Consider the following 115343-nt stretch of genomic DNA (forward strand, 5'->3'; position numbering starts at 1 on the left):
CAAGGCGACTTCTTACAGTGGACGGGTGCATATTTCGCATCCCGAACCCACATATGCAGCGATTTCAGATCTTGTTTCCTACGCGGGGGTTACCCCGATCAGGTTCAACGGATCTCGCAACAGCGATCTCAGCCCACAGGCACTCCGACAAGTTGTGCCGGAGTATAGTGGATGACTTGGACCATGAACAGTGGCGCGGCCCAGGATGTTGAACCCGGGCCCCAGGACAGTCAGATTACCAGGGATTTCTGGAAGCTCATTTCGCGGATGGCATAACGCACCCCTTCGCGCCCCACCCCGCTTTCCTTGACGCCGCCGAACGGGAAGTGTTCGGCACGGAAGCCCGGACCGTCGTTGATGGCCAGGAGTCCCACATCGAGGGCATGAAACAGCTGCCTGGCCAGCGCCAGGTCCCGGGTAAAGACCCCGGCCTGCAGGCCGAAGGGACTATCGTTCACCAACCCGATCACTTCCTCAACGCTGTCAAAACAACGCAGCGGGATAACCGGGCCAAAGGTCTCCTCAGCCACCAGCGGCGCATTGTCCGGGACATTGTCGATGACAGTGGGCCAAAGGAGGTTCCCCTCGCGCCGATGCCCGCACAGGACCCGCGCTCCACGATCCACGGCATCATCAATGCGGTTTTGGACCTCGTCTGCGGCCGCCTCATGAATCAGCGGGCCAACAAATGTATCTGCCGCCATCGGGTCGCCGACCTTGAGTTTTGCGGTTGCCTTGAGCAACTTGCCGCTAAACGCGTCAAATACCTCGCGCTGCACGAACAGTCGCTTGGCAGCAGTGCAGCGCTGGCCCGCAGTGGCGAAACGCTGGTTGATCGCCGCAGCGACCGCTGCATCCAGGTCAGCGTCCGCCAGCACAACCAGGGGATCGTTACCGCCCAGCTCGAAGAGCAGCTTCTTGTAGCCTGCCGCCGCTGCAATAGCATTGGCCGCCGCGGTGCCGCCGGTAAAATTGATTGCCTGCACCTGTGGGTGGGCCACTGCGTGGCTGGTGGCGGAAATATCGGGTAGCAGCATCTGCAACACCTTGCGATCCATACCAGCGCGGTAGCAGAGCTCCACCAGGAATTCGGCCGAACGCTTGTTCTGTGGTCCAGGCTTGAACAGGATGGTATTGCCGGCAGCGAATGCCGGGCCAATCTTATGCACGGCAATGTTTACCGGAAAATTGAATGGCGTGATACACAACACTGTGCCCAGCGGCCTCCAGAGAACCACACCGATACGCTCGCGCTGCGGTGGGTACGCATCCGAATCCAACGCCTCCCCGTGGATAGCCCGCGCCTCCATGGCACTGGCGAGCGCTGTATTGTACGCACGCTCTATTTCGATCCGGCTGTCACTGATGGTTTTGCCTGTCTCGGCGGTGATCAGCCGTGCCAGGTGGTCCGTGTGCTCCCGCAGCAGGCCAGCAAGGCGCAGCAGGATGTCCGAACGCTCGAAAGCAGGCGTGACAGACTGTACCGCGCGCCCCTCGACCAGCGTGCCAATGGCACGCTCGACATCGTCGCGGCTGGCAAAATCATACTCCTCGATCAGCTCACCATCATAGGGGTTGACGATACGGTAATCGGCCATTGGCGACACTCCAGTTAATTCACAATCAATTGATAGAGGATACGCAAACCCGCAATCAGCAGGGCTACCCGCATAAGGCGGAAAAAAAGTGCACTGTCCAGCCGGTTGAGCATGACGATGCCGATCCGCGTCCCCACCACGGCCGCCAGGGTCAACAGCAGGATCAGGCCGAGGTGATCAGAGAACGCAAAACCCAGGTAAATAAACGCGGGGACTTTTAGCGCGTGACACCACGCCTGCATTACCGATTTGCTGGCCACCACCTCTTTCGGGGTCAGGTCCTGGCGGACAAAAAAAGCTGCCAGAAAAGGGTCCACGGCGCCGGCCAGTATGCCCAGTGTACCGGTACCGATTCCCACCCAGAAATAATTGCGCGGCGCCAAACGGATCTCCGGCAGCCTCTTCGGTTTCAACACTGTGTAGAAAATCAATACCGCCAGCAACGCCATGGGTAACTGCTGCCAATCCAGGCTGGCCAGTCCCATGGTCATGGCTACCGCGCCAACCGTACAACCGACAAAGAAGGGCAGGCAGAATTCCCAGCGAATATGCTCGCGAACGTAGCAGATACGCGCGAGGTTGTTGATCAGCTGTACCGCACCGTGAATGGGCACCAGCATACGCAGTGGAATCGCCACATTGAGGGCGGCAAACATCAGCACGCCACCGGCACCGCCAGTGACCGCAGAGATAAAGGCACTGGCGACACAAACCGCCAGCAGCAGCCCGAGCGTCAGCAAGGACAGGGAAGAGAAATCAGCAAACTCCGGCACAGCAAGGTCCCTAAAACAGCGCCGGCCCCCCGGCAATGCCCGGGCTTATTATTGGCGACCCCGGTGGAGGGCCAGTCTAGCGGCAGCCGCACCGCAAACCCAGTAGTCACCGGACCCGCAGCGGTTAAATCAGGACATACAGGCAAGCCCGGACAAGCACTCCCGGTAAGCAGGACCCAGCTGCTGCCACGCATAGGGAGAAAAATCCGGTACCGGGAGCGGTTCCTCGAAGACGGACATCCGGCCTATTTTATCGACCGCCTCACTGGCACTGCGGTAACGGTTCTCGAAGGGATAAAGTTCGGGATAGGCCTGCTCGTCCGGCACCAGCGGGGAACAGCCCAGCGCGCAGGCCTCCATTACCGCCAGCCCCTGGAACTCGTGGTGGGCAGTGGACAGGAAGACATGGCTGCGCCTGAGGGTATCGAGGTACTGTGACCGGTCGGGAAGGAAACCCACCCTTCCCAGGCGGTGGCTAAATTCCCGCTGGATGGTGGTGAACTCCGCGGGGCTGTTGCGAAACGACTCCCCCAGCAGGTGCAGGCGGTAGTCCGCTCCCTGGCGCTCGAGGCCCTGCAGTATCTCCAGCAGCCGTTCTCCGCCCTTATCGTACTCCCAGCGCGCGGCCCAGCAGACCTCCAGCGGCCCGGCGTTTCTGGGCCGCCCCCCCCGTAGCTCCTGAGCCGGAGAATCAAAGAGCCGGTCTTCCAGCGGCACCGGCAACACCCGGGATTTGTGCCCGATTTCGGCGCATATCCCCGGCGGCACACAATCGGGGAAACGTTTCAGCAAGCGCCGTGCGCCCTGTAGCAGGGTGCTGCGGTTGAACTCCGAGTTGAACAGCAGCAGGTCCCCGGCAAGCGCCGTGTAAATATTGAGGAGTTGCGGCTCAACGGAGTCAAACGCCCTGTCACTGCGGGGATAGGCGAACTGGTTTTCGTGGAAATAGACTGCAGCGGGGATCCGGCCGAGCTCCGGGACCAGCCCCCGTAGCGCGGCCAGGTCGGTCATGGAAGTGGCCAGCACCAGGTCATGTGGCTGCCGCAGTATTGCCGCCGCTTCCCCCCGGCCCCAGCTGAGACTGTTGCCGCGCACCCGCCAGCTGAAATACCGCGGTGGCAGGGTAAGCACAGTCCATTCCCACCCGGGCATGGCGGCAACCAGGCCCTCCCGCCAGCGTCGGTGACTGCCGGCGTCATATGCGGAGAGCAGCAGGACCTTCACACTTCACCCCGACCGAGGGCAGCGGTGGCAGACGTCATGACAAAGAGAGTTAGTCGAAGGAACGTACGTTCATCAGGCGGGCAAACAGGCTCGAGGTATCCCAGCGCCCACCGCCCAAAGCCTGCACCTCGCTGTAGAACTGGTCCACCAGCGCGGTAACCGGCAGCAGGGCACCATTGCGCTGCGCCTCGTCCAGCACGATTGCAAGATCCTTGCGCATCCAGTCGACCGCAAACCCATGTTCATACTCTCCTGCCAGCATGGTCTGGTAGCGGTTTTCCATCTGCCAGCTCTGCGCCGCGCCCTTGGAGATAACCTCGACCACCTGCTCGGCATCGAGTCCGGCCGCCCGGGCAAAATGCAGGCCCTCTGCCAGCCCCTGTACCACACCGGCGATACAGACCTGGTTGACCATTTTGCAAAGCTGGCCGCTGCCAACCGGGCCCAGCCGGCTCACCGCGCGGGCATAGTTCTTGATCAACGGCAGGGCGCGCTCGTAGTCACTCAGCTCCCCCCCCACCATCACTGTCAGGGCCCCGTTCTCCGCCCCGGCCTGGCCGCCGGATACGGGCGCATCCAGAAAACCGATCTCCCGCTCCGACGCCAGCGCGGCCAGTTCCCGGGCGACGTTGGCCGAGGCTGTGGTGTGGTCCACAAACAGGCTGCCCGGGGACATGCCGGCAAGCGCGCCGTGCTCCCCGCACACTACTTCCCGCAGGTCGTCGTCATTGCCCACACAGGCGAAGACGAAATCCGCTCCCCGCGCCGCCTCTGCGGGGGTCCGGCATACCGTGCCCTCGTAGTCCGCCGACCATTGTTCCGCACGACTGGCGGTGCGGTTATAGATCCGCACCCGGTGACCGGCCGCGGCGAGGAAGCCGGCCATTGGATAGCCCATTACCCCGAGCCCCAGGAACGCGACAGTTGTCATTGGCAGTTACCCCCAGATCATCCAGATAAGTGCCGCACCTAACAGCAGGCGGTAAATGGCAAAAGGCGCCATTCCGATGCGACTGATAAATTGCAGGAAAAAGTGAATACACAGGTAGGCACTGATGCCGGACAACAATGCGCCCAGGAATATGTCTCCCCAGGGGACGGACTGCTCGTCGAGCAGGTCGAACGTCAGCAACAGTGCGCTGAGGGCAATCACCGGAATCGACATCAGGAATGAAAAACGAGCGGCTGCTTCCCGCTTCATCCCCAGCATCAGCCCCGCAGTCATGGTAATACCGGAGCGCGAGGTTCCCGGAATCAGGGCCAGTGCCTGGGCCACCCCGATCATCAGGGCCTTTTTCCAGTCGAGCTGGTTCAGGGCCAGCTGGCGCTTAGCCCGCACGTCTGCCCACCACAACAGGATACCGAAACCGATGGTGCTGGCGGCGATCACCGCCGCGGAACGCAGGCTGTGCTCGATAAACCCCTTGAATGCAAGGCCAGTAAGGCCCGCAGGAACTGTTGCCAGCACGATCAGCCAGGCCAGCCGGCCATCATCCGAGAACTTCCCGTGCACCAGGCCGCCCAGGCCGTCGCGCAGCAGCGCCCATACCTCATGACGGAAATACAGGATCACCGCTGTCAGAGAACCGAAGTGGACCGCGACATCAAATGCCAATCCCTGGTCCGGCCAGCCGAGCACCTCCTTTGGCAGAATCAGGTGGGCAGAGCTGGAAATGGGCAGGAATTCCGTCAGTCCCTGGATCAGGGCCAGGATCACAATCTGAAAAATTTCCATGTAGCAGGGGATATCCTATTGTGAGCGGATCTTCTGCCGCTTCTTCCAGGTGACTTCATCGCGCAGATACAGGGGCTCCAGTTCTTCAGCACTTACCGCCGCAGCCAGGCCGGACCCCGCTGCCAGGTTGGCGATATCCTGCGCATGAATGGGGCAATTCAGGTCCATCGCCGCCACTGGCAGCCCAGACAAGCCGGCGTAATGCCAGCCCGGCCCGGCACCATACAGGGGATCAGCCAGGCCCGCACCGGCAACCACTGCCGCCACCTCTTCCGGGTTTTGGACAGCTTCCGGCAACAGCCCCTCCCCGGGAGATGCCGCAGTGTAAGCGCCCCAATATACCTGCTGCATGCGAGCATCCAGGGCCGCCACAATGGTACCCCCGGCCCATTCCGGGTGCATGCGACGTGCACCAGCGGCAAGGGCCGCAAGGCTGGAAACAGGAATGACCGGCAGGTTTGCGGCAAACGCCAGTCCCTGCGCGGTGCTGATGGCGATGCGGAGCCCGGTAAAAGAGCCCGGCCCACGGCTGACCGCCAGTGCATCGAGCTCGCCGAGTTTCAGGCCGGACCCGGCCAGTACCTGGTCCACCATGGGCAGGAGGCGGCGGGTATGGTCGCGCTCAGCCGCGACGAATTGCTCCCGGACCAGGCCGCCATCACTCAGGGCGACCGAGCAGGAGCCGGAGGTGGTATCCAGGGCGAGGATCTTCACTGCAGATGGGTCCCATAAATTGCGAGGGGCAGATTGTGTCACATCCGCCGCGCCAGTTCATGGCCCTGTGAACCGGAATCCGCCACTAACGCAAAAGCCCCGGCGAGGCCGGGGCTTCAGCAGAGCAAACAGGGTACCCTGAGAGGGTACGGCTGTCAGGACTTCTTGGGCGGACGGCCGCGACGAGCCGTGGACTTCTTGGCTGCAGACTTCTTGGTAGCAGCCTTCTTCCGAGTGGCGGTCTTCTTGGTGGCCGCAGATTTCTTGGGACGCCCGGGCCCGCGCGTGGAGGATTTCTTGGCGCTTCCGGCCCGCGCTGCGGACTTCTTCGGCCTGCCGGGCCCCTTGGTTGTGGCCTTCTTGCGGGCAGCCTTCTTGGTAGTTTTCTTGGCTGCCTTCTTGGCATCTGCCTTGGCCTTGGCCGCAGCCTTCCTGTCCAGCTCCTTAACCTTGGCCGTCGCCTTTTTCGCCGCCTGTTTTACCTTGGCCTCGGCCTTCTTTTCCGCTGCCTTCAGTTTCTTGGCATCGGCTTGTTCACGGGACTTTTTCCAGCGCTTCTCGAAGGCATCAACCGCCGCCTTCATATCTTTTTCAGCCTTACTGGACAGGGTCTCCGCCATTTCGGAAACCTTCTGCTTGGCCGCCTCTTCAGCATGGCGAACGGTATCCATTGCCTTGGCTTTGGCCAGGTCCAGTTTCGCGGAGGCCGACTTGGCGCGCAAATCCTTTAACTTCTGGTTGGCGCTGGTCAGGGACTTCTTGGCCGCCGCTGTGCCGGTCCGCTGGGCCCGCTCACGGGCTTTCGCGACGCGATCCATCTGCGCGTCTACGGCCTTGGTGGCGGAATCAACTGCTTTCTGGGCCTTGGTAACAGCTGGTGATTGTGTAGCCGGAGCTTTCGCCCGGGCAGTACGCTTGGCCGTGGCCTTCTTTTTCGCTGTGCGCTTTTTCGCTACTCGTGCCATCCCTTGTCTCCTTATATGAGAAGAAGTACTTCCTACCTACCTGAAAATGTATCGGCTTGATCGCCGCGGTCATCGACTTACAACGTCTCCGAAAGTTCAGTCGGCAGGTAGCCGGCTGTGCTCAGGGAGCAAGTCGCATGGTGTATTTCCATGCAACCTTATCTAAGTTAATAAAAAAAACCTGCTTTGCAAGAAAAATGGGGCAAAAAAACGGCTTTTGGGGTAAAAAAATCCCGCTTTTAACCATTCGACTCGGGTTTTCCTATTTCAAAACCGGGAAAGCCAATTTTTAACAGGAAAGTGGAAGCTTTTCTTCAATGATGGCCGCCAGTGCTTCGATATGATCGGTGCGGGCATTCAGGGATGGAATATAACGGTATTCTCCCCCACCGTTATCCTGGAAATTAGCGCGATTCTCCACTGCGATTTCCTCAATTGTCTCGAGGCAATCAGAGGCGAAAGCCGGGCAAATGACATCAACACTTGCGAGCCCTTCCCGGCCCCAGGCTTCCAGGGTTTTATCCGTATATGGCTGCAGCCATTCGGCCTTGCCAAACCGCGACTGGAAACAGACCTGCCAGCGATCCTCCGCCAGCCCCAGCGCACTTGCCAGGTGCCGGGCGGTTTCATGGCATTGCTGCTCGTAAGGATCGCCCTTGAGAACATTGGCCCTGGGAATACCGTGGAAAGACATAAGGAGCTTTTCCGCGGCGCCATGCTTCTCCCAGTGCTCGCGCACCGAGTTCGCCAGCGCCTGGATGTAAAACGAGTGCCGGTAATAGTCCCGCACCAGGCTTATATCGGGAATATCCCGGCTGGCACGATAGATGCGGGCAACCTGGTCATAAATGGCCCCGGTAGTGGTAGCCGAATACTGCGGATAAAGCGGCAGGAGCAGGAATGAATCAAAACCATTCCGGCGCAAGCGCGTGACGGTGGACTGAAGACCCGGCTTCCCGTAGGTCATGGCGTAATCCACGGTAATATCAGGCCGCTCGTCGGCGAGCCGCGCCTGCAGCATTTCCACCTGGCGACGGGTATAGAACTGGATCGGCGACCCGTCAACCGGCTCACCATCAAGGCCCCGCCCCCAGATCTCCTCGTAAGCCGGGGCGATTTTCCCGGGGCGGAATGGCAACACGAAGCCGTGCAGGATTGCCATCCACAGTGGTCGGGGAATTTCCACCACACGGGGGTCCCCCAGGAACTCGCGCAGAAACTGCCGCACTGCGGCAGGCGTTGGCTCTTCCGGTGTCCCCAGATTCATCAGGATAACGGCTGTAGGCATGTGCTGACCCCAACTCAATTTTCAACAACCCGCCGGTAAAGCACCTGCTGCGGGCTTTAACCAGAATGCGGCGCCGCCATAAGGGCGAGTGAACAATATAAAGCGGAATTTACCGACGTCCCAAATATGGGCGCCGATCGCGGGAAAGCCCCCAACCGCCGGCCACAAAAAAGCCCCCATTAGGGGGCCGTTTTACGTCGGGATGCGAACCCTGGATCATTCCGGGAGCCGAAACTCCGGAAACAGTATCAATCGCTCAGGGCCGCATTCACCTTTTCGCGGATCTCATCCATCGAGCCCACACCTGTAACCTTTGAGTATTTGGGTGCACTTTCCGGCGCTCGCTCCGCCAGCTCCCGGTAAAAACCCACCAGGGGCTCGGTCTGCTCATGGTAGACGGCGAGACGATTGCGCACGGTTTCCTCGGTGTCGTCACTGCGCTGCACCAGGGGTTCACCGGTGATATCGTCCTTACCCTCCTCTTTCGGGGGATTGTAAATCACGTGGTAGACGCGACCTGACCCCTCGTGCACACGACGTCCGGAGAGGCGCTTGACGATTTCCTCATCATCGACGGCTATCTCAAGTACATGATCGATGGCGACGTCGGCGTCCAGCAGGGCCTGGGCCTGCGGAATCGTGCGGGGGAAACCGTCGAACAGGAAACCATTGGCACAATCCGGCTGGGCGATGCGCTCCTTGACCAGTGCGATGATCAGGTCATCCGATACCAGCTTGCCGGCCGCCATGATGTCCTTGGCCTGCAGTCCCAGGGGGCTACCTTCCTTTACTGCCGCACGCAGCATGTCACCGGTGGAGATCTGCGGAATGCCGAATTTCTCTGTAATGAACTGAGCCTGGGTACCTTTGCCGGCCCCCGGCGCCCCCAAGAGAATAATTCGCATAGTCAGATTGCCTCCAGATTATATTGGCGGGCCAATGCCTGCCACGCCAAAAGAGCGCTACCTTACACGCAGACCCCAGGCAGGGCAAGGCGTAGCGGCGAGCCATACGGCCCGATGACGGCCGGGTCACCGGCGACACGCTATGCTAGTACAAAATTTGATCGCCGGAGCAAACCTCATGAAAGTTGCCGTCTACCAGGCCCGCTCCTATGACCGGACCTATTTCGATCGGTATAACCGCCGCTTCGGGCATCAGCTGCACTATATTGACAGCCACCTCGACAGCGACACGCTGGTCCTGGGCAAGGGGGCGGAGGCCCTCTGTATTTTTGTCAACAGTCCGGTCGACCGCGCGCTGCTCCAGCAACTGCGGGAGGGCGGGGTAAAAATGCTCGCCCTGCGCTCCGCGGGCTTCAATCACGTGGATATCAAGGCGGCCAACCAGCTAGGGATACTGGTGGCCAACGTACCGGGCTACTCCCCCTACGCTGTCGCCGAACATGCCACGGCCCTGCTGCTGTCCCTGATCCGCAAAATCAACCGCGCCCAGGCGCGGGTCCGGGAGGGCAACTTCGCCCTCGATGGCCTGATGGGCTACGACCTCCACGGCAAGACTGTGGGCGTGGTGGGAACCGGCAAGATTGGTACGGTATTCACTCGCATCATGCACGGCTTCGGTTGTGAACTGCTGGGCTGTGACCCGCAGGAAAACCCGGAGTGCCGCGCGCTGGGAATGCGCTATACGTCCCTGGAGACCCTTTGCAGGAACTCCGAGATCATCTCACTCCACTGCCCGCTGCTCCCCACAACAACACGGCTGATCGACAAAAAGATGCTGTCGGAGATGCGCGACGGTGTCTGCCTGATCAACACATCCCGCGGTGCGGTGGTCGATACCCCCGCCATAATCCAGGCACTGAAAAGCGGTAAGCTTGGCTACCTGGGCATTGACGTTTACGAGGAGGAGGACAGTCTCTTTTTCGAGGATCACTCGGATACCGTGCTGGGTGACGATGTATTTGCGCGCCTGCTGACTTTCAATAATGTGCTGGTAACCGGTCACCAGGGCTACTTCACACACGAGGCCATCTGTAATATTGCGCAGACCACGCTGCAGAATGTGGCCGAATTCGAATCACACGGGCAGTGCAGCAACGCCCTGTCAGTCGACTGACTGCAAGCGGCTCAATCCTCGCCACGCTCCGCGCGCTTGGCCTGCTCCCACAGTCCATCCAGTTCCTCCAGTGATGCCTCTGCAGGCAGGCGTCCACCGGCGGCCAGGGAAGCCTCCACCGCATTGAAGCGGCGCTCGAATTTACGATTGCAGTCACGCAGGGCGCTCTCTGGATCAACCTTCAGGTGACGCGCGGCATTCACGCAACTGAAAAGCAGGTCCCCCAGCTCCTCACGCATATGCTCACTGTCCCCCGCGGCCACTGCGGCCCGCAATTCCGCTACCTCCTCCTCGATCTTCTCCAGCACGCCATCGAGCGCAGGCCAGTCGAAACCTACTCCGGCGGCCCTTTTCTGGAGCTTGGCAGCACGGGTCGTGGCGGGGAGCCCCAGTGCGACACCGGCGAGCACACCGGCCTCGCCCTTTGCCCCACGCTCCCCGGCCTTGATCGCTTCCCAGTTGCGCTTGACCTCCGCCTCGTCAATCGGGTGGTCAAGTCGTCGACCATAGAGGTCGCCATCGGGGAAGACATGGGGATGCCGGCGCAGCAGCTTGCGCACCAGGGTATCGACAATACGGGGGAAATCGAAATAGCCACTCTCACGCCCCAGCTGGGCGTAGAAAATGACCTGGAACAACAGGTCGCCAAGCTCCTCGTGGAGGTGCTCGAAATCCGCAGCCTCAATCGCTTCCGCCACCTCGTAGGCCTCCTCGATGGTAGAGGGGACGATACTGGAAAAATCCTGTTTCAGGTCCCAGGGGCAGCCCCCATCGGAGTCGCGCAGGCGCGCCATCAGGTGCAGCAGGTCTTCAACGCTGTAACGGTCTTCCACTATCGGCTCCGGTTAGTTTACAGGGATTAAACCCACCCTAATGCAGGACCCGGCGCTGGGCAGAGGCCACATTGGGCAGCTGGTTGATCCGGTGCAACACGCGGCTCAGCTCCTCAAAGTTGTGAATCTCCGCGGTCAGCACCATGTCCACCGTATGCTTGTGCTTGTTGGAGCGTGTCTGCATGGCAGTAATGTTGATCCGCTGGCTGTCCAGCATGGCGGTGATATCCCGCAGCAGGCCATGGCGGTCATAGGCCTCGATCATGATCTCGACGGCATAGAGCTCCCGCGGCTTCTTGGCCCACTCAACCTGCAGCACACGCTCGTGCTCTTCCGACTGCATTCGCAGCATGTTGGCGCAGTCCTTGCGGTGGATCGAGACACCCCGCCCGAGTGTGATGTACCCCATAATCTCGTCACCGGGTACCGGGTTGCAGCAGCGCGCGATATGGGTCATGAGATTGCCCACGCCGTCGATATAGACATCGGCCTGGCCATCGCTACGCGCCACAGACGCCGTGAGCGACGGCACCGGCTCGGCCTTGTCCACCTTGACCATCCGCTGGGCCGCGTTGAGCACCTGCCCCACACCGATATCACCAGCCCCCACCGCCGCATACAGGTCATCCAGTGAGTGCATGTTGAGCTTGGCGGCCAGGGCCGCGAAATCAAAATCGATCAGCGCCAGCTGCTTGAATTCACCGTCGAGGATCGCCCGGCCGTCGGCGATATTCTGGTCCCGGGCCTGCTGCTTGAACCAGTGGATGATCTTGGCCCGTGCCCGCGATGTGGTGATGTAACCCATGCCCGGGGAGAGCCAGTCGCGGCTCGGCGCCTCACGCTTGCTGGTGAGGATTTCCACCTGGTTGGCGGTCTGCAGCTCGTGGTTGAGCGGCACGATGCGGCCGTCCACTTTAGCCCCCCGGCAGCGGTGACCAATTTCCGTGTGGATTTTGTAGGCAAAGTCCAGTGGCGTGGCGCCACTGGGCAGGTCCACCACATGCCCCTCCGGGGTAAAGACATAAATGCGGGTATCCACCTCGCTCGACTGCAGGTCGTCCTGCAATGGGTTGCCACCCACTTCCTCGTGCCAGTCGAGAACCTGGCGCAACCAGGAGATTTTCTGTTCGTAACCGTCCTGCCCCTGGGAGTCTTTGTCGGTACCTTTATAGCGCCAGTGCGCACAGACACCGTACTCGGCCTCTTCATGCATCGCAAAAGTGCGAATCTGCACCTCCAGCACCTTGCGTTCCGGGCCTATCACCGCCGTATGGAGCGAGCGGTAACCGTTTTCCTTGGGCGAGGCGATATAGTCGTCGAACTCGTTGGGAATGTTCCGCCAGAGGTTGTGCACAATACCCAACACGGCGTAGCAGTCGCGCACCGTCGGCACCAGGATACGAACCGCCCGGATATCGTATACCTGCGAGAAGCCGATACTCTTGCGCCGCATTTTGCGCCAGATGCTGTAGATATGCTTGGCCCGCCCGTAGACGTCGCCTTCGATATCCGCCCGGCCCAGCTCGCCGCGCAGCAGCTCCAGGACCTGGTCGATATACTTCTGCCGATCGAGCCGTTTCTCATCCAGTAGCCGCGCAATGCGCATATAGTCTTCCGGCTCCAGATAGCGGAACGAGAGATCCTCGAGCTCCCATTTGATATGGCCGATACCAAGGCGGTGTGCCAGTGGCGCATACACATCCGCCACCTCCCGGGCCACCCGGCGACGCTTTACCGGGTCCGCATTCTTCGCTGCACGAATGGCACAGGTACGCTCCGCCAGTTTGACCAGCGCCACACGGACATCATCCACCAACGCCACCAGCATACGCCGAATATTTTCCGAGTGCTCCTCGACGGCGCCACGGGCGCTCTCGGCGTCGGTATCCGCACTGCGGCTGCGAATGGCCGCCATCCGCAGCACACCGCGAATCAGCTTGGCCACCGGCTTGCCAAACTCCTCCTCGACGGCCTTGATGGGCAGTCGCTTCTCCCGCACAGCGCGATAAAGTACCGCCGCACAGAGTGCATCGCCATCCACCTGCAGGTCGGCCAGGATCTCGGCCATCTCCAGGCCTGTCAGGTAACTGCTGGCCCCCTCCGCCCAGATGTTCTCCGCGGCGATCGCCCGCTGCTCGGCATCACTGCTAAGCTCCGCCGCGCGGCGCAGGGTTACCAGGGCACCGCCGTCGAGATTTGCCAGGGTCTGGATGTGGCGCAACCAGGACTCCAGGTCCAGTTCACCGATCGCCCCGAATGAGTGATGTTTTCTGACTTGTACCATCGGACTCGTTACATTCCCGCGTCAGTTGCCGGCGTCCGGCTGGGTAAACAGCCCTGAGGAGAGATAGCGGTCACCCCGGTCGCAGACAATGGCTACGATGGTGGCGTTCTCCACTTCCGCGGACAGCCGCAATGCTGCCGCCACGGCGCCACCGGAGGAAACCCCGGCGAAAATACCCTCGACCCGCGCCAGCTTGCGGGCCATTTCCTCGGCCTCGCGCTGGTCCATATCCACCACCCGGTCTACCTCCTCGGGCACGAAGATACTGGGCAGGTATTCCTCCGGCCAGCGGCGAATACCCGGGATACTGGAGCCCTCGGTTGGCTGCAGGCCGATGATCTGCACCTCAGGATTCTGCTCCTTGAGGTAGCGACCACAGCCCATGATGGTACCGGTAGTGCCCATGGAAGAGACAAAATGGGTAATCTCTCCGTCCGTCTGGCGCCAGATCTCGGGACCCGTACCCTCGTAGTGTGCACGGGGATTGTCGTCATTGGCGAACTGGTTCAACACCAGGCCCTGCCCTTCCGCCTGCATACGCAGTGCCAGGTCGCGCGCCCCCTCCATCCCGTCTTCGGCACTGACCTCGATCAGCTTCGCACCATAGGCAGCCATCCCCGCCTTGCGCTCCTCGGTAGCGCTCTCTGGCATGATCAGGACCATGCGATACCCCTTGATCGCCGCCGCCATCGCCAGGGCGATACCCGTGTTGCCACTGGTGGCCTCGATCAGGGTATCGCCGGGGGAGATCTGTCCGCGCGCTTCAGCCCGGCTGATCATTGACAGGGCCGGCCGGTCCTTGACCGAACCGGCAGGATTATTGCCCTCGAGCTTCAGGAGAATTGTATTGCTGGTATCGCCCTGCAGGCGCTGGAGGCGCACCAGGGGGGTATTCCCCACGCAATCGGCAATGGTCGGGTAATGCATAGTCTGCTCGCAACCGGGGCACAAATTGGAGCGACATTCTACCCTCCGGGCCCGGCGCCTGCGACCCTCTGCAATCCAGCCCGGGCGCCGGGCTTCCCCCCAACCGGGCCATGCTGCAGCACCCGACGATCATTTACCGCGATTGACCGTGCGCGCCTGTCACCCCGGCCCGCTCGGGGCGGATTGGGTGACCGGCCACAGCATGAACAGTCCACTGGTGCGATTTACTGTCCAGGGGGGTAGAATCAGCACAAAATAACGTCAGACAATATGTCCTGCCTATGACTGTACCCAAGCCTCCGGTACAAGATCCGGACCCGGCCAATCGCGCCGCCTCTCTCCGTGCGCTGATCTTCCGCCTGACCCTGGGCCCCGCATTGATTCTTGCCCTGGTTCTCGGCGGCCTGCTGACCCAGCAGCAGGTGAGCGACCGCCGGCAGCTCCTGCTCAGCCACGGCCACGCCAGCGCGGAGCAACTGGCGGAACTGATTGAGCTGAGTGACGGTGAGCCGCTGGAGAAGCGCCTCAACTGGCTGCACAAGAGCCTGCTGGCCCTGATGCTGGAAAAGGACATGGTCCGTTCGGTCCATATCTATTCTGCCACCGGAGACAACCTGGATCCCGATACCGGGCTGCGGGAACTGGCATCAGCTGGTCCCCGCCCCCGCACCCCGGTCAGGGCCGAGCACCTGGCCGGACAGTCAGAGGGTTTTATGCTCGAGAAATCCGGCAGTATCCAGGTACTCCACCCACTCAAGACGAAACCGCTGAGCTGCTGGATATCGATCGAGTTACACCGTCCTTATTTCACCATCGGCGCCTACCAGGTGGCCCTTGCCGGGCTGCTGGGCCTGATCCTGTGCTCACTCGCAGCACTGACCTGGTCGATTTTCCTCTCCGAACGCCTCGGGCGCTATCTGGCACACATGGGCAAGGCGGTAGAGGATATCGGCCACGGCCAGCTGGACCAGCGGGTAGCGCCCGGGGAAAACCGGGAACTCAATGTCCTGGCCGAGCAGATCAACCGCATGGCCAGTAATTTCGCCTCGTACCAGGAGGACGCCACTGCTAACCTGCTGCAATCGATGGAAGACCTGCGACAGTCCCTCGACAGTATGGAAGAGCAGAACATCGAGCTGGACCTGGCACGCAAGCAGGCGCTTGAAGCCAGCCGGGTAAAATCCACCTTCCTCGCCAATACCAGCCACGAAATACGCACTCCGCTCAACGGAATCATCGGCTTTACCCACCTGCTGCTGAAAACGGAAGTTGACGAACTGCAACAGGATTACCTGCAGACCATCCTGCGCTCGTCGGAAAACCTGCTGACCACCATCAACGATATCCTCGACTTTTCGCGGATCGAGTCCGGCAACCTGGTACTGGACCACATTCCCCTCAATCTGGGGCAGCTGCTCGAGGAAACACTGCAGATCCTTGCTCCCTTCGCGCACGAGAGTCGGGTCGAACTGGTACCACTGATCGACGGCCAGCTGCCAGCGACGCTGATCGGCGATCCCCTGCGTATCAAGCAGGTATTGACCAACCTCGTGGGCAATGCCGTACGCAGCTCTGCTGACGGCAATATTCCAGTGCGCGCCAGTGTACAGAGCGGCCAGGATGCCGAGATCATGGTGCGCATCAGCGTCACCGACCTGGGCAACCGCATCAATGAGGAGGGCCGCAAGGAACTCCGGCAGGTGCTCGAGAGCACTGCCCAGAGCCCCGGACAGCAGATCAGCAGCAACGGCCTGGGCCTCGCCATTGCACGCAGCCTGGTGGAGCGGATGCGCGGCAGCATCGGTATCGACGAGGCCGCTGGCGGCGGGGCCACATTCTGGGTGCACATCCCGCTGCAGCTGGAACGCAACCGCAGCCAGCCGGTGCGCGACCAGTTCCCCGGTTCGCGGCTCCTGATTGCCGATCCCAACCGCATGACCCGCATGCAGGTATCCCAACTGCTGCAGCAGTGGCAGGTGGAAACCATCGAGCTCGACGACACCAGCACGTTCCTCCCGGCCCTGCAGCAGATGTGGAACCACGACGCCCTGCCCGATGCAGTGATTATCGATACCGCCATAGCCGGAGAGGATTTCTGCGGATTTGTTGGCACCATCCAGCAGCTGGTCGACACTTACCAGTGCCGGGTGATCATCCAGGGCTCACCGGTAGAGCTGCGGCGCTGCTATGAGCAGCTCCGCACCCGGGTACTGACCTTCCTCGCCAAACCGGTGACCCGTGACAACCTGCTGCGCGCGATGCGGCGTTCACTGCCACACCAGGCCAGCAGCCGCCCGACGGGAACCACCCACCCGGCGCTGCCCTGGACATCACCGCCCCGCGTGCTGGCGGTCGACGACCACGAAGCCAACCGGCACCTGGTGGGCGAGTTACTGAGGGCCCTGGGCATCGACGTAACGGTAGCCGCCAGCGGTGAGCAGGCCATATCCCTGTGCGAACGGGAATCGTTCGACATGATCTTTATGGACATCCAGATGCCGGGCATGAATGGCATTGAGGCCACGCAGAAAATTCGCGCGGCCGAGACCGATGCCCGGGTACCGATCATCGCCCTGACAGCACACGCCGGCGCCGAAGAGAAGGCCCGCCTCCTCTCTGCAGGCCTGGACGACTACCTGAGCAAGCCGGTAAGCGAGGCCCAGCTCAGCAATATGATCAAGCGTTGGATGAAGATCCTGGTCCCGTCCAGGGGGGCACAGCTGCAACAGGATATGCCGCGCCTGGTGGATATATCCGAAAGCCTGGAGCTCAGTAACAATGATGCGACCCTGGCCCGAGATATGCTGCAGATGCTGGTCAAGGGGCTGATTGCCGACGAGCAGGAACTGAATCGCTGCCGCGCGGCCGGCAACCATCGAGACCTGTTCGAACTCGTGCACCGGCTCCACGGCGGCTGCTGCTATTGCGGGGTACCGCGGCTGAGGGAGGCTACAGGCGCCCTACAGGAGCACCTGCGTCCGCTGCAGAATCGCAATGATGCGGATCTCGACGAACAGAAGGTGGAGGCGGTGGCGCAGGAGATACGCGCCCTACGGGAATGGGCTTCCGAGCAGGACCTGGACACACTGTTCGGCCTCGCCGCCAGCGTCTGACCGCCATGGACACAGGCGTACCTGCGGTTCAGCGATCACCGTAGACCTGGCGGAACAGCTCCCTGCTCTGCAGCGGTCGCGCGCCCAGCAGCGGATGCAACAGAAGCCGGGTCAGCCGCTTGGCCACGGGCAGGATGCCCGGGTCAATCCCCTGCCCCCCAATGGCGCGCTCCAGGGCCAGCAGCTCATTTCCAGCAAATTCGTCGGCGGACCGGGTGCCCCCCTGGCGAAACACCGGTACAAAGCCAAGTTCCGGCTCCAGTCGGTAAACCCCTGCTCCACTGACAGGTCCGCGACTGTGGGCACAGTAACCCAGCTGCGGGCACTGGCCCAGCTCCTGCAGCAACTGCAACTCGAAACGGCGCAACGGTGGCTCCAGCCCAGCGGCACTGTCGCCATCCAGCTGCGCCAGCTCCTGCAACAGCGACTGGTAACAGGCAAATACCGCGTACTGGGCATCACCCTCCGCCAGCGTGCGCACCAGCAACTCATTAGCGTAGAGTCCCGCGTACACGGCCCTGCCACGCAGCCACGTGGCGACGCCGGCGCTTTCCACCTGGCCGAGGGTTTTCAGGCTGCCGCGCCCCATCAGCGACACCAACAGGGGCGCAAACGGCTGCAGGGCCTGCTGGCGACGCTGCTTGTCACGCCGCGCGCCACGGGCGACACAGCTGATACGGCCCTCGTCCGGGGTCAGCAGTTCCAGGATCAGGCTGGTATCGCGGTAGGCCCGCGAGTGCAGGATGTAGGCCGGTTGCAGTGGTTGCCGATGGGACATGAGTGTTTCTGTCGTCAGTGGAAGGCCTTCCCCGTCTATCTCCCCGGGGAACGTGGTCGTTATTTTCCGGCGGTTTCATCCCGGGGTGGCCGCCTGTCTGATACATTGGAGCAACCGGGAGGCCCGGCCATAGCACATCCCCTGGTGCCCCGGGGTTCCGGCGCCCTTCCCTCCGGAGACCACCACAGGCTGCCTGGGCTCAGGGCTTCAGTCGTCGCGGTAGCCCAGGCTGCGCAGGGCGCGCTCGTCATCGGACCAGCCGGACTTCACCTTGACCCAGAGGTTCAGCATCACCTTGCTGTCGAACAGGCGCTCCATATCCTGGCGCGCCTGGCTGCCGATCTGCTTGATCCGCTCCCCCTTGTTGCCGATCAGGATACGCTTCTGGCCACTGCGCTCCACCAGGATAGCGGCGCTGATATGCAGGACACTGCCTTCCTGGGCAAACTCCTCCACCTCGACAGTAACCTGGTAGGGGATTTCCGCTCCCAGCTGGCGCATCACTTTCTCCCGCACGATCTCGGCGGCCAGGAAACGCGAGCTGCGGTCGGTGATCTGCTCTTCGGGGAAATAGTGCTCACCCTCGGGCAGGTGCCGCACAATCACTTCCTCTAAAGCGTCCAGGTTGACTCCGCGCAGGGCGGAGATGGGGACAATCTCGGCCTGCGGGTGCTGCTCTGCCAGTGCCTGCAGTTGCGGCAGCAACTCCCCCTTGTCGTCCAGCTGGTCGACTTTGTTCACCGCAATTACCAGCGGGCTCTTGAGGCCACGCAGCTTGTCCGCCACCAGCTGGTCACCTTCGGTCCAGCGGGACCGCTCAACCACAAATACCACCACATCCACATCGCGGGCCGCACTGCTGGCCGCGCGGTTCATATAGCGGTTGATAGCCTTGTCCGCCTCCCCATGCAAGCCGGGAGTGTCGACAAATATGATCTGGTTTTCGCCTTCGGTCTTGATGCCGAGCATATTGTGGCGGGTGGTCTGGGGCTTGCGCGAGGTAATGGCCAGCTTCTGTCCCAGCATATGGTTCAGCAAGGTGGACTTGCCCACATTGGGGCGGCCGACAATCGCCACATAGCCACAACGGCGGGCCGGTTGCTGGTTAGATTCGCTCAAGGAAAACCTCCGGGTGTGGTACACGCCTCATTGCGAGTCCCACTTGATTGTAGGGTGTTTCGGGTAATCGGGGTGCGCAATGTCCAGCGCCGGGACCGTCTGCACCGGGCCCGGGCGCAGGGAGACAGCCGGCCTTGACAGGAAGCTGCGGATACCTCAGTTTCCCTGACCGCTTTCGGTCAGGCACCGGAAGGCCTCTTCGGCCGCTGCTTTCTCCGCTGCCCGGCGACTGCCCGCCTCGGCCCTTACCGGTTTTGCCAGCCCCTTGACCCGGCACTCTACCACGAATCTCTGCGCGTGCTCGGCGCCGGCCACGTCCACCACACGATACTCGGGCAATGGACGCTGGCGCGCCTGCAGCCATTCCTGCAGGCGGGTCTTGGGGTCCTTGGCTGTTTCCAGGGAGAGCCCCTGCAACCGCGTGGCATACCAGTCGAGCAACCGCGCGCGCGCCGTTTCCAGGCCAGCATCGAGGTAGATGGCGCCGATCAGAGCCTCGACCGCATCGGCCAGGATCGAGGCACGCCGGTGACCGCCGCTTTTCATCTCGCCCTCTCCCAGGCGCAGGCAGTCACCCAGCTCCATTTCCCTTGCCAGTTCCGCCAGCGTCTCGCCACTGACCAGTTGTGCACGCAGGCGCGTCAGCTGACCCTCACGGCCCGCGGGAAACTGGTCGAACAGAGCAGCACCGATGGTAAAGCCGAGGATGGAATCCCCCAGGAACTCGAGCCGCTCATTGTTGCGGCTGCCATGGGAACGGTGGGTCAACGCCAGCTCGAGCAGGTCCTGGCGTTCGAAGGTGTGGCCCAGCCGGCGGCACAGGCGCTCGAGTGCAATGTCAGTCACGTTGGCGGAATTGCTCCAAGTCTACCAGTGGCTCGCAGCACAACTCCGCCTTGGCAGTGTTCAGCTGCTTGTTGAAACGCATGACCACGTCGACATTGTAAAGAAGGGGCTGGCGCACCTCGTAGTCGACACTGACCAGCATGCTGTCTGCGCCGCGGATGATCTTGACCGACTCGGTCGGCTGACCACGGACATTGTTGATCAGGAAGAACTTGTCGAGCTCTTTCTTGATCTCGGAACGCGTCATATCGCGCAGGTTGTCCTGCTCGGCCAGTTTTTTCAGACCCTGGCTGACGTAGTAGGCATCGATGTAGCCCGGGCCCATCTTGGACACACAGGTCAGGACAAAGCCCAGTCCGGCTACAATCAACATGATGCCCCAGTAACTCATGCCCCGCTGGCGCTGCAGTGAAGTTCTGAATTGCCCACCCATAAAGCTATCCTCTGTTTTTATTTTCGATGCTCAAAGCAAATCGATGGCTGTCAATCGATGGTGCCCACCCGCTTGAAGCTGGGTATGCTCAGCAGGCTGTCCCAGTGCATCCAGATGGCAAACGCCTTGCCGACAATATCCCGCTCGGGCACGAAACCCCACTCGCGGCTGTCCAGGCTATTATCGCGGTTATCCCCCATCATGAAATAGTGTCCTTCCGGTACCACAACTTCGGGGATATTCGCAAAGCGGCTGGGAGAAACGCTTTTGGCCATGAGGTGGCGGCGGCCATAGATTTCCTCCCACAGCACCTCCATCTGCGGGTTGGCCGGCGGTATCGCCTGGATAAGCTCCTGCGGCGCCCGCTCACCATTGATATACAGCACATTGTTCTTGAGCTGGATCCGGTCCCCCGGCAGGCCGATTACACGCTTGATAAAGTAGGTCTCATTCATGTGTGGCGGGAAGAACACCATCACATCGCCGCGCTGTGGCTCACCGATATCCACCACCTTGGTCCGGGAAACCGGCAGGCGCAGTCCGTAGGCGTATTTGTTCACCAGGATGAAATCCCCCACCTGCAGGGTGGGAACCATCGAGGCGGAGGGTATCTGGAAGGGCTCGACGATAAACGAGCGCAGTACAAACACCAGGGCCAGCACCGGGAAGAATGACTTGGCATATTCCACCAGCACCGGCTCACGCACCGGGCCACCAGACATCTGCCCGCCAGGCTCCGCCGGTGTGGAATCGACACCGGCCGCCGCCAGCTCACGCCGGCGACGGGCGAAAAACAGGCTGTCCACCAGCCAGATCAGGCCACTGCCCACCACCAGCCACAACAGGATCAGGGGAAAATTGATATCCATATTGTTCTCAGAAATCTATACCAACGCGATCAATAGTCCGTGTGGCCATGCCGGGCAGGTCCCGCCTAAACCACGGCCACTCACTGATCCACTTTCAACACCGCCAGGAAAGCCTCCTGCGGCACCTCAACACGCCCGAGCTGTTTCATCCGGCGTTTACCCGCCTTCTGTTTCTCCAGCAGCTTCTTCTTGCGCGACACGTCGCCGCCGTAACACTTGGCGGTAACATTCTTGCGCAGTGCCTTGACCGTGGTCCGGGCAACAATCTGGCCGCCGATCGCGGCCTGGATCGCCACGTCGAACATCTGTCGCGGGATCAACTCTTTCATTTTTTCTGCCATCGCGCGCCCTTTCTGCTGCGCGGTATCCCGGTGCACAATCAGCGCCAGGGCATCGACCCGGTCGCCGTTGATCAGGATATCCAGCCGCACCAGTTTTGCCGGGTCAAAACGCACAAAACTGTAATCCAGGGAGGCAAACCCCCGGCTCACCGATTTCAGCCGGTCGAAGAAATCCATCACCACTTCGCTCATCGGCAATTCGTAGCGCAGGGAAACCTGGCTGCCGACATACTGCATATCCTTCTGGATACCGCGCTTCTCGACGCACAGGGTGATGACGTTGCCCAGGTGCTCCTGCGGCACCAGGATATTGGCCTCGACGATAGGCTCGCGCATTTCTTCGATGTTGCCCACTTCCGGCAGCCGCGACGGGTTATCCACGGTGATTACCTCACCGTCGGTCAACTCCACCTCATAGACCACCGTGGGCGCGGTGGTGATCAGATCCAGGTCGTACTCGCGCTCGAGGCGCTCCTGGATGATCTCCATATGCAGCATGCCGAGGAAACCGCAACGGAAACCGAAGCCGAGGGCATCCGAGGTCTCCGGCTCGTAGAACAGGGAGGCATCGTTCAGCGACAGCTTGTCCAGAGCATCGCGGAAAGCTTCATAGTCATCGGAGCTGACGGGGAACAGGCCGGCGTAGACCTGCGGCTTCACTTTCTGGAAGCCGGGCAGCATATCCACCCCATCGGCTTCCTTGGCGTGGGTAAGGGTATCGCCCACGGGCGCGCCGTGGATATCCTTGATACCGGCAACCACGAAGCCCACTTCCCCGGCACGCAACACACCGGTCTCCTTGCGCTTGGGGGTAAAGATGCCCACGCTGTCGACCACGTGAGCGCGGCCGATGGACTTGGTGACGATCTTCTCCTTGGTTTTCAGCGTCCCCTGCACCACCCGCACCAGGGAGACCACCCCCAGATAGGCATCGAACCAGGAGTCGATGATCAGTGCCTGGAGGGGGCCGTCCACGTTGCCTTCCGGTGGCGGGACCAGCCGCACCAGATCCTCCAGCACATCTTCCACGCCCAGGCCGGACTTGGCACTGCAGCGGGTGGCATCGGTGGCATCGATGCCGATGATATCCTCGATTTCTTCCGCCACCTTGTCCGGATCCGCCTGGGGCAGGTCCATCTTGTTCAGTACCGGAATCACTTCCAGCCCCTGCTCGATAGCGGTGTAGCAGTTGGCCACCGACTGGGCCTCTACCCCCTGGGCCGCATCCACTACCAGCAGCGCGCCCTCACAGGCAGCCAGCGACCGGGATACCTCATAGGAGAAGTCCACGTGGCCGGGCGTATCGATGAAGTTGAGCTGGTAGGTCTTGCCGTCGCGCGCCGTGTAATCGAGGGTCACGCTCTGGGCCTTGATGGTGATACCGCGCTCCCGCTCCAGGTCCATGCTGTCGAGCACCTGTTGCGCCATCTCCCGGTCACTAAGCCCCCCACAGACCTGGATAAAGCGGTCTGCCAGGGTGGATTTGCCATGGTCGATGTGCGCAATGATGGAGAAATTGCGGATATGGGAGAGATCTGTTGCCACTGCGGATTAGAAACCCTTTGAAAATCAGAATGTTAACTGGCGACCCCGCCAGAGAGATGGCGCAAGTCTACCAGATGGCAGTGGCCACTGGGCAGTGCTATTCACACCGGAGGGTGCCGGGACCGGCGGGATACCGGCCCCGGGGATCCCTGAGGATCAGTTTTCCTCGATCTGGATGGTGCGGAACGTCGGCTGGCCGCCGCGGAAGAAGCGGATCGGCAGCAGTTCGCCGCCCGGCAGCCCCTTGACCACCCGACGGTAGTCATCGAGATCATTGACTTCATCGAAGCCCAGCTGGGCGATGATATCACCGCTGCGCAGGCCCGCCTTGGCACCGGCCTTGCCCGGCACGACTTCTTTCACCAGCACCCCGGATTCAACCCCCAGGCGCTGTTTCAGCGCATCTGGAATCTCATCCACCATCAGGCCCAGGCGGCCACCGGCATCGGTACTGGGGCTGACCGAGGCCTGCTGGCGCTGGTCATCGTCCCCCTCGAGGGCACCGACCACCACGTCCAGGCGCTTGACCTTGCCCTTGCGCATCAGCTCAACCTGGACTTCAGAACCCGGTCGCGTCTGTCCAACCACGTGCGGCAGGTCACCGGACACATCGATGCGCTCGCCATCGAAGTGGGTAATGATGTCACCCGCCATGATGCCGGCCTCGGCGGCCGGCGCGCCGGCTTCCACCTGTGCCACCAGGGCGCCACTGGGGCGTCGCAGGCCCATGGCCTGGGCCATGTTGCGGTCCACGTCCTGGATACCCACACCCAGCCAGCCGCGGTCCACGCGACCCTTCTCCTTCAGTTGCGCCACCACATCGCGGGCCAGGTCGGCCGGAATCGCAAACGACAGGCCAATCGAGCCACCACTGCGGGTATAGATCTGCGAGTTGATACCCACCACTTCACCCTTCAGGTTGAACAGCGGGCCACCGGAGTTACCCGGGTTGATAGCCACATCGGTCTGGATAAAGGGCACGTAGTTCTCGCGGCTCTCGTTCGGAATACTGCGACCCATGGCGCTGACGATACCGGCGCTGGCCGAGTAGTCGAGGCCGAACGGCGAGCCGATGGCAACCACCCACTCACCCACTTCCAGCTCTTCAGACTCACCCCAGCTGATTGCCGGCAGGTCGCTGGCGTCCACTTTCAGCAGCGCCAGGTCCGAACTCGGGTCGGTGCCGATCACCTGGGCCTCGAACTCGCGGCGGTCCGTGAGGGTCACCAGTACCTGGTCGGCCCCGTCGACCACGTGGTTATTGGTGACCACATAGCCGTCCTCGGAGATGATGAAGCCGGAGCCCATGCTCGCAACCGGGCGCTGCTCCCGGCGGCGCGGCTCCAGCAGGTGGCGGAAGATATCCGGGATGTCCTGCCGGTACTGCGGCGGGACCGCGCGACTGGCGGCCCGGGTCCGTTCCATAGTGTTGATTTTCACCACCGCCGGGGAGTTTTTCTCGATCAGGTCGGTCAGATCCGGCAGGCCGCGCGCGCAGGCCGCTGTCGAAATCATCAGACTGAGAATCAAAAGGAACTGCGTACAGCGTCTAACCATCGGTTTGTTACCCCTAGTTATCCCTTCTAATATGTATGAAAACAATGACTGTGTGTCCGTCCCGGGTACCGCCCAAGCCCCTAGATAGGGTCACAGGGGGCGGTATTCAACAGGTCTGACTTACAGTGTTAGTGGCAACCGAACGGCGAAAGTTCTGGCGCCGACTGTAAATCAGTGTAAAGAATGATCAATTTACGTCCCCGCACCGAGCGCGGCAAGTTCGACCACCCCTACCAGACCTACGGCAAGTCGCACCTGGGCAGCCCCCTGCTGTACTTCCCGGCCCAGGCCAACGGCGGGGACAACCGGCCCGGTATTGTGATGGCGGGCACCCACGGAGACGAGGTGGCGGCAGTCGTGGCCCTGTCCTGCGCCCTGCGGGCCGTCCCCGCAGAGGCCCTCCGCCATCACGTATTGCTCGCCGTGAACCCCGATGGCTGCCAGCTCGGCCAGCGCTGCAATGCCCGGGGGGTGGACCTGAACCGCAACTTCGCCACCAGCAACTGGCAGGCAGAGGATACCGTCTACCGCTGGAACAGTGCAGCAGAGGAGCGCGATGTCATCCTCAGCACCGGCAGCAGTGGTGGTTCAGAGCCGGAGACCCGCGCGCTGTGCGAGCTGATCGAGCAGCTGCAGCCGGCCTGGATAGTGACCATTCACGAACCCCTGGCCTGTGTCGAAGACCCGGCCTCGAGCCCGCTGGGACAGTGGCTGGCCAGCGCCCTGCACCTGCCACTGGTGAATGATGTGGGCTACCTGACCCCCGGGTCATTCGGCACCTGGTGCGCGGAGCGGGACCTGCCCTGCATCACCGTCGAGCTCCCGCCAGTCTCTGCCGATGCGGCCAGCGAGGACTATCTTCAGGCCCTGATCGATCTGATTACCCGCTGAGTCCCGAGCTACCAGAAGACCCGCCCGGCTTCGAAGCGCAGTGGCGGCTGCACGTCCTGCGCCAGCCAGGTGGGCCCATCCAGGTCCCGCAAACGCACCTGCTCTCCCAGTGCCCAGGCAGCGCGGATCGCCCTGGAGGTGCACAACATGCAGCCGAGCATCAGTTCGAACCCCTGCTCCCGGGCCTCGTTCGCCAGCGCCAGGGCCTCGGTAATGCCGCCGGTCTTGTCCAGCTTGATATTGACCATGTCGTAGAGCCCCCGCAGCCGTGGCAGGTCCTCCCGCGTATGGCAGCTCTCATCGGCGCATATCGGCAGCGGGTGCGGGAAGGAGGCGAGGAAACCGTCATCATCGGCCGGAAGCGGCTGCTCCAGCATGGTCACTCCCAGGCCGGCGAGCATTTTGCAGCGTCCAGCCAGGGTCTCGCGCTGCCATGACTCATTGGCATCAATCACCAGCCGGGTATCCGGTGCCGCCGCCCGCACTGCCCTCACCCGGGCCCCAACACCGCTGTCATCCAGTTTCAGCTTGAGGGTTTCCACCCCCCGGGCCGCATTCTCTGCCGCGGCAGCGGCCATGGCCTCGGGGGAATCGATGACCAGCGTCTGCACCGTCGCCAGCGACTCCGGCCCCGGCCGGCCGGACCGGTCGCGGCGTCGCTCGAGATCCATCAGGGCGCAATCCAGCGCGTTGCGGGCGGCGCCGGCGGGCATCCGGGACTGCAGGGCAATACGGTCCAGCCCGTTTTCCACCGCCGGCAGTACTGACCGCAACTGCTCGAGCACCGACTCGACGCTCTCCCCGTAACGGGGATAGGGCGTGCACTCACCAACCCCGGCGAGCCCATCAGCCGATACCTCTACCACCACCACCTCCGCTTCGGTACGCGTACCGCGGGAGATCACAAAAGATGTGCGCAGGGGCCAGCGCTCTGCATAGCAACGGGCACGCATAGGGACTTCCCCGAAACCTCGGACAGCTAAGAGTTTAGTTCGGGGACAGGGCGGGGGGGGGGATCAGGGCCGGGCCGGAGCGGAGGGCTCGATGCGTAACAAGACCGGCGCGTAGAAAGGATTGGCGGCGTTACGGCGGCTGTACCAGCGCACCACAACGGCACCGGCCATAAGGCCCGCCACGGCACCGGCGATGGCACCAATTTCTCCCGCCAGCGACTCGCCCACCATCGCCGCCAGTACAAGACTGACCAGTGGCACCAGGTAGACAATCAGGGCACCGACGCTCAGTGCCCGCTCGGGAATACCGATAATGGCGGTGTCATTGAGCGAGATACGCTCATCATCCCAGCTGTTGAGCGCCACCCGGATACGGGTGGACCTGGACAGGTAGTCGCCCAGCGCGCCGGTACCGCAGCCGGACCTGGCGGCACACCCACCGCAGGCACTGCGCTGGATGGTCTCCACCCAGATGGCGCCGGACTCGATGGCCACCACGCGCCCGTGTTCCTCGTGCATTGTCAGGAGCCCGGTTCCATGGCGACCGAGCCGGCCAGCCGCTGGGCCGTGGCGTCGGGAATTTCACCGACTACGGTCACCGTGTAATTGGTTCCTTCAACCTGGACACGATCCATATACGCCACCGTGGCGCCGCGAATAGCCCGCCCTTTGTACTCAAGCTCCGGGCCGAGGCGCTGCACGAACACGGTGAAGACACTCAGGCCATCACTGAAAACCAGCATGTCGCCATCTGCCAGGGTACGGACCGCCACCCGCTGGTAGCCATCAGGCAACCACCCCAGCTGCCAGCGGGTCTGTGCAGACTCACAGGCGTGACGGTTATCGATCCGCCGCGCGTCCGCCGACCCCGGTTGCAGGTCTGCATCGCTGATCGGGGACAGGTCCAGCTGCACGAACTGGTAACGCTCCAGTACCTTGCCCTGGGCTCCCACCAGTATCGACTTGAGCGGCAGGCCAGTCTCCCGGTCAAGGTTGAGGAAAACCCCCAGGCGATGCTGGTCCCGCGGTCGCGCTTCGATCACAACCGTATCGCGATCGGCAATGCGCTCACCGCCACGGAGGATAAAGTGATAACTGCCGGAACCCTGCCCATCGATGGAGCTCCACTGGTTGGTACGCCCCAACGGGCTCACCACCCGGTTGCAGGCAGACCCGGTCCCATGACTGATCAGTTCGCGAGGCTCTCCGCTGAGATAGCGAACGCGCTCCACCTGCTCACCGTCACGGACGGCGTGGAATACCTGCAGGGTTTCCAGCATCCCCTGGTGCTCAAAAGTCACCAGCCCGCTGTACTCGAGGTTACCGACGGCGGCGGACAGCTTACCCAGCCAGTACTCCACACTGTCGGTTTGCGCGCGCGGCTCCTGGCCGGCGCCCGGCACCGCCAACTGCGGCTCCGCTGCGGCGGGGGGGTCTGTCACCGGGCCCGTGGGCGCAGGCTCCTGCTGAGCCAAAACCCCCGGTGCCATCAACAGCAAAGCCAACAGCATGCTGTTGGCTTTGTCTTGCGGGAATGATCGCGATCCGGTCACTGTCCGTCCTGCTCCCCATAGGTCGCCCGGGCAAACGGTACCATACCCTGGGTGCTCACATGCCCTGCCTGCTGTGAATGCTGGATCATCACCCGATTCAGGTGACGGATCAGTTCGGCCGGCGGCGCCTGCTGGATCACCGTCTGTACCGGCACACCCGGCTGTCGCTCAGGCACCAGCCGCGGAGCCCCGGTGCTGACAGACCGTGTGGTGGGCGCGGGCACATAGAAGCCGCTGGGCTGTGGTGCAGACTGCTGGACCGGCTGCGGCGCCTCGGCGGCCAATTGCGGGGCGCCGACTTCGCTTCCAGCCGTTCCAGGCTGTGGCTGGGACAACTGCTGCACCCCGAGAATGGCCGCGAAAGCGAAGGTCGCGGCAACAGCGCCGCGGGACAGGGTTCGCATCCAGGGGGAACGGCCGCCATCGTTTGCGGCGGAGCCACTGTCGCCCGAGTGCACATCCAGAGGCGCCTCGGCCTCGATAGCAGCCGCAATCCCGGCCGCCAGACCGGGCATTGCCGGCGCCACCTGCTCACGGCGCATGACACTGGCCGCCAGCTGGTACCGCGACCAGCGCTCGGCCAGGTCACCCTCGGCGCTACCGTGCTTCAACAGGCGCTGCAGTTCCAGCTCCGTAGCCTCGCCATCCATCAGCGCAGACAGCGATTCATTCAGCCGATCCTGATGACTCCCGTGTGACATACGGGCAACCCCTCTCTAAAACAATTGATGAACCGGCGCAGAGCCCTGCGCCACAGCAAAATTGCTCGATCCAGCAGATACCACTTGCCGGTTACTCTCTCAGACATGCCGGGCGGGAAATTGTTTCACCGCTGCAGCAAAATTTCTCTGTTGTCCCGCGCCTGTCCGCCCCTAGCCACGGTCTCCCATGGGCTCCGGCTCACCGGCCATCACCGCCTTGACTGTCCGGTCTATCGCCTCCCGGGCGCGGAAGATCCGCGAGCGCACGGTCCCTACCGGACAAGCCATGACCTCGGCGATTTCCTCGTAACTGAGGCCCTCCATCTCGCGCAGCGTCACCGCCGAGCGCAGGTCTTCCGGCAGCGCCTGGATAGCCTGGTGCACGGCCTGCTCCAGCTGGTCGCGGAAAAGCTGGTTCTCGGGCGTCTCGTTATCGCGCAGCAGGTCGGCACCGGAGTAGAACTCGGCATCTTCCAGGTCCACATCCGAGGACGGCGGCCGGCGGCCGCGCGACACCAGGTGATTCTTGGCCGTATTGATCGCGATACGGTACATCCAGGTGTAGAAGGCGCTCTCGCCACGGAAGTTTGCCAGGGCGCGGTAAGCCTTGATAAACGCCTCCTGCACCACGTCCTGAACTTCGCTGTGATCCTTGATGAACCGGCTCACCACGGCAACGATCTTGTGCTGGTATTTCAACACCAGCAGGTCGAAGGCGCGCTTATCGCCCTTCTGCACCCGCTCCACCAGCTGGCGGTCACTTGGTGACGCCTGTTGCGCTGTCATCCCCTACTCCCAAATACAGCCACACCGCGTGCGGCTCCCCAGGAAGGTCTGGAGTTGCCAACGCAGGCATTTATTCTGTGATGTTCAAGACACTGGCGGTAGGACATAAGTTCCGGGCCAAATCGACGAATTGAAAGTTGGCGCTATACTACGCGACCCCACAGGACAATGAAAATTATGAGTGCACAGGCAAAATACGACGTTCTGGTCATCGGTAGTGGCGCTGCCGGCCTGACCCTCGCGCTGCACCTGGCGGGCCGCTACCGGGTAGCCCTGCTGTCCAAGCAGCGCCTGCGGGATGGCTCCACCTGGTTCGCGCAGGGCGGCATCGCCGCGGTGCTCGACAGTGCCGACTCGGTGGAGTCGCACATCGCTGATACCTTAGATGCGGGAGCCGGCCTCTGCCACCCGGACGCGGTACGCACCACCGTGGAAAACGGTGCCGCTGCGATCCAGTGGCTGATCGACCAGGGGGTCGACTTCACCCGCGAGGACCAGGATTACCACCTCACCAAAGAGGGTGGTCACAGCCACCGGCGCATCATCCACAGCGCCGACGCCACCGGCCGGGCCGTGCACAGCACCCTGATCGAGCGGGTGCGCGCCGCCAGCAACATCGACTGCTTCGAGCAACACGTGGCTGTGGACCTGATCCGCCAGCCCGACGCTGCCAAGGGACGTTTCCGCTGTGCCGGAGCCTACGTACTCGATCGCGAGACCGGTGAGGTGGAACTGTTCCAGGCCCGTGCCGTGGTGCTGGCCACCGGCGGCGCCAGCAAGGCCTATCTCTATACCAGCAACCCGGACGGTGCCAGTGGTGACGGCATCGCCATGGCCTGGCGCGCCGGTTGTCGCGTCGCCAATATGGAATTCAACCAGTTCCACCCCACCTGCCTGTACCACCCCAGGGCCAAGGCCGAACTGGTGACCGAGGCCCTTCGCGGCGAGGGCGCCCAACTGAAACTACCCGATGGCCAGCGTTTCATGCACCGCTTCGACCAGCGGGGTGAACTGGCACCGCGGGACATCGTCGCCCGCGCCATCGACCACGAGATGAAGCGCCTGGGTGCCGACTGCCTCTACCTGGATATCTCCCATAAGGACGCGGAGTTCGTGCGCAGCCATTTCCCCACGGTCTACAGCAACTGCCTGAAGTACGGCATTGATATCACCAGGGAGCCGATCCCCGTGGTGCCCGCTGCCCACTATACCTGTGGCGGCGTCATCGTGGACGAGCACGGCCGCACCGACCTGGACCAGCTGTACGCTATCGGCGAGACCACTTTCACCGGCCTGCACGGCGCCAACCGGCTGGCGAGTAATTCGCTGCTGGAGTGCCTGGTGTATGGCCGCGCGGCGGCGCTGCACATAGACGCTAACCTGGACAGTGTCACACCACCCCGGGAGGCCGCGCCCTGGGATGCCTCGCGGGTAACAGACTCGGACGAGGACGTGGTGATCTCGCACAACTGGGACGAATTGCGCCGTTTCATGTGGGACTACGTGGGCATTGTGCGCACCCGCAAGCGCCTGCTGCGGGCGGAGCACCGGGTCAGGCTGTTACAGCAGGAAATCCGCGAGTTTTACGCCAACTACCGCGTAACCAGCGACCTGATCGAACTGCGCAACCTGGCGGTGGTGGCCGAACTCATTATCCGCTCCGCGCTGGACCGGCGCGAGAGCCGTGGCCTGCATTATTCTGTGGACTACCCCAAGTTACGGGAACTGGCCATGGACACCATCCTTGTCCCGGAGAACTTCGCCGACCAGCGGCAGTTCGTATAGGGGAGGATTCAGGAAGAATACTGCAGCGCAGATCGCAGCCGCCGCCAGTCATCCGCGGCCATGCTGTCGCGGGCCAGTACCAGTCGCAGGTGACGGCCGCGGGCATCGCGACCGTTCACCACCACTAGCCAGGGCCACAGTACCTGCTCACCGCACAGCAAGATTTCGCGCGCCTCATCGCCCATGGGGCGCCAGAACCACCGGCGCTCACGGGTACTGATGACACCGCGCAGTGACACCAGGCGGTGCCATTCCCGGGCCGCATAGGCAGCGGCCAGCAGTGCCAGGGGCGTCACGAAATACCACGGTAGTGGGCTCAACAATAGTATCAGCGAACCCTGCAGCAGCGCCGCCGCCAGGACCAGGGTGAGAAGGCGTGAAGGCGCCACAGCACAGGACAGCCGCGCGTGGCGCTCGGGAACGGGAGAGTGCGGGCTACTCCTGGAGTCCGGTATTGTCACGGATAATCTGCACGATGCGCAGGAGTTCCGGATCCTGGGGATCCTCCCGGCGCAGGAACCAGGCAAACAGGTCCTGATCCTCGCTCTCCAGCAGTTTCACGTAGCGCTGCTTGTCAGCCTCATCGAGGGTGTCGTAAACATTTTCCAGAAACGGCAGCAGTACCAGGTCCAGCTCCAGCATGCCGCGGCGGCTGGCCCAAAACAGGCGGTTGCGATCCATACTTCATTCCAACCAGAGAATTTGCGGCAGTATACCTGCAGCAGGCGGCGGAACAGTAGTCCCGCCGACCGGCGTCGCCCTGCCGGCAGTTGAAATCGTGCCAGCCAGCCCCACATAGTTGGGCACCACCAACCGAGCAGCACAGGGACTCACCATGGACCAGGCACAGTGGCAGGAATACCTCAGCGCACGCGGCGCCGTGTGGGAGGGCGACCAGGCGCACTTCCCCGACACCCCGGCGGACCTGCACCTGATGGACCTGAGTCCCCTGGGCTCGGTCACCGTCACCGGCCCGGACAGCCAGAAATTCCTGCAGGGCCAGCTCACCTGCGACCTGGTCAACCTGCCCGACAGCCACAGCACCCTGGGCGCCCACTGCAACCCCAAGGGGCGCATGATCAGCGCCTTCCGCGCCATCAAGCACTCACAGGAAGACTTCACCCTGCTGCTGCCCCGCGGCCTCGCCACGGCAGCACGGGACGCAATGGCCAAATACGCGGTCTTTTTCAAGACGGAACTGGCCGACGTCGCTGAATCCCGGCGCTGGCTGGGCCTGCAGGGCAAGGGCGTACTCAAGCAGGCTGCCCAGCTACTGCAGATTCCGCAGCTCTCCCCCGGTGAAGCCGCGCGCTTTGAACTGGAGGACACCACCATCCTCGCCTGTGCCCTGAATGAACGCCAGCTGGCCCTGGAGGTGCCAAATGAACCTGCCGGGACGCTCTGGGACAAGCTGACCACGGCAGCCGAGGCAGCGGGCTATTGTCACTGGGTGGCTGAACAGGTAGAGGCAGGAATTCCACAACTGCACGCCGCCACCAGTGAAATGTTTATCCCGCAGATGCTGAACCTGCACCTGCTGGGCGGCGTGAGCTTCAAGAAAGGCTGTTACACCGGCCAGGAAGTGGTGGCCCGCATGCAGTACCTGGGCGCCGCCAAGCGCCGCATGTACCGGGCACGCTGCGAGTCCGGCGAGCTGCCCGCCCCGGGCAGTGATATCGTCACGGACGACGGTAAGTCCATTGGCAATATTGTCGAGGCCTGCCGCAGTAACGAGGGGATCGAGCTGCTGGCGGTACTCACGATCGGCAAGGTTGCAGAGGAAGCTCCCCTCCTTCTTGCCGATGGTCGCCCGCTGCAACTGCAGGAACTGCCCTATGACGCCGATGCGGATCCGCTGGCCTGAGCAGTTCCACACCGTCAGATTTCCACCGCAACTCGCTCTAACTCCGCAGCTGGAGGCAGCTGCCAGTCAATCGGCTGCTGGCCGTGCTGCTCGAGCCAGGCGTTGGCCTGCGAGAAAGGCCGGGTGCCGAAAAAACCACGATGAGCGGAAAGCGGGGAAGGGTGCGGTGCGCGCAGCACCAGGTGCTTATTGCGATCAATAAATGCGCCCTTTTTCTGCGCGTAACTGCCCCACAGGATAAACACCAGCCCCTCGCGCTGCTCTGCCAGGGCGTGGATCGCCGCGTCGGTAAACTGCTCCCAGCCACGGCCCTGGTGGGCACCGGCCTTGCTGTCCTCCACCGTCAGGGTGGCATTCAGCAACAATACGCCCTGCTCTGCCCATGGCTGCAGGCAGCCATGGTGTGCCCGCGGTATACCCAGGTCGGACTCCAGTTCCTTGTAGATATTCTGTAGCGACGGGGGGATGCGCACGCCCGGCATTACCGAGAAACACAGGCCGTGGGCCTGGCCCGCACCGTGATATGGATCCTGCCCCAGGATCACAACCTTGACCTGGTCGAACGGGGTCGAGTTGAAAGCATTGAAAATCTGGCCACCGGGCGGGTAGATCGGCTTACCGGCATTTTTCTCCGCGCGCAGGAATTCCCGTAGCTGGCCCATATACGGCTTGCGGAACTCGCCCTCGAGCACCCGGTGCCAGCTGGGTTCAATCTTGATTTTTTCCGGGGATGTCATGCTGTTTCCTGAAATCTGTTCAGTCTTTCTGATTTGCAGCGTCAACCGGCCACTTGTGAGCGGGCGGGAGGCTCTGGTCGCGGCGAGTGGCCGCTCCTACGGTAATACCTTTTTTACCTGGCGGCGTAATTCCGGCACCACCTCTGCCTCAAACCAGGGGCGCTGGCGCAGCCAGAGGGTATTGCGCGGGCTCGGGTGCGGCAGCGGGAAGTAGCCGGCCGGGAGCGCATCGGCATAATGACGCACATTCTCGGTAATGCTGCCATACCAGTGGGGCAGGTAGTAGCGCTGGGCGTACTGCCCCACCAGCAGAGTCAACCGCAGGTCCGGTAGCCGTTCGAGCAGTTGCGCATGCCAGGTGGCCGCGCACTCGCGCCTGGGCGGCAGGTCACCACCCTTGCCGCGCCCCGGATAGCAGAACCCCATGGGAATAATGGCGATGCGGGATTCGTCGTAAAAGGTATCGCGATCGATTGCCAGCCATTCGCGCAGCCGGTCCCCGGAGGGGTCATTCCAGGGAATTCCGGTCTCATGAACCCTGGTACCCGGGGCCTGGCCGATGATCAGCAGTCGCGCGGTTTCCGACGCGCGCAGGACAGGATTCGGGCCGAGGGGCAAGTCCTCCTCGCACAGCCGGCAGGCGCGCACTTCACTCAAAAGGTCCTGCAGCGGGATACGCCGGCTCATTTCGCTGCTGCTTCCGCCGTGTCCCCCAGTGAGGGGTGGGCAAAGTGCAACAGCAGGCCGCGACGGTCATCCGGGGCAACAGCGCGACCGACATTATTGTTGTCAAGCACCACGAAAATCCCGTCGTCGTTCACAGCCAGCCCCTCGGCCTTGCCGTAATAGGTTTCCTGGTACTTGTAACCGGGGCCCTCCTCAACCGCACGGTAATCGATACACCACTGTGCGCGAAGCCCCGGCAGTGATCGACGGCAAACGGCAAAAGCGTTGCGCTCCAGGGTATAGAGTGCCCCCTCATAAATGGCGAGGCCGGTAAGGTCCTCGGAGCGGCCACGAAAGTCCAGGCCGGCAACGGGAGGAAGCCGGAAATACTCCACCCCTTCGGCGGACAAGCGCACCAGCCCACGACTGTCGCGCTCAAGGGCGACCCAGGTCACGCTGCCATCGCGCACCAGGCCCTCGCTGGCCCCGTTGAACTGCAGCATCAAGCCTCGCTCACGGGCCCCCTCAGCCCACAGGTACGGCAGCCAGTGCACCTCGCCGGTACGGGATAACTGTGCCACCCGGTGATGACGTTCACTGACCAGGTAGATATCCCCGCCGCTGCAGCTGATGCCCTCGAAATCCGCGGCGACTCCCGGCTGGACCAGGTTCAGCAGCGCTGTCTTCCAGCCCTCCCAGTCCCCGTCCGGGATCTCCAGGCCGGCAATGGGTCGGTGGATCTCCAGGGCTGCCACCGCTACCACTCCCGAGTCCCAGCCAGAGCCCGATGCCGATAAGCCGCGGGCAGTCTCACCTTTCTCCCTATCCCCGCGACCGCCGCGCTGGTTGCCCGCATTGTCGGTATGGATTCTGTAGATACTGCCAGAATCCTTGTCCGACACGGCCAGCAGTTCCCCGTCGCAGAAACTGAGGCCGGAGATATCCAGGCCAGCACTGCCATCCAGCCACCAGCTGCCCTGCAACTCTGCCGGCATCACGGGCTGCGCCATGGCAGCCTGCCCAAGCAAACCTGACAGCAGCAGGCCAGAAAATAATTTCAGCATCTTGCCCCTTCATACCGGTGCGATACAGGCACCGTGTTATCAATCGCGGAAATTATTGAACTGCAAGGGCTGTTCCAGCTCTTTCTCCCGCAGGGTGGCAATACAATGCTGCAAATCATCGCGCTTCTTGCCGGTGACCCGCACCTGGTCGCCCTGGATGGAGGCCTGCACCTTGAGTTTCTCATCCTTGATCAGCTTGACGATTTTCTTGGCCAGCTCTTTGTCCAGGCCATTTTTCAGTGTGATCTTGACCTTCACCGCCTTACCGGACTGTTCCGGCTCCCCCACGTCCATGGCGAGAGGGTCGATATCACACTTGATCAGGGCACTGCGGAGCATATCCACCATCTGCGTGACCTGGATATCCGCCTCGGCACGCACCGTCAGCTCGTAGCCGTTCATTTCCACTTCGGCATCCACACCCTTGAAGTCAAAGCGGTTACCCACGGTGCGGTTTACCTGGTCGACGGCATTGGTCAGCTGGTGCTTGTCCACTTCGGAAACGATATCGAAAGAAGGCATATTTACTCCAAAAATTATTGCAGTTGTTCCGGGATCACCTCCAGGCTCGTCTCCCCGGTGGAAACCCAGAGGTGGCCGTCCTGTATGGTGACGTTCAGTTCCATATTGCGCCGCGCCTGCGACGCCAGTGATTCGGTCTGGTCCGGCCCCAGTTGATAGACCTTCAGGTTCTGGAAGCGCGCCAGCACCGATGCCTGCTTCTGCCACCAGACAGCGGCGGTACGCCGCCCATAACTGTACACCAATACCTCGCCGGCCCGGTTGCAGGCCTTGCGCAGCCGCTCTTCTGCAGGCAGCCCCACCTCGATCCAGCGCTCGATCTCACCGCTGAGGCCGAGCTGCCACAGGTCGGCCTCCTCATCACTGGAGAGGCCGCGGGTGAACTCCAGGGTTTCGCCGGCATTGTGCGCAAATGCCAGCAACCGCACCATCATGCGCTCGTCGGTTTCCGACGGATGGCGGGCAATGGTCAGCGGATAGTCCGCGTAATGATGCCGGTCCAGGTCCGCAACCTGGAGGCGGACTTTGAAAATCGTTGCTTTGAGCGCCATTCCTATCCCCTACCCCTGTCCGGTACAGTGACTGTGTCACGAAAAGCTATTATTGTCGGGCTCTGGGCATAAACATGAACATGGATGATCGGCATGAACCCTGCAATTCCCGGCCCCCGTTGCCAGGCCAGCGCCAGCAGTTGGCGCTGGTGGCGCCTCTGGCGGGCGATGTTTGTTGCGCTCCTCGCGGTAATGACAAGCGGTTGCGGCATCAACAATATCCCCACCTACGATGAACAGGTCAAAGCGGCCTGGGCCCAGGTGCAGAACCAGTACCAGCGACGCGCCGACCTGATCCCGAACCTGGTCAAGACCGTGAAGGCCTATGCTGACCAGGAGCGGGAGACGCTGGAGGCCGTCACGGAGGCCCGTGCCCGGGTCAACTCCATGCAGGTGGATGAAAACCTGATCAATGACCCCGCCAAACTCCAGCAGTTCGAGGCGGCACAGGCACAACTGAGCGGTGCCCTGTCGCGCCTGATGGTGGTGGTGGAACGCTACCCTGACCTGAAGTCCAACCAGAATTTCCTCACGCTGCAGTCGCAGCTGGAGGGCACGGAAAACCGCATCAGCGTCGCCCGGCGGGATTATATCTCCGCGGTGGAGCGCTACAACCGGGAAATCCGCACATTCCCCGGCCGCATCTGGCACAGCATTCTCTATAGCGACCTGCCTGTCCGCGAAACCTTTGAGGCCACCTCGGAAGATGCCGAGAAAGCGCCGGAAGTCGATTTCCAGTGACCGAGGCCGAAGGCTCCTGATGCGCCCGCATTCCCTGCACCTGCTGCTCGTAGTACTGCTGGCCTGCCTCACCGCCGCTGGCGCGTCGGCCCAGCCGGAGTTCCCGCTGCTGTCCGGGCGGGTGGTGGACCGGGCCAACCTGCTGCGCCAGGAGACCGAGTACCGCCTTACGGAGCTGATGCAACAGCATGAGAAGGAGACCAGTAACCAGCTGGCGGTGGTTACCGTCCCGGACCTGCAGGGGCTGACCATCGAGGAGTACGGTTACCAGCTGGGCCGCGAGTGGAAACTGGGGCAAAAGGACAAGGACAATGGAGCTCTGCTGATTGTAGCGCCACAGGAGCGCCAGGTGCGCATCGAGGTGGGCTACGGCCTGGAAGGCGCACTCACCGATGCCCTGTCGTCCAACATCATCCACACCAAGATACTGCCGCAATTTCGCTCCGGTGACTTTGACGGCGGTGTGATCGCCGGTGTCGAGTCAATGATCGCCGCAATCCGCAACGAGTATGTCGCCGAACCCACGGAAACCGGCGGTGATCGACGGCTGGCGCTGCTGGTTGGCTTTTTCCTTCTACTGGTAATGCTACAGCTGTTTGGTGGAGCCGTGTTCGGAGCACCCCTGAACAGCGGCCGCTACCGCCGCGGGCGCTATGGAGGCTACTACGGCGGCGGGGGCTTTGGCGGCGGCTTCGGCGGTGGTGGCCTTGGCGGAGGTTTTGGTGGTGGCGGTGGCAGCTTTGGCGGCGGGGGCGCCTCGGGGGGATGGTAATGCTCAACAGCGAATACCGGCGCAAGGTGGCAGATACGATCAAGGAAGTGGAGTCACGAACCGATGCCGAAGTCGTCACGGTGCTGACTCGTGAAGCCGACAATTACGTCTATATCTCCACCCTCTGGGCGGCGTTCCTGGCCCTGCTGTTGGCACCGCTGATGCAGTTCCTGCCCTGGTGGCTGGAATACCAGGAAGCATTCACCCTGCAGTGGATACTGTTTATCGCGCTGGGCGTGTTGTTTCGCTGGCGCCCACTGACCATGCGACTGATCCCGCGCAAGGTGAAATTCTGGCGTGCCGCCAACCTGGCCCGGCGCCAGTTCCTGCAGCAGGAACTGCACAGCACTCACGGGCGCCTGGGCCTGCTGATCTTTGTCGCCGAGGCCGAACATTACGTGGAGATTCTCGCCGACCGGGGCCTGGCGGAACAGATTACCGATGAGAGCTGGCGCGAGATCGTCGAGGAGTTCATCCACGAGATCAAGAAAGGCAAAACCGGCGAAGCGTTTGTACACTGTATTGAGCGGTGCGGCGAACTCCTGCGGGAAGTGGCGCCGGCCACAACGATGAAAAATGAGCTTCCCAATCACCTGGTGATCCTGGACTGAGTACCGACGCTAGCTCCCGGGCCACCTCCCGGTAACGACCATGATATTTTCAAGCCGCAGACTGAATCTCGCCCTTGTCGCCCTCCTCCTGGCCATTCCCTGCGCTTACCTGGCAATTGCCGCCGGCATTCCCGGTGACGAGGCCACCAGCCGGACCGGCCGCCTGGCGCAGATGTTCGCAGGCGACGGCGACCTGGAGTCCCGCGTGGCCAGGCTGGAGGAATCCCTCGCCCGCTCCAACGAAATCCAGTCGCAAATGCTGGACCTGGTAGAGGAGCTGCGCCAGCAGCTGGAGGGTGAAGTCGACGACGAGCCCCACACCCGCCGGGCAGCGATTAGCGAGGGGGATGGGCAGCGGCACGGCAGGCGTCGTGCACACAGCCAGGACTTTCATGATATGCAGCTGCAACAACTGGTCGAAGCAGGCATCAATCCCGCACGGGCGGCCCATATTCTCGAGCGGCAGGAACGCTTCCAGTACGAACACATGAAGATTTCCTACGCGTACCGGCATGCACGGGACAAATCGTCCCCGGAAGCCACCGCCCTCAGGGAGAAACTCGAATCCTACAGCCACCCGCGCAAGATGCTGGAACACGAGCTTTCACCACAGGAGTTCGAGCGCTACCTTGAGGCCACCAGTGGCAGCCAGAACATGGAGGTCAATGACGTACTGAGAGGTACACCCGCCGCCAATGCCGGCCTGCGCCCCGGCGACAGGATCATCAGCTATAACGGCGAGCGAATTTTCCACATGGGGGACCTGCGCTCGCAGGTTTACAAGGTGGCCCCCGGTGAAAACGTGGCGGTGGAAATCCAGCGCCGGGACAGTGACAGCCGAGAGACCATTTACCTGCCCAGTGGGCCGTTGGGCATTCGGGGCTAATTTTCCTGCGACACCATGTTCCGGGTAATGATTCCAATGGCCACGAAAAGCGCGCCGGCCAGCGGTGGGCGGCAATATTGGCGTCCAGGGCCTTGCCCGGGGTGAACCGGCGCAACGCCGCACAATCCAACGTGCGGGGCATTCCCACCAGCTGCACGGTGCATGCTACTCCCAAGTCACCAAGCTCCTGGAACATCTATGCCTCTCAACAGACGCCTCCATGCATTGCTTGTCGGTTCCACGGTAGCGCTGGCAACGTTTGCCGGCTACCTGGCGATCACCGTTGCTTCAACCCGGGAGGATCCCCCCCGCCCCTCCCTTTTCCATCCCGATACCCCTGACCACACTGAATTGCGCGGCCGTGTGGCAAGGCTGGAAGTAGCTATCAGCGAGGCACGGCAGTTCCAGTATCGCCTGGTTGAACTGATCCAGTCGATTCACGACACAGGGGAGGAGACCGGGAGCACAGGGATTGCCAACAGAAGGGCCCCGGAAATGCCTTCGCCGCAAGACGGCCAATGGAAGCCTCGCTCCCAACTGCTGGAGGAGGCCGGCTTTGCGCCGGATCGTGTAGCCGAAATCATTGCACTGGAAAAACGCTTCAACTACGAGCGCAGGAAAATCTTGCACGAGCTGCATCACCAGGGTGACGAGTCATCCCCTGGTGCCCACGCACTACAAGCCAGGCTGGATAGCTACACGCCGGCCTACAGAATGCTGGAAGGTGTGCTTGCCCCGGATGAAATGGAACGCTACCTGGAGGCGACAGGGAATAAGCGGCAGTTCGAGATCATCGCCGTCACCGAGGGCTCCAGTGCGGCCGGCGCGGGCCTGCAGCGCGGTGACAAAATCCTCTCTTACAACGGCAAGCCGATAACGGACGCGCGCGAGCTATCCGCAGGGATTCGCAGCGTAGCACCGGGAAAAACCATCAATATGGAAGTACTGCGCCGCGGGCATAAAACCAGTATTCCCGTCCCCAGCGGTCCGCTGGGTGTGGAAATCATACTGTCCGGGGCCCCTGCCCCGAACAGGCCTGTCGCCGCCACGTCTGAATAACTTTCTTCGGCAGACGACAACCTGCCAGTTGCGGGTTCATGGTCACAGTCTCGCCCACTGCAGGCGGACAGCGACCGGAGTCCTTACTCCGCGCTGGTTTCGGGGCGCATGTGCGGGAACAGCAGCACGTCGCGGATCGACGGGGAGTCGGTCAGCAGCATCACCAGGCGGTCGATGCCGATACCCTCACCGGCGGTCGGCGGCAGGCCGTATTCCAGTGCACGAATATAGTCAGCATCGTAGTGCATGGCCTCGTCGTCGCCGGCGTCCTTCTCTGCCACCTGCGCCTTGAAGCGCTCGGCCTGATCCTCGGCATCGTTGAGCTCCGAGAAACCATTGGCGATCTCGCGGCCGCCGACAAAGAACTCGAAGCGCTCGGTAACTAACGGGTTCTCGTCATTGCGACGCGCCAGCGGCGACACTTCGGTCGGGTACTCGGTGATGAACGTCGGCTGGTCCAGGCGATGCTCGACGGTCTTCTCGAAGATCTCGATCTGTACCTTGCCCAGGCCCCAGCTGTCTTTCAGCGGGATACCCAGGTGGTCCGCCACCTTGCGTGCCCCCTCCAGGTTGTCGATATCCGACGGGTTGAGGCCCGGGTTATAGCGCAGGATGGAATCGAACACCGACAGGCGCGCGAACGGTTTCGAGAAATCGTAGCTGTTGCCCTGGTACTCGACCGTGGTGGACCCCAGTACATCCTCACAGATGCCACGAAGCATCCCCTCGGTCAGGTCCATCAGGTCGTTATAGTCGGCGTACGCCTGGTAGAATTCCAGCATGGTGAACTCGGGATTGTGCCGCGTGGACAGCCCCTCGTTACGGAAATTGCGGTTGATCTCGTAGACCCGCTCGAAGCCGCCAACAACCAGGCGTTTCAGGTACAACTCCGGCGCCACCCGCAGGTACATATCGATATCCAGCGCGTTATGGTGGGTGATAAACGGCCGCGCGGTGGCACCACCCGGGATCACCTGCAGCATCGGGGTCTCCACTTCCATGAAGTGGTTACCGTTGAGGAAGCGGCGGATATAGTCGATCACCTGTGAACGGATGCGGAAAACCTCGCGGGATTCCGGCGTCGCAATCAGGTCAACGTAGCGCTGGCGATAACGCATCTCCTGGTCGGCAATGCCGTGGAATTTCTCCGGCAGCGGCCGCAGGGCCTTGGTGAGCAGCTGGTATTCCTCACAGGTGACGTAGAGATCGCCCTTGCCGGATTTTTGCAGGGTGCCGCGCACGCCGACGATATCGCCGATATCCCAGGCACCGTAACGCTCCTTGATATCCTTCTGAGCAGTCTTGTCGGCGTACAGCTGGATACGGCCGGAAACGTCCTGGATCACCATAAACGGGCCGCGCTTGGCCAGGATACGGCCCGCCACACACGCGGTCTTGCCCAGTTCCGCCAACTCCTCCTTGGATTTATCGCCAAACTCGGCCTGCAGGTCCACGGCCAGGTTTTCCCGGCGGAAGGCATTGGGGAAGGGATTGCCCTTCTCACGCAGCGCAGACAGCTTGGCGCGGCGTTCGGCAATCAATTTGTTCTCGTCTTGCTGGGTATCTGTCATGGCGATTCGTCAATCGTGGCTTTTAAAGGGTTTGTCTCTTGTCCTGTAGGAGCGGATCCAGAAGGATTACAGGCCGGCCTTGAGGCTCGCCTCGATGAACTGGTCGAGGTCACCGTCGAGCACCGACTGGCAGTTGCTGGTCTGCACACCGGTGCGCAGGTCCTTGATGCGCTGGTCATCGAGCACATAGGAACGGATCTGGCTGCCCCAGCCGATGTCCGCCTTACTCTCTTCCATCGCCTGCTTTTCGGCGTTGCGCTTCTGCATCTCCTGCTCGTAGAGCTTGGCGCGCAGCATTTTCCAGGCCTTATCGCGGTTCTGGTGCTGGGAGCGCTCGCTCTGGCAGGCGACCACGATACCGGACGGTACATGGGTCAGGCGCACAGCTGAATCGGTCTTGTTTACGTGCTGGCCACCGGCGCCCGAGGCACGGTAGGTATCCTCGCGCACCTGCGACTTGTCCACCTCGATCTCGATGTTGTCGTCGATCTCCGGCGACACGAATACCGAGGTGAAAGAAGTGTGGCGGCGGTTGCCGGAATCGAACGGCGACTTCCGCACCAGCCGGTGGACGCCGGTTTCCGTGCGCAGCCAGCCGAAGGCATGGTCGCCCTGGAAATGGATGGTGGCACTCTTGATGCCGGCCACTTCGCCGGCGGAAGCCTCTTCCAGCGTAGTCTTGAAGCCGTGGGCCTCGCCCCAGCGCAGGTACATGCGCAGCAGCATCTCGGCCCAGTCCTGGGCCTCGGTGCCCCCGGAACCCGCCTGGATATCCAGGTAGGCGTTGTTGGCGTCAGTCTCGCCGGAGAACATGCGGCGGAACTCGAGGATACCCAGCTGCTCCTGCAGGCTGTCGATTTCCTCCGCGACCTCGGCAACGGAGTCCTCGTCACCCTCTTCCGCTGCCATCTCCAGCAGCTCTCGGCAGTCGGTAATGCCACTGTCGAGATTCTCGATGGTGGAAACAACGGTTTCCAGGGAGGAGCGCTCGCGACCCAGTTCCTGGGCACGCTCGGGCTGGTCCCAGACGCTGGGCTCCGCCAGCTCCAGCTCGACCTCGGTCAGGCGTTCTTTCTTGTTGGCGTAGTCAAAGATACCCCCTAAGAACGCCAGTGCGCTCTTCGAGGTCATTCAATTTGTTCAGCAGGGGATTGATTTCCATGGATTCCAGAATTCCGAGCCAGTTGAAAGCGGCGCGCATTCTACCGCAGCGCGCCCTGCCCTTGCCAGTGCGCCCCGGCCCGCCTCAGCGCGCAACCGGGGCCGCCAGTCCGGCCAGAATCGAGCACTCAGGGGAATCATCCCCCGGACAGTCCTGCGCCAGGCCCTGTAGGGTTGTCCGCATTTCCCGCAACTGGTCGATCTGCTCATCCAGCTGCGCCAGTTTGCCCTCGACCATGGCCCTGGCCTCGCGACTGCGTCGCCGCGGGTTGCGATGCAATGCCAGCAGGCCGCTCACCTCGTCAACCGAGAAACCGGCATTGCGGGCGCGCCGGATGAAATGCAGCGCCTCAAGGTCCGCGTCGTTGTAGTCACGGTAACCATTGGCGCAGCGCCCGGGAACCACCAGGCCGCTGGATTCGTAGTAGCGCAGGGCCTTGGTGGTCAGCCCACTCAACCGCGCCGCAGCAGAGATGTTCATGCGACCTCCCGCGAATAAGCACAAAGCTCCAAGAGGCGCCATTGTACACCGGGCCGGCTTCAGTTGCCGTTGCCGGGGCAGCTGGCCTGCTGATACTCGATATTGTCGGCGGGGTCGTAACCCTGCTGGAGGACCGTATCCAGCGAGGTTTTCTCTACCAGGTGCAGCAGGATATCCCCGGTCTGGCCGCCGCAGACGCTGGCATACATACGGTCGGTGCGGGTTCCGCAACGGGACTCCTGGATATCCACACCGGCGGCGCTGAGGCTGCTGGTGCTCTGCTCCAGGGTTGTCCCACCGTTCTCGCACTGGCGGTTGCCGCGGGCGCGGAAGACCCACACCAGCTCTTCCGCCGGTACGGCCTCCATCTCGCCGGTTTCCTGCTGGCCATTGCCGCCGTTTTCGGCGCTGGTATCGTCGGGAGTGGGTTTTTCCTCTTCGCGCGGCGCACAGCCAGCCGCCAACAGCAGCAGGCTCACAACCAGTAGTAGGTTTTTCATGGGCTCTCTTCCTCCTTAAAGTCACTGCCCGCAAACGGGCGGGATACTGATGCGTCGGACCGCCAGATCGCCGGGCCGCCGGACCGCCGGGCCGCCGGGCCGCCGGCATCACCCGAACGCCAGCCAGCCTCCCACGCCCAGCATCAGGCTGCCGGCAATGCGATTGATTACCGCGACATTTTCACCGCGCTGCAGCAGCCGCCCGAGCGTCTGGCCACCGCCGGCATAGATGAGCATGCACAGGGTTTCCAACAGCAGAATGATAGCAACCAGCACCGCCAGCTGCGGCGCCAGGGGCAGGCTGTTGTTGATAAACGGGGGCAACAGGGCGATGGTGAAGGCCCAGCCCTTGGGGTTGGCCACGGCGGTAACGAACCCCTGCGCCACCAGGGCCCGGCGCGCGGGAATCGGCTGCTCCCCGGCCTCAGAGGGCGCCACCATCACCATCCGCCCGCGGGAACGCCACATCTGCACCCCAACCCAGGCCAGGTAAGCCCCGCTCACATACTTGAATAGGGTGAAGGCGGTGGGGTATTTCAGCATCAGGGCCGCAATGCCCAGCACCGCAGACACGGATACCAGCGCCACCCCGGCCAGCTCCCCCAGCATCATCCAGGCCGTGCGACGCACGCCCACGGTCATGCCCAGCGTCAGCGCCAGGGTCATGCACATCCCCGGTGTGATGGAAACGACAAAAAAGGTCGGCACAAACAGTGCCAGCAGCGACAGGTCAATCAGCCCCATAGTCAGTGATGTGTCCCCGTGTGATTGCCATAGTGGCTGACCAGCATACCAGCCAGCATCAGGCCACAGCCAAGCAGTTCCCGCACGGAAAGCATCTCATTCAGGAACAGCCAGCCGGCCACCAGCGCGAATACCGCCTCCAGGCTCATGATGACCGTGGCGTGGGAGGGCGCCGCATGGCGCTGGGCCAGCAACTGGAAGGTGAAGGCGATCGCGGTGGAGAAGACCATCATGTAAGCGATCGGCCAGGCGGCGTCCACAGCCGACTGCAGGCTGGGCTGCTCCACCACCAGCGCGGCAACCCCGGAGAGGACACCGCAGACCAGGAACTGGATACAGGCCAGACGCAGGGCGTCGTAGCGGCGGACGAAATGATCGGCGGAGAGCACCTGCACCGCAAACACGAACGCGCTGGCAAACACCATCAGGTCGCCGATCAACTGGGCCTGTTCACTGAAATCTGCCAGCCAGTAAAGGCCCAGCAACGCCAGCCCGATTCCGGCCCAGGTCCAGCGATTGGTGCGATGCCCCAGGGACAGGCCAATGACAGGCACCAGTAGCAGGTAAAAGCCGGTGATAAAACCGGCGCGGCCGGCAGTGGTGTACAGCAGGCTGGCCTGCTGCAGGGCCGCCCCCAGGAACAGCCAGAAACCCAGCACGGCTCCGCCGGGCAGGCAGCGGCGCCAGGTGTGGTGGACGCGATGGCCACCCTCCTCGCCCGGCTGCAGGTCCCGGCGGGACGACAGCCAGTACACGATGGGGACCAGCAACAGGCCACCCAGGAAGAAACGCCAGGCATTGAAGGCCAGCGGCTCGATATGCGCCATGGCGATTTTCTGGGGCACAAAGGCGAGCCCCCAGAACAGGGCGGCCAGTAGGAGCAGGACTTCGGCCCGGGCTTGCTTGAGATTCATACAGGTACATCCACAGGGGGCGCGGTCGACGCGGCCCGGTAACTCGGTAAAAGGCTTGCCGGATTCAGGCCGGCTCCAGGTGGTCCACCAGCAATTGCAGGGACTCGCGGCCGCGAAACTCGTTGATATCCAGCTTGTAAGCCAGCCGTACCCGGTCCACCGACTGGGGCCACTGGTCCGTGTCCACATTGAAGGCGATTGCATCGACGGCCCGCTGCGGGTCCGCAACCGGTGCCACCGTCATTTTCAGGTGCCGCTCGCCGACGATGCGCTGCTGCAACAGGAGGAACTCACCGTCGAACAGCGGTTCGGGAAACGCCTGCCCCCAGGGGGCGCAGTCACGCAGCATGGCCGCGGTCTGCAGGGAGAAATCGACGGGTCGCAGCTCGCCGTCGGACTCAATCACTGCCTGCAGGCGTGACTCGTCCAGGCGCACACGCACCGCCGCCTCGAAGGCATCGCGGAAAGCGTCGAGGTTTTCCGCCGGCAGGCTGAGTCCGGCAGCCATGGCGTGACCACCGAACTTGCTGATCAGGTCCGGGTGTGCAGCCGCCACATCGCTCAGGGCATCGCGGATATGCAGGCCGGGAATCGAGCGCGCCGATCCCTTTACCAGGCCGTTGTCCCCATCGGCGAAGGCGATCACCGGGCGGTGGAATTTTTCCTTGATGCGACTGGCCAGGATGCCCACAACGCCCTGATGCCAGCCGGCGTCGTAGAGGCACAGGCTCCAGGGAATCTCACCGTCCAGGTGCACCTTTTCCAGGGCTGCCAACGCCTCCCGCTGCATCCCCTGCTCGATGGCCTTGCGGTCGCGGTTCAGCGCATCGAGCTCCGCAGCCAGCTCGCGCGCCTCTTCCGGGTCCTGCGTCAGCAGGCAGCGGATACCGGTACTGATATCGTCCAGGCGTCCCGCAGCATTGATACGCGGCCCAAGTATAAAGCCGATATCGGTGGTGGACAGGCGACGCTGGTCGCGGCCCGCGACCTGCAACAACGCGGCAATACCGGGCCGGCAGTGACCGGCACGGATACGGGCGATGCCCTGGTGCACCAGGATGCGGTTGTTGTGGTCCAGCGGCACCAGGTCCGCAACAGTGCCCAGTGCCACCAGGTCCAGGTAGTCCGCCATACTGGGAGCGGCGATACCGCTCTCGGCAAACCAGCCACTATGAACCAGGGCAGTGCGCACGCGGCTCAGCAGGTAAAAGATCACCCCCACCCCGGCAAGGCTTTTGCTGGGGAAATCACAGCCAGGCTGGTTCGGGTTGACGATGGCATCCGCCTGCGGGAGTTCATTCCCGGGCAGGTGGTGATCGGTCACTATCACCTGCATGCCCGCCGCGCGGGCCGCCGCAACCCCGTCGATACTGCTGATACCGTTGTCCACGGTGATCAGCAGATCGGGCTGGTAATCCTTCGCCACCTCGACGATTTCCGGGGTCAGGCCATAACCGAAATCGAAACGGTTGGGGACCAGGAACTCCACCGAGGGCGCGCCCATGGCCCCCAGGGCGAGCACCGCCAGGGTGCTCGACGTGGCACCGTCGGCATCAAAGTCCCCCACGATAAGGATCTTCTGCTGTGAACGCACCGCCTCCACCAGCAGCTCCACAGCGGCCTGCACCCCGCGCATGGCATCCGGTGAATGAAGCCGCGCCAGACGGTGCTCCAGGGCATCCTCACTGGTTACGCCGCGGCCCAACAGCACGCGCTGGAGAATTTCCGGTACATCAGAAGCAAAACGGCCAGTGGAGAGGTCCACTGGCCGCCGCTGGATTGTTTTGATCATTCTTTCTCAGCTGGTCATGTATCTGGTCACAGGGCCGTCGCTATAAACCGGTGAACCTGCTCCAGGTCATTGGGAAGGACCTTATAGCGCTCCTCGCGCTGGAACAGGTCCTGCATATGGGACGGCAATGGTATCTGTTGTGTCGGCAGCGCCCTGGCCACCGCATCGGGGAATTTTGCCGGATGCGCGGTGGCCAGGCAAACCATCGGCTGGCTATGCGAGTGGCGGACCTGCCGCGCCGCCTCTACACCGATGGCCGTATGGGGATCCAGCAGGTAACCGCTGGACTGGAAAACTTCCCGGATCACCTCGACCGTACGGGCATCGTCCACGCGGCAGGAGGAGAACACTTCCCGTGCCCGCTCCAGCGCCCCCGCATCAAGGGACATTGGGGCACCGCGATCGGCCAGCAGATTGGCCACGGATTCGCCGTCGCGCTGGTAGAGATCGAACAACAGCCGCTCGAAATTGCTCGACACCATGATATCCATGCTCGGTGAAAGGCTGTGCACCAGCTCGCGGGGCGAGTGGTCGTTAGCGCTGATACAGCGGTGCAGGATGTCGTTGGCATTGGTGGCAATCACCAACTGGTCGATGGGCAGGCCCATCTGTCGCGCCAGGTAGCCGGCAAAGATATCGCCAAAATTGCCGGTGGGTACCGAGAAGTTCACCGTCCGCTCCGGCGCACCGAGGTTCAGCGCGGCATAGAAGTAGTAGACGATCTGGGCCATGATCCGCGCCCAGTTGATGGAGTTCACCGCCACCAGCCGGCGCCCGTCCGGCAAAAAGGACTGATCGGCAAAGCTCGCCTTGACCATGTTCTGGCAATCGTCGAAGTTGCCTTCGAGCGCGATATTGAACACGTTGTCCGACAGTACCGTGGTCATCTGGCGACGCTGCACCTCGGACACGCGGTTGTGCGGGTGCAGGATAAAAATATCGATATTGTCGCAATGGCGACAGCCCTCGATGGCGGCGGAGCCGGTATCGCCGGAGGTCGCCCCCATCACCACTACCCGCTCACCCCGTTTCTTCAGCAGATGATCGAACAACTGCCCGAGGAACTGCAGGGCGAAATCCTTGAATGCAAGCGTCGGCCCGTGGAACAGTTCCAGCACCCATTCGCTGCCGGCCGTCTGCACCAGCGGAGCCACGGCAGCGTGACGGAACTTACTGTAGGCACGGTCAATAATGCCGCGCAGCTCGTCGTCGGCGAGGTCGTCGCCGGCAAACGGCTGGATGATCCGGAATGCCAGCTCGGAATATTCGAGCCCTGCCATCGCGCGGATTTCGTCGCGGGAGAACTGCGGCAGGGTTTCCGGTACATACAGGCCGCCATCACTGGCAAGACCGGTAAGGACCGTATCGGCAAAAGACAGGGACGGCGCGCGGCCACGGGTACTGATAAATTTCACGGTTTATTCGGTATTCAATCTTGAGGATTCATTGAAGGAGTGGCGCTGGCGACCCTGTGGCAAACAATTGCCGAAAAGGCTGTTTGCCACAGGGTTGCCAGCGCCATGGCCAGTACGGATCGCGGCCAGGGGCCGCTCTTACGGGAAATTTCGTCGTGGGATGGTCTCAACCCAGGGGCTCCACGCGGATACGCACCACATCACCCTCGACCGTGTCCAGGGCCTCGATCTGTGCCACCGCCTCCCGCAGGCGCGCCTCGCGGGCTCGGCTGGTGAGGATAACCACCGGCACCAGCGCCTCGCCCTCGGCCGGTTCGTGCTGGATCAGGGCCTCGATGCTGATGCCCTGGTCGCTGCAGATGCTGGCCACCTGGGACATGACACCGGGCTTGTCGTGGGCCGAAATACGCAGGTAGTAACTGGTCACCACCTCATCCATCGGCAGCACGCTGGAATTGCCCTGGTTGTCACGGGTCACGCCTGCCAGCGGCACGCGCTCCTCGGGCCGGGACTCCAGGGTCCGGGCCACATCGACGATATCCGCGATCACCGCGGAGGCGGTCGCCTCGTCGCCGGCACCGGCACCGTAGTAGAGCGTCGGCCCCACGGCGTCGCCGCTCACCAGCACGGCGTTCATCACCCCGTTCACATTGGCGATCAGGCGCCGCTGTGGGATCAGGGTGGGATGCACCCGCAGCTCCACGCCCTTGTCGGTACCCCGCGCGATGCCCAGGTGCTTGATACGGTAGCCGAGCTCGTCGGCATAGCGGATATCCTCACTGGAGACGCCACTGATGCCCTCGGTGTAGACCTTGTCGAATGCCAGCGGTATGCCGAATGCCAGCGACGCCATAATCACCAGCTTGTGAGCTGCGTCGATGCCCTCGACGTCGAAAGTGGGGTCCGCCTCTGCATAGCCCAGCTCCTGGGCCTGGCGCAGGGCCTCCTCGAAGCTGCGGCCCTTCTCCCGCATCTCGGTCAGGATATAGTTACCGGTGCCGTTGATAATGCCCGCAAGCCACTCGATCCGGTTACCCACCAGGCCCTCGCGCAGCGACTTGATGATCGGGATACCACCGGCCACCGCCGCCTCGTAGGCGATGGTGACGCCCTGCTCCGCCGCCGCGGCAAACAACTCGTTACCGTGCTCCGCAATCAGTGCCTTGTTGGCAGTCACCACGTGCTTGCCGTTGGCCACCGCCGCCAGCACCAGCTCCCGGGCCACAGTCGTGCCCCCGATCAGCTCCACCAGCACATCCACTTCCGGATTACTGGCAACATCAAATATCTCCCGCGAGATGCTGATGCCGCTGGTATCGCAGGCGGGATTATCCCGCCGGGCCCCGATCTGCACGATCTCCACCGGCCGCCCACAGCGCGCGGCAATAGCCTCGCTGTTGCGCGCCATGACATTGACAGTACCACTGCCCACAGTACCCAGGCCGCAAATACCGATTCGTACGGCGCGGCGGGGCTCTCCGGCAGGTTTCAGCGACGTGACAGACGTGGTTTCTTCAACGGTTGCGCTCACAACTTCCCTCCGCGCAATCGGCCCGAGATGAAGCCCGGAGCCACGCACGGATGGCGGGCTGCCGGTGCCGGGCCAGGCAACAGCGCAATAAGTGTTTCTCAAATCGACAAAAGGACGACAACCTTACTGATAAACAGGCTAAATTGTCAATAAAATTGCGCGACGGCCGGGTTCCGTCGCCGGCCTGGGGCGCACTTACACCCGGGGCGTACTTAAAAGAGTGCCCCCGGTCTCCAAACTGGCGCCCTCTTACTCAACAGGCACAAAAAAGGCGCCCGCCGGCTGCGACCGGGGGGCGCCTTCATAAAGGCATGGACCGGTCGAATCAGATTCCCAGCGCCTTGGCCATGGTGGCCGGCGGCACATACCCGGGCACCACGGTGCCGTCCTGCATCACAATAGTAGGCGTGCCGCGGACATCGATGACCTCGTTGCCCAGCTTGTACTGCTCCGCAACCGGGTTGTCATTACAGACCTTGAGGGAGACATTTTCACGATTCTTGAGCGCGGTCAGGGTCTTGTTGCGGTCGTCCGCACACCACGCGGTCGCAATCTTGCGATAGCCGAGGGAGTTCAGGCCGCCCCGCGGGAAGGCCAGGTAACGTACTTCGATGCCGAGCTTGTTCAGCTCGGGCACATCCTGGTGCAGCTTCCGGCAGTAACCGCAGTCCACATCGGTGAACACATAGACATGCGCCTTGGTCTCGCCCTTCGGGGAGAAGACGATCATGTCATCAGTATCCAGCGACTCCATCACCCGCGCCCGCTGCTTGGTGCGGCGCTGCTCGGACAGGTTGACCAGCTCGCCGGTCTTGACCTGGAAGAGGTCGCCGTAGACGAAATGACTGCCATCTTTCGACACATACAGCGTGGTGTTACCGTCCACCTCGATTTCATAGAGACCGGCAATGGGGCTCTCGCTGACCTCGCCGTAGCTGGCCTTGGGATTGGCTGACTGCAGTTTCGCCTTGATGGCCTTGGCCACATCCGCCTCGACCTCTGCCTGGGCGCCCTGCACCAGCAGGCCCAACAGTGCGCCGACCAGGATCAGCGGCTTTCTTATCAGCGTCATTCTCTCAATTCCTCAGTCTCATTATTCGCTTCGACTCACCCGTCCGTCCCGGGTTCCAGCCAGTATGGCATGGTTTCGCGTCAATCGATCTTCATGGCGCGTTTTACAATATTCACCGCGCCGATACCACCGCCCGGAGACAGAAATGGGGAAATCCATGACGAACGACAGGAAGTGCACATCAACCGCGCGGATGGTGGTCCCGGTGCAGCGACTTGAGCCGCGCCTGGGCCACATGGGTGTAAATCTGTGTCGTGGACAGGTCACTGTGACCCAGCAGCATCTGCACCACCCGCAGGTCAGCGCCGTGATTGAGGAGATGGGTGGCGAACGCATGCCGCAGGGTGTGGGGCGACAACGGCTTCTCAATGCCCGCCACCGATGCCCAGTGCCTGACCCGGTACCAGAATGTCTGGCGGGTCATGGGCCGCCCTCTGCGCCCCGGGAAGCAGGTATCACTCTCCCCCGGCGGCAACAGCCCGGGCCGCACCTGCCCCAGGTAGCGCTGCATCCAGCCCTGCGCAGCCTCGCCCAGGGGCACCAGCCGCTCCTTGCCCCCCTTGCCGAAGACCCGCACCACGCCCTGGCGCAGGTTGACCTGGCTAACCCGAAGCTCCACCAGCTCGGTCACCCGCAGACCACATGCATAAAGGAGCTCCAGCATGGTCCGGTCCCGCAGGCCGATCTCACTGTCGAGGTCCGGCGCCTCGAGCAAGGCTTCCACATCCGCCTCCGACAGGGACTTGGGCAGGGGTTTGGGCAACCTGGGGTTCTCCACCAGCGCCACCGGGTCTTCCCGCACCAACCCCTGGCGCAGGCAGTACTGGTAGAAGCTGCGCAGAGCTGCCAGCGCCCGCGCACTGGAGCGCGCCGAACGCCCCTCCCGGTGCCGCTGCCCCAGGTAGGCCAGGACGTCGGCGCCACCGCAGGACAGCAGCCCGGTCCGGCTGGCAGCCGCAAACGCCCTCAGGTCGCGGCCATAAGCCGCCCGGGTGTGCTCGCTGGCACCGCGCTCGGCCCAGAGCATGTCCAGCCAGGTCTCGATCAGGTGATTCTGTTCAGATGACAATTCCATCGACCTATTTAACCATACCGGCCTGGCCAACCCGGCGGTTTTTTTCTGGCGGCAGGCGCCAGTGGACCCGGCACCTCCCCGCGCCGCGCCCAGACAATCCGGGGGGAGCAGGCATAAAAAAACCGGGACTGTTGTCCCGGTTTTCTGCGTATCGAGAAAGCGCTCTTAGTTGAGCTTTTCCTTGATTCGCGCCGCCTTACCCGTCAGGTTGCGCAGGTAGTACAGTTTGGCCTGGCGCACGTCACCGCGACGCTTGACCTTGATGCTGTCGACCAGCGGGCTGTGGGTCTGGAAAGTACGCTCGACACCAACACCGTGGGAAACCTTGCGCACAGTGAAGGAGGAGTTCAGGCCGCGGTTACGCTTGCCAATCACCACGCCTTCAAACGCCTGCAGGCGCTCGCGGTTACCTTCTTTTACCTTTACCTGGACAACAACGGTGTCGCCCGGTGCAAAAGCGGGAACTTCACTCTTCAGCTGTTCCTGTTCCAGCTGCTGGATGATTTTGTTGGTCATTTGGATTTCTCCCAAATACTAATATGTAGCTTCTCAGCTAGGCTGCCGGATTACTCTCGCCTCCCGGCGAACCCGACCTGTCAATGCGATCCACGGCTATACCGCGAACCCGTGTTCAATTCTCTTCCGCTCCGTCTCCGGCATGCTGCTCACGCCGGATCTCCTCCAGCAGTGTGGCCTGCTCACCTGTCAGCTCAATGCGCTCAAGCAGGTCGGGCCGCCTCTCGCTGGTGCGCGCCAGTGCCTGCTTGAGGCGCCAACGCCGTATTCTCTCGTGGTTGCCGGACAACAACACCTCCGGCACCGGGCGCCCGCGGTATTCCTCGGGGCGGGTGTAATGCGGGCAGTCCAGCAGCCCCTGGGCAAAGGAGTCCTCCACCGCCGACTGATCGTGCCCCAGGGCACCCGGGATCAGCCGTGTGACGGCATCCACCATCACCATGGCGGCCAGCTCGCCACCACTTAAAACATAGTCACCGATCGACCACTCTTCGTCGATCAGGGTCTCGACGATACGCTCGTCGATGCCCTCATAGCGCCCCGCCAGCAACACCAGGTTGCCGGCGCCGGCGAGCTCCTCGACACCGCCCTGGTCGAGCGGCCGGCCCTGCGGCGAGAGGTAGATCGAGCGAGCCTGGCCACTGCCCCCCTCTGCCCATTCCCGTGCAGCCGTCAGCGCCTGGTACAGGGGTTCCGCCAGCATCACCATGCCCGGACCGCCGCCATAGGGGCGGTCGTCAACCGTGCGGTGCCGGTCGCTGGTGAAATCCCGCGGATTCCAGCAACGCACCTCCAGCAGGCCATCCCTGACAGCACGACCACTGATACCGTAGTCAGTCAGGGCGGCAAACATCTCCGGGAAGATGCTCACCAGCGCAATTCGCCGGGTGGTCATGGGGCTAGAATTCCGGATCCCAGTCGACAGTGATAACACCGGCGTCCAGGTCGATATCGGTAATAAACTCACCCGGCAGGAACGGGATCAGGCGCTCGCGCCCATCCTTGCCCCCGCGGACCACCAGCACATCGTTGGCACCGGTCTCCATCAGGCGTTCCACCGTGCCCAGGTCCTGCTCTGCGCCGCCGAAACGGCTGACCACCGCAAGTCCCTCGAGCTGGTGCCAGTAATACTCGCCTTCGGCCAGCGACGGCATCTGTGCTCTGCTGACCGCGATATCGCGCTGGCAGAAACGGGCGGCCAGGTCGCGATCATCCACACCCTTGATGTGCACGATCAGGCCCTTGCCGTGTCGCCGGCCGCCGTCGATCTGTAACGGCTCCCAGCCATCCCCGGCCTGCAACCACCAGTCGTGGAACTGCAGGATATTGTCCATCGGCTCGGTGAAGGAATGCACCTTTACCCAACCGCGCACACCGTAGACGGCGGTAATGCGCCCGACCGTGACCAGTTCACCGGTTTGGGATCTGTTCTCCGTCACGGGCGCACTCGCTGAGTTACCGGCCCGGTTCAGGCGGATTCTTTCAGCAGCTTGTTAACGCGATCGGAAACCTGGGCGCCCTGGCTTACCCAGTAATCGACACGCTCACGGTCAATGCGCAGGCGCTCTTCCTGACCGCGGGCGACCGGGTTAAAGAAGCCGACGCGCTCGATGAAACGACCGTCGCGGGATTTGCGGCTGTCGGTCACAGTCAGGTGATAAAACGGGCGCTTCTTAGCACCGCCACGAGCCAAACGAATGGTTACCATGTAGCTTTCCTGTAAGTTCAACACTGGGTGGTCGCGTTTGACGACCACCAACAACAACTAGCCGGCAGCTCACCCGGCTGAAAGGCGGCGTATTCTAATGTAACGCCCGATATTTGTATAGCGCTTAACACGCTGTCGGATAAGGTTTTTCCCGCACCCGCCCGCAGCCCCCGGCACAGGGGCGCTGACGCCGCGGGGAAGCGCCCGGGGAACCCTCCCCGGGCAGCAAAAACGCCACTGACTACCTACTTCTTGCGGAAACCGGGAGGCAGGCCACCGGGCATGCCGCCCATACCGCCACCGGCACCGCCGCCCATGCCAGGCATGCCGCCCATGCCGCGCATCAGCTTGCTCATGCCACCGCCCTTGAGCTTCTTCATCATCTTGCCCATTTGCTTATGCTGCTTGAGCAGGCGATTCAGGTCCTGGATCTGGGTGCCGGAACCGGCGGTAATGCGACGCTTGCGGGAGCCATTGAGAATATCCGGGTTGCGGCGCTCGGCAGGGGTCATTGAGCTGATGAGGGCATCCATCCGCTTGAACTCCTTGCCCATATCCGCCTGCTGGGCCATCTGGGCCATATTGCCCATTCCCGGCATCTTCTCCAGCAGGGAACCAAAGCCGCCCATATTCTGCATCTGCTGCAACTGGTCGCGCAGGTCCTCCAAGTCGAAACCCTTGCCTTTCTGCACCTTTTTGACCAGCTTCTCGGCCTTGCCTTTGTCGATTGTCTGCTCGGCCTGTTCGATCAGCGAGAGAATATCGCCCATACCCAGGATGCGGGAGGCGATACGGTCGGGGTGGAAAGTCTCCAGTGCGTCGGTCTTTTCCCCCACACCGATGAACTTGATCGGCTTACCAGTCACATGGCGCACAGACAGGGCCGCACCGCCGCGGGCATCACCGTCTGCCTTGGTCAGGATCACACCAGTCAGCGGCAATGCCTCATTGAAGGCGCCGGCGGTGTTGACGGCGTCCTGGCCGATCATGGCATCAATCACGAACAGGGTTTCAGCCGGATCCAGCGCGCTGTGCAGCTCGCGGATCTCGCCCATAAGCTGCTCATCAATATGCAGGCGGCCGGCGGTATCCACGATCAGCACATCGGCAAACTGGCGACGCGCAGCATCCATGGCGCCGCGCGCGATATCCAGCGGCTTGTCTTCCGGTGCCGACGGATGGAACAGGGCCCCGACCTCGCCGGCCAGGGTCTCCAGCTGGTTGATGGCGGCGGGGCGATAGACGTCCGCACTGACCACCATCACCTTCTTCTTCTCGCGCTCCTGCAGGTACTTGGCCAGCTTGGCCACACTCGTGGTCTTACCCGCACCCTGCAGGCCGGCCATCAGGATCACCGCCGGCGGCTGCACCGCCAGGTTCAGTGGCGTGGCCGCCTCGCCCATGACCTTGACCAGCTCATCCTGCACGATCTTGACGAACTGCTGGCCCGGGTTGAGCGATTTACTGACTTTCTGGCCCACGGCAGCAGTACGCACCTGCTGCACAAAGGCCTTGACCACGGGCAGCGCCACATCCGCTTCCAGCAGGGCCTTGCGCACCTCGCGCAGTGTGTCGCGGATGTTGTCATCCGTCAGGCGCGCCTTACCGGTAACCTTTTTCAGGGCCGTCGATAAGCGATCACTCAGGTTGTCGAACATAAGTACGTCTCGATCTCTGTCTGGACCGGCCGGTCAAGTCAGGCCGGCCCGTGCGGTATCTCAGAATCAGCCCGTCCGGGGGCAATTCCATATAGTCTGGGGCGCGGCAGTATAGCCCAGGACCCCCTGCAGCAGAAATACCGCCATGTGGGGACAGGCTTTCCTGTACCGGCGCGCTGTGCCACACTGCCGCCCTATCATAATGACAGACGGATTTATCGATGGCGGCGATCGCCCACTGGACGGCTATCCTCCTTTATCTGGCCACGACTGCCGTGGCTGCACAGACGGTTTTCCGGCAACACCGCAGCCGCAACCCCCTGCTGCTGGTGCTGCTGGCCGGCGCCCTGGCAGCACACGCAACCTCCCTGTCCTTCACCCTGGTCGCGGCCGATGGCTACCGCTTTGACCTGCTGGCGATGCTTTCCCTGGTCGCCTGGGTAGTGAACCTGCTGATACTGGTACTGGCCTGCCGCCACCCGCTCACGCTGCTGATCCTGATCCTCGCCCCACTGGGCGCCATGGCGGAACTGGCCGCAGTGCACTCCTGGGGTAACGTGGCACCGCGACAACAGCTATCCGCCGGTATCGGCTTCCACGCACTGCTGTCCATCAGCGCCTACTCCCTGCTGACCCTGGCCACCCTGCAGGCCATTTACCTGCACTACCTCAACCAGCAGCTGCACAACCACAAACCCGGGGGCGTCAGCCGGTTCCTGCCACCGTTGCAGACCATGGAATCCCTGCTGTTCGGGCTGGTGGCCTTTGGCCAGCTGCTGCTGACCGCGTCACTGGTCACCGGCTTCCTGTTCGTCGACAACCTGTTCGAGCAGGACCTTGTGCATAAGACAACCCTGTCCCTGGTGGCGTGGGTGCTCTACAGCATACTCCTGTGGGGGCACTGGAAGCTGGGGTGGCGCGGCAACACGGCCGTGCGCTGGACCCTGGCGGCCTTCGCCGTGCTGATGCTGGGCTACTTCGGCAGCAAGCTGGTGCTCGAGGTCATTCTCCAGCGCGGCTGACGCAATTTGTGCCCCGCGCCGCGGGCAGCGCTTGCGGCGCAGTAAATTCTGTTTCAATATCCCGGTTCGCAAATAACAAGAGCTCACCATTGAACGAGATACCCCCCGGCCTGCTGTTCAGCCTGCTGGCTCTGCTGATTGTCATTTCCGCGTTTTTTTCCAGCTCCGAAACCAGCATGATGGCGCTGAACCGCTATCGCCTGCGTCACCAGGCCAAGAGCGGCCACCGCGGGGCCAAACGGGCGATGGAGCTGCTGACCCGGCCGGATAAGCTGATTGGTGTTATCCTGATCGGCAACAACCTGGTCAATATCCTCGCCTCGGTGCTCGCCGGAGTGGTCTTTACCAAACTCTACGGGGATGCCGGCGTCTTCTATGCGACAGCAGTGCTCACTATCGTGATCCTGATCTTTGCCGAGGTTACACCGAAAACCATCGCCGCCCTGCACCCCGAAAAGGTCGCTTTCCCCGCTTCACTGGTGCTGCGTCCGCTGCTATGGCTGCTGGCGCCGGCGGTGTGGCTGGTGGGCAGTGTCTCGAACGGGCTGGCGCGACTGGTCGGGGTTGAGGCCGGGGAGCAGGCCGAGGCCGAGCACCTGGCCCCGGAAGAGCTGCGCACCGTGGTGTTCGAGTCCGGCGCCCTGCTGCCCAGCAAACACAAGGGCATGCTGCTCAATGTGCTGGACCTGGACCAGGCCACCGTGGAGGACATCATGATTCCCCGCAACGAGGTGGTGGGAATCGACCTCGAGGACTCCGGCGATGAGATCCTGCAGCAGCTTGCGGAGAGCAGCTATACCCGCCTGCCGGTATACGCGGGCGATATCAACCGGGTGGTGGGCATCCTGCACCTGCGCCGGGCTGCGCAGATACTGCGCGAGGGTCCGGCTGCCTTCAGTGCCGAGCAGCTGAAGACCTTTACCGACGAGCCCTATTTCGTACCCGAGGCCACGCCACTGCCGACCCTGCTGATGAACTTCCAGAAGAGAAAGCGCCGCATGGGGCTGGTGGTGGACGAGTACGGCGAGGTGATGGGCATCGTCACCCTGGAGGACCTGCTGGAGGAAATCGTCGGCGATTTCACCGCCAGCCCGGTACCCAGCGAAGACGAGGAGATCATTGCCCGTGGCGACGGCTGGTACTCCATCGAGGGCGGCACCTCGATTCGCGATATCAACCGCACCTTGCACTGGGACTTACCCACCGATGGTCCCAAAACCTTCAACGGTCTGGCGATGGAATACCTGGAGAACATCCCTGACGGCAATATCAGCTTCTACATCCTCGACTACCTGGTGGAGATTGAGGAGGTTTCGGAGAAGATGATTACGCGGGCGAGAGTCAGGAAGACGCATTAAGCGCGACCCCGGGAGAGCCCACGCGGATCCAGGCGGCCTTTGGCCCCACCCTTCCGGCGCCCCGCCACCGGGGCCGCCTTGAGTGCCCCCGAAATTCCTTTCTCAATGGCGCTCAGAACCAACCAGACCTGACAACCATAATAATACCCGCCAGGAACACAGCGGCACCGAAGCCTGCTCAGGGGAGCTTGGGCTCACTGTCGCAGTCTCTTTTGGATCTTTCAAAGAAACCTGCGGGCTTACCGCAACTCTCGCAATTTTTCCCATGCAATAAGGCATCTATAGCAAATAATTGACGACGACGATCGAACGGGAGGTATGGGGAGCAGCATTGCCCCCCCCTTAAAGCCCCATCACCAGCTGCCTGACCGGGGCAAAACTCTGCCGGTGGATGGGCGTGGGCCCCAACTGCTCCAGCGCCTGTAAATGTGCCTTTGTCGGGTATCCTTTATGGCCTGCCAGTCCGTAACCCGGGTACTGGCGATCCAGCGCTACCATCTCCCGGTCTCGCGTGACCTTTGCCAGGATCGAAGCGGCGGCGATCGCCTGGACCCTGGCGTCCCCCTTGATCACCGTATCGCAGTCGTATCGCCAGTCCGGCTTGCGATTACCGTCCACCAGGACGAATTCGGGCTGTATCGGAAGCTGCTCCACAGCGCGCTTCATGGCGAGCATACTCGCATGCAGTATGTTGAGCTGGTCGATCTCGGCCACCGAGGCCCGGGCGATGGAAAAAGAGAGGGCGCACTCACGGATTGCATCGAATAGCAGCTCGCGACGTTTTTCACTGAGCTTCTTGGAGTCCGCCAGCCCTTCTATAGGTCGCGCTGGATCCAGGATGACCGCTGCAGCGACAACATCACCGGCCAGCGGGCCGCGGCCAACTTCATCCACCCCCGCCAGCAAGTCACCCCCGTAAACACATTGGTAGGGTTCCGGCATGGACTTTTTCGACCTTACGACAGCCATTTTCTCAGGCCTCCCTCTCTGTTGTTTCCCGTACCCCGCCCTCACCTCTGGTAAGCAGGGCACACACGGCATCCGCAGCACGGGAAGAGGCGTTCCTGCGCAACTGCTGGTGCAGGTCGGAAAACTCCCTCTGGAGCTGGTCGTACAGGAGGGGATCGTCAAAGTATTGCAGCAGTGCTGCACCGAGATTTTCCGGTGTGGCCTGGTCCTGCAGAATCTCCGGTACCAGCTCCCGCTGTGCCAGCAGGTTGGGCAGTGCCACCCAGGCAGTCTTCAGCATGCGGGAAAAAATCGCATAGGACAGCCCCGCCATTTTGTACGCTACCACCATGGGCTTTTTCAGCAGCATGGTTTCCAGCGTGGCGGTGCCCGAGGCAATCAGTACATTGTCCGCCGCGGCCAGCGCCGTATGGGACCGCCCCTGTAGTAGTTGCACATGGAGGTCAGGGTATTTCTCCAGCATCCCCTCCAGCTCAGAATACCGCGCCTCGTTCGCAGCCGGGAGGACAAACTTGAGTTCCGGCCGGCGCTGGCGACACCAGCTTGCGGCCTGCAGGAACAGCGGTCCCAGCAATCGTACCTCGCCGCCGCGACTGCCCGGCAACAATGCAATCACCCGATCTTCCGGCGCGTAGCCCAGCTCAGCGCGCGCGGCGCGGACATCCGGCTGCAGCGGTATTTCGTCCGCCAGCGGGTGACCGACAAATGTCACCGGTACCCGGTGTTCCCGATAAAAATCCGCTTCGAACGGCAGCAGGGTCAGCATATGGTCAACCGCCCGGGCAATTTTCTTTATCCTCCCGCGCCGCCAGGCCCATACCGATGGACTGACATAATGCACGGTGGGAATCCCCGCCTCACGAAGTGATTGCTCCAGCGAGAGATTGAAGTCAGGGGAATCTATCCCGACAAAAATATCGGGCGGATTATTCAGGAAATGGTCGCGCAGGCTACGGCGGATGCGCAGCAGCTCGGGAAGACGCTTGAGAGGCTCTACCAGTCCCATCACTGACAGGCGCTCCATGGGAAAGAGGGATTTCGCCCCCAGGGCCTGCATGCGTGGCCCGGCGATGCCCTCCACCTGTACGCTGGGAAAGCGCGATTGCAGCTCTGCCACCAGGCCGGCTCCAAGGATATCGCCTGACGCCTCGCCGGCGAGCATGCCGACACGCAATGGTTGGTCTCGTTCTGTCACAGACTTGGCTCTCTACGGAAATGTCAGCGGCCAGAGGGCCGCGATCCCCTTAGCGGGTAATGCCGCGAGAGGAATTCTGGAGTGAATCGATCCAGGGTTGCACCACAGCGGATTGCTCCCGCAGCTCGGCCAGGGCCTCCAGGGCCTCCTGCAGCGTTAAGCCGCGGCGATAAACGATTTTATACGCCTTGTTGATCAGTGCGATCTCGTCGCGTGAAAAGCCGCGACGACGGAGCCCCTCGGCATTGATCGTCTTGGCCTCGGCGGGATTGCCCGCGACCATAACGTAGGCCGGCACATCCTTACCGATCGCAGCCCCCATCCCGGTAAACGCATGCTCACCGATGGTGCAGTGCTGGTGTACCAGGCTGAAACCACTGAGAATGGCCCAGTCCCGGATTTCCACATGCCCTGCCAGCGCCACGTTGTTGACCAGGATGGTATGGTTACCGATGACGCTGTCGTGTCCTACATGGGCATAGGCCATGATCAGATTGTCGTTACCGATCGTAGTCTCACCACGGTCCTGGACGGTACCGCGGTGGATGGTAACCCCCTCCCTGATCACGTTGTCATCGCCGATTACCAGCGTAGTGTGCTCCCCCTGATATTTTTTGTCGGGGGTATCCTGTCCCACGGAAGAAAACTGGTAGATACGGTTGTTTCTACCCATCCTGGTAGGGCCGGTCAGCACCACATGGGAAGCGATTTCGCAGCCATCGCCGATCTCCACATCGGGGCCCACAACGGTATAGGGGCCGATAGACACACCGTCACCGATGATCGCTGACTGATCGATAATCGCGGTGGGGTGGATATTTGTCTGCATGCTGCGCCTAACTCCCGGAAAACTCGACCGCCGCCCCGCTCTTCAGGGGCGGCATTGCAAGAAATCAAACCGACCTGCGGTTTCGACCACCAATTATAAATTGGTCAGACTTCTTTTACCGCACACAATACGTTGGCAGAGGCGGCCAGCTCACCATCCACACTGGACTTGCAGGCGAACTTCCAGATACCCCGGCGCTCTGACACCACCTCGGACTCCAACTGCAGCTGGTCACCTGGGACCACCTGGCGCTTGAAACGCACATTATCGATACCGGCAAACAGGTAGAGAAAACCGTCTTCCGGCTTCTGCCCAAGGGTTTTGAACCCGAGAATACCCGAAACCTGCGCCATCGCCTCGACAATCATCACACCGGGGAAAATCGGCGCCTCAGGGAAGTGGCCGTTGAACACCTCCTCATTGACGGAGATATTCTTGTAACCCTTGATATATTTCCCCTCTTCCAGCTCAACCACGCGGTCGACTAACAGGAACGGGTAACGGTGAGGCAGGTATTGACGAATCTCGCGCACGTCCATCATGGTAAATATCCCCAAAAACTACTTCGGGGCGTGATGACGCCCCGAACAACAAAACAATTCTTTACGACCGACTCGGGCCGCCAGGCCGAACCGGACTCGTATTGACGCAGCTACTCTCCCTCTCCTGCCTCCGGGCGGCACGCGGACATGGCCGCGACCTGCTTCTCAAGCTCCCGCAGGCGACGCGACATCTGGTCCAGCTGCGCATAGCGCACCGCATTGCGGCGCCAGCTGCGGCTGTCAGAAAATGGCGTACCACTGGAATAGGAGCCGGCCGAGTCGATGGATTTGGTAATCAGCGTCATGGCGGTGACATGTGTGCCATCCGCCACCGTGATGTGCCCGACTACGCCGGCACCACCCGCGATGGTGCAGTGCTTGCCGATGACAGCACTCCCGGCTACCGCCGAACAGGCAGCAATGGCTGAGTAGTCACCAATTTGTACATTGTGCGCGATTTGCACCTGATTGTCGATCTTGACCCCCTGGCCGATCACGGTATCACCCAGGGCACCGCGATCGATACAGGTACAGGCGCCGACCTCTACATCGTCGCCGATTTCAACACCACCCAGCTGGTGGATCTTGGTCCAGCGTTTTTCGTGGGGAGCAAAGCCAAACCCGTCCGCGCCAATCACCGCACCGCTGTGAATGATACACCCGCGACCGATATTGCAGCCGTGATAGATGACAACACCGGCACCGAGCCTGGTCCGATCGCCGATGACGCTGCCTTCACCAACTGTGGAATTGGGTCCCACAACAGCGCCCTGCCCAATACGGGCGAACGCACCAACGACCGCTCCGGGACCAATGCTGGCAGAGGGATCAACGTCAGCATCGCCATGCACCGCCGCCGAAGGGTGAACCCCCGGGTCCGGCCGGGGGGCAGTATCGTACACAGCTGTCGCCTGCGCGAAGGCATGGTACGGCGCTGGCACTACCAGGGAGGACACCGGGCATTCGTCTGCGTGCTCCGCGGTCAGGATAACGGCGCAGGCGCGGGTATCGCGCAGGAAACGGCGATAGGCGGCACTGGCGAGGAAGCTTACATCGGTTGGCGCTGCGTCCTGCAGCGTGCTGAGCCCGCCAGGCACCGTCTCGGGGCTAACCCCGGGTGCCAGGCGCAACTCAGCGCCCAGCCGGGAAGCCAGCTGGGCGAGCGTTGGCTTGTCTGTCATGTGCGCAATTCTTGCCGGATTACTTGTCCGCGTTCATGCGCTTGACTACCGCTGCAGTCAGGTCGACATTCGGGCCGGCGAAATAGGCGGAGTTCGCGTCCAGCACCAGGTCCAGCTTCTGCTCCTTGATGATCGCTTCCAGGGCACTCTTGGCTTTCGGTGCCATGGTTTTCTGGATCTCCTGGCCGACCTGGCCCTCCATTGCGCGTAACTTTTTCACCGCGGTTTCAAAGTCAGAGCGCTTGAAGTTCATCTTGCGCTGGTGCTCCGCCTTCTGCTCCTCAGACCAGGTAACTGCATTTTTCTGCGCATCCTCAGCCAGCTTCTGCACTTCCGCACGAATGGATTCGGCTGTGCTCTGCAGCTGTGAGTACTCGGAGCTGGTCTTGAGCGCGTTGACCTTGGACTTGGCCGCCTCGGTGCTCATGATGGCGGCCTGCAGGTTGAAGACTGCTACCTTGCTCTGCGCCGCAGCAGCCCCGGAAAAAATAATTCCCACAAACAGGACTGCGATAATTTTTACAGATTTAAGCACGTCGGTTTCTCCATTTTTGCTTATTTATACTACACGACGGCTCTCTTCGGCCGCCTCGTTCAAGCCCTGCCCCGGGAATCAGAAACTGTTGCCCAGGGAGAACTGGAATACTTCGACCTCGTCCTCGTCATTCTTCTCCAGCGCCTTGGCCACACTGAAGGTCAGCGGACCAAAACCGGAGATCCAGGTGAGGCCGATACCGGCGGAAACATTCAGCCGCTCGACGTCGACATCGTAGCAGTTCAGCTGAGTTTCGCCACAGCTGGTATCGAATACGTTACCGGCATCGATAAAGAACGCGGACTGCATTGAGCGCTGGTCCTTGATAAACGGCAGCGGGAAAATCACTTCCGCACTACCCTCGACAAGAATGTTGCCACCGAAGGGATCCGGTTCTCGCGGGTTCTCTCTGACCAGGAGAGCACCGGTTTCCTCGTCAAGCACATAGCAGGTCTCGGCCACAAGACCGTCTGCGTTTACCGCACAGTTAGTGGTGTTATAGGGTGTGGGCGGCGTTGAACGCGGGCCCAGGGAGTTGCGCTCGAAGCCGCGTACCGAGCCGAAACCACCACCGTAGAAGTTCTCGAAGAACGGCAGTTCGGAGGTATCACCAAAGCTGTCTGCATAGCCAATGCGGGTGCGCAGACGCAACGTCAGGTTCTTGGTCAGCGGGCGGAAGTACTGGCCGGTATAGATAAATTTGTAGTACTCGAGGTCCCCGCCCGGCACCGCGATCTCCAGCGATGCACGCTGCGACGTACCGCGCGTTGCGAGAATGCCACGGTTCAGGGTTGAGCGGGCGTAGGAGCTGGTCACCGAGAAGGTGTCAAACTCGTCACCGTTCAGGTCCACAAATCCGTCCAGGTCGGTATTCAGCAGCGACGGGTCCAGTGGCTCACTGAGGTCGAGCGCCTCACCGGCTGCAGCGGCCGCCCTCAACTCCTCATCGAGTTGCCCCAGCTCTGCGGAAATAGTCTCGGGGTCCGAAGTCGTCACCGGGAATTGTCCATCCACCCCCTCAATGGGGCGTGGAGTCTCACGGATTTCCTTGACAGAATTGCTGGCCGTTCCCAGCTCAAGATGGCTGAAGCCAAAGTTCAAGCCGACCCGGGATATCTCTGAAATCGGGTATCCGAAGTTCAGGCCGGCACCGTAAGTGGTGGTGTTATAGCTTGCCAGGTTGATTTCCGAGTAATCCCGTTCCTGGTAGAAGACATTGAAGCCCCGGCTCACCCCATCCGGGGTGAAATAAGGATCGGTATAGGAAAAATTGGCCACCGTCTGATAGCGGGAGGTATTGATGGCGACCCCGACGGATTTGCCGGTACCCAGCCAGTTATTTTCCTGTACGTTGGCACCCAGGACGATACCGCTGTCCTGCGCGTAGCCCACGGTACCACCGATGGTTCCGGAGGGTTGCTCCTCCACGGTGTAGTCCACATCGATCTGGTCGGATGTGCCGGGCACTTCCGTGGTCTCCACCTGCACTTCCTTGAAGTATCCCAGGCGCTCCAGGCGAACTTTTGATTGCTCGATACGAGCAGACGAGGCGGACGCGGATTCCATCTGGCGCATCTCGCGGCGCAGTACCTCATCTGAAGTTCGGGTGTTGCCCCGGAAATTGATGCGGCGAACGTAGGCGCGCTTGCCCGGATCGATAAAGAAGGTGACCTTTACCGTCTTGTCTTCCTCATTGGGCTCGGGCATGCCATTCACCTCGGCAAAGGTGTAACCCTCATTGCCCAGGCGCTTGGTAATGTAATCGGAGGTGGTGGTCATCAGCACCTGGGAGAAGGTCTGGCCTTCGCGAACCAGCAACAGTCGACGGATCTCCTCCTCGGGTACTACCGGGTCACCGGCGAGGTCCACTTCACTCACTTTATAGACGTCTCCCTCGGAGACATTCACGGTGATGAATACGCTCTTCTTGTCGGGACTCAGGGATACCTGGGTAGAGTCTATCTTGAACTCCAGGTAGCCGCGGTCCAGGTAAAAGGATTCGAGGCGCTCCAGGTCACCGGTCAGCTTTTCGCGGGAATACTTGTCATCACTGCTTAGCCAGGAGAGCCAGCCGGTGGTCTGCAGTTCAAAGATATCCGCCAGCTCATCATCTGAGAAAGCCTCGTTACCAACGATGTTGATATGCTTGATCGCTGCGACCGAGCCTTCATCAACCACTACCTTCAGCTCCACCTGGTTGCGGGGCAGTTCCTTTACTTCGGTAGTGACACTTGCGCCGTAGCGCCCCTGGGCAACGTACTGCCGCTCCAGCTCCTGGGCCAGGCCCTCGAGGGTGGCACGTTTGAAGATCTGCCCTTCGGCGAGGCCGTTTTCTTCCATGCCTTTCAGCAGGTCTTCGCTCTTGATCGCTTTGTTGCCGGTGAGCTCAATCTTGGAGATGGCCGGACGCTCGCGGACCGTAATTACCAGCACGCCATTTTCGCGGCCGATCTGGATATCCTGAAAGTAGCCGGTGCGGAACAGCGCTCGCGTGGCGGTCTGGATCTCGAGGCTCTCGATAGTGTCACCCACCCGTACCGGCAGGGCGGCGAAGACGGTACCCGCGGATACCCGTTGCAGGCCCTCCACGCGAATATCATTGACCACGAACGACTGGGCTACAGCGGTAATAGGCAGCGCCAGCCCCAGTGAGGCCGCTTTCAGGAAATCATTCATTAACCAGTTCCAAAGTGTTTATTCGCAATTCCACTACACCGGATGGCGCAAACATCACCCGGCCCAGCCCCGCCCGCACCTCGCAGGGAGACTGTCAGGGAGCCGGCTTAGGTGCCGGCACCTCCACGGCCCCGTGGGCCGCCCCCCCCGGCATCCCGGGCAAGGTAGATAAATCCACCCGCGCTACAGGCGCAGGATATCGTTGTACAACGCCAGCCCCATAATCCCGAGCACCAGGGCCATACCCACCTGCAGGCCGATCATCTGCACCCGCTCGGAAACCGGGGACCCCTTGACCGCCTCAATGCCGTAGTAAAGGAGGTGACCACCGTCCAATACCGGGATCGGCAGCAGGTTAAGCACCCCAAGGCTGATACTGAGGAGCGCCAGCAGCGACAGGAAAGACTGCCAGCCGGCGTCTGCCGAGGTGCCGGCCACTTTAGCAATGGTGATAGGACCGCTCAAGTTCTTGGTCGAAAGCTGCCCGAATACCAGCTTTTTCAGGCTGTTGAGGGTAAACAGGGTCTTGTCCCAGGTCTCCTGCAACCCCTTCGCCAGGGCAGCTGACACTCCGTAGTGATAGGTACGGACCCGGTCTTCGGGCCAGGATTCAACCACCGGCAGGACACCGATACGACCGATTTCCTCCCCACTTTCCAGGGTCACCGGTGCCGGTGTCACGGTCAGGGACACGCGCTCGCCATCACGCTCGACCTCCACGTCCAGCGCCTCCCCGGCGCGCGCGCGCACATACTCGGTCCATTCATCCCAACTGGTAAAGATCCGGCTATCCGTGGTCAGGATCCGGTCCCCAGCCTCCAGGCCCGCAGCCTGGGCCGGACTGTCCGCTGTTACCTGTGCCAGGGTCATGGTGATCGGAGGTGTCCACAGGTCCAGCCCGGCTTCCGCGACCGGGTCCGGGACCTCCCGCCCTGCCAGCCAGCGGTCAATATCAGCCACCGAGTGGTACTCCAGCTCGGAATCCGGGTAACGGACGGTAAACTCGATTGTGCCGGTGTCTCCCAGGCGATTGGCCAGGCGCCAGTTAAGGGCCTGCCATGTGGGCGTGGGCTGGTCGTCCACCGCCAGGATCTCCTGGCCGGACTCCAGCCCCGCACGGGCTGCAATGCTGCCGGGCTCCACGGCCCCAACCACCGGCACCGGACCGGCAGTACCGCCCATAAACACGGCCCAGAACAGCACAATAGCCAGCAGGAAATTCGCCAGGGGACCGGCAGCGGCTATAGCAATGCGGGCCCAGACACTCTTGCGGTTGAATGCCTGGTCCAGCTGGCCGGGTGGCACGGCGCCCTCCCGCTCATCCAGCATTTTTACATAGCCGCCGAGGGGGATAGCGGAGATGGTGAACTCGGTGCCATGGCGGTCATAGCGCGACAGCAGCCGGCGACCGAAGCCCACGGAAAAACGCAACACCCGGACGCCGCACAGCCGCGCCACCAGGAAGTGCCCGAACTCGTGAAAAGATACCAGCACCCCGAGTGCCACCAGCGCCCAGAGAACCGTCTGAATCAGATCCATAGCTACCCGTCAGTTAGTGCCAACCCCACCCTTTGACCCCCAGGCTCCAGGACGCCCGCCTCAGGCGGACTCCAGAGCCTCAGAAGCCAGCACGCGAGCCTGGCGATCCGCATTTTCGACTGCATCCAGCCCTGTCAGTTCAACCGCTGGCACAGATTCCATAACCCGCTCGATGACCACCGGGATGCCAGTGAACGCCAGCCTGCCCTGCAGAAAAGCCTCAACTGCAACCTCATTGGCGGCGTTGAGCACCGTGGGGGCACTGCCCCCGGCCACCATCGCCTCCCGTGCCAGCCGCAGGCAGGGGAAACGCCCCATGTCCGGCGCCTCGAAGTCCAGACGCCCCTGGGCAATCAGGTCCAGCGCCGCCACGCCGCTGTCGATCCGCTCGGGAAACGCCAGCGCGTGTGCAATGGGGGTACGCATATCGGGATTTCCCATCTGTGCCAGCAGGGAACCATCACGGTACTGCACCATAGAGTGGATGATACTCTGCGGGTGCACCACCACCTCGATCTGCTCAGGTCGCGCATTAAACAACAGGCAGGCCTCGATAAACTCCAGGCCCTTGTTCATCATGGTGGCCGAGTCCACGGAGATCTTGCGCCCCATGGACCAGTTGGGGTGGGCACAGGCTTCATCAGGCGTCACATGCTTCAGGTCGCCCGGCAGGTGGCGCCGGAATGGACCGCCCGACCCCGTCAGCAGGATCTTTTCCACCCCGCACTCCTCCAGGCTGCCACAGGGCTGGGGAAGGCACTGGAAGATGGCATTGTGTTCACTGTCGATCGGCAGCATCTGCGCACCACCTTTCGCCAGTGCGCGCAAGAAAACAGGGCCAGCCATCACCAGCGCTTCCTTGTTGGCCAGCAGCACCCGCTTGCCCGCCTCCACGGCAGCCAGTGTGGGACGCAAGCCCGCAGCGCCAACGATGGCCGCCATCACCGTATCGACACGGGAATCCGAGGCAACCTGGCACAGTCCATCAACTCCCCAGAGCACTTCCGTCTGCAAATCACACGCCGCGAGCATGGCCTGCAACCGCGCGGCGCCCTCCTCTTCAGCCACTACGGCGTACCTGGGCGCGAAGCGCCGGCATTGCTGCGCCAACTCCTCAATACGCTCGCGGGCGGTCAATGCGAACACGCTATAGCGCTGAGGGTGCCGCGCCAGCACATCGAGGGTGCTGACACCAATGGAACCGGTGGAACCCAGAACGCTGACGGATTGCTGCTGCGGGGAATGCATAGACTTTCGATTTACCTCTGGGCCCCGCAATCCAGGGCCCTCTGTTCTGGGTACTGCTGGTGTGTCACGGGGCAGTCTTTTAAGAAAACGCCTTTAGGCCAGCAGACTGTCGGCTAAAGATACTTGGGCAGCTCACTGGCCAGGGCCGCCATGGTAAACACCGGCAGCGCAGCGGAGAGGCTGTCGAGCCGGTCCAGGATTCCTCCGTGACCCGGCAATATATGACTGCTGTCCTTGATCCCCCGGTGGCGTTTGAACATGCTCTCCACCAGGTCACCGATCACGGACGCAACCGCGGTTACCAGGATACCGAACGAGAACAGCACACTGTTTTTGAGCGGCAGGTCGAGCAGGACCGAAACGGAAATGGCCAGCACCAGGCATGCCGCCAGACCGCCGAAAAATCCCTCCCAGGACTTACCGGGGCTCACTTCACGGGCCAGTTTGTGCTTACCGAAACGCCGCCCCACAAAATAGGCGCCGACGTCGGCGGCAACCACCACGGCAACCACAAACAGGACCAGCCAGGCACCGTGCTCTTGCCCGCGCAGGATCACCATCGACAGCCAGGCCGGCACCAGCACCACCAGCCCGATCAGGCCCCGCGCCCAGCGGTTGCCCCAGAGCATCGCACTGGCGGGGTAGCTCTGAACCCACAGGAAGGCCAGCGCCCACCAGCCACAGGCCACCGCGAGAATATGGCGTGCCCGCGCGGTGTCGGGATTACCGAACTCCATCGAGAACACATACTGGGCAGTGCCAATCAGCGCCAGGCCCAGGGCAGCCAGGAAAACAAATCGCAGGGCACGATTGAGATTCGATAGATTAGCCCACTCCCAGCCGCCGAGCAGGATGACCGCAACCGTGGCCAGGGTGAACCACTGGATTGGCAGCAGGAACAGGGCGCCGAGAAACAGGGCGACCAATACCAGCGCGGTAATTATTCTTTGTTTTAGCACGGTAAAACCCTTTGTTGCCTTGTATTATTGGGGATGTCAGGCCTGCGCTTTCAGCCCGCCATCCTCGTCGCGCCCACCGTAGCGCCGGTGGCGCTGGGAATAGGCCGCAATCGCTGCATCCAGCTCGACCTCGCCGAACTCGGGCCACAGCGTATCAGTAAAATAAAACTCACTGTAAGCAGCCTGCCAGAGGATAAAGTTGCTGATGCGCTGCTCACCACTGGAGCGGATCAGCAGGTCCACCGGCGGCAGGTCAGCCAGCTGGACATACTCTGCCAGTGTCTGTTCGTTAATGGAATTCGCTTCACGCTCGCCCGCGGCCACCTGCTCGGCGAGCTGCCTTGCGGCATTGGCGATATCCCACTGCCCCCCGTAATCCGCGGCTATTACCAGGTTGCCCTGGTTACCGTCCCGGGTGATATCCTCGGCTTCAGTAATGGCGCGCTGCAGACGCTCGGAGAGGCGGTCACGGCGACCGATCACCCGCAGCCGAACACCCTCTTCGGCCATACGCCGGGCTTCCTTGCGGAGGTAGGAGTAGAACAGGCTCATCAACAGCTCCACCTCTTTCGGCGGGCGCTGCCAGTTTTCACTTGAGAATGCAAAAAGGGTGAGCGCCTCCACGCCACGGTCCTTGCAGGCCGAGATCAGGTCGCGGATGCGCTCCACGCCGGCCTTGTGGCCGGCGGATGGCGGCAGGCCGCGTCGTGCAGCCCAGCGGCCGTTGCCATCCATGATGATGGCGATATGGCGGGGGCCCTCACGGGACGGCATTGCGGGGGAACCTCCGGAAGTCATCAGATTTCCATCAGGTCCTTTTCTTTTGCCGCGAGGGCTGCATCCACATCATTCACGAACTTGTCCGTGATTTTCTGGATTTCATCGCCGGCACGACGCTCGTCGTCCTCCGAAATCTCCTTGTCCTTGACCAGGGACTTCACCTCCGCCAGGGCATCCCGGCGGATATTGCGGATGGATACCCGTGCGGTCTCCGCCTCGCTCTTGGCCTGCTTAATGAAGTTCTTACGCGTCTCTTCAGTAAGCGCAGGCATCGGGATACGGATCACGGTACCCGCAGTGCTCGGGTTCAATCCCAGGTCGGACTTCATGATCGCTTTCTCGATCTCCGGCACCAGGTTCCTCTCCCAGGGAGTAACACTCAGGGTGCGGGCGTCCTCAACGTTGACATTCGCCACCTGCGACAGGGGCATGTCAGCACCGTAATAGGAGACATGGATGCCGTCCAGGATACTCGGGTGCGCACGGCCGGTACGGATTTTATTGAAGTTGCTGCCCAGGGCGTCGAGCGCCTTGCTCATCCGCGCCTTGGCGTCTTTCTTGATATCTTCGATCACTGTCTCAATTCCTCTTCGATTAGCGTGCCCTCTTCACCGCCCACCACGATATTGAGCAGTGCGCCGGTCTTGTCCATGCGGAATACCCGCACGGGCATATTGTTATCACGGCACAGGCAGATTGCGGTTAGATCCATCACCCCGAGCTTCTTGTCGAGCACTTCGTCAAAGGTAAGCTGCTCGTAGCGGGTCGCCGAGGGGTCCAGCACCGGGTCGGCAGAGTAGACGCCATCCACCTTGGTGGCCTTGAGCACCAGCTCAGCCTCGATCTCGATACCGCGCAGGCAGGCGGCGGAATCGGTGGTAAAGAACGGGTTGCCCGTGCCCGCCGCAAAAATCAGTACTTCACCACGCTCCAGGTGACGGATAGCGGCCCTGCGGTCATAGTGATCGACGATACCACTCATCTGGATCGAGGACATGACCCGCGAGGAGATATTGGAGCGCTCCAGGGCGTCGCGCATGGCCAGGGCGTTCATGACGGTCGCCAGCATCCCCATATGGTCGCCGGTTACCCGGTCCAGCCCGGCGGCGTGGAGCGCGGCACCACGGAACAGGTTGCCGCCGCCGATCACCAGGCCCACCTGGACACCGATACCTACCAGCTGTCCGATTTCCAGGGCCATCTTGTCCAGTACCTTGGGGCTGATTCCAAACCCCTGGTCCCCCATCAGCTCCTCACCGCTGAGCTTTAACAGGATTCGCTTGTACTTGCGGTCTTTTACACCGGGCATCCTCTGGTCCTCATTAGCGCTGGCAGGTATTGCCGCCGAACATTACAACAATTTCGGTCATTTACACAGAGGGGTGCCGCGATGGAGCTCTCCGAGCCCACCGCAAGCACCCCTCTGAAGCCGGCCGTCCCGGGGGACGGCCGTATTTTATCGATCAGGAAGAAGATTTGACCTGAGCGGCCACTTCGGCGGCGAAATCCACCTCTTCTTTCTCGATCCCCTCACCCACCTCGAAGCGGACAAAGGAAGCAACATCAGCACCGGCATCCTTGGCCAGCTTGCCGATGGTCAGGTCCGGATTCTTGACGAACGGCTGCTCCACCAGGCTGTTTTCCTTGAGGAACTTCTTGATACGACCACCCATCATCTTCTCGACGATCTCGGCCGGCTTGCCTTCCATATCCGGCTGGGCCTTGATGATCTCTTTTTCCTTCTCCAGGACCTCGGCCGGCATATCTTCCGGCTTGTTCACCTGCGGATTCACAGCGGCAACATGCATGGCCACATCGCGGGCCAGCTCAACATCACCGCCGGTCAGGGCCACAATGGAGGCGATCCGGCTGTTGGAGTGCACGTAGGTACCAACCACCGGCGCTTCCACAACCTGTACGCGACGCACACCGATGTTCTCACCGATTTTCTGTACCAGCGCTTCGCGGGCGGATTCGAGCTCGCCTTCCATCAGGGCGGCGACATCTTCCTGGCGCTCGGCAAATGCCTTCTCAAGCACTTTCTGAACGAAGGCATTGAAGTTATCGTCGCGGGCAACGAAGTCAGTCTCGGAGTTGACTTCAACCAGCACGCCGTAGCTGCCGTCCTCGGCGACTTTTGCAGCCACAACACCGTCGGCGGCAGTGCGGCCGGCCTTCTTGGCAGCTTTCAGGCCAGAGGCTTTGCGCAGGTCCTCAATCGCCTTCTCGATATCGCCATCGGCCTCGGTCAGTGCTTTCTTGCACTCCATCATCGGCAGGCCGGTGCGCTCGCGCAGTTCTTTTACCATAGACGCGGTAATCGCCATGATTCAATCCTCGGGGTTCGTTCGCTAATGAATAGGATTTGAAAAAAAGGGGCCAGTCGAGGGGCCCCTTTCCGATCGGCAGCGTAACCATTCAGTGTTACACCGCTGTGCCGTGCGGGTTACTCCGCAGCGGCCTCGTCGTCACTTGCTTCGACGTACTCGCTCTGAGCAGCGCTGCCACCGGCTTCCGCCACACCCGCCAGTACGGCGTCTGCCACAGCAGTGGTGTACAGCTTGATCGCACGGATGGCGTCGTCGTTACCGGGGATCACGTAGTCAACACCTTCCGGGTCGCTGTTGGTATCGACCACAGCAATAACCGGGATGCCCAGCTTGTTGGCTTCCTGGATCGCGATGCGCTCGTGCTCGACGTCGATCACGAACAGTGCGTCCGGCAGGCCACCCATGTCCTTGATACCACCGATGGAGCGCTCAAGCTTCTCCATCATACGGGTGCGCATCAGGGCTTCTTTCTTGGTCAGCTTGTCGAAAGTGCCGTCCTGGGACTGGGCTTCGAGGTCGCGGTAACGCTTGATGGAGGCACGGATAGTCTTGTAGTTGGTGAGCATGCCACCCAGCCAGCGGTTGCTGACATAAGGCATACCAGAGCGCTCAGCCTGCTCGCGAATGGACTTCTGCGCAGCGCGCTTGGTACCAACGAACAGTACTTTCTTCTTCTGGGCCGCCATACCCTTGATCACCTGCAGGGCTTCGTTGAAAGCCGGGACAGTGTGCTCCAGGTTGACGATGTGAATCTTGTTGCGGGCGCCAAAGATGTATTGACCCATCTTCGGGTTCCAGTAGCGGGTCTGGTGGCCAAAATGGACACCAGCCTGCAGCATATCGCGCATGCTGACTTGCGGCATAGTAAACCTCAATATCTACGGAAGCTGCCATACAATGGCAAACACTTCCCGGGTTATATCCTCCACACACCCCATGCACCAATCCCCTTGCCCCTCGCGAAGCGGCTCGGGAACACCCAGGCGCATGTGCCGGTGTATGTGAGACGTTAGTCTTAATGGTGAAAGCCCGGGCACACGGCCCAGAGCGGCGCGCTTTATACCACATTCAACCGGGCCCGGGAAGCCAAAAAGCCGACAGCCGGCCTACCTGGGGCTGCTCCCGGGGTGCCCAGCGGAGCCGGTTGTGCCCGCAGCCCCTGAATCCGCTACAATAGCGCGCCTCCCGGTCACCCCGGGATTCGACCAGACAGCAGCAACCAGCCCGGAAGTAAGAGTATGACCACAGCCACCAAGACACCGGAACAGATCGCCAAGATGCGCACCGCCGGCCGCCTGGCCGCAGAGGTGCTGGAAATGATCGGCGAGTATGTGGTCCCCGGCGTCACCACCGAGGAGCTGGACCGGCGCTGCCATGACCACATAGTCAACGTCCAGGACGCCATTCCTGCCTGCCTGGGCTACCGGGGATTCCCCAAATCCATCTGCACCTCGATCAATGAAGTGGTCTGCCACGGCATTCCCTCAGAGAGCAAGGTGCTGAAAAAAGGTGACATCATCAATATCGATGTCACCGTGATCAAGGATGGCTGGTACGGCGATACCAGCAAAATGTACTTTGTGGGCAAGCCCGCCCCTCACGCCGAGCGCCTGGTGCGCATCACCCAGGAATGCCTGTACAGGGCCATCGATATCGTCCGGCCCGGCACCACTCTCGGCGATATCGGCCACGTGATCCAGCAGCATGCAGAGAAGAATTACTATTCCGTCGTACGAGACTTCTGCGGACACGGCATCGGCGACGTCTTCCACGAGGACCCGCAGGTCCTGCACTACGGCAAGCCGGGCACCGGGCTGGTGCTGGAAGAGGGGATGACCTTCACGATCGAGCCGATGATCAATGCGGGCAAAGCCGGCACCAAGGTGCTGCGGGATGGCTGGACCGCGGTCACCGTGGACCGACGCCTGTCCGCCCAGTGGGAACACACCATGGCCGTAACCGGCGACGGAGTGGAAGTCCTGACCGCCCGTGGCGAGGAGAGCTTCTGATCCGATCCATGACCGGCGGCCTCCCATTCCTCCGCATCCGGCAAGCCGCTGGACAGCGACGAGCTCGATCACCGGCCGGGCCCAGTCCGGCCGCTTGCCGCCGACGATGACCCCAAGGAACTATCCGATGCAGCTGGCGAATACACCCTACTTCACCCGCCCCCTGTTCTTCTTCGACCAGACCCGTTTCCGGCGTGCCCTGGAGGCGGGGGACAAGCCAGCCCTGGAGATATTCAAGGATGCCGCCGGCGCTGCTGACACACAGATGGAGCGGCGTTTCCGCGAGGGCGAGGACGTGCGCACCCTGGTACACGAGCGCGCCCTGTTCGTCGACTGCCTGCTTCACTATGCCTGGTACCAGTACCAGTGGCCCGGCGGCACCAGCCTGCTGGCTGTGGGTGGTTACGGGCGCGGCGAACTGCACCCCCACTCCGATATCGACCTGCTGATCCTGACCGACGGACAGCCTGACAGCCACGTGGTGGACAATATCGAGCGCCTGGTGGCATTCCTCTGGGACCTGGGCCTCGATATCGGGCATTCCGTACGCACGCTGGACCAGTGCGTGGAGATGGCCGCCCGCGATATCACCGTGGCCACCAACCTGATGGAGTGCCGCACCGTTGTCGGCGATGACGGGTTGCGCGCGCAGCTGGCCGATCGTATGACCCCGGACAGGCTCTGGCCGGCGGACGAGTTTTTCGCGGCCAAGGCGACTGAGCAGAATGAACGCCACAACCGCCAGCAGGGCTCGGAATACAATCTGGAACCGAACATCAAGAACGCCCCCGGCGGACTGCGTGATATCCAGACCATCGGCTGGGTGGCCAAGCGCTACTTCCGCGTGCGCACCCTCAAGCAGCTGCAGGGCAAGGGCTTCTTCACCGAGGAGGAATTCGGCATCCTGCAGTCGGGAGAGGATTTCCTCTGGCGGGTGCGCTATGGCCTGCACCTGCTGGCCGGCCGTGCCGAGGAACGACTGCTGTTTGACTACCAGCGCGAGCTGGCGAAACAGTTCGGTTATGAGGATACCGACACGCACCTGGCGGTGGAGCAGTTCATGCACAGCTACTACCGCATCGTGATGGCACTGCGGGAGCTCAACGACGTGCTGTTGCAGTTCCTCGACGAGGCCATCCTGCAGCGCGGCCAGAGCGAGAGCGTTACCCCCATCAACGAGCGGTTCCAGCTGCGCGACAACACCATCGAGGTGACCCAGACCCGGGTATTCACCGAAGATCCCTCTGCACTGCTGGAGATCTTCGTGCTCACGGCGGAAAACCCGCGGATCGAGGGGGTGCGCGCCTCCACCATCCGCCTGATCCGCGAGCACCGCCACCTGATCGACGACCATTTTCGGGCCGACCCGCACAATGCCGAGCTGTTTATGCAGCTGCTGCGCTCACCGCGCGGCCTGTCCACCCAGCTCACCCGGATGACCCGCTACGGTATCCTCGGCCGCTACCTGCCCGAGTTTGGCCGTGTCACCGGCCAGATGCAGCACGACCTCTTCCATATCTATACCGTGGACGCCCACACCCTGCAGGTGGTCCGCAACATGCGCAGTTTCCGGGGGCCCGAGGCCTGGGAAAAATATCCCATCGCCGCGGAGATCCTGGCGCGACTGCGCAAGCCGGAACTGCTGTATATCGCCGGCCTGTACCACGATATCGCCAAGGGGCGCGGCGGTGATCACTCGATCCTGGGTATCCGCGACGCGGACGCCTTCTGCCGCCGCCACGACCTGCCGGCCCGCGATCGCCGGCTGGTATGCTGGCTGGTGGAAAAGCACCTGCTGATGAGCGCAGTCTCCCAGAAACAGGACATCAGCGACCCGGAGGTGGTGCACAGCTTTGCCCGCGAGGTGGGCGATCGCGAGCACCTGGATTACCTCTACGCCCTCACTGTGGCCGACATCAATGCCACCAATCCCGAGCTCTGGAACAGCTGGCGAGCCAGCCTGATGCGCCAGCTGTATCAGGCCACCCGGCGCGCCCTGCGGCGCGGCCTGGAAAACCCTATCGACCGGGAGGAAATCATCGAGGAAACCCGTATCCAGGCCAGCGAAAAGCTGCAGGCCCTCGGGTTACCGCAATCCTCCGTGGAGAATATCTGGGCACAGATGGGTGATGACTATTTTGTCCGCGAAAGTGCCGATAATATTACCTGGCACACCGCAGCCATCCATCAGCTGATCTGCGCCAATGAAAAGGGCGAGACCAACGACACGCTGGTCCTGACGCGGAATTCCGGCCCGGGCGAACACGACGGGGCGACGGAAATCTTCGTCTATACCCCCGACCGGGCCAATGTGTTCGCCGCCGTGGTCACCGGCCTCGACATGCTAAACCTGAACATCCACGATGCCCGCCTGTACAACTCGGCCGCGGGTTACACGCTGGACACCTTTTACGTGCTCGATGAATCGGGCCAGCCACTGCTGGAAGACCCGGCGAAACTGGAACAGATCCGTACCACGCTGCAGGAAGAGCTGGCACTGGTGGAGGACTACTCCAAGGTGATCAAGCGCCGCACCCCGCGGCGACTGAAAATGTTTGAGCTGGAAACGCGTGCACACCTGACCACCGAGCCCGGCGACCATTACAGCACCCTGGAAATTACCAGTGCCGACCGCCCAGGCCTGCTGGCACGAATTGCACGAATTTTCATCGATCATGATGTGCAGCTGCACAACGCCAGGATTTCCACCCTGGGGGAACGTGTGGAGGATATTTTCCATATTACCGATGCGGCCGGGAAACCACTGCTCAACGAGGAGTCCAACCGGCAACTTGAAGAGGCCATTTGCCGCGAACTTGATGCACACCAGACAACCCGGCAGGCACAATAGGCAGGCGCCCGGTAACTTCGATGCAGCGGAACCCCGTCCGGGAAAGCTGCCGCGAGCGAACCGGCACGTGGCGAACAAGACTCCTCAGGCAACAGCGGCACAGTAAATGCGCCGCCATAAAAAAGTAAGACCGATGAACCCGAACCTGGACAAGCTACAGCCCTACCCCTTTGCCAAGCTGGCAAAACTCAAGGACGGCCTGGTCCCCGCCGGCAAACCCCATATCGCGCTGTCGATCGGCGAGCCCAAGCACCCGGCCCCCGCTTTTGTTCGCGACACACTGGTGGAGAACCTGGACCAGCTCTCCGCCTATCCGGCCACCAGGGGACTCGACAGCCTGCGCGGCGCCATTGGCGAGTGGCTTTGCAAGCGCTTTGGGCTTGAGAGCGTCTGCCCCGACACCCAGGTTTTACCGGTCAACGGCACCCGGGAGGCGCTGTTCGCCTTTGCCCAGGCCGTCGCCTCCCCGGGCAGCAAGGTGCTGATGCCCAACCCCTTCTACCAGATATACGAGGGCGCGGCCCTGCTCGCCGGGGCCACTCCCTATTTTCTCAACTGCACTGCAGAGACCGGCTTCCGCCCCGACTTCGGCGCAGTGCCGGAAGCGGTCTGGCAGGACTGCGAACTGCTGTACCTCTGCACGCCCGGCAACCCCACCGGGGCCCTGCTCGACCAGGATGCGCTGCGCCAGGTGATCGAGCTGGCCGATCGCCACAACTTCACCATCGCTTCGGACGAATGTTACTCCGAACTGTATTTTGACGAGGGCAATCCTCCCCCCGGGCTACTGCAGGCATGCGAGACTATGGGGCGCAGTGACTACAGTCGCTGCGTGGTCTTTCACAGCCTGTCAAAGCGATCAAACCTCCCGGGCCTGCGCTCGGGGTTTGTCGCCGGCGACGCGCGGGTGCTGGAGAAGTTCCTGCTGTACCGCACCTACCATGGCTGTGCCATGCCCCTGCCACACCAGCACGCTTCTATCGCCGCCTGGCGCGACGAGGCGCACGTCGCAGAAAACCGGGCACTTTACCGGGAGAAGTTCGCCGCAGTACTGGAAACCCTCGGCGACTGCCTCAATGTTTCAGCCCCCGAGGCGAGCTTTTACCTCTGGCCCCAGGTGGGTGACGGTGAGGCGTTTGCGCGGGAGCTGTTCCGGCAGCAGAACATTACCGTCCTACCGGGGAGCTTCCTGGCGCGTGAGTCCGGTGGTATCAACCCGGGCCGGGAGTACGTGCGCATGGCCCTGGTTGCAACACTGGAAGAATGCATCGAGGCAGCCGGACGCATTCGCGAATTCTGTAGTTGAATCCGGGCCGCTCCGAGGAAAAAAGGTCAGCTGAACTGGCTGGCGGGAATCGGCAGATGGCCAGACCATTTGCGATCAGAAGTAGCAAATTTAATGGCAGCAAAGAACTTACTCAAACAGGAACGGGTCGACTTTATCCTGGACAAACTCGAGGAGCTCTATCCGGAGACCCCGATTCCACTGGATCACCGCGACCCCTATACCCTGCTGGTAGCAGTACTGCTCTCGGCACAGTGCACCGACGAACGCGTCAACCAGGTTACGCCTTCACTGTGGGAGCTTGCCGACAATCCCCGGGATATGGCCCGCGTGCCGGTGGAGGAAATCCAGCAGGTGATCCGCCCGTGTGGACTGTCACCGCAAAAAGCCCGGGCCATCAGCAAGTTATCCCAGATCCTGGTCAATGAATACCATGGCAGGGTACCCGAGAACATCGCAGCACTGGAAACCCTTCCCGGGGTGGGACACAAGACCGCCAGTGTGGTGATGGCCCAGGCCTTCGGCCATCCCGCCTTTCCCGTGGATACCCATATCCACCGGCTGGCCCAGCGCTGGGGGCTGACCAGTGGCAAAAATGTCACCCAGACGGAAAAAGACCTGAAACGTCTTTTCCCGCGGGACAGGTGGAATCGCCTGCACCTGCAGATCATTTTCTACGGCCGGGAGTATTGCACCGCCCGCGGCTGCGACGGCACCGTATGCGAAATCTGCACCACCTGTTACCCGGCGCGCAAGAACCCCAAGAAAACCAGGAAAGCTTAGTGGTATTTCGATGATTACTCTCTACGGCATCAAGAACTGCGACACCGTGAAGAAAGCCCGTAAGTGGCTGGAAACCAATGGTGTTGAATACCGTTTCCACGATTTTCGTGAAGATGGCATGGAAAACGTACCGCTTCAACAGTGGCTGGAAGATTACAGCTGGGAGCAGGTGCTGAACCGCCGCTCCACCAGCTGGCGCGCACTCGACGAGACGCAGAAGGATACGATGGACAACCCGTCGGCCCTCACTGCTGCGCTGGACACCCCTACCCTGATCAAGCGGCCGGTCACCGTTTCCGGCCGGGGCGTCCTCTTCGGCTTCAAGGAAGCGGCATTCAAAGAACTGGTCAATTAAGGAAGTACTCACCTATGAGCGACACATACAGCATCGGATTTGGCGTCGGCACCTGTAACCGTAAAGGCGAGTGGCTGGAAGTCTTCTATCCCCGCCCCATGCTGCAGCCGGACGCGGCAGTTGCAACCGCCGTCAGGGAAACCCTCGGTATCGAGGACGGCAACCAGAGCATGGCTCTGGACCCGGCCCAACTACAGCCGCTGGCAGAACGAATGGAAGCGGCCGGTGCCGGCGCACAGGCAGAAGTGCTGCGCCAGTTCACCAATACCCAGCGACCGCTGGTGGTTGTATTCCTGCAGAGTGATGCGGCACCTGAATCAGTACCCGAGGCCTACCTCAAGCTACACTTGCTGTCCCACCGCCTGGTCAAACCACACGAAACCAAACTCGATGGTATTTTCGGCAAGCTGGTCAACGTAGCCTGGACCAACCAGGGCGCCATCGACCTGGAAGAGCTGCCGCAACGACAGCTGGAAGCGCGCCTCAAGGGCGAGCTGCTGGATGTGGACTGTGTGGACAAGTTCCCGAAGATGACCAACTACGTGGTCCCCGCGGGCGTGCGTATCGCGCACACTGCCCGTGTGCGCCTGGGTGCCTACCTGGGTGAAGGCACCACCATCATGCACGAGGGCTTCGTCAACTTTAACGCCGGTACCGAAGGACCGGGCATGATCGAGGGCCGTATCTCCGCTGGCGTGTTCGTCGGTGCCGGCTCTGACCTTGGCGGTGGCTGCTCCACCATGGGCACCCTGTCCGGCGGCGGCAATATCGTTATCTCCGTCGGCGAAAACTGCCTGCTGGGAGCCAATGCCGGTATCGGTATTCCGCTGGGGGACCGCTGCACTGTGGAAGCTGGCCTGTACATCACAGCCGGCACCAAGGTGGCCCTGCTGGACGAAACGGGCAAGCTGGTTGAACACGTCAAAGCCCGCGACCTGGCTGGCAAACCCGACCTGCTGTTCCGTCGCAATTCCACCAACGGCGCGGTTGAATGCCTGACCAACAAGAGCGCGGTGGAACTCAACGAAGCCCTGCACAGCAACTGATGCCAGAAGCGCCGGGCCCCGGCCCGGCCAGAGCCCCCCCGGTGAACACCGGGCTCGCCCCGCTCCTGTTCGAAAAGGAATCGAGAACTGATGACCCCCACCCTGAAACTCGCCAGCGACCTTATCCGGCTCAGGTCTGTCACCCCCGAGGATGCCGGCTGTATGCCACTGATGCTGGAGCGCCTGGAAAGAATCGGCTTCACAACCACTCACCTGCGCCGCGGCGACACCGACAATTTCTGGGCAGTCCGCGACGGCAGCGGTGCCGGCCCGCTGTTCGCCTTTGCCGGCCACACCGATGTGGTACCCAGCGGCCCCGAGCAAAACTGGAAGCATCCCCCGTTTGAACCGGTAATTGAAGACGGCTACCTCTATGGCCGCGGTGCCGCGGATATGAAAGGCTCACTGGCAGCGATGGTCATCGCCTGCGAAGAGTTTATTGCAGCACACCCGGACCACAAGGGTCGCATCGCTTTCCTGATTACCAGCGATGAAGAAGGGCCGGCGACCGACGGCACTGTCAAAGTTGTCGAGTGGCTGGAGGAACAGGGAGAGAAAATCGACTGCTGCCTGGTGGGTGAACCTTCCAGTACCGACCGGGTCGGCGACGTGATCAAGAACGGACGCCGCGGCTCACTGGGCCTCGAGCTCACCGTCTTCGGAACCCAGGGCCATGTGGCCTACCCGCACCTGGCAGAAAACCCCGTACACACGCTGGCCCCGGCGCTGGCGGAGCTGGCCGTGGAGAAATGGGATGACGGCAATGACTTTTTCCCGGCCACCAGCTTCCAGGTCTCCAATATCAGTGGCGGCACCGGTGCCACCAATGTGATCCCCGGTGAGGTCAAGGTGATTTGCAACTGGCGGTTCTCCACCGAGACCACGTCGGAACAGCTACAGCAGCGCGCCCGCGCCATTCTCGATTCACATGGCCTCAGGTACGAGGCCAACTTCAGGCTCTCCGGCCAGCCATTCCTCACCGCCGCAGGCCCGCTGGTGGAGGCGGCGCAGTCGGCCATCAGGACTGTAACCGGGGAGGAGACACAATTGTCTACCGCAGGAGGAACGTCGGACGGCCGCTTTATCGCGCCGACAGGCGCACAGGTGGTAGAGCTGGGGCCGGTCAACGCGACGATCCATAAAGTCGATGAATGCGTGCGCGCGGATGACCTGGACCGCCTGAAAGACATGTATCGTGAAATACTGTGTAACTTATTACTGTGACACAGCTCTGCCGGCCGGGCGCCTCAGTGAAGGCGTCCGCGGGGCCCCTCCGGCACGTGCTGCTGCGGCTCTTCCAGGGCATGGGTCATAACAAAGTAATAGGCCACCTGCGGCTGGCCCTGCACTTCCACCAGCAGATCAAAATTGAACTCGCCCTTTTCACCGGGGCTGACCTGCACGGTGTTCACATGCTCCGGCTCGATAAACAGCTCGGCCACCAGTCGCTTGCCCCGCACCACCTGCACCAGCAGCGTACGGGCATCCTCGCGGCTGAAACGCCAGTAGTAGTCATCATCATCGTATACCACCGAATCCGCGGTTCCCGCCCGCAGGATGCAGTTAGGATGATCGGCCAGCCAGGCCCAGAAGTCGTCGAAGGAAAGGGTTGTCTGCATGAGTGGGCTCAATCGTCCAGCGCCGCTACGCTGTCCGCTCCGCCCGGCAGGCCGAACTCCCGCGCAACCTGGCGGCACCACTGGTTCAGTCGGCCCGCGGTCAGCTCCTCCTGCTGGTCTTCATCGATGGCGAGCCCGACAAAGCGGCCCTCGCCCTCGATCTCGGCCTTGGAGGCCTCGAACTCGTACCCTTCTGTCGACCAGTGCCCCACAATTGCCGCGCCGTTGGCGACGATCACATCGTGCAGCATCCCCATGGCATCGAGGAAATAGTCACCGTAGCCAAACTGGTCGCCCAGGCCGAACAGCGCGACAGTTTTACCGCTGAAGTCGATCTCCTGAACGTCTTCCCAGAACTCTTCCCAGTCGGACTGGATCTGGCCAAAGTCCCAGGTGGGGATACCGAAAATGAGCTGCTCGTACCCGGCGATTTCAAGCTGCGTGACATCGGCAATATCGTGCACCTCCACACGCTCCTCGCCCAGGCGGGCGCGGATACGCTCGGCCACGCTCTCGGTGTTGCCCTCATCACTGCCAAAAAACAAGCCGATCTTGCTCACAAACACTCCTATCAACAGAATTCCGCCCCGTGCGAACGCCAATGACCGCCTGGTCAGGCAGCTCCGCCTAGCGAGGCGCGGTATTTTCCCAACAATACCTGTTCACAGCAAGCGCAGCCGTCCCTCCCGGCAATATGGCCAGGTAATAAAAAACCCCCGCATGGCGGGGGCAAGGATCGCGCACAGGCCGGGTGGTTGGGGGGTCACCCGGCACCGCGCACAGGACGGTTACTTGACTGATTGGATAGCGCCCTACTCGCTGTCGGCGCGCCGCTGGCGGCGCTCCTTCCTGCGCTCACGACGCTCACTGTGCATCTGTTCCAGCTTTGCCTTCTGTTCGTCAGTCAGGATTGCCTGGAATTCCTCGTGTCGCTCGCGCCGCTGCTGCATCTTCTCGATCTCAAGCGCACCCAGCTTGGCCGCCAGGCTGTCCAGGGTTGCCTGGTCGGCACCCGCGTCCAGGGCTTCCCGCACCTGCTCGCGCAGTTCATGCATTTCCTTGCGCAGCTCCTGTCGTGCCGCGCGATTGGCATCGCGATTCGCCTCAAGCTGCGCCCTCTGGCCCTCGGTAAGCTCCAGTTTGTCCGCCATGCGGTCGAACATCTCCTGGCGGTGATGGCCCTTGCCGTGGTGCTGGCCATGATCCCCCGCCAGTACCATGCCGGGGACGGCGACGGCCGAGGCCAGGATCAGGCTGCCCGCAATTTTCTTCCAGTTGCTCCGCTGCATCACTCATTCCTCTTGCTTGGTGTGAGTTGTCCTGAGTCAGTAAGGGCATAGTAGGCCCACCCGCGGTAAATAGGGGATAAGCGGGGTAAACAACTGTTAAGAACGGTTAAACCCCGGGCTACTTGAATCCAAGGCCGGCGGGCTTTACATATAATGGCCGCACTGAGCTGATGGGATAAATTATGAGCCGAGTCCTACTGGTCGACGACGACCTCGAACTGACCGAACTCCTCGACGAGTACCTCACCGGGGAGGGGTTCAGGGTAACAGTAGCCAATGATGGCGGCAGCGGACTGGATCTAGCCCGCAGCAAGGAATTCGATGCACTGGTGCTGGATGTGATGCTGCCGGTCCATAACGGTTTCGACGTACTGCGCAAGCTGCGCGAGGAGGGCGGCGCGGCGGGAGCCCTGCCGGTACTGATGCTGACAGCCAAGGGAGACACTGTCGACCGCATTGTGGGCCTGGAAATGGGGGCCGACGACTATCTCCCGAAACCGTGTAATCCCCGCGAGCTGGCGGCGCGGCTGCGCGCCGTGCTCCGCCGGGGGCGCGCCGAACAACCGACCGATGAAGAGCAACTGAGTAGCGGCTCACTCAGCCTGCGCCCGTCACAGCACCAGGCCTTCTGGAAAGACACGGCGCTGTCCCTGACCGGTGCCGAGTTCTCTGTGCTGAAAGTCCTGGTCCAGCATGCCGGGGAGGTAGTCAACAAGGAGACACTGACCGAAGGCGCCCTCGGCCGCAAACTGATGCCCTATGATCGCTCCATCGACGTCCATGTCAGCAACATCCGCAAGAAGCTGGCAGAACACGGCGCCAGCCGCGACCTGATTATCAATATCCGCGGCGCCGGGTACATGCTTACTGAGGGCGCGGAAGCCTGATGCGCAGCCTGTTCTGGAAAATGTTCTTCGGCGCCTGGGTGACCGCCATGGTGATGGTGGTGACCACCATTTACGTTACTCATATGGCCGAATTCGGCGACCCGCGGCAGAAGGACCGCTGGGAAGTATCGGCGATGATGGGTGAACTGACACGTAACCTTCGCCGGGCGCGCCGCCACGGCCCGGAGCATTTTCGCTACTGGCTGGAGCGCCAGCCCCGCGAGTTCCGCGACCGCGTGTTTGCCATCGCCCCGGACGGCACGGAAATACTCGGGCGCCCCCTCCCAACCGACATGGCGCCATTGTTCCAGAACCTGCATTTTCGCAATCGCGAGCTACGCACCATGGTGGACAACAAGCCCACCGTGGGCTTTTTCATCCCCTTGCGGGAGCGCGGCGGGCTGCGGGTTGCCTTCATTGCCGGCAAGAGCAAGCAAGAGCTGCTGCTGTTGTTCCTGTGGCGCAACTTCTGGCCTATTTTGCTGCTGTCGATGCTTGCCTCCGGTGCCGTCTGCTACTGGCTCGCACGCTACCTGAGCCGTCCGCTGGACAAGTTGCGTATCGCTACCCGGCGTGTCGCCGCCGGGGAACTGGACTATCGTGTGTCCCCCGCCCTCGAGAAGCGCGGCGATGAACTGGCGGATCTCGCGCGGGACTTTGACTCCATGACCGCGCAGGTACAGGAGTCGATGGCGGAGCAGAGGCGCCTGATCAAGGATGTTTCCCACGAGCTGCGCTCCCCACTCGCCCGCCTGCAGGTTGCCCTGGGGATCGCCCGGCAGAAGGATACCCACGGCCTGGAAGCAGAGCTGGAAAAGATCGGCAAGGCGGCGGACTATCTCGAGGAAATCATCGCCGACATACTGTCGTTGCCTGTGGCCGGCGGCGAGGAACGAAAGCTCGACGATGTCGTGGAAATCAACAGCCTGCTCGGCGCCCTCAAAGAGGACCTACGCCACGAGGCGGGCCTGCGCGGCATTGCCATCGAGCTTTCCACCTCCGGCGGTGAGTTGCTGGTGGCCACCCGGGGCAGCAGCCTGACGGCGGCACTGGAGAACATCCTGCGCAACGGGATCAAGTACAGCCCGGAAAACAGCCAGGTATCGGCAACTGTACTCGCCGACGGAAACACCTGCCATATCCGGGTGCAGGACAGCGGTAGCGGCGTGCCGGCGGAGGAGCTCAAGGCCATCTTCCGGCCTTTCTACCGCACCGACGATGCCCGCACCCGCGAAAGCGGCGGCGTGGGCCTGGGGCTGGCCATAGCCCAGCGCACCATCCACCTGCACGGCGGCACTATCACTGCGGCCAACGCTACCGGCGGTGGCCTCTGCGTGGACATCGCCCTCCCCCTGGTGTCACTGGATATGTAACCGATGTGGGAATGCAGGCCGGCCCGCACGTTGGCCTGTGGCGATCGAGGCGCTAAACTCCCTGTCTACCCATACCCCGAGACCGGGCCGGCCTGATACACCAGGCCGGATAGGATCGATAATCAAAAAGGCCCTGTATATGCGCTGGATACTTTACATCATTGGACTGCTCGTGCTGCTGGTTCTGGCCGGCTTCCTGTTTCCTCGCGAGGTTACCGTTGAACGCAGTGTTTATATCAACAAGCCGCCGGCAGCGATATTCCCCACGCTGAATAACCTGCGTAACTTCAACAACTGGTCACCGTGGTACTCCATTGACCCCACCACCAGCTACATCATCAGTGGTCCAACCGAGGGCGTCGGCAACAAGATGTCCTGGAGCAGCGAGAACCCCAATGTCGGTCGCGGCAGCCAGACCATCATCGACAGCAAGCCCAATTCAATGGTGCGCACACACCTGGATTTCGGCGCCCAGGGTACGGCCATGGCCGAATTGCAACTGGAACCCCAGGGCAGCGGTACCAATGTGACCTGGACGTTCAGCAGTGACATGGGCAGCGGCCCCATTGCCCGCTGGATGGGCCTGGTGGTCAAGGATATGGTGAGCGATTCCTACGAGCGGGGCCTGAATAAACTCAAGAAATACATCGAGTCCTCCACTGACCTGCCGGCGTCCGGGACGGAGATCGACAGCGGCTCCGATGAGGCCCTGGCGCCGGAAACCGGCGGCGATTCCGGCATGGAGACCGACCCCGGCGATATGGATGAGGGAATGGAGACCGAGATTATCGAGGAAGAGGGCGAGGAAACGCTGGAAGAAAACCGCCACGACCGCTGAGATACGAAAGCCCACACAAGTGGGCTTTTTTTCGTCCGTTCTCGGTAGCGGGCCGAACAGCGGTCACTTGTCAGTCCCTGCCCCCGGGCTTGCCATTACCCCCCCTGCCCTGCTGGGGATGGCGCCGTGGCGCCGCCCGCGGCTTCCGCAACTTACGACGCTGTCGCTGCAGGCTCTGCTTTTCGGCCTGGGTCAACGGGCGCTGCCCCAGCTTCGGCAGCCCCGCTGTGACACAGAGGTCATCGATATCCGAGGGCTCCATCTCGATCCACTGGCCGACACGCACCTGTGAGGGGATAAATACATTGCCATAGCGAACCCGCTTGAGGCGGCTGACCCGCACCCCCTGGGATTCCCACAGGCGCCGGACCTCCCGGTTGCGGCCTTCCATCACCACGCAATAGAACCAGCGGTTATTGCCCTCGCCACCGCTCTCAACAATATCGGTAAAACGGGCGACACCATCATCCAGCAGCACGCCGGTGAGCAAACGCTCTTTCATCTCGTCGTCCACCTGCCCCTGGATGCGGACCAGGTATTCCCGGTCGATCACCGAGGAGGGATGCATCAGCCTGTGCGCCAGCTCGCCGCTGTTGGTAAATAGCAGCAGGCCACTGGTATTGAAATCGAGGCGGCCGACCGAGATCCAGCGACCGGATCGCAGGCGTGGCAGTCGGTCATAGACTGTGGGACGCCCTTCCGGGTCGTGTCGGGAGCAAATTTCACCCACCGGCTTGTTGTAGAGGATCACGCGGCAACGCTCCTCCTCCTGGAGAGCCAGGCGCTTGCCGTCCAGCTCAATCCTGTCCTCATCGGTAACCCGCTCACCCAGCTTGGCCACCTGCCCATTGACGGTTACCCTGCCAGCCTCGATGGCGCGCTCCATTTCCCGTCGGGATCCCTGCCCGGCGCGGGCCAGTACTTTCTGCAGTTTTTCGCCTGCAGGCACGGTACCTTCACTCATGAATTCGTGGTTTCCGGTTGCACAGTTTCCTGCGATTCGGCTTCATCTGTTGTTTCAGCTTCCGGTTGCCCGGAGTCCGCGGCGCCACCAAACAGCGTGCTGGCCGGCAGGGAAGCCGCAATGGAATCCCCCTCCCCGGCCTGCGATGCGACAGGCTCTGGCTCGCCCATGTCACTGTCCGGGACGCTCTCATGGAGAGTATCGCCGCTGTCCGCCACTTCTGCCGATTCCTCCCCGGCAGCGAGTTCGTCCCGGGATTGACCGGGGAACGCGGTTTCTGGCGCATCCTCATCCGGAGCGGGCGCACCGGTGTCCGCGTCGCGGGTGCTGTCGCCGGCAGCTACCGGCTCCCCGCCGTCGGGGTTCTCCTCATCATCGGGCAACAAGGGCGAAATCGCCCTTTCCGCGGTTTCACCCTCGCCGGGCGAGCTGTCGTATTCACTGTCAGCAACGGCAGCTGCCTCAGCGGTGCTGTCGCCCGCCTCCTCGGCAGGACCAACCTGGCCGGGTACGGCGGCTTCGGTCTCATCCCCGGGTGACGCAGCCTGCCCATCTGCAGCAGCAGCTTCCGGCGTAGTCCCGGCACCACTTTCGGTGCTGCCCTCGTCGCTGGGAGCTGGCTCCGCTCCCTGTTCCCCGGCGGCTTCGGTTTCCCCCTCGGCCTGCTTCACCGGCGTCCCGTCGCCCAGGTCGAGCGACTGGTTCAGGCTCTCGATATCGCGGATCTCTGCCAGGGTGGGCAGGTCATCGAGGCTGCGCAGGTTAAAGTAGTCCAGGAATTCCCGTGTGGTCGCATACAGGGAGGGCTTGCCCGGCACATCCCGCTGCCCCACCACCTTGATCCAGCCGCGCTCCGTCAGCGTCTTGACGATATGGGAGCTGACCGCGACGCCGCGAATCTCCTCGATATCACCCCGAGTAATCGGCTGCCGGTAGGCAATGATCGCCAGCGTCTCGAGGATGGCACGGGAGTATTTCTGCGGTTTTTCCTCCCACAGGCGATTGACCCAGGGTGCCAGGTCTTCGGGCACCTGGTAGCGCCAGCCGCTGGCCACCTGGCGCAGTTCGAAACCGCGCTCGGCACAGCTGTCGGCGATATCCTGCAGCACCTGGCGCAGTTCGCTCTTCTCGGGCCGCTCCCCCTCGTCGATCAGGGACAGCAGCTTGTCTTCGTTCAGCGGTTGTCCCGCTGCCAGCAGGGCGCCCTCAACGATACGGCGCAGCAATTCGGGGGCGATGGTCATTTCTCTTTCTCTGGTCCAACCGGCCCGCGGGCTCCCGCCGCGGGCCTGTCAATATCTATGGTCTGTGTCCGGGCGCTATCCGCCTCGGGCTCACTCCGGCACCAGGTCGACAGCTTCTTCGCCGGCATGGCGAGGGTCCTCGTCGACCGGTTCGGTCACCTGGTCCGGCTCCTGCCCCGCGGCACGTATGTGAATGGGGCCGAACGCCTCGTTCTGTACCAGCTCAACCAGTGACTCTTTCATCAGCTCCATTACCGCCAGGAAGGTGACCACCACGCCGAGGCGTCCCTCTTCCACCGTAAACAAGCTGACAAAGGGCACAAACTGGCGGTGGCGGATCCTGTCCAGCACCTGGGTCATGCGCTCGCGGGTCGAGAGCTTTTCCCGCTCCACCTGGTGGCTCTCAAACATATCCGCCCGGCGCAGCACCTCGGCCAGCGCCACCATGACCTCCTTGAGGTCCACTTCCGGGTCGGGGCGGGTGATGTTGCGATCCGGGGCCTGTGCGGCGGCCTGGTGGATATCGCGACCCATTCTGGGCATCTCGTCGATATCCTCCGCCGCCGTCTTGAAGCGCTCGTACTCCTGCAGCCGCCGGATCAGCGCGGCACGGGGATCCTCCCCCTCCTCTTCCTCCGCCGCCGGTGGCCGCGGCAACAGCATGCGCGACTTGATCTCGGCCAGCATGGCCGCCATCACCAGGTACTCCGCCGCAAGCTCAAAGCGCATGGCGGTCATCATCTCCACGTACCCCATGTACTGCCGAGTGATGTCCGCCACATTGATCTCGAGGATATCCAGGTTCTGGCGCCGGATCAGGTATAGCAGCAGGTCCAATGGCCCCTCGAATGCCTCGAGGATCACTTCCAGCGCATCGGGGGGTATGTAGAGATCGGAAGGCAGGTCGGTGAATGCCTGCCCCTGCACCATAGCGAATGGCATTTCGTCCTGGCGCGGGTGGCCATCGCCAGTACCCCGGGGTTCCGATTCATCGCCCGCGGGGGTGGCCGCATCGGTATCGCGGGCATTCCCGCCGTCCGCCTCGCTCTTTTCGGCTTCGGCGATCTCGGCGAGCACCTGCTCCTCGGCCTCGGCAATCAACTCTTCACTGGACACGCTGCCCACCCCTCGAAAACGCAAACGCGGGATTATACATTGGTACGGCGGTCTGCACCGGGCCCCTCAACCGAAAATTTCTTCGAGCGGGCCGCAGCCCTCCCGGACCAGCTCCGGCTCATCCCCGGTCAGGTCAACCACGGTAGTCGCCTCCAGGCCACAGAAGCCACCGTCAATAACCAGTTCCACCTGGTGCTCGAGGGTGTCGCGGATATCATAGGGATCGGTCAGCGGCTGGGTGTCGCCGGGCATAATCAGGCTGCAGCTCATCAGCGGCTCGCCGAGACGCTCCACCAGTGCCTGCACGATGGCGTTGTCCGGCACCCTCAGGCCGATGGTCTTGCGCTTCGGGTGCATCAGCCGGCGGGGCACTTCGGCGGTGGCCGGCATGATAAAGGTATAGGGGCCCGGCGTGTGGTTTTTCAGCAACCGGAACATCTGGTTGTCCACCTTGGCGTAACTGGCCAGCTCGGACAGGTCCCGGCACATCAGGGTAAAGTTATGCCGCTTGTCCAGTTGCCGCAACGCGCGGATGCGCTCCAGCGCCAGCTTCTCCCCCAACCGGCAACCGATGGCGTAAGCCGAATCCGTCGGGAACACGATTACCCCCCCGGCCGCGACGATGTCCGCGGCCTGGCTGATCAGCCGACCCTGTGGGTTCTCCGGATGAATCTGGAAAAACTGCGCCACTATTCCCCCCCCTCTGATCAATGCTGCAACGGGCCCCGGGCCCGCTCGGACGCGCTAGTTTGCCACAGATTCCACACCGGCTCGACGTCCGCCGGCAGGTACACGCAGCCCAGCTCCCGCCAGGGCTGGTCCGGGCGGTGGAAGTCACTGCCCAGAGAGCACCGCAGCCGCGGTCCATGGCGCTCCAGCAGGCGACGCAGGTCGGCGGTCTGCAACGGGTTCTGGCGCCCACACAGTAGCTCCACCGCCTCGCCGCCCAGGTCCTGGAAGGCCTCCAGCAACGCCCCGAGGCGGGTCCTGGTAAGACCGTACTTCAGTGGATGGGCAAGGACTGCCGTGCCCCCGGCAGCCCGGATCGACTCGACGGTCTGAGCCAGGTCCGGCCATTCGACCCTGACATCGCCGGCCTTGCCGGCGCCCAGGTAGCGCTTGAATGCCTGCTGCTCACTCTCCAGGTGTCCCGCCATGACCAGCCAGCGGGCAAAGTGTGGCCGCCCCAGCACCCCGTCTCCGGCGACTCCGGTTGCGCCGGCCAGGGCCCCGCTGAAACCGCGTTTCTCCAGGCAGGCGGCGATACGGGCGGCGCGCTCGCGGCGCAGCCGCCACCGCTGCTCGATGGCGCCCCGCAGGGCCGGGGCCGCAGCATCCACGTTCAGGCCGACAATGTGCACCTGGCGCCGCCCCCAGCTGGCAGTCAGCTCAATTCCGGGCACTATTGCCACTCCCTCGGCCTCACCCGCAGCCTCCGCGGCGGCCAGTCCGGCCACTGTATCGTGGTCGGTGAGAGCCAGCAGCGAAACTCCCTGGGATTTCGCCCTCGACACCAGCGCCTCAGGACTTAAAATACCGTCCGACGCCGTGCTGTGGCAGTGCAGGTCCACCCGGCCCGCTGTGGCCAGCTCGGCAGGAGTGGAAAGTGTTGTCGCCATTGAACTTCTCCCGGGTATCCCCCGGCCGGACAGTGCCGGCCCAGCACCGCCCAAAGCGGAACTTCCAGCCGGCCCCGTTGTCATATTTGATTCAGTCGCGCCTCTGTCGCGGCCTGGCCGGAAGAGGGACAAGCCCCGGGGCACACTGACCCTTCGGTCCCGGAATCGGAACCCGGGCATCATTCATTGTACCTCCACAAGGGGTACGGCCGGTCGACAGGCCTTATCTTGCGCAGGAACTGCAGCCGGCTGTCGTGGCATTATCACCGGAACCGAGCATGACCGAAACCAATTCCAGTTCAACCGCCCCCCGCGAGGGTGCGACCGGGGCCCGGAAGCCCGAGCGGGAGAGCCTGCTCGCGAACCTGCTGCTGAATATTGTCATTCCCACCGTGATCCTGACCAAGTTGTCTGGCGATGACTGGCTGGGCACCAAATGGGCGATCGTGGTAGCCCTGGCCTTTCCGCTGGCCTACGGCGCCCGCGACCTGATGCGCTCGGGCAAGGTCAACTTTTTCTCTGCCCTGGGCGTGATCAGCATCCTGTTGACCGGCGGCATCAGCCTGCTGGAGCTGGATGCCAAATATATCGCCATCAAGGAAGCGGCCATTCCCGGGTTGCTGGGAATCGCCACGGTCGCCTCACTGTATACTCCCTGGCCCCTGGTCAGGACCCTGCTGTACAACGACCGCATCCTCGACACCGCCAAGGTGGCCGAGGCACTCGCCGGCAAGGGCAATGAAGTCGCTTTCGAGCGCACGCTGCAACAGGCCTCCTGGATGATCGCCGGGTCCTTCTTCCTGTCCTCGACGCTTAACTACATCCTCGCCAAGGTCCTGCTGCAGAGCCCGCCGGGAACCGAGGCCTTCAATGCTGAGCTGGGTAAGATGACAGCCCTGAGCTTTCCGGTAATCGCACTGCCTGCGACGGTAATCCTGATGCTGGTGCTGTTTTTCCTGTTCCGGCGGATCGGCAAGCTGACGGGCCTGAAGCTGGAAGAGATCGTCACCCAGCAATAGACATCCAGATTCCAATAATTTTCAACGGATAGAAGAGCACATTAATTCATGTGGTACGCAATCATTAGTGAAGATGTGGAAAACAGCCTCGAGAAACGCAAGAGCGCGCGCCCGGAACACCTGGCGCGGCTCAATCGCCTCAAGGATGAGGGCCGCCTGCTGATTGCCGGCCCCTGCCCGGCCGTCGACAGCGAGGACCCTGGCGCAGCCGGTTTTACCGGCAGCCTGGTCGTGGCCGAGTTTCCGTCCCTGGAGGAAGCCCGCGCCTGGGCGGACGCGGATCCCTATATGGCCGCCGGGGTTTACGCCTCGGTTACCGTCAAGCCTTACAAGCTGGTGCTGCCCTGACCGGCAAGCCCGACAACCAAACCGTTTCAATTCACGCAACGATAAAAACAGCTGTATCAAAATGATGAAATCCTTGACCAGCCTGCTCGCCGTGGCCCTGCTCGCCACCACCCTGCCCGCCTCCGCACAGAGCGGTGGCACCCGCTATATTACTGACCAGCTGCACGTGCCCTTGCGCTCCGGCAAAGGCAACCAGTTCCGCATCCTCAACAGCGGCCTGCCCAGTGGCACCAAACTGACACTGCTTGAGGACGCGCCGGAGGAAGGCTGGGCGCGCGTGCGCACCCCCGGTGGAGAAGAGGGCTGGGTACGCCGCCAGTACCTGGTATCCGATCCAGTCGCCTCGATCAAACTGGAGCGTGCCCAGGCCAACCTGGACCGTTTCGAGAAGATGGAGGGCAACCTGGGCGGCGAGGTACGGCGCCTGGAAGCCGAGAACCAGCAACTGGAGACCGCCCTGGACAAGCAGGAAGCCAGGTCCGCGCAGCTGGCGAAGGAACTCAAGGAACTGAAAAAACTCTCTGCCGATGCCGTGGCCCTCAACCAGCGCCACCAGAAGCTGCTCAACCAGCACGAGCTGCTGAAACAGGAACAGGCCATGGCCGAGGCGGAAATCCAGCGCCTGTCCGGCAGTGAAAGCCATAAATGGTATATGTACGGTGCCATGTCGGTCGGCCTGGGTGCTATTCTGGCGATGATCGCCCCGCACTTGCGGCCCCGCCGGCGCCGCTCCGAATGGGCGAACTGACCTGATCGTGGCGGGCTCCCCAGTAGCCCGCCCCAGCCAAGGAGTTGGTAAAAATGATAAAGACAATTGCCACCGCCCTGCTCGGCTCGCTGGTGGCCATCGCGGCCCTGGCCGACGACAAGCGGCCGCTGGTGGAGCTGAAGACCGACCTGGGCACCGTGCGGGTGGAGCTCTACGCCGATAAAGCCCCCGCGACCGTGGAAAACTTCCTCCAGTACGTGGACAGTGGTTTCTACAACGGGGTAATTTTCCACCGTGTAATACCGGGCTTTATGGCCCAGACCGGGGGGCATACCTTCGACTTCCAGGAGAAAGAGACCCGCGAGCCGGTGGTCAACGAATCCGACAACGGCCTGCAGAACGTGCGCGGCACCCTGTCGATGGCCCGGACAGAAGAGCCTGACAGCGCAACCTCGCAGTTCTTCATCAACTACGGGGACAATACACGGCTGGACGGCAGCGCGGACAAACCGGGGTATACGGTTTTCGGCAAGGTCGTCAGTGGCATGGAAGTGGTCGACCGGATCGGTGAGGAGCCGCGGGGCCTCTATCGCGCCTTCCCCGACGCTCCCAACACGCCCGTGCGCATCCTCGAGGCGAAGCGCATCGACGACAGCACTGTCGCCAGCAAGGACCAGGAGTAACCGGTGATTGACCTCAGCGTAAACCTCAACAAGATCGCCCTGATCCGCAATTCCCGCGAGGGGAACTACCCGGATGTGGTCGCCCATGGTCGCGTCTGCCTGGATGCCGGCGCCCAGGGACTGACCGTGCACCCGCGCCCGGATCAGCGCCATATCCGCCCGGGTGATGTGCGCGACCTGGCAGAGCTGTGTCGCCCACTGAATGGCGTCGAGTTCAATGTCGAGGGCAACCCGTTTGCCGAGCCCCTGGCCGACTACCCGGGCCTGTTGCCACTGGCGCTGGAAACCCGCCCGGACCAGTGCACCCTGGTTCCCGACAGTAACGACCAGCTGACCTCCGACCATGGTTTTGACTTGCGCCGTGACGGTGAAAGGCTGGAGCCGATCATCGCCAGGCTCAAGGCTGCCAATATCCGTGTCAGCCTGTTCATGGACCCGGATCCGGAGCAGATCGGCCTGGCCCGCGAGGTCGGCGCGGATCGTATCGAGCTCTACACCGGCCCGTATGCAGAGGCTGTGGCCAGCCAGAGCCCGGAACTCGACAGCATTTTCGCCGCCCACTGCGCTGCCGCCGAGCACGCGCTGCAGCAGGGGCTGGGGGTCAACGCCGGGCACGACCTGAACCTGATCAACCTGCCGCGTTACCGCAACCTGCCCGGCCTGCAGGAAGTCTCCATCGGCCATGCGCTGACGGTGGACGCCATCGCCATGGGCCTGGGCAATGCGGTGAACGCTTACCTGAACTGTCTCGCCGGCAACTGATGCGCACGCTGAATATTGTCGGTGCCGGCAGGCTTGGCCGCACCCTCGGTCGCCTGTGGCAGGAAAATGGCTTCTTCCGGGTGCAGGCCGTCTGCAACCGCAGCGAAGGCAGCAGCCGGGCCGCAGCACAATTTATTGCTGCCGGTAACCCGGGGGCACTGCCCCGGGTTTTCACTGACATTGCACAGATGCCCCCTGCGGACTGCTGGTTGCTGGCTACCGGTGACCGCCAGATCGCTGCGGCGGCCCGGGAGCTGGCCACATCCGGACTGGCGCGCGAAGCGGTGGTGTTTCATTGCAGCGGCGCTCTCGATGCCTCGACCCTGGCGCCCTGCCACCCGGCGGCACTGGCCAGCGCCCATCCGGTACACAGTTTCGCCGAGCCCCAGCAGTCCCTGCACACTCTGGCCGGCAGCACGGTTGCCCTCGAGGGTGACGAGACCGCGGTCACCCTGCTGCAAGAAGCTTTTGTGGCCCTGGACTGCCGGCCGCTGTCACTGGCGGGAGCTGACAAATCCCTGTACCACGCCGCCTCGGTGCTGGGCTGCAACTACCTCACCGCGCTGCTCGACCTGAGCCTGCGAGCCTACGAGCGCGCCGGCATCGGTCGTGAGCAGGCGCTGGCAATGCTGGGCCCAATCGCCACCCAGACCCTGGAAAACAACCTGCGCCTGGGTCCCGAAGGCGCCCTCACCGGCCCCATCGCCCGCGGTGATATCGATACCGTACAGGCTCACCTGGCTGCCCTCGAAGCCACGGATCCGGTGCTGCTGCAATGCTACCGACAGCTGGGGCGAGCCTGCGTGCAAGTTGCGCAGCGCGGCCATCTGGATCGCGACAGCGCAGCCAGGCTAGAACAACTATTGAGTGAACAAGAACCTTGAACGATTCGCCGGAATATCGCCGCAAAAAGGCCTTTTACGACAGCCTGCTAACCATCTACGGACGCAAGCCGGTGTTGGAAGCACTGGAGGATTTCTCCCTGCCGGTCCACAAGCTGCACCTGGCCGTGAGCAACCGGCGGGACGCGGTGATGGCGCGTATCGAACAGCTGGCCGGTGAACGGCACATCGAGGTTGCACACCACGACCGCAAATCACTCTCGCGCATTTCCAGGAATGCGCGCCAGGACCAGGGAGTTGCCCTGGACCTGGCCCCGCCGCTGTATGGGAACGCCACAGATTTCCTCCAGGAGCGACAGGGCAACCACTATGAATTGCTGGCCCTCGACGGGATCACCAACCCCCAGAACCTGGGCATGATCATCCGTTCCGCCTGCGCCGGGGGCATCGACGGCATCATCCTGCCACGCAAGGGCTGTGCCCAGATTGATCCGCTGGTCATCAAGGCCAGCACCGGCACATTGTTCAAGACTCGCCTGCTGCGCTGCGATGAGCTTGGCCCCGCCCTGGCCCGTTTCCGTGAGAGCGGCGCACGGGTATACGGGCTCTCCTCCCACGCCAGTGAAACCCTGGCGGGCATCGGCACCGGACAGGCGAATATCTTTGTCCTCGGTAACGAAACCCATGGTGTAAGCGATGCAGTGGCAAAGCAGTGCTCGAACAGCATCCGCATCCCCATGCACAATGACGTCGAGAGTCTCAACGTCGCTGTCACCGCAGCCCTGATCAGCTTTCGCCACCAGCTGCAGTAAGCCAACCTGACTCAACCCTTTGTGCCGACGCAACGCCAGGGCACCACTGCCCGGAACGGCGGCACACCCCACCTGCCTCCTCTCCCCCTCTCTGCGCTTGTGTCATTAAAAATGACCGCTTCTGCGCCAATTACTTGGATAACTGACGCGTCTGGACTAAATAACTCAAAGGCGCGGTGCTGACAGAAAAATTTTGCCGGAATCGGCCGCACCGCGGAATGACGCCAATAACTCCAACAAGGAAGTCACCCGATGCAGATTTCACGCCCATTGTTGCTATCCCTGGCCATCGCCACCAGCCTGCCAGCCGGCGCTGCGGGCCCTGAAGATGGCTACCTGGACCTGCTGCCCTATTTCTCCCGTGTCGATAGCGAACGCAATACCGACCCCGACGCGCTGGGATTACGGGCAGCCTATGGCTGGGGCTACGAGGGCCCCTGGTATAACGAGGTACAGGTTTTCGGCGCCATTTTTGAAACCGACAATGAATTCACCGATTTCTACAACTACGGCGTGGGATTTGATGTCTCGTACCACTTTGGCGACCGGCAGGCCTATACGCCCTACCTGCTTGCCGGCGTCGGCGTCGCCCGTAACGACGTAATTCCCGACGTCGACGATGACACCGAGGGCTTTGCGAACCTGGCCGCCGGGATTACCACGGAGGAAATCTCCCGCCGCGGTATCCGCCTGCGGGCAGAGGTGCGCTACGTCCACGACTTTTTCAAGAATGGCCGGAACGACTGGCAACTGGGCTTTGGGATAAGCATACCACTCCGCTGCCCGCCGCCACCCGTCATCGCCCTGGCCCCACCACCGCCGGAACGCGGCCCGGTCGAGGTCAATATGGCGGACTCGGACGGGGACGGAGTGCTCGACCGTGACGATCGCTGCCCCGATACCCTGCCCGGCGCCCAGGTGGACAGCGAGGGCTGCGTGATCGCCAACCAGACCATCACCCTCGAGGACGTGCGCTTCGAATTTAATTCCGATCGCCTGACCCCCGCCGCCCGCGATGACCTGCAACAGGCTGTCCGGGCCCTGCGCAACCAGCCCGGCTCGGCCGTGGAGATTGCCGGGCACACCGACAGCCTCGGCAACGACAACTACAACCTGCGCCTGTCACAGAAACGCGCCAATGCCGTGCGGGCCTTCCTGATCAGCAATGGTATCGATGCCGGCCGCATTGCAGCCAACGGTTATGGTGAGCAACAGCCAGTGGCACCGAATGACACAGAAGCCGGCCGGGCCCAGAACCGCCGCGTGGAAATGCGCTTCCGCTGATCCCACTCCATGCCGCGCCGGGGATCTCCCGGCGCGCTGCGCACATTGCCCAAGTCGGCATCCCCATGCCGCGACCGACCCTGTAAACGACTCCCGCTTTCTTATTGGACAAATGCCATTCATGAGTCTACGCAGTCCACAGATTCTGTGGATATCTCTGTGAGCAAGTATCGGGAAAATCCCGCCAAGCCGCATGAACCGGCTGCAACCTCTTTGTGAAGAAAATTTAACCAAAGCGATAAACTGTTAAAAATCAACAAGTTAGAGAAGTCAATGAAATATGATTAGCAACAGGACGCGCTAAATCCAACGACGACGGGCGGGAAGGAATCTTGTGGAAAGTCTTGACAGGTAAGTCCGGCAGGTAGGCGCAGGGCAGCGAGGTGAGATTCCTCGCTGCCCCCTCAATTATTCCCACTCAATGGTGGCGGGTGGCTTGCTTGAGACGTCGTAGACGACGCGGGAAATATGTTCAATCTCGTTGATGATGCGGTTGGACACCTTCTCGATCAGTTCGTAGGGCAGGTGCGCCCAGCGGGCCGTCATAAAGTCGACAGTCTCGACGGCGCGCAGTGCCACCACGTACTCGTAGCGACGCCCATCGCCGACCACGCCCACGGACTTGACCGGCAGGAACACAGCGAACGCCTGGCTGGTCTGGTGGTACCAGTCCGCGTTACGCAATTCCTCGATAAAGATAGCATCCGCCTCCCGCAGGATGTCGGCGTATTCTTTCTTTACCTCGCCGAGGATGCGCACGCCGAGACCCGGCCCCGGGAAGGGGTGGCGATAAACCATGTCATAGGGCAGGCCCAGCTCGAGGCCGATCTTGCGCACCTCATCCTTGAACAGCTCGCGCAGCGGCTCCACCAGCTCCATTTGCATTTCTTCCGGCAGGCCGCCGACATTGTGGTGTGACTTGATCACATGGGCCTTGCCGGTCTTGGCCGCTGCGGACTCGATCACGTCCGGGTAGATAGTGCCCTGGGCCAGGTACTTCACATCCCTGAGCTTGGCCGCCTCTTCGTCGAACACCTCGATAAAGGTATTGCCGATAATCTTGCGCTTGGCCTCCGGCTCGTCCTCGCCCGCCAGGCGCGACAGGAACAGGTCCTCCTTGTCCGCGCGGATCACCTTGACGCCCATGTTGTCGGCGAACATCTCCATCACCTGGTCGCCCTCCTGCTTGCGCAGCAGGCCGTTGTCCACGAACACACAGGTGAGCTGGTCGCCAATGGCCTTATGCAGCAGCGCCGCCACCACCGAACTGTCCACCCCGCCGGAGAGGCCCAGCAACACCTTGTCCTTGCCCACCTGGGCACGGACCTTCTCGATGGAATCCTCGATAATGTTTGCCGGGGTCCAGAGCTTCTTACACCCGCACAGGCCGATGACGAAGCGCTCATAGATGCGCATGCCCTGCAGCGTGTGGGTCACCTCGGGGTGGAACTGGACACCGTAGAAATGCTTTTCGGGATGATACATACCGGCGATCGGGCAGGAATCCGTAGAGGCCATCAGCTCGAAGCCCTCCGGCATCTGCACAACCTTGTCGCCGTGGCTCATCCACACATCCAGCAGCCCGTGGCCATCGCCATCCAGGTGATCCTTGATGTCATCGAGCAGCGCGGAGCTGCCCTCAACCCGTACCTGCGCATAGCCGAATTCACGGATATTGCTGCCCTGCACCGCACCGCCCAGTTGATGAGCCATGGTCTGCATGCCGTAGCAGATACCCAGAACCGGCACCCCCAGTTCAAATACCGCGCCCGGTGCCCGCGGGGAGCCCTCTTCCGGTACCGACTCCGGGCCGCCGGCCAGGATGATGCCCTGCGGGTTGTACTCGCGGATCTCCTCGTCGGTCATGTCGAAGGCGCGGATCTCGGAGAATACGCCCAGCTCGCGCACGCGACGGGCAATCAATTGGGTGTACTGGGAACCGAAGTCGAGAATCAGGATTCGGCTGGCATGGATATCTTGGGACATGGCTTACTCGATTGTTACAGGGTGGAGGCCCAGAAACTGCGAGCGGACCCCGTGGGTCCGCTCGCCATCAATCATGATAGTTGCTCAAATAAAGGGGCTATCAACGACCACCGACAGGGTAGTTGGGCGCCTCTTTGGTGATCTGCACGTCGTGCACATGGGACTCGCCCATACCGGCTGCGGTAACCCGCACGAACTGGGGCCGGGTGCGCATGGTCTCGATATCCACGCTGCCGGTGTAGCCCATCGCGGAGCGCAGGCCACCCATCATCTGGTGCACGATGACAGACAGTGGACCCTTGTAGGGCACGCGGCCCTCGATGCCCTCGGGCACCAGTTTCTCGGCGCCCTTGCTGGCATCCTGGAAGTAGCGGTCCGAAGAGCCCTGGGTTCGGGACATGGCACCCATGGAACCCATGCCGCGGTAGGACTTGTAGGTCCGCCCCTGGAAGAGTTCAACCTCGCCCGGCGCCTCCTCGGTGCCTGCGAGCATCGAACCCATCATCACGGAGTGGGCACCGGCAACGATGGCCTTGGAAATATCTCCGGAGAACCGGATACCACCGTCGGCGATCAGTGGCACCCCGGTGCCCTCGAGCGCCTTGGCCACCTCGGCGATGGCGGTAATCTGCGGCACGCCAATACCGGTCACGATACGGGTGGTACAGATGGAACCGGGCCCGATTCCCACCTTCACAGCATCCGCGCCTGCCTCTGCCAGCGCCTTCGCGGCCTCTGCGGAGGCGATATTGCCGCCGATCACGTCCACCTGCGGGTGCATTTCCTTGATGCGGCGCACGCGTTCGATCACATTGCGGGAATGACCGTGGGCGGTATCCACCACCAGCACGTCCACCCCGGCTTCCACCAGCGCCGCCACGCGGTCGTCGGTGTCCGGGCTGGTGCCGACAGAGGCCCCCACTCGCAGGCGCCCATCGGCGTCCTTGCAGGAATTGGGGTACTGCTCGGCCTTGTTGAAATCCTTGACGGTAATCAGGCCGCGCAGCTCGAAATCACCGTTTACCACCAGCACCTTCTCGATACGGTGGCGGTGCAGCAGCTCCTGAACCTTGCCCGGTGCCGCGCCTTCTTTCACGGTCACCAGTCGCTCGCTGGGGGTCATGATACTGGCTACGGTGGCGTCCAGGTCGGTCTGGAAACGCACGTCGCGGCTGGTGACAATCCCCACCAGGTTGCCCTTTTCCATTACCGGGACGCCGGAAATATTGTGGTGGGTGGTGAGCGCGATCAGCTCACGCACCGTGGCGCTGGACTCGATGGTAATCGGGTCCTTGACCACGCCGGCCTCGAACTTCTTGACCGCGCGCACTGCCAGCGCCTGGTCCTCGATGGACATGCTTTTGTGGATGATACCAACGCCGCCTTCCTGGGCCAGGGCGATGGCCAGGCGCGATTCCGTGACCGTATCCATCGCTGCGGATACCAGCGGGATATTCAGGGAAATATTGCGGGACAGTTTGGTCTTCAGGGAAACGTCCTTGGCTGTGACGTCGGAATATCCGGGCACAAGTAGGACATCGTCAAATGTGAGAGCTTCGCGCGCGATGCGCAGACCAGAGTCAGACATGGACACTCAAACCTCGAAATAGCGGGATTGGGTATCGGCGCGATTATAGCGGCAAGATCGCCGGCGTCAAAAGACTATTTGCTTTTTTTACCAAATACCTTTACCTGCCACCGCGTTACTGCAATATTGGCCCGCCCCGAGGACTTTGGCGAGACTTACATGCTCACAGGCAACCAATCCCACCCTCCCGGTAACCGCCCCAACCGCAGCGTCCTGACCGTCAGCGACCTCAACCGGGAGGTAAAGCACCTGCTGGAGAGCAGCATTCCGCTGCTGTGGGTCAGTGGTGAGATCTCCAATTTTGCCGCCCCAAGCTCCGGGCACTGGTACTTCACCCTGAAGGATGCTCGCGCCCAGGTGCGCTGCGCCATGTTCCGGGGCCGCAACCGGGCGGTCCGCTTCCGTCCCGACAACGGCCGCGAGGTCCTGCTCCGGGTAAGAGTCGGCCTTTACGAGGGGCGCGGCGAGTACCAGCTGGTCGTCGAGCATATGGAGGAGGCCGGCCTGGGTGCACTGATGCGCCAGCTGGAGGAGCTGAAAGCCCGCCTGCAGGCCGAGGGGCTGTTCGACCCGGCACGCAAGCGCCCCCTGCCTTTCCTCCCCGGTAATATCGGCATTGTAACGTCGCCCACCGGGGCCGCCGTGCGGGACATGATCCACGTACTGGGGCGGCGCCACCCGGCGGCGGAAATCGGTCTCTGGCCGGTCCAGGTGCAGGGCCGCGAAGCCGCCGGCCAGATAGCCGCGGCCATCGCCCGCGCCGGCAACTCTGGCAGGCACGACCTCCTGATCGTGGGCCGCGGCGGTGGCTCCATCGAGGACCTGTGGCCGTTCAACGAAGAAATCGTCGCCCGGGCCATTGCCGCCTGCCCTATTCCGGTCATTTCGGCCGTTGGTCACGAGACCGATACCACGGTATCTGACCTGGTTGCGGACCTGCGCGCCCCGACGCCTTCCGCAGCGGCGGAAATTGCCAGCGCCAATGCGGTGGAACTGTGGCAGGGCGTGGAAGCCCTCCGCCAGCGCCTGCTGCGCGCGACACAGATACAACTGCGTCACCTGAGACAGCGCCTGGAGGCCACCCGCAACCGCATCCGCCACCCCCGTGAACAGCTGCAGAATCGCGCCCAGCGCCTCGACCACCTCGAGCTGCGGCTGCAGGGCGCGGTGCAGCAGCACCTGCACAACCGCCAGCGGGAATTACAGCTGGTCAGCCGGGCCTTCGCCCACTACCACCCGGAGCGCGAACTGGAGCGGCGACGCCAGCTTGCCGGCTCGGCGGCGGCGCAATTGCAACGCGCCATGGAAACATTCCTGCAAAAACGACGGGAACAGCTAGGGCACAGCAGCCAGCTATTGCACAACGTGAGTCCGCTGGCGGTGCTGCAACGGGGCTACGCCATTGTCAGGAATGAACAGGGAGAGGTGCAGAAACAGGCCCGCAGCCTCACCGCAGGGCAACGCCTGCACACCCGCCTGGCGGACGGTGAATTTACCGCCGTTGTGGAGCAGGTCTCCGAATAGCGCCACCGGCAACCGGGGCGCTGCAAACACATCCGCCACCAATCCATTCCAACCCCGGAAGGATGTACATGAGGGGCTGCACTTCCGCCCCCTGGCCCCCGCTACACAAACCAATGCAGCGCCAGGCCGACACGGTAGCAATCAGCGGCAACCAGTGACCGTCACAGATGTATCCACAACCTCGCTGCTACCACACGGATCGCCAGGGGTTCCGAAGCCCCATGACCAGGGCGTCAACCACCGCCGGATTCAATACCCACTCCCGTAGATACTGCCGCTGCAGGGCAATATGAGCGGGAAATGGCTCGCACGCACCCCGACTCTACACTTGGGGCCAGTGACGTCTGCCGGAGTTCGCGATGGTGACTGACAAGACAGCATCACGGTGCGCACTGCGATGCTACGCAATTTTCCTGACCGCCCTGCTCAGCTGCCTGGCTCTGGTCGCCTGCGGGAAGGGCGCAGACTCCCCCCGTGACGATGGCCCCTCGATCAGCGAAAGGTCCGGGCTAGCGCCGGCTGATGGTAAAGCGGCCCCCCGAGAGCCAGAGAGTGAAAAAGCCCAGCCTGGGCGGGAGAGCCAACCGGAATATATTGAAACCGGCGACCTGGAGGCGCTGAAGAAGCGTGGAGTCATCCGCTTTGTCAGCCTGACCGGGGGCAACGAGGGCTACCTGCCGCGCAAGGCCATCGTGACACAGACCCACCGCGAGCTCGCCAACCGGCTGGCCGAGCGCCTTAAGCTCGAGTCCCGCTGGCTGATTGCGGAATCGCCACAACAGGCCCTGGAGATGGTCAATGAGGGCCGGGCCGATATGGCCGTGGACAACTTCACCGACACCGAGGCGCGGCGGGAGATTGTGAGCTTCACGCAACCCCTGTCACAATCCTCCGATGTGCTGGTCAGCGGCCTCAAAGGTCCGGACATCAGCGATGTAAAAAACCTCCGCGGCGCCGAGCTGATCGTGCTGGCGGGCAGCACCTATGCTGAACGCGCCCATGAACTGGTGGCAGCCCACCCGGATGCCAACCTCAGTGTGCGCGAGGTTTACCTCAATGACGAACGAGACACACTGTTCAACATGGTCAGCAAGGTCGACAATGCGGTGACCATCCTGCACAAGCGCATCGCCGAGGACACGCTGCGATATCGTGATGACCTCAAGATTGGCGCGGAGGTCAGCGAGCCCCAGGATATCGCCTGGGCAGTACGCCGCGATGCCAAACGACTGAAGACCCGGGTCAACAACTTCCTCACCCGCACCCTGGTCACGGAGATCCCCGAGCGGACTTCCCACTGGTATGCCATCAAGAAGTCACGGGTACTGCGTTTTGCCACCTATAACGGTCCCATCAGCTATTACCTCTGGAAGGGCGTACTGCGAGGGTTCGATTACGAAATGGCAAAGGCCTTTGCCGACAAACATGACCTGCAATTGAAGGTTGTGGTGGTGCCCGACGAGGAAGACCTGGTGGACTGGGTCGTCGACGGGCGGGCCGACATTGCCGGGGCCTCCACCACAATTACCCAGAGACGGATCGACAAAGGGGTGCAATTCAGTGTCCCCTTCCTGGAAACACCGCAGAACATCATCAGCAATACCAGTCGTCCGCCAATCAAGACACTCGCGGACCTTTCCGGCAGGACGCTCACACTGCGGGCCTATTCCGCTTTCATCAAGACCGCGCGCACACTGCAGGAAAGCGGTATCGATGTGGAAGTCGAGGTGGCACCACCGGAGATGTCATTTGCCACGATCCTGAACAAAGTGGCCGAAGGCGAATTCGATGCCACCATTGAGGATACCTATATTGCCGACATCCAGGCGGCCCTGCGCCCGCAACTGGTGATCGGCCTGCAGATCAGCGACCCCCTGCCACAGGGCTGGATGATTAAGCAGGGCAATAAAGACTTGCTAAAACAGGTCAACCGCTTTATGAAGCGCTTCAGTCGCAGCGATGAGTATAAAAAACTGTTTGCGGCTTATTTCAAGCCCAACAAAAACCTGGTACAGAAAATCAGCGCCCGTGTAGTACCGGGCGAAGACCTGTCGCCCTATGACGAGCTGGTGAAAAAGTCTGCCCTCAAGCACGACTTCGACTGGCGGCTGGTGACGGCCCAGATGTGGCAGGAGAGCAACTTCAACCCGAAGGCCGAGTCCCCTGTCGGAGCCCAGGGATTGCTGCAGGTAATGCCCCGCACCGGTGAGGATATGGGCTACCCTCCACCCCTGTTTGAACCGGACCGCAATCTGCAGGCCGGCGTGAAATATATGGAGTGGATCCGCAATCGCTTTCGCGATCCACTGCCCACGGACGAAAAACTCTGGTTCGCCCTCGCCTCCTACAATGCGGGCCTGGGGCATGTGCTGGATGCCCAGAAGCTGGCCGAGCAACTGGGGCTGGATCCGGAAAAGTGGTTCGACAACGTGGAAGTGGCAATGCTGAAGCTGGAGGAACCGCGCTACTTCGAGAAAGCCCGCTACGGTTACGCGCGCGGCTCAGAGCCGGTGGCCTATGTGCGCAAGATCAGCAATCTCTACAAGGCCTACGCCAATGTGGCTACCGGCGAGGTCGCCGGCCGGGACACATCCGGTAGCGGCCCATCGCCGGCCCCCATTACAGTTCCAGGACAATCTTGCCAATATGGGTGCTGGATTCCATCAGCCTGTGGGCCCGGGGTGCATCCTCCAATGAAAAAGTTGCCGCAACCAGTGGGCGCATCCTGCCCTTATGGATCAGCGGCCACACCGTTTCTTCCAGGTTCCGGGCAATGGCAGCCTTCGTTTCTGCCGAACGGGGCCGCAGAGTAGAGCCGGTGAGCACCAGGCGCTTGGAGGCCACCGGCCAGAGATTTACCCTGACCTCGGCGCCCTGCAGGAACGCAATATTGACAATACGCCCATCGGCCGCCGCGAGGCGGATGTTGCGGTTTACATAGTCCCCGCCGACCATATCGAGGATCACGTCAGCCCCGTACCCGCCGGTCAGCTCGCGGACTACTTCGACAAAATCTTCCTCGCGATAATTGATGCACCTCTCGGCCCCAAGCTCCTCGCAGGCTGTACATTTCTCAGCCGAGCCGGCCGTGGCAAACACACGCGCTCCCAGGCTGCTGGCGAGCTGGATCGCGGTAGTACCGATCCCCGACGAGCCGCCGTGTACCAGGAAGACCTCACCCGGCTGCAACCTGCCACGGTCAAACACGTTGCTCCAGACGGTAAAACAGGTCTCCGGCAGGGCTGCCGCCTCGGTCATCGACAGGGGCTCAGGCACTGGCAGGCACTGTCCCGCCGGTGCCACCGTGAACTCGGCATAACCACCACCATTGGTCAGTGCACAGACACGATCGCCGGGCTGCCAGCGGGACACGCCACTGCCCACCGCTACCACTTCCCCCGCCACCTCCAGGCCGAGCACTGGCGAGGCCCCGGGTGGCGGCGGGTACAGTCCCTGGCGCTGTGCCACATCCGGCCGGTTGACGCCCGCCGCCGCGACCCGGATCAGCACCTCACCCTCCCCCGGTTCTGGCCGCGCCCCCTGCGCCAGTTGCATGACGTCGGGATCACCGGTTTCTGGCAGATCGATGTAGCGCATCGGGAATTCTTCCTCTACTTGTACAAAACATTCCGGTACAACGGCCAATAACCAGTTCGCACCGACAAAAAAGCCCGGCAATGCCGGGCTTTCAGTCTATGCCATCCGGGAGGGATGGGTGAAGTTACAGGTCAAAGGTCAGTTCCACGCCCATAATGCGCCCCTTGTTCAGGGGGGTAAAGCTGGCGCCCGGCCCGCCCAGATTCAACGGTAGCTGCGTATTGTTACCCTCCGTCACTTCATCCAGCATGTTTTTGCCAAAGAAAGCGAGACGATAATTACCGGCATCAGGACTATAGCCGAGGCTGAAATCCAGCATATCCGCGGCGGACAGCATACCGAGGTTATTGTCGGTATAGGGCGCTTCGTCGCGATGGTTGAAGTTGACCCGCGAGGTCAGGGTACCGGCGGCCCCCAGGTCCAGGTCATGGACCAGGCCGATGCCATAGGTCCACGGGGCCAGGCGCGGGATATCCAGGCCCAGGTCCACGTCGTTCACCAGGCCGTCACCGCTGATGTCGCCGCGAACACTGTCGTAATCCCCATCCACGTAGCCCACATTAAAAGTGAACAACAGCGTGTCGGACGCTGCGGCCATCGCCTCCAGCTCGGCGCCACGAATCGTGGCATCGGCAGTATTGCGAATGATCTGTATCACACCGACCACTGGGTTGCTCAGGTTTTCCTCCCGCTGCATTTCATCAATGGTGTTGTGGAACAGCGCCATATTGGTACGCAAGCGACCGTCAAACCACTCGGCCTTGCCGCCGATCTCAAAACTGGTCTGCTCTTCCTGGTCAGTCGGACCGGGCAGTTCACCCGGCCCGGTGTTACGCATATTGTAACCACCGCTGCGGAAACCCTTGGTCCAGAAACTATAAATCTGGGCATTGTCAGCCAGGTTCCACTGCAGGCCCACTTTCGGGGTAAACGCATCCCAGCTCTCCGCATCCTCGAAATCGTAGGCCATGCAGTCATCCAGGGTGCAAAGGTCAACGGGAATGGTGGCAATCTTCGCCTCTTTGTCCTCGGTCGAGTAGCGCCCGCCAAGGGTCAGGATCCAGGACTCATTCAGGTCGATATCTGCCTGGGCAAAAACGCCCACGGCCTCATGATCCTGGATACCGCCACCGGTCCAGTCGAAGCCGCCGGAACCCGGCGGGCCGGAAAGCGGCAGCAGGCGGTTTTCATAGTATTCCAGGTCCTGGCTAAACCAGTACAGGCCGGTGGTAAGCGAGGTAGCCCCGAAGCGACCGGCATAGCGCAGCTCATTACTCAGCTGGCTCTGGTCGACACGGGTATTGGCGTGGAAAGCGGTAATGGGCAGGGAATCGATGTCGCCGGTACCGACGGCGTCATATTCCCGCCAGGCGAGTATATTGGTGATGGTGCCGTTACCGAACGCCACGTCCTGATTGTACTCGGTGATCACGTGGCTCCACTCATCCTCCTGGAAGCCCTCCTCGTTCTGCGCGACCTCGAAGGAATCGTCACTGTTGTCCCAGCCAGAGACGTCGACCCCAAACAGCGGGTAAAGCGGGAAATTGGCTGCGAAAGCTCCGCGGTTTTGCGCCACCACACCGTCAGAGTCCATGCGGCCGTGCTCCATACGCACCAGCAGCTCGGCAGTTTCCGAAATGTCCACGCTGAAACTCGGCCGGATAAACCAGCTGTCCGAGGCGCCAGCACTGTCATTGCCGGTGTAGACATTCTCGAACCAGCCCTGGTCATTGTTGTAGTAGGCAGTGAAGCGGCCGTTGACTGTCTCGGAAATTGCGCCGTTTACACTTGCTGCAGCAATCGTATCCAGGTTGTCCGTCGTGGACAGCTTGAACTTGCTGCTGAACTCCTCCGTGGGACGCGCGGTACGGATCACCACCGCGCCACCGGTCACGTTACGGCCGAACAGCAGGCCCTGCGGCCCACGCAGCACCTCGATGCCTTCCAGGTCGAACATGTCGGTGACGACACCGGCGTTCACCCCCATGTACATACCATCGACGAACACGCCCACGGTCGGGTCAATGGAAGGGATGGAGCTGTTGACGCCCAGGCCGCGCACAGTGAAGTTGGCCGTGTTTTTGACGGTGCCGACATCGTCCAGTTGCACGTTCGGCATCTTGAAGGACAGGTCCTGCAGGTCTTTGGTCTGCAGGGCCTCGAGCTGGTCTCCGGAGTAGGCGGTGGCCGCTACCGGCACTTCCTGCAGGCGTTCGGCCTCAGCGCGCTTGCGGGCAGTAACCTGTACCTCTTCCATAATGGTGCCCACTGCACCCTCTGCAGCGTGGGCGGACATGCCACTCGCAAACCACAGGGTTGCTACCGAGCACGTGGATACGAGCGTGGATACACTCCTTGAATTGAACTGACGTCCCATTTTCTCTCTCCATTGCATTACTACTTATTTTTATCGCCACAACGGATGCACTGCGATCGTACTGCATGCCTTCCCTGTTGTTATTATTGGAAGGCTCGACCAGTGACCGCGTATTTTTCACCACATGCCAGGACAACAACATGCGATGCCAAAAGCTTACAACCAGTCATTGGGATGAGAAAGCAGTTTTGTCCAGAAATCACGGCCTGTTACCGCAATAAGTCCTGTCTGCATGGAATGGGAGCTTGCCCGCCCGCGCCCTTGTCAGACGCGCATCAAGAGAGTGAATAACGCCTATTTCCCGGAGCTATAGTGATCAAAATTTTGGGCGTTTTTAGTGCACCGGAGATAGCTGTCGGATCGGCCACCAGACTACCTGGTCAATACGCTAACAGGACAACAATCCGCACCGGAGCAGCTATCTGCGGGAAACCCGGCCCTGCGTCAATCCCGGGCCGGGGGGGGGCCTGCTTAGCCACCAGCCTCCTCGCGGCTCTTGCGCCAGTTGATCACATAGCTGCGACTGAGGCGGTCGTGCAGGAGGTTGCCGTTCAGGAAGCAGTTCACCAGCCAGGCCAGCCAGTAGAGCGGTAGTGTCAGGGTAAAACTCACGATCCGCCACAGCCCATGGGCGTAACCCATACGCCGGAATTGGCGGTTGGTGACACGGTAACCAAGCAGGTATTTTCCCGGAGTGGCCTGCCAACGCGAGCTTTCCGCCAGCCATGCCAGTAACAGGTACCCACCGACCGAGACCATCAGCGCAGTACTACTCGCATCCCCCTCGCTGGCACCGTGCTTAATCAGGACCGCTGAGGTAATTACCCCGAGTGCGACGTAGACCAGAAATACATCCAGCAACACGGCAAAGGCACGGGCAAGAAAACTGCCAAAATAGTATTCGGGGAAACGCTCCTCTTCCGGGGTTGCCCGCTCCAGTACCAGCTTGCGGCCACCTCGCAGTCCCCGCTGTGGATCACCGGCCCTTGCGGCATACTCGTCGAGGCGTGGTAGAACGGCATCCACCAGTACGGCATCAAAGTGCTCACTGAGATATGCGGGGTCCTCTGACCAGGCGAACAGGGAATCGAAGTACTGTAACAGCCTGATGTCTATACCAGGCCTGTCCGTGTACCTCTGGGCCGCACTGGCCACGGCAGCAGAATACTGTGCGACTCGCTGGAAAACCCCCAGGCCCAGGTTCCAGTTGTATTCCTCTTCCAGGATAAACGGGCTTTCTGCCAGGAACTGCCAGCTTGCCTGGTCGTTGACCCGCTGGCGATGCTCGAGCGTTGAATCTACCCGTGCGAGCACGCGGTGATATTCATCGATGCGGGCATTGCGCTGCAGTTCTGCATCTCCCGTATCGGCGGACCCAGGAGCATCGGGCTGATCGGGCTCCGATGTCGGTCCCGTTGGGGATTGGTGCGCTGGCGCCGCCCCTTGCCCCGGTTCGGTGACGGCCGTGTCGGGCATTATCGGTGTTTCAGGCAGGGACGCCCCCCGGGATGTTACGCCCGTATCGCTGCCGGCTTCCTGTCCCGGTGCAGCCAGTGGCGCCGTTCCACCATGAATTTCCCCGGCGGTCGCATCCGTTTTTTGAGCGGCAAGGCCCAGTGCCTGCTTGTAGGCTGCGTGCAGCTGCTGGAACTCCTCCGGCTTTTCGTCCGGGCGGGTCTGCTTGAGTTTTTTTGCATAGGCGCGTTTGATCGCACGGGGATCACCACTGGGCGCTATATCCAGGACCTGCCAGGGATTCATCAGATCCAGTCCTCGCCATCGAGGCGATCCAGCACTTCCCGCAAGTGCAGCTGCGCCTTGCGGATTTCCGCCGGGTTCTGGGAGTCCAGCACCCGGTCAAACTCGCCCAGCATCCGCGCAAGGTATTCCCGCTTGTCACCGAGGCTGGATTCATACAGGCGCTCGCCACGTGCAATCAGCGCCCGGTTCTCTTCCTCTTCACGGGGATGGAACTTCAATTTGGCCAGTTTTTCCCGGGAGCGCTGGATCTCCTCATCGGACAGGGCACCCGGGGCGAACTCGATCAACTTGTGGTGGGTCCTACCGGTGGAGGTCACGGTAATATCCACTTCAAGCAGTCCGTTCATATCATAGCTGTAGCGGATATCCACGGACTCCTCGCCCTTGGCACCCTTCGGTACCGGGATCTGCATTTCCCCCAGGTAGACGTTCTTGTTCACCAGGCGGTTCTCTCCCTGGTAAACCCTCACGTTCACCTGGGCCTGGTTATCGTGCGCCGTCCACACCCGGCGCACCACACTGGTGGGCACCACCGTGTTACGGTCGATGATCGGCATGAAATAATCGCCCTGGTCCGGGCTGTCCTCGTTCAGCACCCCGGTACCCAATGTGTAAGGGCAGACATCGGTAAGCACGATATCCTCCAGGGCTGCGCTGCGGGACTTGAGCCCGGCCTGTATTGCCGCGCCCATCGCCACGACCGTATCCGGGTCCAGGTGGCAGGAGGGCAAGCGACCGAACATCCGGCCCACCAGGGAGCGAAACTGGGCCAGCCGGGTGGAACCACCGACCAGCACCACTTCGTCAATTTTCTGCGGTGGCAGCTCGGCATCCCGCAGGGCGCGCTCAATCGGGCGCTTGGAGCGCAGGAGCAGTGGTGCGCTCAGTTTTTCAAACCAGTCGGCGGTTACCACCCATTCAAGTTTCTGCTTGCCCAGTTCGAGCTCCAGAATCTGCTCCGGCTTCTGGCTGATACGCCGCTTGGAGGTTTCCATCTGCATATACAGGTTCTGCAACTGCCGGGCCGACAAAGCCTCCCGGCCCATACCCTGCTCGGTGAGCACGCCCTCGATCATCGCCTCGACAAAGTCCTCGCCGCCGAGGAAGTTGTCACCGGCACTGGCGTGGACTTCCATAATGCCGTCAAAGAATTCGAGGATGGATACATCGAAGGTTCCCCCGCCCATGTCGAGGATCAGGAAGTTACCCTCCCTCCGGTCGTGCAGCCCGTAGGCGATGGCAGCCGCGGTGGGCTCGTTGATCAGCCGCTCTACACGCAGGCCGGCAAGTTCTCCGGCCTGCTTGGTGGCATGGCGCTGGTTATCGTTGAAATAGGCAGGCACGCTGATGACCGCCTCGCTGACAGGCTCGCCGAGATAGGCCTCGGCGTCCTCCTTGAGCGACCGCAACACCACCGCGGAGAGTTCAGTGGCATTGAACAGCTGCCGGCCCAGCTTGATCCTGTGGTCTGTGCCCATCAATCGCTTGAAGGCGGCCACGGTCCTGTCACTGTGGTTGATCAGCCGCTCTCTCGCTGTCCTCCCCACCACCAGTTCACCGGACTCATCAAGGCCGACCACGGAGGGCGTCAACAACTCCCCCAGCCGGTTGGGAATCAGGGTCACTCCGTCATCCGTCAGGACACCACAGGCACTGTTGGTCGTGCCCAGGTCAATACCGATTACCGCCATAGGTCAAAAATCCCGTTTTTATTATTCCGTTTTAACCAGCCCACCATTTAACAAGCCAGGCATGTGCCGCGCAGCTGCTTTCCGGGGCCGGGCATGGGGAGAGTTAAAGCGTATATTATCGCGTCACCGCAGGCTACCGAAGTGATGAGATGCAGCCTGAAGGCAATGGAATGAAAACCGGGGCGGCACATACACAGCCCCGGCCAGAGTCAGGGGCCCCGGTAACCGTAAAACCACTTCGCCGTCGTATCGCCGATATTGCGCACCGAGTGGCTGGTGCCGGCGGGAATATGAATTTCCTCCCCGATAGCGGGCCGCCAGGTGCGGCCCCCCATTTCCACTTCCAGTTTCCCCTCGGCCAACAGCAATAATTCGTCCACGTCATGGACAAAGTCGTCCCAGCGCTGGCCGGGGGGATCGGTCCAGAGCCCGAAGGAATAACCGCGCCGCGCCCAGTCCCTGCGCAGCGCGTCCGGATCTGTAGCGCGGGTGCCAGTCACGGCGACAAGCGCTCCACCTGCCAGCTGCCATCGGCCTGCAGGCGATAGACGAAGCGATCATGCAGGCGACTGGCCCGCCCCTGCCAGAATTCCACGGTATCCGGCACTACCCGGTAAC

At 62.0% G+C, this 115343-nt stretch carries 109 protein-coding genes, 1 pseudogene and 1 riboswitch (1 of these 111 running past the window's edge); of the genes and pseudogenes, 32 read left to right on the forward strand and 78 right to left on the reverse strand.

The annotated features are described in order from the left end of the window. Positions 1-58: 58 nt before the first annotated feature. Positions 59-157, reverse strand: a riboswitch (TPP riboswitch). Between the two features lie 73 nt (positions 158-230). The 9 genes from safD to adk all read right to left on the reverse strand — a co-directional run bounded on the left by safD (position 231) and on the right by adk (position 9202). Next, on the reverse strand, positions 231-1598 hold the full coding sequence (safD, locus tag LVD11_RS10345; RefSeq protein ID WP_237058721.1) for a sulfoacetaldehyde dehydrogenase SafD: 1368 nt from the start codon (positions 1596-1598) through the stop codon (positions 231-233). 14 nt (positions 1599-1612) lie between these two features. Beyond that, entirely contained in the window at positions 1613-2371 is a 759-nt protein-coding gene (locus LVD11_RS10350) for a TSUP family transporter (protein WP_237058726.1), read from the reverse strand. Positions 2372-2500: 129 nt separating this feature from the next. Next, complete coding sequence (locus tag LVD11_RS10355) at positions 2501-3595, reverse strand: tRNA-queuosine alpha-mannosyltransferase domain-containing protein (RefSeq protein ID WP_237058727.1); 1095 nt, start codon at positions 3593-3595, stop codon at positions 2501-2503. A 49-nt stretch (positions 3596-3644) separates the two neighbouring features. Further along, positions 3645-4526, reverse strand: coding sequence for an NAD(P)-dependent oxidoreductase (locus LVD11_RS10360; protein WP_237058728.1), 882 nt, complete (start codon positions 4524-4526; stop codon positions 3645-3647). 6 nt (positions 4527-4532) lie between these two features. Continuing rightward, positions 4533-5330: an undecaprenyl-diphosphate phosphatase gene (locus tag LVD11_RS10365; protein ID WP_237058729.1), complete on the reverse strand. Its 798-nt coding sequence runs from the start codon at positions 5328-5330 to the stop codon at positions 4533-4535. A 15-nt stretch (positions 5331-5345) separates the two neighbouring features. After that, on the reverse strand, positions 5346-6044 hold the full coding sequence (gene tsaB, locus LVD11_RS10370; protein WP_237058730.1) for a tRNA (adenosine(37)-N6)-threonylcarbamoyltransferase complex dimerization subunit type 1 TsaB: 699 nt from the start codon (positions 6042-6044) through the stop codon (positions 5346-5348). A gap of 155 nt (positions 6045-6199) precedes the next feature. Then, positions 6200-7009 (reverse strand): hypothetical protein, encoded by an 810-nt coding sequence (locus LVD11_RS10375; RefSeq protein WP_237058731.1) that lies wholly within the window; start codon positions 7007-7009, stop codon positions 6200-6202. Between the two features lie 289 nt (positions 7010-7298). Next, positions 7299-8297: a ferrochelatase gene (gene hemH / locus LVD11_RS10380; RefSeq protein ID WP_237058732.1), complete on the reverse strand. Its 999-nt coding sequence runs from the start codon at positions 8295-8297 to the stop codon at positions 7299-7301. Positions 8298-8545: 248 nt separating this feature from the next. Further along, a complete protein-coding gene (adk, locus tag LVD11_RS10385) occupies positions 8546-9202 on the reverse strand; it encodes an adenylate kinase (protein ID WP_237058733.1) in 657 nt (218 codons plus the stop codon). Positions 9203-9380: 178 nt separating this feature from the next. Between adk and LVD11_RS10390 the strand changes: the two genes are divergently transcribed. Continuing rightward, positions 9381-10376, forward strand: coding sequence for a 2-hydroxyacid dehydrogenase (locus LVD11_RS10390; RefSeq protein ID WP_237058734.1), 996 nt, complete (start codon positions 9381-9383; stop codon positions 10374-10376). An 11-nt stretch (positions 10377-10387) separates the two neighbouring features. On the opposite strand, the gene mazG is transcribed toward LVD11_RS10390, so the two are convergent. Genes mazG through cysM form a run of 3 tightly spaced genes read right to left on the reverse strand, consistent with a single transcriptional unit; the run spans position 10388 to position 14420 of the window. Further along, positions 10388-11209 (reverse strand): nucleoside triphosphate pyrophosphohydrolase, encoded by an 822-nt coding sequence (gene mazG, locus LVD11_RS10395; protein WP_237058735.1) that lies wholly within the window; start codon positions 11207-11209, stop codon positions 10388-10390. A gap of 37 nt (positions 11210-11246) precedes the next feature. After that, on the reverse strand, positions 11247-13493 hold the full coding sequence (relA, locus tag LVD11_RS10400; protein WP_237058736.1) for a GTP diphosphokinase: 2247 nt from the start codon (positions 13491-13493) through the stop codon (positions 11247-11249). 21 nt (positions 13494-13514) lie between these two features. After that, complete coding sequence (cysM, locus tag LVD11_RS10405) at positions 13515-14420, reverse strand: cysteine synthase CysM (protein WP_237058738.1); 906 nt, start codon at positions 14418-14420, stop codon at positions 13515-13517. Positions 14421-14701: 281 nt separating this feature from the next. Between cysM and LVD11_RS10410 the strand changes: the two genes are divergently transcribed. Beyond that, the gene (locus tag LVD11_RS10410) at positions 14702-17533 is read left to right on the forward strand and encodes a response regulator (protein ID WP_237058739.1); all 2832 of its coding nucleotides are present in this window, start codon (positions 14702-14704) and stop codon (positions 17531-17533) included. Positions 17534-17561: 28 nt separating this feature from the next. Here the strand turns inward: LVD11_RS10410 and recO are convergent, their stop codons facing one another. The 7 genes from recO to LVD11_RS10445 all read right to left on the reverse strand — a co-directional run bounded on the left by recO (position 17562) and on the right by LVD11_RS10445 (position 25021). After that, positions 17562-18311: a DNA repair protein RecO gene (gene recO / locus LVD11_RS10415; protein WP_237058740.1), complete on the reverse strand. Its 750-nt coding sequence runs from the start codon at positions 18309-18311 to the stop codon at positions 17562-17564. Positions 18312-18518: 207 nt separating this feature from the next. Continuing rightward, positions 18519-19430, reverse strand: coding sequence for a GTPase Era (gene era / locus LVD11_RS10420; RefSeq protein ID WP_237058741.1), 912 nt, complete (start codon positions 19428-19430; stop codon positions 18519-18521). Positions 19431-19586: 156 nt separating this feature from the next. Beyond that, positions 19587-20276, reverse strand: coding sequence for a ribonuclease III (gene rnc, locus LVD11_RS10425; RefSeq protein WP_237058742.1), 690 nt, complete (start codon positions 20274-20276; stop codon positions 19587-19589). Then, a complete protein-coding gene (locus LVD11_RS10430; RefSeq protein ID WP_237058743.1) occupies positions 20269-20709 on the reverse strand; it encodes a DUF4845 domain-containing protein in 441 nt (146 codons plus the stop codon). The genes rnc and LVD11_RS10430 overlap by 8 nt, the downstream gene beginning before the upstream one ends. A 50-nt stretch (positions 20710-20759) precedes the next feature. Then, positions 20760-21578, reverse strand: coding sequence for a signal peptidase I (gene lepB, locus LVD11_RS10435; protein ID WP_237058744.1), 819 nt, complete (start codon positions 21576-21578; stop codon positions 20760-20762). A gap of 80 nt (positions 21579-21658) precedes the next feature. Further along, the gene (gene lepA / locus LVD11_RS10440) at positions 21659-23464 is read right to left on the reverse strand and encodes a translation elongation factor 4 (RefSeq protein ID WP_237058746.1); all 1806 of its coding nucleotides are present in this window, start codon (positions 23462-23464) and stop codon (positions 21659-21661) included. Between the two features lie 156 nt (positions 23465-23620). Continuing rightward, entirely contained in the window at positions 23621-25021 is a 1401-nt protein-coding gene (locus LVD11_RS10445; protein WP_237058748.1) for a Do family serine endopeptidase, read from the reverse strand. A gap of 183 nt (positions 25022-25204) precedes the next feature. Here LVD11_RS10445 and mpaA point away from each other — a divergent pair, with 183 nt between their 5' ends. Further along, positions 25205-25912: a murein tripeptide amidase MpaA gene (gene mpaA / locus LVD11_RS10450; protein WP_237058750.1), complete on the forward strand. Its 708-nt coding sequence runs from the start codon at positions 25205-25207 to the stop codon at positions 25910-25912. An 8-nt stretch (positions 25913-25920) separates the two neighbouring features. Here mpaA and ycjG read toward each other — a convergent pair whose 3' ends face one another. The 5 genes from ycjG to rpoE form a co-directional block, all read right to left on the reverse strand. Beyond that, the gene (ycjG, locus tag LVD11_RS10455; protein WP_237058752.1) at positions 25921-26865 is read right to left on the reverse strand and encodes an L-Ala-D/L-Glu epimerase; all 945 of its coding nucleotides are present in this window, start codon (positions 26863-26865) and stop codon (positions 25921-25923) included. A 63-nt stretch (positions 26866-26928) separates the two neighbouring features. Continuing rightward, on the reverse strand, positions 26929-27384 hold the full coding sequence (locus LVD11_RS10460; RefSeq protein WP_237058754.1) for a SoxR reducing system RseC family protein: 456 nt from the start codon (positions 27382-27384) through the stop codon (positions 26929-26931). A gap of 2 nt (positions 27385-27386) precedes the next feature. Then, a complete protein-coding gene (locus tag LVD11_RS10465) occupies positions 27387-28418 on the reverse strand; it encodes a MucB/RseB C-terminal domain-containing protein (protein WP_237058756.1) in 1032 nt (343 codons plus the stop codon). Further along, entirely contained in the window at positions 28415-29119 is a 705-nt protein-coding gene (locus LVD11_RS10470; protein ID WP_237058758.1) for a sigma-E factor negative regulatory protein, read from the reverse strand. Before LVD11_RS10470 ends, LVD11_RS10465 begins: the two co-directional genes overlap by 4 nt. A 171-nt stretch (positions 29120-29290) precedes the next feature. Then, a complete protein-coding gene (rpoE, locus tag LVD11_RS10475) occupies positions 29291-29905 on the reverse strand; it encodes an RNA polymerase sigma factor RpoE (RefSeq protein ID WP_237058759.1) in 615 nt (204 codons plus the stop codon). 168 nt (positions 29906-30073) lie between these two features. Here rpoE and nadB point away from each other — a divergent pair, with 168 nt between their 5' ends. Beyond that, positions 30074-31690 carry an L-aspartate oxidase gene (gene nadB / locus LVD11_RS10480; protein WP_439651285.1) on the forward strand — a complete coding sequence of 539 codons (1617 nt, stop codon included), beginning with the start codon at positions 30074-30076 and terminating at the stop codon, positions 31688-31690. An 8-nt stretch (positions 31691-31698) separates the two neighbouring features. Here nadB and LVD11_RS10485 read toward each other — a convergent pair whose 3' ends face one another. Together LVD11_RS10485 and LVD11_RS10490 are read right to left on the reverse strand one after the other, a co-directional pair. Further along, a complete protein-coding gene (locus LVD11_RS10485; protein WP_369413313.1) occupies positions 31699-32151 on the reverse strand; it encodes a protein YgfX in 453 nt (150 codons plus the stop codon). Next, a complete protein-coding gene (locus tag LVD11_RS10490; RefSeq protein WP_237058762.1) occupies positions 32126-32371 on the reverse strand; it encodes an FAD assembly factor SdhE in 246 nt (81 codons plus the stop codon). Before LVD11_RS10490 ends, LVD11_RS10485 begins: the two co-directional genes overlap by 26 nt. Before the next feature lie 154 nt (positions 32372-32525). Between LVD11_RS10490 and ygfZ the strand changes: the two genes are divergently transcribed. Then, positions 32526-33554 (forward strand): CAF17-like 4Fe-4S cluster assembly/insertion protein YgfZ, encoded by a 1029-nt coding sequence (ygfZ, locus tag LVD11_RS10495; protein WP_237058763.1) that lies wholly within the window; start codon positions 32526-32528, stop codon positions 33552-33554. A 14-nt stretch (positions 33555-33568) separates the two neighbouring features. Here the strand turns inward: ygfZ and ung are convergent, their stop codons facing one another. The 5 genes from ung to LVD11_RS10520 form a co-directional block, all read right to left on the reverse strand. Next, complete coding sequence (ung, locus tag LVD11_RS10500; RefSeq protein ID WP_237058764.1) at positions 33569-34291, reverse strand: uracil-DNA glycosylase; 723 nt, start codon at positions 34289-34291, stop codon at positions 33569-33571. 96 nt (positions 34292-34387) lie between these two features. Next, on the reverse strand, positions 34388-34978 hold the full coding sequence (locus tag LVD11_RS10505) for a uracil-DNA glycosylase family protein (RefSeq protein ID WP_237058765.1): 591 nt from the start codon (positions 34976-34978) through the stop codon (positions 34388-34390). Next, a complete protein-coding gene (locus LVD11_RS10510) occupies positions 34975-36021 on the reverse strand; it encodes an esterase-like activity of phytase family protein (protein WP_237058767.1) in 1047 nt (348 codons plus the stop codon). The genes LVD11_RS10505 and LVD11_RS10510 overlap by 4 nt, the downstream gene beginning before the upstream one ends. Before the next feature lie 39 nt (positions 36022-36060). Next, positions 36061-36543 (reverse strand): YajQ family cyclic di-GMP-binding protein, encoded by a 483-nt coding sequence (locus tag LVD11_RS10515; RefSeq protein WP_237058769.1) that lies wholly within the window; start codon positions 36541-36543, stop codon positions 36061-36063. A gap of 14 nt (positions 36544-36557) precedes the next feature. Continuing rightward, positions 36558-37094 carry a YaeQ family protein gene (locus LVD11_RS10520; RefSeq protein ID WP_237058770.1) on the reverse strand — a complete coding sequence of 179 codons (537 nt, stop codon included), beginning with the start codon at positions 37092-37094 and terminating at the stop codon, positions 36558-36560. A gap of 93 nt (positions 37095-37187) precedes the next feature. Between LVD11_RS10520 and LVD11_RS10525 the strand changes: the two genes are divergently transcribed. From LVD11_RS10525 to LVD11_RS10545, 5 genes are all read left to right on the forward strand, one after another. Continuing rightward, on the forward strand, positions 37188-37835 hold the full coding sequence (locus LVD11_RS10525) for a LemA family protein (protein WP_237058771.1): 648 nt from the start codon (positions 37188-37190) through the stop codon (positions 37833-37835). 19 nt (positions 37836-37854) lie between these two features. Beyond that, complete coding sequence (locus LVD11_RS10530) at positions 37855-38607, forward strand: TPM domain-containing protein (protein WP_237058772.1); 753 nt, start codon at positions 37855-37857, stop codon at positions 38605-38607. Further along, on the forward strand, positions 38607-39218 hold the full coding sequence (locus LVD11_RS10535) for a TPM domain-containing protein (RefSeq protein ID WP_237058773.1): 612 nt from the start codon (positions 38607-38609) through the stop codon (positions 39216-39218). The genes LVD11_RS10530 and LVD11_RS10535 overlap by 1 nt, the downstream gene beginning before the upstream one ends. Before the next feature lie 40 nt (positions 39219-39258). Next, on the forward strand, positions 39259-40104 hold the full coding sequence (locus tag LVD11_RS10540; RefSeq protein ID WP_237058779.1) for a PDZ domain-containing protein: 846 nt from the start codon (positions 39259-39261) through the stop codon (positions 40102-40104). 198 nt (positions 40105-40302) lie between these two features. Then, positions 40303-41163: a PDZ domain-containing protein gene (locus LVD11_RS10545; protein WP_237058781.1), complete on the forward strand. Its 861-nt coding sequence runs from the start codon at positions 40303-40305 to the stop codon at positions 41161-41163. An 83-nt stretch (positions 41164-41246) separates the two neighbouring features. On the opposite strand, the gene lysS is transcribed toward LVD11_RS10545, so the two are convergent. The 16 genes from lysS to ffh all read right to left on the reverse strand — a co-directional run bounded on the left by lysS (position 41247) and on the right by ffh (position 57301). Next, positions 41247-42734 (reverse strand): lysine--tRNA ligase, encoded by a 1488-nt coding sequence (gene lysS / locus LVD11_RS10550; RefSeq protein WP_237058783.1) that lies wholly within the window; start codon positions 42732-42734, stop codon positions 41247-41249. Positions 42735-42800: 66 nt separating this feature from the next. Next, positions 42801-43896, reverse strand: a protein-coding gene (gene prfB / locus LVD11_RS10555) for a peptide chain release factor 2 (protein ID WP_237058785.1) whose coding sequence is annotated in 2 segments (ribosomal slippage) — positions 42801-43823 and positions 43825-43896 — 1095 coding nt in all. Because the reading frame shifts where the segments join, the coding sequence is not laid out codon by codon here. Between the two features lie 84 nt (positions 43897-43980). Continuing rightward, complete coding sequence (locus LVD11_RS10560) at positions 43981-44376, reverse strand: MerR family DNA-binding protein (protein ID WP_237058786.1); 396 nt, start codon at positions 44374-44376, stop codon at positions 43981-43983. Between the two features lie 59 nt (positions 44377-44435). Further along, positions 44436-44876, reverse strand: a complete 441-nt coding sequence (locus tag LVD11_RS10565; RefSeq protein ID WP_237058787.1) for a hypothetical protein — start codon at positions 44874-44876, stop codon at positions 44436-44438. A 108-nt stretch (positions 44877-44984) separates the two neighbouring features. Then, positions 44985-45620, reverse strand: coding sequence for a LysE family translocator (locus LVD11_RS10570; protein ID WP_237058788.1), 636 nt, complete (start codon positions 45618-45620; stop codon positions 44985-44987). Between the two features lie 2 nt (positions 45621-45622). Then, entirely contained in the window at positions 45623-46534 is a 912-nt protein-coding gene (locus LVD11_RS10575) for a DMT family transporter (RefSeq protein ID WP_237058793.1), read from the reverse strand. A 64-nt stretch (positions 46535-46598) separates the two neighbouring features. Then, positions 46599-48326 (reverse strand): single-stranded-DNA-specific exonuclease RecJ, encoded by a 1728-nt coding sequence (gene recJ, locus LVD11_RS10580; RefSeq protein ID WP_237058795.1) that lies wholly within the window; start codon positions 48324-48326, stop codon positions 46599-46601. Positions 48327-48352: 26 nt separating this feature from the next. Next, positions 48353-49741 (reverse strand): threonine synthase, encoded by a 1389-nt coding sequence (gene thrC, locus LVD11_RS10585; protein WP_237058797.1) that lies wholly within the window; start codon positions 49739-49741, stop codon positions 48353-48355. Between the two features lie 166 nt (positions 49742-49907). Further along, on the reverse strand, positions 49908-51233 hold the full coding sequence (locus LVD11_RS10590) for a homoserine dehydrogenase (protein WP_237059066.1): 1326 nt from the start codon (positions 51231-51233) through the stop codon (positions 49908-49910). 364 nt (positions 51234-51597) lie between these two features. Beyond that, positions 51598-52344, reverse strand: coding sequence for a DsbC family protein (locus tag LVD11_RS10595; RefSeq protein ID WP_237058800.1), 747 nt, complete (start codon positions 52342-52344; stop codon positions 51598-51600). 181 nt (positions 52345-52525) lie between these two features. Continuing rightward, a complete protein-coding gene (gene xerD / locus LVD11_RS10600) occupies positions 52526-53419 on the reverse strand; it encodes a site-specific tyrosine recombinase XerD (protein WP_237058802.1) in 894 nt (297 codons plus the stop codon). Between the two features lie 165 nt (positions 53420-53584). After that, positions 53585-53941 (reverse strand): 50S ribosomal protein L19, encoded by a 357-nt coding sequence (rplS, locus tag LVD11_RS10605; protein ID WP_439651291.1) that lies wholly within the window; start codon positions 53939-53941, stop codon positions 53585-53587. Positions 53942-54050: 109 nt separating this feature from the next. Further along, complete coding sequence (trmD, locus tag LVD11_RS10610) at positions 54051-54830, reverse strand: tRNA (guanosine(37)-N1)-methyltransferase TrmD (protein ID WP_237058806.1); 780 nt, start codon at positions 54828-54830, stop codon at positions 54051-54053. Positions 54831-54834: 4 nt separating this feature from the next. Continuing rightward, positions 54835-55374 (reverse strand): ribosome maturation factor RimM, encoded by a 540-nt coding sequence (gene rimM / locus LVD11_RS10615; RefSeq protein WP_237058808.1) that lies wholly within the window; start codon positions 55372-55374, stop codon positions 54835-54837. Between the two features lie 29 nt (positions 55375-55403). Next, entirely contained in the window at positions 55404-55643 is a 240-nt protein-coding gene (rpsP, locus tag LVD11_RS10620; RefSeq protein ID WP_237058810.1) for a 30S ribosomal protein S16, read from the reverse strand. A gap of 245 nt (positions 55644-55888) precedes the next feature. Then, positions 55889-57301 carry a signal recognition particle protein gene (gene ffh / locus LVD11_RS10625; RefSeq protein ID WP_237058818.1) on the reverse strand — a complete coding sequence of 471 codons (1413 nt, stop codon included), beginning with the start codon at positions 57299-57301 and terminating at the stop codon, positions 55889-55891. A 221-nt stretch (positions 57302-57522) separates the two neighbouring features. On the opposite strand from ffh, the gene LVD11_RS10630 reads away from it, so the two are divergent. Together LVD11_RS10630 and LVD11_RS10635 are read left to right on the forward strand one after the other, a co-directional pair. Beyond that, entirely contained in the window at positions 57523-58323 is an 801-nt protein-coding gene (locus LVD11_RS10630) for a cytochrome C assembly family protein (protein ID WP_237058820.1), read from the forward strand. Positions 58324-58412: 89 nt separating this feature from the next. Then, on the forward strand, positions 58413-59681 hold the full coding sequence (locus LVD11_RS10635) for an HlyC/CorC family transporter (RefSeq protein ID WP_237058822.1): 1269 nt from the start codon (positions 58413-58415) through the stop codon (positions 59679-59681). A 342-nt stretch (positions 59682-60023) separates the two neighbouring features. Here the strand turns inward: LVD11_RS10635 and rnhB are convergent, their stop codons facing one another. The 15 genes from rnhB to rpsB all read right to left on the reverse strand — a co-directional run bounded on the left by rnhB (position 60024) and on the right by rpsB (position 75327). Beyond that, positions 60024-60650: a ribonuclease HII gene (rnhB, locus tag LVD11_RS10640; RefSeq protein WP_439651286.1), complete on the reverse strand. Its 627-nt coding sequence runs from the start codon at positions 60648-60650 to the stop codon at positions 60024-60026. A 4-nt stretch (positions 60651-60654) separates the two neighbouring features. Further along, positions 60655-61845, reverse strand: a complete 1191-nt coding sequence (gene lpxB, locus LVD11_RS10645; RefSeq protein WP_369413314.1) for a lipid-A-disaccharide synthase — start codon at positions 61843-61845, stop codon at positions 60655-60657. 49 nt (positions 61846-61894) lie between these two features. After that, positions 61895-62674: an acyl-ACP--UDP-N-acetylglucosamine O-acyltransferase gene (gene lpxA, locus LVD11_RS10650; protein WP_237058824.1), complete on the reverse strand. Its 780-nt coding sequence runs from the start codon at positions 62672-62674 to the stop codon at positions 61895-61897. Between the two features lie 104 nt (positions 62675-62778). Further along, entirely contained in the window at positions 62779-63216 is a 438-nt protein-coding gene (fabZ, locus tag LVD11_RS10655; RefSeq protein ID WP_237058826.1) for a 3-hydroxyacyl-ACP dehydratase FabZ, read from the reverse strand. Positions 63217-63326: 110 nt separating this feature from the next. Next, positions 63327-64397, reverse strand: a complete 1071-nt coding sequence (gene lpxD / locus LVD11_RS10660) for a UDP-3-O-(3-hydroxymyristoyl)glucosamine N-acyltransferase (protein WP_237058828.1) — start codon at positions 64395-64397, stop codon at positions 63327-63329. 19 nt (positions 64398-64416) lie between these two features. Then, on the reverse strand, positions 64417-64932 hold the full coding sequence (locus LVD11_RS10665) for an OmpH/Skp family outer membrane protein (RefSeq protein WP_237058830.1): 516 nt from the start codon (positions 64930-64932) through the stop codon (positions 64417-64419). 78 nt (positions 64933-65010) lie between these two features. Then, entirely contained in the window at positions 65011-67608 is a 2598-nt protein-coding gene (bamA, locus tag LVD11_RS10670; protein WP_237058832.1) for an outer membrane protein assembly factor BamA, read from the reverse strand. A 183-nt stretch (positions 67609-67791) separates the two neighbouring features. Beyond that, the gene (rseP, locus tag LVD11_RS10675) at positions 67792-69147 is read right to left on the reverse strand and encodes an RIP metalloprotease RseP (protein WP_237058834.1); all 1356 of its coding nucleotides are present in this window, start codon (positions 69145-69147) and stop codon (positions 67792-67794) included. Between the two features lie 60 nt (positions 69148-69207). Beyond that, positions 69208-70395: a 1-deoxy-D-xylulose-5-phosphate reductoisomerase gene (gene ispC, locus LVD11_RS10680; RefSeq protein WP_237058837.1), complete on the reverse strand. Its 1188-nt coding sequence runs from the start codon at positions 70393-70395 to the stop codon at positions 69208-69210. A gap of 113 nt (positions 70396-70508) precedes the next feature. Then, a complete protein-coding gene (locus LVD11_RS10685) occupies positions 70509-71354 on the reverse strand; it encodes a phosphatidate cytidylyltransferase (RefSeq protein WP_237058839.1) in 846 nt (281 codons plus the stop codon). Between the two features lie 36 nt (positions 71355-71390). Next, a complete protein-coding gene (gene uppS, locus LVD11_RS10690; protein ID WP_237058841.1) occupies positions 71391-72152 on the reverse strand; it encodes a polyprenyl diphosphate synthase in 762 nt (253 codons plus the stop codon). After that, the gene (gene frr / locus LVD11_RS10695) at positions 72152-72709 is read right to left on the reverse strand and encodes a ribosome recycling factor (protein WP_237058843.1); all 558 of its coding nucleotides are present in this window, start codon (positions 72707-72709) and stop codon (positions 72152-72154) included. Before frr ends, uppS begins: the two co-directional genes overlap by 1 nt. Next, on the reverse strand, positions 72706-73443 hold the full coding sequence (pyrH, locus tag LVD11_RS10700) for a UMP kinase (protein ID WP_237058845.1): 738 nt from the start codon (positions 73441-73443) through the stop codon (positions 72706-72708). Before pyrH ends, frr begins: the two co-directional genes overlap by 4 nt. A gap of 154 nt (positions 73444-73597) precedes the next feature. After that, positions 73598-74461: a translation elongation factor Ts gene (tsf, locus tag LVD11_RS10705; protein ID WP_237058856.1), complete on the reverse strand. Its 864-nt coding sequence runs from the start codon at positions 74459-74461 to the stop codon at positions 73598-73600. Positions 74462-74580: 119 nt separating this feature from the next. Further along, on the reverse strand, positions 74581-75327 hold the full coding sequence (rpsB, locus tag LVD11_RS10710; RefSeq protein ID WP_237058858.1) for a 30S ribosomal protein S2: 747 nt from the start codon (positions 75325-75327) through the stop codon (positions 74581-74583). 375 nt (positions 75328-75702) lie between these two features. Here rpsB and map point away from each other — a divergent pair, with 375 nt between their 5' ends. The 7 genes from map (at position 75703) to dapE (ending at position 84017) form a co-directional block, all read left to right on the forward strand. Next, positions 75703-76473, forward strand: coding sequence for a type I methionyl aminopeptidase (map, locus tag LVD11_RS10715; RefSeq protein WP_237058860.1), 771 nt, complete (start codon positions 75703-75705; stop codon positions 76471-76473). A 127-nt stretch (positions 76474-76600) separates the two neighbouring features. Continuing rightward, positions 76601-79324, forward strand: a complete 2724-nt coding sequence (locus LVD11_RS10720) for a [protein-PII] uridylyltransferase (RefSeq protein ID WP_237058862.1) — start codon at positions 76601-76603, stop codon at positions 79322-79324. A 133-nt stretch (positions 79325-79457) separates the two neighbouring features. Further along, complete coding sequence (dapC, locus tag LVD11_RS10725; RefSeq protein WP_237058863.1) at positions 79458-80630, forward strand: succinyldiaminopimelate transaminase; 1173 nt, start codon at positions 79458-79460, stop codon at positions 80628-80630. Between the two features lie 93 nt (positions 80631-80723). Then, complete coding sequence (nth, locus tag LVD11_RS10730) at positions 80724-81392, forward strand: endonuclease III (RefSeq protein WP_237058866.1); 669 nt, start codon at positions 80724-80726, stop codon at positions 81390-81392. A gap of 10 nt (positions 81393-81402) precedes the next feature. Continuing rightward, a complete protein-coding gene (locus LVD11_RS10735) occupies positions 81403-81747 on the forward strand; it encodes an ArsC family reductase (protein ID WP_237058868.1) in 345 nt (114 codons plus the stop codon). A gap of 14 nt (positions 81748-81761) precedes the next feature. Then, positions 81762-82793, forward strand: a complete 1032-nt coding sequence (dapD, locus tag LVD11_RS10740; protein WP_237058870.1) for a 2,3,4,5-tetrahydropyridine-2,6-dicarboxylate N-succinyltransferase — start codon at positions 81762-81764, stop codon at positions 82791-82793. Between the two features lie 90 nt (positions 82794-82883). After that, positions 82884-84017, forward strand: coding sequence for a succinyl-diaminopimelate desuccinylase (gene dapE, locus LVD11_RS10745; protein ID WP_237058871.1), 1134 nt, complete (start codon positions 82884-82886; stop codon positions 84015-84017). Positions 84018-84040: 23 nt separating this feature from the next. Here the strand turns inward: dapE and LVD11_RS10750 are convergent, their stop codons facing one another. From LVD11_RS10750 to LVD11_RS10760, 3 genes are all read right to left on the reverse strand, one after another. After that, positions 84041-84412, reverse strand: coding sequence for a hypothetical protein (locus LVD11_RS10750; protein ID WP_237058872.1), 372 nt, complete (start codon positions 84410-84412; stop codon positions 84041-84043). An 8-nt stretch (positions 84413-84420) separates the two neighbouring features. After that, entirely contained in the window at positions 84421-84972 is a 552-nt protein-coding gene (locus tag LVD11_RS10755; RefSeq protein ID WP_237058873.1) for a flavodoxin, read from the reverse strand. A gap of 252 nt (positions 84973-85224) precedes the next feature. Beyond that, a complete protein-coding gene (locus tag LVD11_RS10760; RefSeq protein ID WP_237058874.1) occupies positions 85225-85701 on the reverse strand; it encodes a Spy/CpxP family protein refolding chaperone in 477 nt (158 codons plus the stop codon). A gap of 182 nt (positions 85702-85883) precedes the next feature. On the opposite strand from LVD11_RS10760, the gene LVD11_RS10765 reads away from it, so the two are divergent. The 3 genes from LVD11_RS10765 to LVD11_RS10775 all read left to right on the forward strand — a co-directional run bounded on the left by LVD11_RS10765 (position 85884) and on the right by LVD11_RS10775 (position 88799). Beyond that, complete coding sequence (locus LVD11_RS10765) at positions 85884-86588, forward strand: response regulator transcription factor (RefSeq protein ID WP_237058875.1); 705 nt, start codon at positions 85884-85886, stop codon at positions 86586-86588. Then, positions 86588-87961, forward strand: a complete 1374-nt coding sequence (locus LVD11_RS10770; protein ID WP_237058876.1) for an ATP-binding protein — start codon at positions 86588-86590, stop codon at positions 87959-87961. The genes LVD11_RS10765 and LVD11_RS10770 overlap by 1 nt, the downstream gene beginning before the upstream one ends. A 139-nt stretch (positions 87962-88100) precedes the next feature. Next, positions 88101-88799, forward strand: a complete 699-nt coding sequence (locus LVD11_RS10775; protein WP_237058878.1) for an SRPBCC family protein — start codon at positions 88101-88103, stop codon at positions 88797-88799. Positions 88800-88869: 70 nt separating this feature from the next. On the opposite strand, the gene rluB is transcribed toward LVD11_RS10775, so the two are convergent. From rluB to LVD11_RS10800, 5 genes are all read right to left on the reverse strand, one after another. Beyond that, on the reverse strand, positions 88870-89763 hold the full coding sequence (gene rluB / locus LVD11_RS10780; RefSeq protein WP_237058880.1) for a 23S rRNA pseudouridine(2605) synthase RluB: 894 nt from the start codon (positions 89761-89763) through the stop codon (positions 88870-88872). Continuing rightward, positions 89760-91007, reverse strand: a complete 1248-nt coding sequence (scpB, locus tag LVD11_RS10785; protein WP_237058881.1) for an SMC-Scp complex subunit ScpB — start codon at positions 91005-91007, stop codon at positions 89760-89762. Before scpB ends, rluB begins: the two co-directional genes overlap by 4 nt. A 90-nt stretch (positions 91008-91097) precedes the next feature. Then, positions 91098-92123 carry a segregation and condensation protein A gene (locus LVD11_RS10790; protein ID WP_237058883.1) on the reverse strand — a complete coding sequence of 342 codons (1026 nt, stop codon included), beginning with the start codon at positions 92121-92123 and terminating at the stop codon, positions 91098-91100. A 66-nt stretch (positions 92124-92189) separates the two neighbouring features. Beyond that, complete coding sequence (locus LVD11_RS10795) at positions 92190-92813, reverse strand: L-threonylcarbamoyladenylate synthase (protein ID WP_237058885.1); 624 nt, start codon at positions 92811-92813, stop codon at positions 92190-92192. Between the two features lie 17 nt (positions 92814-92830). Next, on the reverse strand, positions 92831-93742 hold the full coding sequence (locus LVD11_RS10800) for a PHP domain-containing protein (RefSeq protein WP_237058887.1): 912 nt from the start codon (positions 93740-93742) through the stop codon (positions 92831-92833). Between the two features lie 278 nt (positions 93743-94020). On the opposite strand from LVD11_RS10800, the gene LVD11_RS10805 reads away from it, so the two are divergent. The 8 genes from LVD11_RS10805 (at position 94021) to LVD11_RS10840 (ending at position 100201) form a co-directional block, all read left to right on the forward strand. Then, positions 94021-94761: a VC0807 family protein gene (locus LVD11_RS10805; protein WP_237058889.1), complete on the forward strand. Its 741-nt coding sequence runs from the start codon at positions 94021-94023 to the stop codon at positions 94759-94761. A gap of 48 nt (positions 94762-94809) precedes the next feature. Continuing rightward, positions 94810-95109: a YciI family protein gene (locus LVD11_RS10810; protein WP_237058891.1), complete on the forward strand. Its 300-nt coding sequence runs from the start codon at positions 94810-94812 to the stop codon at positions 95107-95109. 61 nt (positions 95110-95170) lie between these two features. After that, positions 95171-95857 carry a TIGR04211 family SH3 domain-containing protein gene (locus tag LVD11_RS10815; RefSeq protein ID WP_237058893.1) on the forward strand — a complete coding sequence of 229 codons (687 nt, stop codon included), beginning with the start codon at positions 95171-95173 and terminating at the stop codon, positions 95855-95857. 53 nt (positions 95858-95910) lie between these two features. After that, positions 95911-96501 carry a peptidylprolyl isomerase gene (locus tag LVD11_RS10820; RefSeq protein WP_237058895.1) on the forward strand — a complete coding sequence of 197 codons (591 nt, stop codon included), beginning with the start codon at positions 95911-95913 and terminating at the stop codon, positions 96499-96501. 3 nt (positions 96502-96504) lie between these two features. Beyond that, complete coding sequence (locus LVD11_RS10825) at positions 96505-97263, forward strand: pyridoxine 5'-phosphate synthase (RefSeq protein WP_237058897.1); 759 nt, start codon at positions 96505-96507, stop codon at positions 97261-97263. Next, the gene (locus LVD11_RS10830; RefSeq protein ID WP_237058898.1) at positions 97263-98147 is read left to right on the forward strand and encodes a Rossmann-like and DUF2520 domain-containing protein; all 885 of its coding nucleotides are present in this window, start codon (positions 97263-97265) and stop codon (positions 98145-98147) included. Before LVD11_RS10825 ends, LVD11_RS10830 begins: the two co-directional genes overlap by 1 nt. Continuing rightward, on the forward strand, positions 98144-98917 hold the full coding sequence (locus LVD11_RS10835; RefSeq protein ID WP_237058899.1) for a TrmH family RNA methyltransferase: 774 nt from the start codon (positions 98144-98146) through the stop codon (positions 98915-98917). The genes LVD11_RS10830 and LVD11_RS10835 overlap by 4 nt, the downstream gene beginning before the upstream one ends. A gap of 252 nt (positions 98918-99169) precedes the next feature. Further along, positions 99170-100201: an OmpA family protein gene (locus LVD11_RS10840; RefSeq protein WP_237058900.1), complete on the forward strand. Its 1032-nt coding sequence runs from the start codon at positions 99170-99172 to the stop codon at positions 100199-100201. 408 nt (positions 100202-100609) lie between these two features. On the opposite strand, the gene guaA is transcribed toward LVD11_RS10840, so the two are convergent. Both guaA and guaB read right to left on the reverse strand, forming a co-directional pair. Further along, entirely contained in the window at positions 100610-102187 is a 1578-nt protein-coding gene (gene guaA / locus LVD11_RS10845; protein ID WP_237058901.1) for a glutamine-hydrolyzing GMP synthase, read from the reverse strand. Positions 102188-102287: 100 nt separating this feature from the next. Beyond that, on the reverse strand, positions 102288-103775 hold the full coding sequence (gene guaB, locus LVD11_RS10850) for an IMP dehydrogenase (RefSeq protein WP_237058902.1): 1488 nt from the start codon (positions 103773-103775) through the stop codon (positions 102288-102290). 159 nt (positions 103776-103934) lie between these two features. On the opposite strand from guaB, the gene xseA reads away from it, so the two are divergent. Both xseA and LVD11_RS10860 read left to right on the forward strand, forming a co-directional pair. Continuing rightward, positions 103935-105299, forward strand: a complete 1365-nt coding sequence (gene xseA / locus LVD11_RS10855) for an exodeoxyribonuclease VII large subunit (RefSeq protein ID WP_237058903.1) — start codon at positions 103935-103937, stop codon at positions 105297-105299. Positions 105300-105658: 359 nt separating this feature from the next. Next, positions 105659-107680, forward strand: a pseudogene (locus LVD11_RS10860) (transporter substrate-binding domain-containing protein); the annotation flags it as partial. Positions 107681-107918: 238 nt separating this feature from the next. Here LVD11_RS10860 and LVD11_RS10865 read toward each other — a convergent pair. The 6 genes from LVD11_RS10865 to pdxH form a co-directional block, all read right to left on the reverse strand. Further along, positions 107919-108896 carry an NAD(P)H-quinone oxidoreductase gene (locus LVD11_RS10865; RefSeq protein WP_237058905.1) on the reverse strand — a complete coding sequence of 326 codons (978 nt, stop codon included), beginning with the start codon at positions 108894-108896 and terminating at the stop codon, positions 107919-107921. A 124-nt stretch (positions 108897-109020) separates the two neighbouring features. Next, a complete protein-coding gene (locus tag LVD11_RS10870; RefSeq protein ID WP_237058907.1) occupies positions 109021-111273 on the reverse strand; it encodes a TonB-dependent receptor in 2253 nt (750 codons plus the stop codon). A gap of 471 nt (positions 111274-111744) precedes the next feature. Further along, complete coding sequence (locus LVD11_RS10875) at positions 111745-113034, reverse strand: RDD family protein (protein WP_237058909.1); 1290 nt, start codon at positions 113032-113034, stop codon at positions 111745-111747. Continuing rightward, entirely contained in the window at positions 113034-114725 is a 1692-nt protein-coding gene (locus LVD11_RS10880) for a molecular chaperone HscC (RefSeq protein ID WP_237058911.1), read from the reverse strand. The genes LVD11_RS10875 and LVD11_RS10880 overlap by 1 nt, the downstream gene beginning before the upstream one ends. A 209-nt stretch (positions 114726-114934) precedes the next feature. After that, entirely contained in the window at positions 114935-115225 is a 291-nt protein-coding gene (locus LVD11_RS10885) for a cupin domain-containing protein (RefSeq protein WP_237058913.1), read from the reverse strand. Further along, positions 115222-115343, reverse strand: the final stretch of a protein-coding gene (gene pdxH / locus LVD11_RS10890; protein ID WP_237058915.1) for a pyridoxamine 5'-phosphate oxidase. It continues 514 nt past the right edge of the window; only the last 122 of its 636 coding nucleotides appear in the window; its start codon lies beyond the right edge, outside the window; its stop codon occupies positions 115222-115224. The genes LVD11_RS10885 and pdxH overlap by 4 nt, the downstream gene beginning before the upstream one ends.

It is taken from the genome of Microbulbifer sediminum, assembly GCF_021729035.1.
GTDB lineage: Bacteria > Pseudomonadota > Gammaproteobacteria > Pseudomonadales > Cellvibrionaceae > Microbulbifer > Microbulbifer sediminum.

Excerpts from the sequence above, each read along its gene's own strand:
- safD (WP_237058721.1), bottom strand. The coding sequence starts at position 1,598 with ATGGCCGATTACCGTATCGTCAACCCCTATGATGGTGAGCTGATCGAG.
- LVD11_RS10360 (WP_237058728.1), bottom strand. The coding sequence starts at position 4,526 with ATGACAACTGTCGCGTTCCTGGGGCTCGGGGTAATGGGCTATCCAATG.
- LVD11_RS10365 (WP_237058729.1), bottom strand. The coding sequence starts at position 5,330 with ATGGAAATTTTTCAGATTGTGATCCTGGCCCTGATCCAGGGACTGACG.
- LVD11_RS10375 (WP_237058731.1), bottom strand. The coding sequence starts at position 7,009 with ATGGCACGAGTAGCGAAAAAGCGCACAGCGAAAAAGAAGGCCACGGCC.
- hemH (WP_237058732.1), bottom strand. The coding sequence starts at position 8,297 with ATGCCTACAGCCGTTATCCTGATGAATCTGGGGACACCGGAAGAGCCA.
- adk (WP_237058733.1), bottom strand. The coding sequence starts at position 9,202 with ATGCGAATTATTCTCTTGGGGGCGCCGGGGGCCGGCAAAGGTACCCAG.
- LVD11_RS10390 (WP_237058734.1), top strand. The coding sequence starts at position 9,381 with ATGAAAGTTGCCGTCTACCAGGCCCGCTCCTATGACCGGACCTATTTC.
- relA (WP_237058736.1), bottom strand. The coding sequence starts at position 13,493 with ATGGTACAAGTCAGAAAACATCACTCATTCGGGGCGATCGGTGAACTG.
- cysM (WP_237058738.1), bottom strand. The coding sequence starts at position 14,420 with ATGCATTACCCGACCATTGCCGATTGCGTGGGGAATACCCCCCTGGTG.
- LVD11_RS10410 (WP_237058739.1), top strand. The coding sequence starts at position 14,702 with ATGACTGTACCCAAGCCTCCGGTACAAGATCCGGACCCGGCCAATCGC.
- recO (WP_237058740.1), bottom strand. The coding sequence starts at position 18,311 with ATGTCCCATCGGCAACCACTGCAACCGGCCTACATCCTGCACTCGCGG.
- LVD11_RS10430 (WP_237058743.1), bottom strand. The coding sequence starts at position 20,709 with ATGGGTGGGCAATTCAGAACTTCACTGCAGCGCCAGCGGGGCATGAGT.
- lepB (WP_237058744.1), bottom strand. The coding sequence starts at position 21,578 with ATGGATATCAATTTTCCCCTGATCCTGTTGTGGCTGGTGGTGGGCAGT.
- LVD11_RS10445 (WP_237058748.1), bottom strand. The coding sequence starts at position 25,021 with ATGGTTAGACGCTGTACGCAGTTCCTTTTGATTCTCAGTCTGATGATT.
- mpaA (WP_237058750.1), top strand. The coding sequence starts at position 25,205 with ATGATCAATTTACGTCCCCGCACCGAGCGCGGCAAGTTCGACCACCCC.
- ycjG (WP_237058752.1), bottom strand. The coding sequence starts at position 26,865 with ATGCGTGCCCGTTGCTATGCAGAGCGCTGGCCCCTGCGCACATCTTTT.
- LVD11_RS10460 (WP_237058754.1), bottom strand. The coding sequence starts at position 27,384 with ATGCACGAGGAACACGGGCGCGTGGTGGCCATCGAGTCCGGCGCCATC.
- LVD11_RS10470 (WP_237058758.1), bottom strand. The coding sequence starts at position 29,119 with ATGTCACACGGGAGTCATCAGGATCGGCTGAATGAATCGCTGTCTGCG.
- rpoE (WP_237058759.1), bottom strand. The coding sequence starts at position 29,905 with ATGACAGCGCAACAGGCGTCACCAAGTGACCGCCAGCTGGTGGAGCGG.
- nadB (WP_439651285.1), top strand. The coding sequence starts at position 30,074 with ATGAAAATTATGAGTGCACAGGCAAAATACGACGTTCTGGTCATCGGT.
- LVD11_RS10490 (WP_237058762.1), bottom strand. The coding sequence starts at position 32,371 with ATGGATCGCAACCGCCTGTTTTGGGCCAGCCGCCGCGGCATGCTGGAG.
- ygfZ (WP_237058763.1), top strand. The coding sequence starts at position 32,526 with ATGGACCAGGCACAGTGGCAGGAATACCTCAGCGCACGCGGCGCCGTG.
- ung (WP_237058764.1), bottom strand. The coding sequence starts at position 34,291 with ATGACATCCCCGGAAAAAATCAAGATTGAACCCAGCTGGCACCGGGTG.
- LVD11_RS10505 (WP_237058765.1), bottom strand. The coding sequence starts at position 34,978 with ATGAGCCGGCGTATCCCGCTGCAGGACCTTTTGAGTGAAGTGCGCGCC.
- LVD11_RS10510 (WP_237058767.1), bottom strand. The coding sequence starts at position 36,021 with ATGCTGAAATTATTTTCTGGCCTGCTGCTGTCAGGTTTGCTTGGGCAG.
- LVD11_RS10515 (WP_237058769.1), bottom strand. The coding sequence starts at position 36,543 with ATGCCTTCTTTCGATATCGTTTCCGAAGTGGACAAGCACCAGCTGACC.
- LVD11_RS10520 (WP_237058770.1), bottom strand. The coding sequence starts at position 37,094 with ATGGCGCTCAAAGCAACGATTTTCAAAGTCCGCCTCCAGGTTGCGGAC.
- LVD11_RS10525 (WP_237058771.1), top strand. The coding sequence starts at position 37,188 with ATGAACCCTGCAATTCCCGGCCCCCGTTGCCAGGCCAGCGCCAGCAGT.
- LVD11_RS10530 (WP_237058772.1), top strand. The coding sequence starts at position 37,855 with ATGCGCCCGCATTCCCTGCACCTGCTGCTCGTAGTACTGCTGGCCTGC.
- LVD11_RS10535 (WP_237058773.1), top strand. The coding sequence starts at position 38,607 with ATGCTCAACAGCGAATACCGGCGCAAGGTGGCAGATACGATCAAGGAA.
- LVD11_RS10540 (WP_237058779.1), top strand. The coding sequence starts at position 39,259 with ATGATATTTTCAAGCCGCAGACTGAATCTCGCCCTTGTCGCCCTCCTC.
- LVD11_RS10545 (WP_237058781.1), top strand. The coding sequence starts at position 40,303 with ATGCCTCTCAACAGACGCCTCCATGCATTGCTTGTCGGTTCCACGGTA.
- lysS (WP_237058783.1), bottom strand. The coding sequence starts at position 42,734 with ATGACAGATACCCAGCAAGACGAGAACAAATTGATTGCCGAACGCCGC.
- LVD11_RS10560 (WP_237058786.1), bottom strand. The coding sequence starts at position 44,376 with ATGAACATCTCTGCTGCGGCGCGGTTGAGTGGGCTGACCACCAAGGCC.
- LVD11_RS10565 (WP_237058787.1), bottom strand. The coding sequence starts at position 44,876 with ATGAAAAACCTACTACTGGTTGTGAGCCTGCTGCTGTTGGCGGCTGGC.
- LVD11_RS10570 (WP_237058788.1), bottom strand. The coding sequence starts at position 45,620 with ATGGGGCTGATTGACCTGTCGCTGCTGGCACTGTTTGTGCCGACCTTT.
- LVD11_RS10575 (WP_237058793.1), bottom strand. The coding sequence starts at position 46,534 with ATGAATCTCAAGCAAGCCCGGGCCGAAGTCCTGCTCCTACTGGCCGCC.
- recJ (WP_237058795.1), bottom strand. The coding sequence starts at position 48,326 with ATGATCAAAACAATCCAGCGGCGGCCAGTGGACCTCTCCACTGGCCGT.
- LVD11_RS10595 (WP_237058800.1), bottom strand. The coding sequence starts at position 52,344 with ATGACGCTGATAAGAAAGCCGCTGATCCTGGTCGGCGCACTGTTGGGC.
- xerD (WP_237058802.1), bottom strand. The coding sequence starts at position 53,419 with ATGGAATTGTCATCTGAACAGAATCACCTGATCGAGACCTGGCTGGAC.
- trmD (WP_237058806.1), bottom strand. The coding sequence starts at position 54,830 with ATGACCACCCGGCGAATTGCGCTGGTGAGCATCTTCCCGGAGATGTTT.
- rpsP (WP_237058810.1), bottom strand. The coding sequence starts at position 55,643 with ATGGTAACCATTCGTTTGGCTCGTGGCGGTGCTAAGAAGCGCCCGTTT.
- ffh (WP_237058818.1), bottom strand. The coding sequence starts at position 57,301 with ATGTTCGACAACCTGAGTGATCGCTTATCGACGGCCCTGAAAAAGGTT.
- LVD11_RS10630 (WP_237058820.1), top strand. The coding sequence starts at position 57,523 with ATGGCGGCGATCGCCCACTGGACGGCTATCCTCCTTTATCTGGCCACG.
- rnhB (WP_439651286.1), bottom strand. The coding sequence starts at position 60,650 with ATGGCTGTCGTAAGGTCGAAAAAGTCCATGCCGGAACCCTACCAATGT.
- lpxA (WP_237058824.1), bottom strand. The coding sequence starts at position 62,674 with ATGCAGACAAATATCCACCCCACCGCGATTATCGATCAGTCAGCGATC.
- fabZ (WP_237058826.1), bottom strand. The coding sequence starts at position 63,216 with ATGATGGACGTGCGCGAGATTCGTCAATACCTGCCTCACCGTTACCCG.
- lpxD (WP_237058828.1), bottom strand. The coding sequence starts at position 64,397 with ATGACAGACAAGCCAACGCTCGCCCAGCTGGCTTCCCGGCTGGGCGCT.
- bamA (WP_237058832.1), bottom strand. The coding sequence starts at position 67,608 with ATGAATGATTTCCTGAAAGCGGCCTCACTGGGGCTGGCGCTGCCTATT.
- rseP (WP_237058834.1), bottom strand. The coding sequence starts at position 69,147 with ATGGATCTGATTCAGACGGTTCTCTGGGCGCTGGTGGCACTCGGGGTG.
- ispC (WP_237058837.1), bottom strand. The coding sequence starts at position 70,395 with ATGCATTCCCCGCAGCAGCAATCCGTCAGCGTTCTGGGTTCCACCGGT.
- uppS (WP_237058841.1), bottom strand. The coding sequence starts at position 72,152 with ATGACTTCCGGAGGTTCCCCCGCAATGCCGTCCCGTGAGGGCCCCCGC.
- pyrH (WP_237058845.1), bottom strand. The coding sequence starts at position 73,443 with ATGCCCGGTGTAAAAGACCGCAAGTACAAGCGAATCCTGTTAAAGCTC.
- tsf (WP_237058856.1), bottom strand. The coding sequence starts at position 74,461 with ATGGCGATTACCGCGTCTATGGTAAAAGAACTGCGCGAGCGCACCGGC.
- rpsB (WP_237058858.1), bottom strand. The coding sequence starts at position 75,327 with ATGCCGCAAGTCAGCATGCGCGATATGCTGCAGGCTGGTGTCCATTTT.
- map (WP_237058860.1), top strand. The coding sequence starts at position 75,703 with ATGACCACAGCCACCAAGACACCGGAACAGATCGCCAAGATGCGCACC.
- LVD11_RS10720 (WP_237058862.1), top strand. The coding sequence starts at position 76,601 with ATGCAGCTGGCGAATACACCCTACTTCACCCGCCCCCTGTTCTTCTTC.
- dapC (WP_237058863.1), top strand. The coding sequence starts at position 79,458 with ATGAACCCGAACCTGGACAAGCTACAGCCCTACCCCTTTGCCAAGCTG.
- nth (WP_237058866.1), top strand. The coding sequence starts at position 80,724 with ATGGCAGCAAAGAACTTACTCAAACAGGAACGGGTCGACTTTATCCTG.
- LVD11_RS10735 (WP_237058868.1), top strand. The coding sequence starts at position 81,403 with ATGATTACTCTCTACGGCATCAAGAACTGCGACACCGTGAAGAAAGCC.
- dapD (WP_237058870.1), top strand. The coding sequence starts at position 81,762 with ATGAGCGACACATACAGCATCGGATTTGGCGTCGGCACCTGTAACCGT.
- dapE (WP_237058871.1), top strand. The coding sequence starts at position 82,884 with ATGACCCCCACCCTGAAACTCGCCAGCGACCTTATCCGGCTCAGGTCT.
- LVD11_RS10750 (WP_237058872.1), bottom strand. The coding sequence starts at position 84,412 with ATGCAGACAACCCTTTCCTTCGACGACTTCTGGGCCTGGCTGGCCGAT.
- LVD11_RS10760 (WP_237058874.1), bottom strand. The coding sequence starts at position 85,701 with ATGCAGCGGAGCAACTGGAAGAAAATTGCGGGCAGCCTGATCCTGGCC.
- LVD11_RS10765 (WP_237058875.1), top strand. The coding sequence starts at position 85,884 with ATGAGCCGAGTCCTACTGGTCGACGACGACCTCGAACTGACCGAACTC.
- LVD11_RS10770 (WP_237058876.1), top strand. The coding sequence starts at position 86,588 with ATGCGCAGCCTGTTCTGGAAAATGTTCTTCGGCGCCTGGGTGACCGCC.
- LVD11_RS10775 (WP_237058878.1), top strand. The coding sequence starts at position 88,101 with ATGCGCTGGATACTTTACATCATTGGACTGCTCGTGCTGCTGGTTCTG.
- rluB (WP_237058880.1), bottom strand. The coding sequence starts at position 89,763 with ATGAGTGAAGGTACCGTGCCTGCAGGCGAAAAACTGCAGAAAGTACTG.
- scpB (WP_237058881.1), bottom strand. The coding sequence starts at position 91,007 with ATGACCATCGCCCCCGAATTGCTGCGCCGTATCGTTGAGGGCGCCCTG.
- LVD11_RS10800 (WP_237058887.1), bottom strand. The coding sequence starts at position 93,742 with ATGGCGACAACACTTTCCACTCCTGCCGAGCTGGCCACAGCGGGCCGG.
- LVD11_RS10805 (WP_237058889.1), top strand. The coding sequence starts at position 94,021 with ATGACCGAAACCAATTCCAGTTCAACCGCCCCCCGCGAGGGTGCGACC.
- LVD11_RS10810 (WP_237058891.1), top strand. The coding sequence starts at position 94,810 with ATGTGGTACGCAATCATTAGTGAAGATGTGGAAAACAGCCTCGAGAAA.
- LVD11_RS10815 (WP_237058893.1), top strand. The coding sequence starts at position 95,171 with ATGATGAAATCCTTGACCAGCCTGCTCGCCGTGGCCCTGCTCGCCACC.
- LVD11_RS10820 (WP_237058895.1), top strand. The coding sequence starts at position 95,911 with ATGATAAAGACAATTGCCACCGCCCTGCTCGGCTCGCTGGTGGCCATC.
- LVD11_RS10830 (WP_237058898.1), top strand. The coding sequence starts at position 97,263 with ATGCGCACGCTGAATATTGTCGGTGCCGGCAGGCTTGGCCGCACCCTC.
- LVD11_RS10840 (WP_237058900.1), top strand. The coding sequence starts at position 99,170 with ATGCAGATTTCACGCCCATTGTTGCTATCCCTGGCCATCGCCACCAGC.
- guaA (WP_237058901.1), bottom strand. The coding sequence starts at position 102,187 with ATGTCCCAAGATATCCATGCCAGCCGAATCCTGATTCTCGACTTCGGT.
- guaB (WP_237058902.1), bottom strand. The coding sequence starts at position 103,775 with ATGTCTGACTCTGGTCTGCGCATCGCGCGCGAAGCTCTCACATTTGAC.
- xseA (WP_237058903.1), top strand. The coding sequence starts at position 103,935 with ATGCTCACAGGCAACCAATCCCACCCTCCCGGTAACCGCCCCAACCGC.
- LVD11_RS10865 (WP_237058905.1), bottom strand. The coding sequence starts at position 108,896 with ATGCGCTACATCGATCTGCCAGAAACCGGTGATCCCGACGTCATGCAA.
- LVD11_RS10870 (WP_237058907.1), bottom strand. The coding sequence starts at position 111,273 with ATGGGACGTCAGTTCAATTCAAGGAGTGTATCCACGCTCGTATCCACG.
- LVD11_RS10875 (WP_237058909.1), bottom strand. The coding sequence starts at position 113,034 with ATGAATCCCTGGCAGGTCCTGGATATAGCGCCCAGTGGTGATCCCCGT.
- LVD11_RS10880 (WP_237058911.1), bottom strand. The coding sequence starts at position 114,725 with ATGGCGGTAATCGGTATTGACCTGGGCACGACCAACAGTGCCTGTGGT.